The organism is Alteribacillus sp. HJP-4 (assembly GCF_042139015.1).
Lineage (GTDB): Bacteria > Bacillota > Bacilli > Bacillales > Marinococcaceae > JBHIKY01.
Window position 1 is genome coordinate 1 of sequence record NZ_JBHIKY010000010.1, and the last position, 115,343, is coordinate 115,343.

The following is a 115,343-nucleotide window of genomic DNA, read 5'->3' on the forward strand; positions in this document are numbered from 1 at the left end:
AGACATTCAGGATGACTCCGATATTGGCCTGAAGAAAGGATTGCTGCAGTACATGCTGATACTCAGGGTTAATGGCCATACATTCCCCGACAAAAGCATTTGCTCCGATATCAGAAGCTTTCTTTAAAATTACTTTTTGTTCCTTAATATTTGGCCCTTCCGGGTTACGGATAATGTCATCTTCTTCACCGGTCCAGTGAATAAATTTAGCTGAGGTTCCTGTCGTTTTGCCAGCGACCTTATAGCCTGCTTCAGCAAGAACACCGGTGATTAATCGTGTGACAGTTGATTTCCCGCGGATACCGTTCACATTTATCCGAAGCGGGACAGATTTAATAATTTGCCGATGTTTTACTTTTTCTCGTACACCCAATACGATTAGTAATGCGACTGCGATAAAAATTAGCAGCATGATGCGTCCTCCTTAGCTGCTGAAAATATATCAGCAGCGCATTTCATGTTATTCACTCTCATAATCACTCACAATATTTGTTCTCTCTAAAGCATTTTCTATTGAATTTATTTCTTGATTTGTCAATTCTTGGTCTGTTTTAAAGAAATACATAAATAACACAAGCGAAAGCAAAAAAACATAGGGTCCAATCTTTTTTAGAAAACTCATTACGTTACTCCTTTATTATTCATTCGTACTGTCTGCAATACCATTTCGGCGAGTGTCAGTTATTTCAATAATTTCTTGGTTTTTATAATCTTTGGCCAAAGCAGAAATGCTTCCGAAATAGGTAGTTATAGGCTGTGGCCTTACCTGGTAACCAGATTCTGTTAAAGTTGTCACCAAAGGATCATTATTAGTCAGTTCCTGATCAAAGTCTTCAATATCCAAATAAATTTGTTCCTCCATGGAACTGTAATATGGTGCAAATCTCGTTGCTTCCATTGACTCCGCAAAACTTTCATCGAGGTATTGCTGGCGGAGTATAAATTGACTGATGATACTTGGAATTCTGGTTCCTCCTGGTGTACCTATACCCATTACCTGACCAGAATTATCATTTTTTATTATTGTTGGTGAGATAAAACTGCGTGGTCTTTTCCCTTGTTCGATCGAATTTGGAGAATCAAGATTTTCACTAAAGTTTAGAAGCTGACTGTTCATCCACATTCCATCCACCATCTGACCGGAACCGAAAAAGTTACCTAATGTATTTGTTGTGGAAACAGTTCTTCCTTCATCATCCATAACAACAAAGTGAGTCGTATTTGTGTGGTTTCGATCGGGATCATCCATCGCCGTTACTTCTGTGTCTACATTTAAGTCGTCCCTGGTGTTTGCTTTTTTTGCAAGCTCTGTAATTTTTTCATCAGATGTTAAATTATTTTTATTATTGAAGAAGTCCGGGTCTCCATAAGTTCCAAGTCTATCATTATAAGCCTGCCGGGTGATCTCACTGAAGAGATTCATGTACTGTGCTTCATCATTAATGAACTTTTCGGCATTCAACTTTTCTGCCATACCTAGCATTTGTATCAAAGTAACGCCTGAGAGAGGGGGTGGGGCAGAGTAAACAGTATTATCTTCAAATTGCCCGCTTGCTGCTTCTGATACCTTGATTGAATAATTGCTTAGATCTTCTTGGCTTATGTGTGGATACGTGGCAATAATTTTTTGTGCGATTTCTCCTTCATAAAAATCATTCAAACCATTTTCCTTAAGCGTTTTTAAAACATTAGCCAGATCCTGCTGAACTATTGTGCTGCCTTCCGGAGCTGTTTGGCCATCAGGAAAAAAATGGGGAGATTGCTCCGGAGATAATCGTCCGGCTTCACGGGCATTGTTAATACGGTTAAAAAGCGAGTTGCTGACGGGGATTCCCTCTTCGGCATATTGAATTGCCGGGTCGAGCAGTTCGTCTACTTCAAGATTTCCGCCTTCTTTTTCATGAAAGGTCTGCATCCCTTTCACGAAGCCGGGAACACCTACAACATCACGAGGGTTTGTACTCGATGCGGTCTCGCGGTAATCATAAACAACCGGAGTTTCCTCTGGTGAAGGCATATAAACCATGGCGCCTCCTCCGCCGACTCCTGATCCATACGGTTCGGTTACATTTAACGTAAATGAAATGGCAACCGCGGCGTCCACAGCATTTCCGCCATTTTCCAATATGTCCATTCCGACTTCTACAGCTTCTTCATTCGAAGAACTGACTCCGCCGCCGGAGACTTCTTCTTGAAAGTAATTTTCGCTTTGATCATCTTCAGAGACTTCATTATCACCCCAGCCGCTTCCGTCATCGGCCTCATCTGCATCATCAGACGTCTGGTCGCTTCCGGTTGGAATAAAAAAATAAACAGCAAATCCTATTACAACTAATAAAGCAAGAATGTTTGTGACTTTTTTTGCATTCAAAACGTTAACGACACTTCCTTTCAAAAAAAGACAATAACTATTGCCTAGAATTTATACTAACAATAAACAAGCTAAAAAACCATCCTGAAATAAAATTGTAAAACACGCTCTTTGCAGAAATAAATGAAAGGCGTACACTATATAGACGTAATGTTATGTAAAGGAGTTACAGAATGGAAGGATTTATTATAGCCAGTACTCTTTCTGCTTTAGCAACTGGAGTTGGCGCCATTCCTGCAGTTTTCCTTAAAAATACGTCTCATCGCTGGAAAGATATGCTTCTTGCTTTCAGTGCCGGTATGATGATGGCTGCCACCATGTTTGAACTCATTCCGGAAAGTTTTCGACTCAGCAGCCTTCCCATTGTAAGCATGGGTATTTTCCTTGGAATGGTTACCCTAACAACACTAGAACAAAACATACCACATGAGCATATAGAAAGGGAAAGACATATTCACCTTGGTACATGGCAGGGTATGGATAGAAAGGCATTGCTTATTATTACGGCCGTCACGCTTCATAATATTCCCGAAGGACTCTCCGTCGGGGTGAGCTACAGCAGTGGTGTTGAAGGTTTAGGCTTTTTAATTGCCCTGGCCATTGGCATACAAAATGCTCCGGAAGGCTTTATCATTGCTTTTTTCCTTACAGAACAAGGGTTTTCCAAAACGAAGGCTTTTATTATTGCCCTCGGTACAGGAGTGATGGAACTGTTCGCTGCGTTCGCCGGTTACTGGCTTACTGGCATAGCAGGCCACCTGGTCCCGGTGGGGCTGGCGTTTGCTGCAGGCTCTATGCTTTATATTGTATATAAAGAACTGATCCCAGAGAGCCACGGTGATGGCTATGCTTTAAGTGCCACTTATTCATTTACGATCGGTATCGTACTCATGCTGATTTTAACAAATTTATTTTAAAAGTAGGTAAAATTTCATTTTTTTGTTTAATCTGTTTAAAATGTTTCATACTAGGGAAGAGAAATGAAGGCTTTGTATCTTTCCAAGTCGTATGAAATGAAATTTCTGAAATGATTGCATATAATAGAAGAAGATACTATAATAATTTTATTGAGAACAGTTATCACCCGATTTTGTGACAAAAGTTAGAATTTTCAATTAATTAATCGACAAAATAACCTCAATGTGTTATGGTATGGATGCGGCCTAATGTTCAGAATTTTCTACATTCCATGAATGCTGATTCATGAGGCGGTGTAGAGTACTTTATTGAAGGAGGGGATTGTATGCCAGTTAAGGAAAATCAAGACACACTGGTGCGTGCCAAGGCGAAAGAACTCTGCAGCGCGATGGAACTGAGAGGGTGGGCGAGTACAAAGTTTGTCCCGACTCCTCCGTATGGATATACTTTAGTAAGTATGACTGGATGCCGGGCTTGGTTCGGAAAACGATGGGGAATGATTTGTGATGATATGGAAGATCACCTGAAGCTGGTTCTTGATGTTCCGCGTGACAGAATCGGTTCAGAGGAAGTCAGTGAAATTCTTGATTTGCCAGTATCGGAAGGAAACACTCGGGAAAGCAGATTTGAGATAATTGATAATCGCGACCGGCACACTATCGTGATTTACTTATATACAGATATTCTACAGCATACAAACTTCCGCGATAGTGAAGTTATGGAATTGATCAGTGATGTAAGACGCTGGTCCTGCTTATAAAAATGAAAAAGCGTTCCTTCACAGGAGCGCTTTTTCATTTTTTTGAGTACATAAAGAAGCTGAAAAGCAAAGCAGGAATAAATAGTAATAAAAAAAATGAATGGATAATAAATTGTTTCCCCTCAATAATCGGAATTAATACAATTGCCCCAAAAAGAATTGGAAGGGTGGAAAAAATCAGATGATTTTTCAGATCGTTAAAATAGATAAAAAACAAACCGGAAGTAATTACCGTTAAAATAAATACCGAACTAAAATAAGGGAAGTGCTGTGGGGCATTTGAGATGGCTGCTGCTGCAGAAATTCCGATAATAAATAAGAAGAGTATGATACACTTATCTTTTCTTTCCATTTGTTATCCCCTTCAGAAATTATTATATAGTAGCTCCTTTTTTATGATCTTAATATATGTCGTAATGAATTCACAAATATTTCAGTATTTCTGCTTGTTTATTCGATATAGTAACTGTAAATTTACCATTGTTGAAAAGGAGAGGTGACTTTGTTACGCATACTTTTTGTGGTGACGAACACGGATCGATTATTAAACGGAGAAAAAACCGGAATCTGGCTGTCGGAATTTGCAGAACCTTACGATGCCTTCACAGCAACGGGACACGAAGTGATGCTGGTCAGTCCAAAAGGTGGAAGAGCCCCTTTTGATCCTAAAAGTCTCGACGGGTTTACGCGTACACAGCTTGACAGATACAGCGAAATCGCAAAAAATACTCGTCAACTTAAGGACATAGACACGATAGGTTATGACGGACTTTTTCTCTGCGGAGGACATGGCACTATGTTCGACCTTCCTGACAGCCATGAACTTCAAGAAATTATTACACATTTTGCTGATGAGAACAAAACAATTGGTGCGATCTGCCATGGGGCGGCAGGGTTTGTCAATGTAAAGCTTGCCAATGGAAAATTTTTATTAGATGGAAGGCGTTTAACCTCTTTTACTGATAATGAAGAAAAAGAAATGCAGGCAGATGAAAAGCTTCCTTTTTTGCTGGAAACTAAGCTTCGAAACCAGGGGGCTACGTTTGTGGCGGCACCGAACTTTATGGAAAATGTAGAAATTGATAAAAATTTAATAACTGCTCAGAATCCCCAATCAGGAGAACGTATTGCTAAAGAATTTTTGGAGCTGTTAGAAAAACAATTAAATTAAAGTCTCGGCATCCACAGTTGAATCGTACGTCTGTGAAATGTTGGCCCGGAAAGTAATCAGAAGTGGAGGGGGCACATGTGAAGTATGTATCTATTTATAGAATTTTCATTATAGTATGGATGAGCATCCGCTTTTTTTTACAAATATTCTGGTTCCGAAGAAAGCATCGTAAAAAATGGAATGAAAAAAAATGGACAAAGCTTCTGACACAGCAGGCGGCCGAATACAAATTAAAAGCCTTGAAATTGGAAGGATTGATGATTAAACTTGGCCAGTTTTTAAGTACCAGAGCTGATGTCATGCCAAAAGAATTCCTTCATGCATTGAGCGATCTGGTGGATCGTGTCCCCGGTGTGCCATGGGAAGCTTGTAAAGAGATAATTGAAGTGGATTGGAACTGCCGCATTGAAGAGGAAATCGAACACATAAATAAAACTCCAGTTGCATCGGCATCAATTGGTCAGGTCTATGAGGCGGTACTACATAATGACCGAAAGATAGCCATTAAGGTCCGCATGCCAGAAATCGATAAAATTATTCAGGCAGATTTTAAAGCACTGCGGATGGTGATGTGGCTTGCACAAAAATTTACTAAAGCAGGAGAAAGTACAGACCTGAAACGACTTTTTCATGAAATACAAAGGGTGATAAGTGACGAACTAAATTTCAAGACAGAATTGAATAATGCTGTGTTTTTTCAAAAGTTGTATGAACATTCTCATAACTTTCATATTCCAGAATATATGGAAAAGCTCTGTTCCAAACGAGTGTTAGTTATGTCCTGGGCCGATGGAGAAAAAATTACTGACATTCATTTTCGAAAGTCCCATTAATTGAACGGTTCGAAACTGGCTGTCACATTATTAAAAGGGTTTCTGGAACAAATTCATACAGAAGGCAAATTTCATGCAGATCCACATCCAGGCAATATTCATTTGAAAAGTGATGGCAGTATTTATTTGCTGGATTTTGGAATGGTGGCGGAAATAACAGGCGATCAGGCTGAATATATTCGAAAAATGGTAAAAGGATTTGTGTTCAACCGTTATGATCTGTTAGCGAAATCCCTCAAAGAACTCGGTTTTTTACTGGAGAATGCAGATGACGAAAAAGTGACAGATTCTCTTAGAAGAATGATGGAACATTTTTTTGAAGAGGATATGAGAAAGTGGGACGAAAGGAAAATAGAATCCTTTATTGAGGAAATACAGGCTGTTACAAGAAACGAACCGATTCATCTGCCAAGTGAATTCGCTTTTCTTGGAAGGGCGGTATCTACATTAATGGGGGTACTATATTCGTTAGACCCAGAATTGGATCTGATGGAGGCTGGGCGCCCGGCAGTAATGGAGTGGCTGCTTGCGCATGAAGAGGAGGAAGATGAAGGGGGATGGAGTTCTTTCCTCAAAGATTACGCCAGACCGTTGTTAACGTTACCTGGAGATTTACAATCCTTTTTTCAGCTCTCAGAGAGAAATAGACGGCAGCATAGAGAAATAGAACAGCTTCGCATGCAGCATAGTTACTTATATCAGAACAGGACATTTACATTTCTCATGCACTTATTATTTATAGTTTTTACTTCTGTGGCAGTAATGCTCTCGGCTTGGACATCTTCGGTTATTTTTATAATGCTGTCTTCGGGAAGCTTCTTCATTTTCATTTATCAGTCCAAAAAGTTACGAAAAAACATCCTGTGATAGAGGAGAAGCAATATAATGGAAATACGAGTAAATGTGGATGCTTTTTCTGGAAGTTATTTATGAAATGGGAAAACAGCAGGGGGAAAAATTAAAAAATTCGTCATTGGAAAACGATCATTGGAAAAGACGAACTTAATCTAAAAAACGCTATTCGATCAGCATCCTTGAAGTCAAACACCTATTAAATCGTATCGCTCCGGAATTTCTTGAAGAACTTGAAGGGCTCGCGGAGGGAATGCGGTGGCCATTGTATGATGTTCTGCATGAATACAGCGGTTATCAAGGCAATAAAGTTCGTGCCGGCTGCAGCTCAGTCATGCAAAATGGGATGTATATCAGAAATTATGATTATTACCCTAAAACATATGAAGGACGTTTCGTATTCTTGAACCCAAAAGGACGATTCGCTACAGCGGGGTTTGCCCAAAGAGCAACCGGGCGCACGGATGGGATGAACAGCAGGGGATTTGCCGCCGGCTACCATTTTGTCAATCGAATAAAACCGGCGGACGGGCTGGTTTGTTCAACTATCTGTCGAATTCTCCTGGAACAATGCAGCTCTACTACTGAAGCAATTGCGCTTTTGAAGGAATTACCGCATCGTCATGCCTTTAATTATTCCTTGTATGACAGTCAAGGCCATGCGGCAGTTGTGGAGGCCTCAGCAAGAGGAACTGTTGTTCGAAAGACCAGGTCAAACTATTGTACCAATCACTTCATTTCAAATGAACTTTCCAAGGAAAACTGTCATTACTTAAAAGATTCTTATCGAAGAGAAAAGCGGCTTGCAGAAATTGATTGGTCCACGCATACGGAAGCCGCTGCATTTCAAAGATTTAACCATAGTACAGATGAAATATATTCCAATCAGTATAGTAATTGGTCCGGCACGATGCACACAGCGTTATATTCCACTGAAAAACAGATAATTCTTGTTGGAATCGGAGGAGATAGAACGCCAGTGGTGTTATATATAAAAAAGTGGGCTGAAGGCGAACGTATTTTTCTTTCAAAAATTAAAGGAAAGCTTGACACGACGATTTCAGTGCCTTTTAATTGGTGACATTGACAAAAATAGATGTATGCTCCTCTTCCTTTTGTAAGCGAAATTTCATAACATATAAAAAGGTGTAGGAAACTCTTTCGATAGATGTTACAATGTCTTAAAGCTTACCATCTGAATATTACGAAAGACGGGGTGCCGAATGAAAGCTTATCGCCGGAAATTTTTTTACGTGGGATCGAATCAGAAAATAATGGAACCTATGAGCATGGATCGAATTAGACAAGCAGGATTTGATATAACTATATTGCGAGATGATCTGCCATATATGATAAGTTTCAGCAGAGAGTGGCGAACATTCTTTGAAGATATGGCAAAAGATGTTCATCCATTATATCGGCCGTATATTGAGGAGGCTTCCTCATTCTTTGACAGCCAGGTAGAGCAGATGACGCTCTGCACCGCCCCGCATCATGATTCGAAAACCTATATTATCCCCTTGACGGATTTAGTTTCTGCTCTTATGCTCGCATATAATGCGTTTGATAAGGTGCTTGATGAATACGAAAGCATGCCGGCTCATTTTGAAACGGCTTTAAAGTATTATCGTCAGTTTATGCTGCGGGCCGATGCAGATAAAGCACAATTTATTTTAAATCATCTGCCTGACCTTCGACTCAGCGTAGAATAATCTTAATGCTTTGACCTATAATAAGAGGTCAAAGCATTTTTTGTTCGATAAGGTTAATTAACTTTATGGAAATGTCCTTCTCAGAGAGGCTGTTGTACACCCTAAAAAAATTGATGTGGGATTTTCTTCCCATGTTAAAGATTATTATTTACAATCATTCATTTGTTTGATAGAGTACAAATGTCCTTATATTCTGAGGGAGACAACGCTCTTTTTCGGAAAATTTTTAATAATTGGTGGTGCTGTGATGAATTTTTTATGGGGGATTATGGGGATTGCTTTTGTTCTGCTGTTAGCGTTTCTATTCTCTACGAGAAAAAAATCGCTCAGGTTCAGGACAATTCTAGGAGGATTAGGGTTTCAACTGCTTTTTGCGTTTATTGTTTTACAGTGGCCGTTAGGGAGAAAAGCGCTTGAGCAATTAACAATTGGTGTACAGAGTGTGATTGATAATGCAAATGAAGGAATTAATTTCCTATTCGGAGATCTATTGACATTAGAAGGAGTAGGGAGTGTATTTGCATTTCAGGTCCTGCCGATTATTATTTTCTTTTCCTCTTTGATCGCTGTTTTGTATTACATAGGTGTAATGCAATGGATAGTTAAAATTATTGGTGGATTTTTATCATTTGTTTTAGGAACTAGTAAAGCAGAATCGATGTCTGCTGCAGCGAATATTTTTGTCGGACAAACAGAAGCACCGCTGGTAGTCAGGCCATACTTGGCAAAGATGACAAAATCAGAGCTGTTTACTGTTATGACAGGTGGTCTTGCTTCCGTAGCAGGTTCTGTCCTTTTTGGATATGCCTCTCTTGGTATTCCATTGAATTACTTATTAGCCGCCAGCTTTATGGCTGCTCCTGCCGGCTTAATAATGGCAAAGATTATGATGCCGGAAACGGAAAAATCAGCGACGACAGATGAAATCAAAATCGAGAAGGATAAAGAATCGCAAAATGTGATCGACGCCGCAGCACGTGGTGCTTCTACCGGGTTACAGCTCGCATTGAATGTAGGGGCAATGCTTTTAGCATTTATTGCATTAATCGCTGTCATCAATTCCCTCTTTTCTCTTGTCGGCGGCTGGTTTGGGGTAGAGAATCTGTCACTAGAGATGATTTTAGGATTCGTTTTCGCACCAGTGGCCTTCATGATCGGAGTCCCATGGGCAGAGGCTCTGGCTGCGGGAAGCTATATCGGACAAAAGCTGGTAGTAAATGAATTTGTGGCATATGCGTCGTTTGCACCGGAAATTGACAATTTCACTGAAAAATCTCAGGTGGTTATAACATTCGCATTGTGTGGTTTCGCAAACCTTTCTTCCATGGCTATTATTCTTGGGGGGATCGGCGGGCTTGTACCAGAACGACGGGCAGAAATTGCCCAGCTTGGGCTGCGCGCTGTGTTGGCCGGAGCACTTGCTTCCTTGCTGAGTGCTGCGATCGCCGGTATGTTTGTTGGATAATATGAAACTTTCCCAAAGCCGTTCTTTCGGCTTTGGGATTTTACGTTTCCCTATCTATCCTGGTATGATGTGAAAGAGATTATTAAAGAGGACAGGAGGAATCAGCTGTTATGATTCACCAGAATTGGACAGAAACCGACGTAATAAAACAGTTAAAATGTCTGCATGCAGATGCAAAGAAATACAAAGTGGACCGTGTACTCACTCCTGGTAAAGTGTATGATGTGAAAAATGAAACGGATGAGTTTTATTTTATCATTGACAACACAGGTAAAATCGGAGGATTTAAAAAGGATTATTTTGAAGAAATTTAAAAGAAGGCTGGGGCGGTAACAGCCTAGTACTTTAATTGTAACTATATTAAAGTACAATGATTATAAGGGCGGGTCGTACAAAAATACATTCTCCTGCACTTTAGAAATATAAACTTTTGTAAGTATCAAGTTTAAGAAAAACCAGGCTTGCTGCCATTTACTTGGCGACCAGCCTGGTTTTTCTTTACTGTTTATGACCACCCTCGTTTTTTATCTTTCCATGACAGGGGAAAGGGAATGGAATTCAAAGTCCGGCTTAAATCCCAGCTTTTCCTGCGGCATGCCTTTTCGGTTTATCCAGGTGGATTGGAATCCAAAGCTTTTTGCACCTGTAATATCCCAGCCATTTGAGGATAGAAACATAATTTCTTCTCTTTGTAACCCGGTTTTCTCTAAAATAAGGCTGTATGCGGCAGGAGAAGTTTTATACTGCTTGACTTGATCCACACTAAGAATGGCATCAAAAAGCGTGTTAATACCTGCCTGTTCAAGTAAAGGAAGCAGCATTTCTTCTGTTCCATTGCTTAATACCAACAGCTGCTTATTTTTATCCTTTAAGGATTTTAAAACATCTGCAGATTCATTAAATAAAGATAATTGACGGTAAGCTCTCAATAGATCCGTGACAGCCTCTGGAGATGCATTTTCCCCGTTCGCTTCTGCGGCATAACATAAAGACTCCTCTGTTACGAAATCAAATGGCTGATAGCGGCCCATCATTTGTCGAAGAAAAGTATACTCAATCTGCTTTTCTCTCCACAATTGGCTGATACTTTCTCCTTTACCGGGAAACCATTTTTCGCAGGTCGCTGAAACTGAATGAACATCAAATAAGGTTCCATATACATCAAATACATACGCTTTCGGCTTCAAAATCATGACCTCCCTATTGTATGTGGAAATCTATACCCTGCACCGCTGCAGGTTAAGCATGCACAGATGAAGCGTGGAGATGGCGTTTGATAAATAATAGTGAATCTTCTGCAATCATAGGAAGATCATGATCCATTGTCGCCACATGGTAGGAATTAGGCAGCGATTGCAGGGATTTATGCTGAGATTGGATGCAGCGGTAGATATAGGAAGCATTATCAGGTGGTACTACATGATCTATCACAGAGTGAAATATTTGCGCTGGACAACGAACATGCGGTAAAAATTTATTAACGATGTTGGTGAGAGTTACCAGTTCGGAAACTGAGATAAGAGGGATGCGAGAATACGTAATTTCATGAACCCCTTCTTTTTTTATATCAGGCTTGTCGTCTGTAATATAAGTTTCAGTAGATTTTTTTATCATCTCTTCCATAAAGGGAATGTCAATGGCAGGATTAATTAATACAATGCCGGAAATATTTTTATATTTACTTGCGAGAGCAAGAGTCAATGTGCCTCCCATGGACTGACCGACTACAAATATCCTTTTGCAGCGTTTTTGTAGATATATATACGCTTCTTCTATATCCTCCAGCCACTCCTTGTGGGAAGTCTTTCTCAGATCTTCAGGGTCAGTACCGTGACCACTCAATAACGGCGCGTAAACAGTAAAACCACCCTCTGCAAATAAGCAGGCAAGCTCTAATACACTTTGCGGAGTTCCAATAAATCCATGAGAGATTAGAATGCCGATGTCATTACCATGATGAAAATACGGTTCTGCTCCTTTAATGATTGGAAATTTACTCAATTAATCGTCCTCCACACCTAATATATACTAAACATATTAACTTACTTGGTTTTATTTTAGAGAATGCTGTTATTGAAGTCAATTGATTTTCAAAAAAATATTCGTGGTAATTTTCAAAAAACTTGTTGATTTTTAGGAAATCTCATTATATAATCAAAATGTGAAAACGATTTCAACCAGGAGGGAGGAAGTTGAAAACGTTCTTTTTTTTATCATCATTGAAAACGATTTCAGGGAGGGTTAATGAATGAAGTGGTACAAAACATTAGCAATGGGGACGGCAGTAGCATCTATGACTTTTATCGCAGCATGTGGAGGTAATTCGGACGAAGAGAATGATACTTCCGGAGAAGATGCAGATACAGAAGAGACAGAAAACGGCGAAGAAGGAGCCTCCGGCGATGGAGAAGAAGTTACGATTACATTCGCAAGAGGCTATGATGCTACAGGGAGCGACGCCCAGCTGATTGAGAAATTTGAAGAAGAAAACCCAAATATTAAAGTGAATTATCAGGAAATGCCGGCAGATACTGGTCAGCAGCATGACCAATATGTAACAGCGTTCAGTTCCGGAAGTACAGAAATTGATGTATTTGATGCAGATGTAATCTGGCCGGCAGAATTCGGTGCTGCAGGCTATGCGATGGAATTAGACAGATTTATCGAAGCAGACGGAATTGATTTGGATGAATATTTTCCTAGTACAGTTGAAGCAGGCCAAGTAGGAGGCAAGCAGTACGCCCTGCCTAAATTTACAGATGCAGGACTTCTTTATTACAGAAGTGATATTGTAGACGAGCCGCCATCCACTTGGGACGAGCTAATTGAGATGGCTGGTGAATATCAAGGAGAAGAAGGTACTGAGTACGGTTACTTAATGCAGGCCAATCAATATGAAGGAATGGTTGTAAACGCAACTGAATTCATTGGTGCATATGGTGGACAAGTTATTGATGAAAACGGCGACGTGGTCATTAACAGTGAAGAGTCCATAGCTGGTCTGGAAAAAATGGCAGAGATCGTAAATGCCGAATTTGTTCCTAATGATATTTTAAGTTTCCAGGAAACAGAAACGGCAAATTCATATATTCAAGGCTCTTCTGTTTTCGCTAGGAACTGGCCTTACATGCAGGCAATGACTAGTGATGAAGAGGAATCTGATGTCGTAGATAATGTAGAATTTACAACACTTCCTGAAGGAGATGCTGGTTCCGCTGCAGGTCTGGGCGGCTGGATGGCTATGATTAGTGCAAATACTGAGCATCCGGAAGAGTCGTGGGAATTTGTGAAGTTTATGTCAAGCGAGGAAAGTCAAAAGTTTACAGCTACTGAGGGCGGAAGAGCACCGACACGAGAAGCACTGTACGATGATGAAGAGGTAAAAGAAGCTTCACCTATTTTTGCGAATGAAGACTTTGTTGAAACACTTCAAAATGCAGTGCCGCGTCCTGTCTCCCCGATCTATCCGGAGATTTCCGATATTATGCAGGTGGAAATTTCGAAGGTTTTGAGCGGTGACATCTCTGCTGAAGAAGCGGTACAGAATATGGAAGAAGATATGAACGCTGCAATGGAAGACTAAAAGCAATGGGGGAGGAAAAATTCCTCCCTTTTTATCTTCAAAATTTTAAAAATATACCAGTAAGCGCAGAGGGTGATATACATGAAAAGACGCAGAGGCAGCGGGCTGTCAGAGACACAATTAGGATATTTAATGGTAATGCCGGCATTATTGCTCGTTATACTCATTACCATATGGCCGGTAATGCTTTCCTTTCATAACAGTTTGTTTGACTACCGCCTGAATGATCCGACACGCTCTGAGAAAATAACATCTTCAAACATACTAATGGAATCATATGCTGATAATCATTACTACCTTGAAGGAGCTATTGATAATGCGGCAAGCTCCACGGAAAATGAAGAAGCTGCAGCGGAGGTCGAACAATTTGCCGAGCAGTATAACAGTTATCATGAGGAATTAATGAGCTTTGACGGGGTAGAAGAGACATTTACCACCGTGGAAGAAATGCTGGCGGGTTTCGAAAACATAAATGATAATGAACTCGAATATGTCGAAGTGGATAATGAATTTGCTGAAGAATATAAAGCTTTTCTTGAAGATTCTGCTGAAAGCCTCGGCACATATGTAGAAGAAGGAAATGAAGATGGGCTGGAAAATCTGCAAAGTTATGTGAATTCATCAGCAAACTCAATCCTTGAATCAAACTTCGTTGGATTTGAAAACTACATCGATTATTTTCAAGACAGCAGGATGTGGGCGTCAATGTCCAACACCATGATTTTTACAGTGGCTTCTGTGTTTTTTGAACTTGTTATCGGCTTAATGGTAGCCTTATTGATTAATCGAAGCTTTAAGGGACGTGGTCTTGTCCGGGCGTCTGTCCTTATCCCGTGGGCGATTCCGACAGCTGTATCCGCTATGATGTGGAGCTATCTATATGATGGACAATCAGGCATAATTGCCCACTATTTTGAACAACTCGGATTTATCAGTGACACTTCCCAGCTGCTTTCTACAGGCGGGGGAGCAATGTTCTCGATTATCTTTGCAGATGTCTGGAAAACAACTCCTTATATGGCACTGCTGCTGCTTGCCGGTCTGCAGACCATTCCAAGCGATATGTACGAAGCAGCCCAGGTAGATGGAGCTAACCGCTGGCAGCAGTTTCTCAAGGTTACGCTGCCGTTGTTAAAATCTGCAATTCTTGTTGCATTACTATTCCGTACGCTCGATGCTTTCCGTGTATTTGACCTGATTTATGTATTAACCGGCGGGGGCCCGGCAAACTCTACGGAGTCTATATCCGTCTATGCCTATAAAGTATTATTTGCCCAGCAGAACTTTGGGGAAGGGTCCACCTTATCCGTTATTGTATTTCTGACGATTGCTTTATTAAGTGTATTATTTATCAAATTAATCGGATCTGACTTGTTTGATAGTCGGACACCAAGAAAATAGGAGGGGAAACAATGCAAAAGAAAGCAGGGAAAACATTTTATATCGGACTGAGTATCTTTGTATTTCTGGTCATGTTCCCTTTCATTTGGGTGTTCTTGACTTCCATCAAGCCGCCGGGGGAAATTCTTAACTTTAATTGGTTTACCACAAATCCGAATCTCGATTTCTATGTTTCAGCATTGGAAACAAGACCTTTGTTACTATATATTTGGAACAGTGTTGCGATTTCTGGATTGACGACCATAATTGCCATCGTCTTCGCATCACTTGCTGCTTATGCAGTAACACGGCTCCCGATACGTTTTAAAGGACTGATTCTCGGCACTGTGCTTGCGGCGTCGATGTTTCCGCAGATTGCGATTATTTCTCCTATATACAACATCATTACGAGTCTGGGACTTCGCAACAGTTACACCGGACTGGTAATTCCTTACATTACCATCAGCCTTCCGCTGGCTATTTGGATATTGTCTACTTTTTTTCAAAAGATCCCTTATGCTCTAGAGGATTCTGCTAAAATTGACGGGGCCACCCCATTTCAGACGTTCCGGAAAATTATATTTCCTTTAGCTGCACCAGGGGTGTTTACAACAGCCATTCTCGTATTTATTGCTGCCTGGAACGAGTACTTGTTTGCACTTACAATTAACTCTCAGGATTCGATGAGAACCGTACCGGTCGGTATCTCTCTTTATCAAAGCCAATATACAGTTCCGTGGGGAGATATAACGGCGGCAACAGTAATGGTTACTATACCAATTGTTATCGTGGTTCTATTTTTCCAGCGGAGAATCGTGGCAGGTTTAACATCCGGTTCAGTAAAAGAATAGCAGATCAAATTATCCTTTAGTAGAAAAATAGGTGATAGAAATGAAAAAATTACGTATAGGGCTTATTGGAGTCGGCGGTATTGCTACTCAGCGCCATCTTCCTGTCCTGAAACAATTACATGAGATTGCAGGCGTGGAAGCAGTATATGATATGAATCAAGCTGCAGCAAAGCATGCTGCAGAGGCGTTTCAAATTCAGCATAGGTGTGAAGAGGTTTCTGAAATTTGGGAGCACATTGATGCATTGTATATATGTACGCCAAACTCTTCACACAAGGAATTAGCCATTCAAGCATTGGAAAACGGGAAACATGTATTTTGTGAAAAACCGATGGCAATGAGTGCAGCGGAGTGTGAAGAAATGACCGCTGCTTCGGAAAAGGCAGGAAAGATATTAATGATTGGTTATCATTACCGCTTCATGGAAGAAGTGCAGACTGCGAAGCGGATGATCGAAAATGGGGAGATAGGAGAACCATTTGTTATCCGAGCGCAGGCACTTCGGCGCAGAAAAGTCCCAGGCTGGGGAGTTTTTATCCAGAAGCATCTTCAAGGCGGAGGCTGCTTGATTGACTATGGCTGCCACTTTATTGATCTCGCTATGTATCTGCTTGATTTTCCAGGTGTTTCAGATGTACATGGGCAGGCATATACAAAAGTCAGTCGTAGTCCAGAGCAGGTGAATGAATGGGGGGCCTACAATCCGGACGACATGGATGTAGAAGACCATGTTACTGCTTATATTCGTTTCTCAGACACGACTACGATGCTTTTTGAAACATCCTGGGCAGCAAATATAGAAGATGATAAAGAGTCCCTTAGTATTTCAGGCACTGCCGGCGGTATTGATCTTTTTCCACTCCGGCTCAATCAGACGAAATATGGGGCGATGTTGAACCAGACGGCGGCGTGGACCGGCACTGGCAAGGAGCCTGGTTATTATCAGGCCAGCAACTTTATACAGAGCTGTCTTGGAAAGGAGACACCGGTTATCACCCCAAAGCAGGCATGGGCAGTTTCTGAAGTTATTGATGCCATTTACGCCGATACAAAAGAATAGTATTTTTCATTTTAATTTAAACAAGCTAATAAGGGTGAGGGGCGCTGATAAATGCCGACAATTAAAGATGTCGCAAAAGAGTCCGGGTATTCTCTTTCTACTGTATCAAGGGTTATAAATAATCATCCCTATGTTACGGAAGAAAAACGGCAAAAAGTCTATGCTGCAATGAAAAAACTCGGTTATGTACCAAACTCAGTAGCACAAAAATTGAGGAAAAATAAAGTTGAAACCATTGCGATCATTATTTCGAGAATCATTAACCCCTTCTTCAGCATGCTTGTAGATGAAATGGAAAAAGCAGCTTATGAACATGGTTATCAGTTGATTCTGTGCAACACCCGTCAGGATAAAGAAAGAGAAATAAAATATCTAAATTTATTAAAAACCAAACAAATTGACGGGATTATTCTAGCCTCCATGGAAAATGAATGGAAGACAATTGAACCATATATGGCCTACGGACCGATTGTGCTCTGCAATGAATACAGGGATGATGCCAGTGCACCGATGGTAAAGCTTGATCAGATAGATGCATGCTACAAAGCGACTAAGCATTTGATTGAACTTGGCCATAAAAAAATTGCATTCTGTGGAGGCAATGATGAAATCCCACTTTCTCTGGATCGAAAGAAAGGATTCTTAGAAGCAATTAAGGAAGCAGATATTAATTTGCCACACTATTGGTTTTTTGAACATGCGTATGGAATAGATGATGGGAAAAGAATAGTAAAAGAAATTCATGATCTTCAAGATAAACCGACGGCAATATTCACGTGTGCAGATGAAGTTGCAGCCGGGTTTATCCGCCAGGCTAAAATATTAGGTTATCGGATTCCAGAGGATTTTGCAGTAGTAGGTTTTGATGATCAACCTCTTGCTGACCTAATATCTCCAGGTCTGACCACGGTATATCAGCCGATACGAATCATGGTTGAAAAAACTATGGAAATAATGTTAGATATGACTGAGAAAGGTATTGATTGTGAAGGCAGAGTTGAATTAATTCCAAATCGACTTATTATTCGTGGTTCAACTTCCAATAAAAAACTAGCTCTTCCCGAAGATTAGCATTATAATTGAAGAAAAGAGAAAAAGGTTGATGTGCTGCATGAATACGTTGTACCGAATTACGAGACTTTTTAAGGATCGGGAAGAGACTTCCGATCATGCAAAAATGCCTGAATTAAAAACAAGATATTATCAATCGATGTTTAATGCTGTGTTCCGAAAAGCTTCCTCTCTTGCCAATGATACTTCAATTATAACAAGGATTATACGTACAGATAAGGAGCGTGGGGAAATACTCGCAGAGGCTAAATATAGGAATCATACGTTTGACGTAGTATTAACTATGATACCTATAGAACCAACTGTCACGACTTTTGATATTCTTTGCACCATAAAAAATAGAAAAGCTGATCTTGGGAAGAATTATACGGTTATCACGGCAATATTAAAGGAAATGGATCAAAAATTTCCATCTTCTAAATAAGGGAAAGTTTGGAAAAACAGGACAGGCCTACGCTTGTCTTGTTTTAATTTAATGCTTTTTCAGCGATTTCCTTTTTTGCTTCTCCTCTACTGATATATTTATTTCTGCGCCGACCAATACAGAAAATGCTGTTAAGTAAAACCAGATCATTAATACGATAATGTTTCCTAAGCTGCCGTAGATGACAGAATAGTCATTGTTTTCAACATACACTGAAAAACCTAGAGACCCTGCATGCCACAATATTAAAGCGAATATTGTGCCCGGGATAACCTGGTGCATTCTTATTTTTTTATTCGGCACAGAAATGTAAACAAACATCAGCACGAATCCAATGACAACAAAGCTTATTATCCACCGTACCCATCCCCAAAATACCATAAAGGATTCATCATACTCAGTCAATCTAAACAAAAACGCACCTGCCGGCCTTCCGTAAATAGGAAGAAGCAGTGAAATAAGAATCGCAAAAATGAAAGTAAGCATGAGACCGCTGCCGATTACTAACATGTGATGAAAGCGCGGTACAGGCAGTCTGTAAGCATGATTAATAGCCCGGATCATGGCAAATGTTCCAATCAGTGAAAGCCAGATGGTCGCAATCGTACTGAAAGATAAAGCATCAAAGCGCTGAACGTCGATGATTGTATTAATGTTAAAAGTTAAAATTTCCATCGTTCCCGGTGGCACATAAGGTGTCAAGAGACGCAGCACATCATTGCTCGAAATCGGAAAAAAGCTCATCATACTCAGGATTGAAATGAATAATGGAAACATCGCAAGCAGAAAGTAATAGGCAAGCTGGGCAGAAACATCAATAATCTTGTCTTCGCGGACCCTTTTCGTGAAAGTAATCAGTTCATGAAGGTTCATAATGGATCCCCTTTATTTCATTATCATACTTGCTAAGTCTTATTATATAGTATAGTTGAAGAAATGCTTATTTATTTCCATTTTGAAGGAGAGGCCGGCATGTCCAAAAAGCATAAAGATGGTCTTGAGGAATTGTATGACGAAAAATATGAAGAATTAACTAGAGAAGAATTTAATGAAGCACTGGAAGAGGAGAAATCCTCTCCTCAAAAGAAGAAAAACAAGAAAAAGAAACGTTGGTCCATTCGTTTGGTTGCCTTCATTCTTGCAGGTATGCTTATATTTCAAATGGCAGCTATGTTGTTTGAGACGTTCACCGTTGATGCGATGCGTTTTCTACAAACCTCGTACCGGCTCTCCCAGGATGATTCAGTTCAGGAGTGGAAAGAGTCCGTGGTCACTGTTCAGGCAGAGGGACCAGAAGGAAGCTCGAAAGGAACCGGATTTGTAATTGATGAAGATGGATATATTTTAACTAATCATCATGTTATTGAAGATACAAAAACTATCGGAGTTAATTTTGGCGGCGGTGATGTACTTGAAGGAAAACTGCAAAAAAGCGATAAAGAAAAGGATCTTGCCCTTATTCAAATCGAAAGAGAAGAACTCAAGCCGCTGCATTTTTCAGAAGAAACGCCTCAAGCAGAAGAGCATATCTACGTAATTGGAAATCCATTGTCTTTTACGAAGATAGCAAATGAAGGACGTACGCTGACCGCTGAACAAACCGAAGAAGACGCGCTGGGTATTTCAGCACCGATTTATAGAGGGAATAGCGGAAGCCCTGTACTTAATGAAAATGGAGAAACGGTAGGAGTTGTATACGCCAAAAAAACTACTTCCAGTTCAGAACAGACAACGATCGGTATGGCAGTGCCTCTGTCAGAAATAAAATCTTTCTTACAAGAAGAAAACCGCTGAACCCATTTCCAGGTTCCAGCGGTTTTTTGATCGGCCATTAATTTTTTTGAAGTTTTACTTCTTCAATATATTCGTCATACCCCATTTGTTTATCAATAAATCCGTCCTCTTTGAATTCAATGATGCGATTTGCGATTGTTTGAATGAATTCATGGTCATGGGAAGCAAACAATATTGAACCATTAAAATCAATTAACCCTTTATTTAAGGCAGTAATGGATTCAAGATCCAGGTGGTTGGTCGGTTCATCAAGAATAAGAACATTTGCACCGGAGAGCATCATCTTCGAAAGCATACAGCGGACTTTTTCACCGCCGGATAATACATTCGCTTTTTTAAACACTTCTTCTCCTGAAAACAGCATTCGGCCGAGAAAACCGCGGATAAAGGTTTCAGTCTGGTCCGCCGGTGAATATTGACGCAGCCACTCCACTAAATTCATATCCACGCCTTCAAAGTAAGGTGAGTTATCTTTTGGGAAGTACGCCTGAGTGGTAGTTAATCCCCATTTATACGTGCCGCTGTCCGGCTCCATTTCTCCTGCCAGAATTTTAAATAACGTAGTCTTTGCAATTTCGTGGTCCCCAACAAACGCCACTTTGTCTTTACTGTTTAGGGTAAAGCTTACATTATCAAGTACATTTACGCCGTCTATGGTTTTGGTCAGCCCTTCAACTGTCAGCAGATCATTTCCAAGCTCACGTTCCGGTTTAAATTGAACGAAAGGATATCTGCGGGAAGAAGGCTTAATGTCATCAAGTGAAATTTTATCAAGCGTCTTTTTTCGTGAAGTTGCCTGTTTTGATTTTGAGGCATTTGCACTGAAACGGGCAATAAATTCCTTCAGTTCTTTAATTTGTTCTTCTTTTTTGCGATTTTGTTCTTTAGCCATTTTTTGTGCAAGTTGACTTGATTCATACCAGAAATCATAATTACCAACATACAATTCAATTTTGCCGAAATCAAGGTCAGCGATATGGGTGCACACCTTGTTCAGAAAATGACGATCGTGTGATACTACTATCACAGTGTTCTCAAAATTAATCAGAAACTCTTCTAGCCATTGTACAGCTGCAATATCAAGGTGGTTAGTCGGCTCATCCATAAGAAGTACATCTGGTGATCCAAAGAGCGCCTGTGCAAGCAGTACCTTTACTTTTTCAGAGCCTGTCAATTCGGCCATCTTTTTATCATGAAGCTCTTCTTTGACACCAAGTCCTCGCAGGAGCTGCCCGGCTTCTGTTTCGGCTTCGTAACCATTCATTTCCGCAAATTCACCTTCAAGCTCTGCAGCTTTCATTCCATCTTCATCAGAAAAATCCGGCTTCATATAAATAGCATCCTTTTCCTGCATTACTTCATAAAGACGGCTGTAGCCCATAATGACTACATCGATGACACGGAACTCCTCGTATTCAAAGTGATCCTGTTTTAAGACGGCCATGCGTTGTCCTTTGCCTACATGGACATTTCCTGTCTGTGACTCAATTTCCCCGGATAATATCTTAAGAAAAGTAGATTTGCCGGCACCGTTTGCACCAATTAATCCATAGCAGTTACCTGGGGTAAACTTAATATTTACTTCTTCAAAAAGCTTCTTATCTCCATAGCGGAGTCCTATATTTTCGCAATTTATCATTTTCATTCATCCTTTATAGTAAGCTACCACGTCATCATAACATAAAAGCAGAAGACATTTCGACGAATCAGGCGGAATCAAAGTAATATTATAAGCCAAACGTTAATTTTGACAAATTCAGTAAGGAGTCTTAAACTTATAAAGGTCCTGAAGAACTCATTAGTTCTATCGTGACCACTTAGTCACTACTTTCATATAAAGGAGCAGCTGTAGATGGTAAAAAAAGAAATGATATTGGATCAGGCAATGAATTTATTTCTTCAAAAAGGATATTTCCCAACTTCCGTACAGGAAATCGCCACGTCCTGCGGAATGTCCAAGGGATCTATTTACAAGCTGTTTTCTTCAAAAGAGGACATATTAAAGCATGTGGTGGAAAGAAACTATGCTTTAATGCTGGAAAGTGCAGAAAAAGTAGACTTGGACCATGTTTTATCACCTAGAGAACGTTTTAAGAAAAAAATTGTGCTTGAAATGACGGGGCTAAATGAAAACCGGGAATTTTTTCTCCTGTTATATAGACTGCACTCCCTTAAAGAGAGTGAGAAAATTGTGCCTTTAATGAAAAAGACAAAAGCCGTTCTTGTAAACTGGCATAAGAGATGTCTGCTTGATGCTTTCAGTGAACATGCCATTAAAAACTCAGTTTGGGACCTTGTTTTATTATTTCAAGGAACGATGAGGGAATATATGCTATTGATGACTGAAGAAAAAATAGATATTGCGCCTGAAGAAGCAGCGGAAAAAATCATATATTTACTGGAAATTATTATTGAGCACCAGGAGGCAAGTATACCGCTGGTTACCGACTCTATGATGGAGAAATTCACAAAGCTTGCGAAAAGAAGCACAGAGAAAACCCAAGAAGAGAAAACAGCAGAAATGTTTCGATCAATTGAAAAAGCTATTGATCATTCGTCACTATCAATGAAAGAAAAATCAGAGCTTCAGGAAATGAAAACCCATCTTCATGAAGAGCTGCATGCAGCTGAAGCACGTCCAGCTGTAGCGAAAGCGCTGACCTCATACTTAAATGAGAGACTGGGATTAAATTTAACTTAATTCCATTCATAAACTAATAATCTTTCAAACCTTTGAGAAGTAGGCGATAACATTATGGAAGAAACAAATTCAGCACCATCCATAAAAAAAGTACCAATCATGACGGTTTTAATTATGGGAGCGTTTGTTGCGATATTAAATCAAACCTTACTTGCAACCGCCTTGCCTCCGATAATGCGTGATTTATCCATTTCGGCTAATACAGCTCAGTGGCTGACTACCATTTTTATGTTAATAAATGGAATAATGATCCCGATTACAGCTTTTTTAATAGAATCTTTTACAACGAGAAGGCTGTTTTTATCTGCTATCAGCATCTTTGCTGCTGGAACATTAATCTGTGCGGTTTCCCCTAATTTCACTATACTAATGGCAGGTCGAATCATACAGGCAGCAGGAGCCGGGATAATGCTTCCATTAATGCAGACAGTAATTCTGCTCATTTTTCCGGTTGAAAAACGTGGAACGGCTATGGGAATATTCGGACTCGTCATATCTTTTGCGCCAGCAATTGGGCCCACATTATCTGGTGTAATGGTGGATCATTTTCACTGGAGGACTTTATTTTATATTGTTTTTCCAATTGCTGTTATTGACATAATCTTAGGCTATTTTATATTAAAAAATGTAACGGAGCGCACCTTTCCAAAAGTAGACATTGCTTCCATTATCCTTTCTACTTTTGGATTTGGAGGGATCCTGTATGGATTCAGTTCGGCCGGAAGCAATGGGTGGAACAGCGTTGTAGTAACGGCTCCTCTGGCAATCGGGGTTTTTTCCCTAATAATATTTTTCATAAGACAGCTAAGGCTCAAACAGCCGATCTTAAAGATCAGAGTGTTTAAATATAAAATTTTCACCTTAACAACTATAATCGGTATGCTTGTCTTTATGGCATTAATCGGAGCGACTACAGTACTTCCTATTTATATGCAGGATATGAGAAATTTTTCGGCGACTGAGTCAGGATTAATGATGATGCCGGGAGCTATACTGATGGGTATCATGTCTCCCATTACAGGTAGAATTTTTGATAAAATTGGAGCAAGGTGGCTGGCTCTGACAGGCTTTGGTCTTATTATGCTGTCCAATTTCATGTATACGATCCTGACACCGGAAACATCTTTTGGATATTTAACCTTTGTTTACACCTTTCGAATGCTCGGTGTTGCTATGGTGATGATGCCTGTGACAACAGCTGGTCTAAATGAATTGCCACGACGATTAATACCGCACGGAACAGCAGTTAATAATACGATGAGACAAGTATCCGGATCGATTGGCACCGCACTGCTCGTTTCAGTGATGACGATGGCCGCCGCAGGGATGGGCTCTGATGTAGACACAGAAATATTGATTCGAGGCGTAAATACTGCTTTTTGGGTGGCTAGTGTCTTGGCTCTCATTGGATTTGTATTATGTTTTTTTATAACAAAAACCTCGCCGGAGGAAGAAAACGAAACTCCTGTACGTTCAAATACATCTGCTCAATCTAAATAAAATCATGCCTATCCTTCAATGCAGGGAAGCAGTTCTTTTCATGTGGAAAGAGTGTATGTATACTAATGATAAAACTAGAGAGGAGCGTTTGATTTGACCAAAGGATTAATGGGCAAAAAAATAGCTATTGCCGGATCTCGAAAAACCGAAGAAATTACTGCTCTTATTGAACGCCAGGGTGGAGAAGCCTTACTCCGGCCTCTGCAGGGCACTACTTTTTCACGGGAGAAAGAGCTCGCTCCTGCAATAACAAAAATGATCGAAGACAAACCTGATTGGATTATATTAACGACAGGGATGGGCACAGAAAAATTGATACAAACCGCAGAGGCCGCTCATTTAAAAACAGAATTCCTTGACCTCTTACGCAGCTCAAAGATTGCAGCACGAGGATATAAAACAATCAATACATTGAAAAAACTTCATATATCAATTGATGCAGAAGATGATGACGGTACCACTGCCGGTTTGGTAAATGCCTTAAATGCGGTCGATTTTAGTAATGCTCTCGTGTATATTCAACTGCACGGGATCCCTTCTCCAGTTCTGAAAGGATTTTTTTCAGAACAGGGGGCGTCAGTTGAGGAGATTCTACCCTACAAGCATACCCCTCCTGAACCGGAAGTTCCCGCAAAGCTTATGGAGGAAATTTTCGGAGGGTTCGTGGATGGTGTGTGTTTTACCACTCAGCTGCAGGTACATTCATTATTTTCGTTTGCGAAGGCAGAAAATAAGAACGTGGAATTGAAAGATTTATTTCAGAGCAATGTATTAGCTGCTTCAGTAGGTAAAGTTACGACGGAGGCACTTTATGAAAATGGTGTAACGCGGGTTGTAGCTCCAGAGCATGAGCGCATGGGGGCGATGATTATGGAGCTTTCAAGGTATGCAGCAGAAATGAAGGAATAATCAATATGTCTAAGAAAGATTATCATTGCTGTGCCACCTGTATCTGGTTTGAAACCAAAAAACCACAGGGGAAGAAAGCATATCACTCATGTATCAGGCTCGGCTTTGAAACAAAATCACATTACAAATTCAACTGCTGGGAGCCAAGAGACTCCATAAAGAAAAAAATGAAATACCAGTAAGAGGCTGGGACAAATGTAAATTATTTATTGCAAAATCCAGACGTTTCTATTGAAACTGTCTGGATTGTTTGTTAAAAATGAAGTTTTCATAATTGCTCCGTCAAAACGCTTCGCTTTCCGCGGGCACGGCTCAAGCCATAGGCAGAAAGAATACTGCCTGTGGAGTCTTGAGACTCGTGCTGTTCCGCGACGCACCGGACGTGCTAGTGTCGATGTTGGCCACGTCCTGTGCGTCGTGGGATAAGCTATATATATGATTACGCCTCTACACACATAAGAGATGGTTGATTAGAGTGGAGCAAACGAGACGCCTGCGGGAAAAGCATCGGCTGAAAATCCCTCAGGCAGCGTATAGCGGCCGAGGAGGCTGAGACCAAGCCCATGGCGTTCGCATGAAGCGAAAGTCGAATGGTATTGATAAAATATCTTTTAATATTCGTAAATATTGTTGTGAAATTTACTTTTAAAATTTATTCAAGTATAAAAGGAAGTGAAAAACAAAGAATTTTCGCTGTTTGACTTGGCGAGAGAATAAGTTTTTCTTTAGTACAGACAGGGTATGGCATTGAAAGAATCAGGAAAATTCTAAATATTTATTACATTTTGACAAATGGTGATGGAGTGGAGAAAAGCATATCAATATAAATAAGGAGGGATCGTATGAACAACGCAGTTGTGTACAAAGGAGCAGGGAAGGTGGAAGTAGAAGACATTAGTTACCCGGAACTTATTTTAAGAGACGGACCAGGGGTTCCTGCATCGAATGTGAATCGAAAGTGCGAACACGGCGTGATCCTTAAAGTAGTGACCACAAACATTTGCGGCAGCGATCAGCATATGGTAAGAGGGAGGACCACGGCTCCTGATAGTGCTGGGACATGAAATCACAGGAGAAGTAATTGAATGCGGCAGAGACGTTGAATTTATACAAAAAGGGGATATTGTATCTGTTCCTTTTAATATAGCCTGCGGCCGCTGTCAAATGTGCCGGGAAAGGAAGACGCATATTTGTGAAACTGTAAATCCGGAACGTCCGGGTGCAGCCTACGGCTATGTTGATATGGGAGGCTGGGTAGGAGGACAGTCAGAGTATGTGATGGTCCCATATGCTGACTTTCAATTATTGAAATTTCCGGATAAAGATCTTGCTATGGAAAAAATTCTCGATTTGACGATGCTTTCAGATATTTTCCCTACCGGATTTCATGGAGCTTATACCGCGGGTGTGCAGACTGGCTCCACCGTTTATGTCGCGGGGGCCGGCCCAGTAGGCCTTGCGGCAGCTCATTCAGCTCAGTTGCTTGGAGCGTCCACAGTTATTGTAGGTGATTTGAATGAAGAAAGATTGCAGCAGGCTGAAAGCTTTGGCTGTGAAACGGTTAACGTAAAACAACATGATAATCTGGGCGAGCAGATCGACCAAATCTTGGGAGAGCCTGTGGTAGACAGTGCCGTCGATGCAGTTGGATTTGAAGCATCAGGGCACGGCGAAGGCGCGGGAGAAGCGCCAGCCACCGTGTTAAACACAATTATGGATGTAACTAAAGCAGGAGGCAGGCTGGGTATCCCCGGGTTATACGTAACAGAAGACCCTGGAGCAGTAGAAGAAGAAGCAAAAGTAGTTCATTAAAAATTCGATTTGGTTTAGGTTGGGCAAAGGCCCATACATTCGTAACCGGTCAAACCCCTGCTATGCAGTATAATCTCGGTTTAATGAAATCAATATTATCCGGGAAAGCCCAAATTGCAAAAGCTGTTAATGCCACCTTAATTTCTTTGGAGGAAGCTCCAAATGGATATCAGGATTTTGATAAAGGAGCTGCCAAGAAATTTGTGATCGATCCGCACAGTTCTGTGCGCTGACACAAAAAATGTAATCGTTAGTCTCAAAAGCCCTCTAATAATCATGAGCTGGGATCTTTTAGATCCCGGCTCATTTTCTATGTATTATAAAATTCCAGCTTTCACAAAATTAATTGGCAAAGTATTAAGCTTTTTTCTGATATTCCCTTTTCAAGTTTTCCTAACAGTATATGTAATGAGTCTTTTGAACTGTATTTGACTTATTGTTTTCAAACTTTTTTCATATATAACTAGATTTTTGACCTATTATTCGGTAAAATTTTTAGTATATATTACATATTATTAACAATAATTCCACTATTGCAAGGAGGAGACTGTGAAAAAAATACCACTAATCTGTATAGCTGCTCTGTTACTAATAACGGCCCCCAACATTGGATATGCTGAGAATGAAGATGATTACAGCGGGGACGAACGGGTAAATCGGACTTCATTTATTGATGTTCCCGGGGACTATTGGAGTGCAGACTCCATTGAATTAATGAGGACAAAAGAAATATTTAATGGATATGATGACGGGACATTTAAACCATTAAACGATGTTACTTGGATGCAGACGATTATTACTGCAGTCCGGATGCTGGATTTGGAAGATAGAGCATTCGCAGTAGATCCATCTGTAAGTATCAATATGCCGGGTGCTGGCAGCTACTTTTACAGTGACAGAAATGACTGGGCTAAAGGATATGTTGCCGTCGCACTCGAAGAAGGAATAGTCAAAGAAAATGAATACGTTGGTGGAAATGCTTCTGCTGAACGTATGTGGGTGACAAAGGTACTGGTCCGGGCTTTAAACCTGGAGAGAGAGGCACTTTCAACCAATGAAAGCACCACTTTTACAGATGATTCAGAAATTATTGAGGAGGAGCGCGGATATGCAGCTGTTGCGAATAAGTATGGAATCGTCACCGGTAAAAAAGACGGGAGTTTTCAGCCTGATGCTCATATTACAAGAGCTCAGATGGCTACTGTTATGGATCGTGCCCATCAAAAGTATACTGAATGGAATGATCCAGAAAATGCCTTCACAACAAATATCTTATCAAAAGATGCGGGAGCACTCGTCGATAAAGTTATTAAAACAGGTGAAAGCTATCAGGGGGCTCCTTATTTATTTGGTGCAGACCCTGGGCAAACGGAAGAATTCGATTGTTCTTCTTTTACAAAACGTATATTTGAAGAACATGGCATTGAACTGCCGAGAGTTTCCAGAAACCAGATAGAGGCCGGTCTGCCGGTTCCTGAACTGTACTTAACAAGGGGAGATCTGGTATTTTTTGATACAGATGTTGACGGTATTATTAATCATGTCGCGATATATATTAATGAAAATTCATTATTACATGCCACGAGAACACTTGGCGTAAACTATACTGAATATACCTCATATTGGAGAAATGCTTTTGTTGGAGCAGTCCGTGTCGTTGAAGATGAATAAATAGTTTAAAGTTTCATAAATCGGCTATTATAAAAGTAAAGAAGGGAGTGGTCAGCATTGAAAAATGTACAGGCTTATTTCTTTACAGAAAATGATGCGGAAAGTGCAAAGATAAAATTACAGTCTTTGAGAGTAGAAGATATGCTCATCGACAGCATACCGGAAGAAGCTGACAGAACTATTCTTGTTCCAATCCAGTCCTCAGGATCAGGTTCTTCCGGGGCGGGCCCGATTCCAGCCCCGGTAAATGTTGACAGCGGGGAGAAAGAATCATTATTTAAAGTCTCATCCGAAAGCCGCGATTTAAATTACATTCTTCAATTTAATGTTCATGAGGAAGACTATTCAGCAGTGATGGACGTGCTGAGAGAGAAAAATGCACATTTGGAAAGGTCTTAATAAGTCTGTTACAACAACCAAAGTGAAGGAGGCAATCCCTATTGGAAGGATTTGCCGCTTCATAAAGTATCTTGCAAATCGCTTCCGACTATCACTTATTGATAATCGGAAGTGTTTTTTTAAACTTCAGAACCGTTATGTCCCACCTTCCATAGTTTAGTCAATGGCCCTTCTCTTCCAAAAACAGGGTCAGCATCAGGTAAAGAAACCTCGGTAATATCTTGTATTTCTTTTTCACTATAAGCTGTTTTCATGTTATAATCCGCTCCTCCGGGATAGGCCCCAATCACTTGAAAATTAAAACTCTCGTCCATTTTTTTGTGCCCTGTACCTGCCGGCAAAACAATTACATCACCCGCAGCAACATCAAAGGTAGTTCCTTTCTTTCCTCCAATTTTAATTTTAGCCTCTCCGTTGGCAACTCCCAGAACTTCATGAGCATTACTATGAAAATGATGGTAGTCTAAAACACTTCCCCGCCAGCTGTTCTTCCAATAGTGCTTATGAAATATGGCTTCACACTCTGCAGGGTCTTCTTTGAAAGCACCTCTATAAAATAATACCGGTAAATGCTCGTTATTAGGCATATCCTGTTCCTTTTTAAATAAAAACGATAAGACATTTTCTTTTTTCAATACTTTCCCCTCCTATTAATATTATGGGTGGACTATTTGATGTGCTCTCTGTTTCTGTTTCTAAGCATCATTCACAAAGAGACTCTATTCCTTCACTTCCAGTGAATATTTAGTCACTTTGAGAAATATGATTTAGATATTCCATGAGTCTATTATTTAATATCCTGTGCAAATAAGAATTAAACGCATAAGATATAGAGCTACAATAAGATAATAAAAGCAATAAATTTTTCTTGCTTTCCATAAAAAACGGTATTAACATAGATAAGAGTGAGGAAATAAGAGTATATTAACGTATTATAAACCTCATACGATCAGAGGAGGGATATACATGAAATATCGTGTATCTGCAGTGCAATACCACCTTCATTCCATTCCAAACTTTGAATCATTTGCTGCTCAGGTAACAAATTATGTAAAAACCGCAGCAGAATATGAAGCGGACTTTATATTATTTCCCGAATTGTTTACGACCCAGCTGCTCAGTATCCCCAGAGAAGACGGCAGCAGAATATCCATAGAGGATTTAGATGATTACACGGAACGTTATTGTAATTTGTTTCAATCTCTTGCTATTGAAACAGGGGCTCATATAATAGGCGGAACTCATATTACTAAGAAAAATGAGAAACTATATAATATTGCCTACCTATTTTACCCTGATGGGCGTATAGCAGAACAAGCAAAGCTTCATATAACACCTACAGAAAAAGAAGAATGGAACATTACTCCTGGAGAATCACTTCAAGTGTTTGACACCGAGAAGGGGAAAATTGCACTGCTGACGTGCTATGATGTTGAATTTCCAGAGGTTGTTCGAATGGTTCGGGGGCTTGGCGCAGATGTATTGTTTTGTCCTTCTTGTACAGATGACCAGCATGGTTATTATAGGGTTCGCTATACGGCTCATGCAAGAACGATAGAAAATCAACTTTACGTTGTGACCACTGGTACAGTGGGCTCGCTTCCGACTGTTGATTTTATGAGAGCAAACTATGGGCAGGCTGCAATTATTACACCAAATGATATTCCATTTCCACAGCATGGTCTTTTAATGGAAGGGGAGCGTAATGGAGATATGATCATTACAGCTGATCTTGACCTTGAATTACTGTATAATGTAAGGGAAAAAGGATCGGTCACGACTTGGCGCGACCGCCGGTTTGATCTATATCCGGATGTCGGTGGTCAAATCGTAATGATCGATTAACAGGAGGCCATAGTAACATGGCATATCACAATCAATTTTTTATGAAGAATGAGAATAAGTATTTTCCAGTATCGATCCGAAATTATACGAAAAATGATTTTAATGAATTGATTGAAATTCAAAGAGAAAGCTTCCCGCCGCCATTTTCACCAGAACTGCTCTGGGATAAAGATCAGCTCTCAAATCATGTCACCTTCTTTCCTGACGGAGCGTTATGTGCTGAGATCGAAGGCACGCTTGCTGGCTCAATGACGGCTCTTATTGTTCAATTAGACACAGCGGATGTTGAGCATTCCTGGGAAGAAATGACAGATGATGGATTTATCCGTAATCATGATCCAAATGGTAATACGCTGTATATAGTAGATATTTGTATTAGACCATCTTTTAGAAATTGGGATCTTGGTAAAAAAATGATGCAGGCAATGTACGAGATAGTCGTGCATCATCAGCTCGATCAATTAATTGGAGGCGGCCGGCTGCCAGGATATCATAAAGTCGCTGAAAAAATGACACCGGATGAATATGTCAGGCAGGTTCTGCAGGGTGAATTAAAAGACCCAGTTTTATCGTTTTTACTAAGCTGTGGAAGAACACCGATCGGCATTGCGAAAAATTATATAGAAGACGAAGAATCGCACAATTATGCGGCAATTACTCGATGGAAAAATCCTTTTAAATAATATATTCTCACGTCAGCTGCTCTCTAAATATGGGGGGCAGTTTTTATTTCCACAAATAATTTTTAGAATATTATTGAATTTAAAGCGCTTACATAGTACTCTTTAATCATGAATAATATAATAATAGAAACTTAGTTGTTTAATAAGCAACAATAAGGAGGTGTGAACGCATCTATTAATTAGATTTACCTAATTATGGATTGAAAATATGTACCGGGGGGAGAGGTTATGAATACAGGAACATTAGCAATTATTTCTTTGATACCGATAATTGTAGTAGGTATTTTTCTTGTCGGTCTTCGCTGGCCGGCAAGTAAGGCGATGCCGCTATCCTATATTGTCGCTGTCGGGATAGCACTATTTGTATGGGGAGTACCTGGAAATACAGTGGCAGCAGCCTCAGTGAATGGGCTGGTAACAGCAGGAACCCTGCTGTTTATCATTTTTGGAGCCATTTTATTATTAAATACACTGCAGGAAAGCGGGGGGATAAAAACAATCCGACAGGGATTCACCGATATTTCCCCGGACCGGAGAGTTCAGGTCATCATCATTGCATGGCTGTTCGGTTCGTTTATTGAAGGGTCTGCAGGGTTTGGAACTCCTGCTGCAGTGGCGGTTCCGTTACTAGTAGGACTTGGTTTTCCAGCGATGGCTGCAGTAGTAGCAGGTATGATTATTCAAAGTACTCCAGTTTCCTTTGGTGCTGTTGGAACGCCGATGCTGGTTGGTGTACAGACCGGTCTTTCGGCAGATTCTAGTATCTCGAATGACTTTCTCGCTTTGACTACTCAGATTGCAGGGCAGGTAGCCATTCTTCATGCTGCCGCCGGCCTGTTGATTCCTTTATTCGTTGTCGCTATTATGACAAGATTCTTTGGGAAAAATAAATCCTTCTCGGAAGGACTTAAAATTTGGAAATTTGCATTGTTTGCCTCTGTCTCTATGACCATTCCATATGTAATTGTTGCAAATACGCTGGGTCCGGAGTTTCCATCATTAATTGGAGGGATTGTAGGACTGGCTATTGTCGTAACTTCAGCGAAAAAAGGATTCTTGATGCCGAAAGAAGATGATATTTGGACTTTTGATGAGCGTTCAAATTGGGATCCAGAATGGACAGGAAGCATGGAAATTAAAGAGGTAACGCACAGCTCAGGAAGTATGAGTATGATAAAAGCATGGTCACCTTATATCTTGATTGGGGTATTTCTAATTTTTACAAGAGTCCAGGTGTTCCCTTTTGTCGACTGGCTGCAGGCGTGGGTTATAGAATTGCCTAATATGTTCGGTTCAGACATTACAGCAAGCTTCCAGCCGCTATTTTCCCCTGGTACTATTTTTATTGTCGTGTCCCTGATTACGTTCTTCCTGCACGGGATGAACGCGGGAAGCTATAAAAGAGCATGGGGGAAATCAGCGAAAACTATGATAGCGGCATCTACAGCACTCGTTTTTACGGTACCAATGGTGCAGGTGTTTTTAAACTCAGAGGGGGGAGGATCCGGGTATGAAAGCATGCCTGTTGAGCTCGCTAACGGAGTAGCAGCACTAACAGGAGAATTCTGGCCGATTTTCTCCACATTTATTGGAGGAGTTGGTGCTTTCATAGCCGGTAGTAATACCGTCAGCAACATGATGTTTTCCCTGTTTCAATATGATGTCGGTTCACAAATTGGTGTTGACCCGACCTGGGTAGTTGCACTGCAGGCAGTAGGCGGCGCAGCGGGCAATATGATATGTGTTCACAATGTGGTAGCAGCATCTGCGGTGGTCGGCCTTGTCGGGAAAGAAGGAATTATTATACGAAAGACGATCATTCCATTTCTTTACTATGCAACTCTATCGGGAGCCTTAGGATATTCGATAGTTTGGTTCGGTGAAAAGGGGCTCTTCAATATCGGTACATTAATTGTGGGATTGATCGCTCTGACAGCAGCTTATATTATTGCTACAAATCGTAAACGCATGGATGTTATCCAAGACACTTCTCGCTCTGCGTAGTTATTCAGGACTGTCCCAACCGGGGCAGTTCTTTTTATAACTTTACCCTCCCAAATAACATTAAGAAGGAAAGACACTGATAATGTTAGCTTTGCTTTTCATTTTAAAGATGGACAAATCCTCGCAGATTAATTTATTGCTGAATGGAGAGAGATAGACAATGACAGCTTTTTTGTCTTTTATGGCCCAAACAGCAGTGGGACAGGGAATTTTATTCTTAACATGTGTGCTGTACCCAAAAAAGGGCGAAACGTGTTCCAACTCTTCAACGGCTGGAATCCTCCAGGAAGAACCAAGTTTATGGCAATGACGCTGTGCTTCGGTATATGAAACGATTTTGGGAATAAAGAAAAAATACATTTCTTTATCCGGAATATATACGGGAGCAGCAGCAAGGTCGGCACGGACGAACCGGCAGAAATTGCTTTCACAATATGGAACACGATTGATACTTTGTATTTTCCATAAGAAAAATTTCCAATTTTGTCTCCATTGCGTTAATGTCTTCTCGTTTCTGTTCACATATTTCACCTCCTTCTTTATGATATGTCCATCATAAAAAAGGGGGCAGGCGAAGTGAGAAAAATTAGAAATAAAAATTACTTATGCTCCAATCTGAATTATTTTTTCAATTCCGTAGTGATGACAAAAGCAAGCTCTTCATTTCCAAACAAGGATAATACGCCAAAAAGGGTCTCATCAGGAATAGTTTCCGATTCTTTTTTGGATACTGTTAATTGAACAGCTTCATGTAACTCATGGTTATCAACTTGGTCCGGATACGCTTTTTTATAAAGCTTAATAGGGTCAAGGTCATGATTTATACACCATTGAGCATATACCAGGATCATCATTTTTTCATCCTGCCTGTAGCCTTCAATTATTTTTTCTTCCATTTCTCTGCGGTTCATTGAAACTCTCCTTTGCGATAAGATATAACCTCATGCTAACATGATAAACAGAAATAATAGAACTTATAGAAAGCAGGATATCTATGATAGAAGTTGGGTTTATTGAGTCATTAGAGACTGTGAAAGAGAATAAACAAGGGTACTTGCTGCAAAAACAGAATCAGTTTATCGAACTTCCTCGTCAGGATGTAAAAGGCAGCATTGTTGTTGGAGACCAGATACGTGTGTTTGTATATACCAATAAAGATGGACGGATGACTGCGACTATGAACCTTCCTGAAGCTACACGAAAGAGCTACGGATGGGGAACCGTGGCAGATGTGCTCCCGAAATTGGGCGCTTTTTTACACATTGGCTTAAAAAAAGATATGCTCGTTTCTAAAGACGATCTTCCCTACTTTGAAGAAGTCTGGCCAATACGGGGCGACAAGTTATTCGTAACTTTGACTATGGATAGAAGTGGACGACTGTTCGCTAAGCCGGCTTCAGAAGATGTTATCTTAAAACAATCTGAAAAAGCAGCGGCCGATAAATTAGATCAACCGTTCGAAGGATATGTATACAGAACTGGAAAAGCAGGGACGTTCATTTGGACAACAGAGTATTATAGAGCGTTTTTGCATGAAAGTGAAAGAGAAAAAGAACCACGGCTCGGGGAGAGGGTCTCAGGAAGAATTATTAAAATTAAAGAAGATGGAACCATTAATGTTTCTCTTATGCCGCGAAAGCTTGAAAGCATGGATGCTGATGCAGAAGAGATTTTGATCCATCTTACAAGACAGGGAGGAGAAATACCATTCAGCGATAAAAGCAGTCCAGAGCAAATCAAGAATACCTTCCATATAAGTAAAGCTGCTTTCAAGCGTGCGATAGGAAGGTTAATGAAAAAGGATCTAATCGAACAGACTTCAAAAGGAACGATTCGATTTAAAAACTAAGTACCCTTGCGCGGCAATGAAAAAGATGGTAAAGTTACAGTACTTAATATTGTTCACGCTTCTTTAAGCAGGATAAAGGTTATTGACCTGATTCGCCTTACATCAAGTAGAGCAAGTTTAAGAATACAGATTGTATGCAAAAGCATACAAGGAGGAATAGTTAACATGGAACAAGGTACAGTTAAATGGTTCAACGCAGAAAAAGGATTCGGTTTTATTGAGCGCGAAGGTGCTGACGATGTATTCGTACACTTCTCTGCAATTCAAGGCGAAGGCTTTAAATCATTAGATGAAGGTCAAAGTGTTACTTTTGAAGTTGTTGAAGGTCAGCGTGGGCCACAAGCAGCGAACGTAGAAAAGCAGTAATTCATTTAAATAAAAATGAAAGCTTATAAAGATAAAACCGCCGGTTCTTAACTGGCGGTTTTATCTTTTTGTCGAAAGATTTACATGAGTCAGGAGTTTTTCTTTTCCATCATTTGGTTTATCATTCTATATGGAACTATTTATCAAAAAGTGTATGAAAATGTAAAAAATTATAAAAGAGTGGTGAAATTTTTTGTAACCAATTCTTTTTATTTTACGTTACATACGTGAGATATCTAAAGGAAGGTGCGATAAATATGTGTGGATTTGTAGCCTGTATACATGACCATCCTGTAGAATATGATGGGAAAGATTATATAGAAAAAATGAACGTTCAAATTAAACACAGGGGTCCTGATCAGGAAGGCTATTTTACAAGTGATCATGTTCAAATGGGTTTTAGAAGATTAAGTATTATAGATTTTGAAAATGGCCAGCAGCCTCTTTCCTATGAAAACGGACGATATTGGATCGTTTTCAATGGCGAAATTTATAATTACATAGAACTTAGAAAAGAATTAAAAGAAAAGGGCCTTCATTTTGAAACAGAATCAGATACGGAGGTGCTGCTTGCTCTTTATGCTGAAGAAGGAGCCGAAGCTGTTAAACGACTGAGAGGCATGTTTGCATTTGTGATATGGGACAAAGAAAGGAAACATGCCTTTGCTGCGAGAGACCATTTTGGTATCAAGCCGCTTTTCTATAAAGAAGAAGCTGGTAAAATCTTTTTTGCCTCGGAGAAGAAATCACTTCTGATGCTTGATATCAGTCAGCCCGTTAATTTACAAGCCCTTCATCATTATATGTCCTTTCAATACGTGCCGGAGCCGTATTCAATGACCATGGGAATTCAAAAAATAGAACCAGGTAATTGTGTATATAAGAACATCGGGGACCAATCATTCTCTGAATCGTATTTCAGACCTGTATTTCAGCCTTCTGAAAGTAATGAAAAGAGCTGGATTCATCAAATTAAAGAAGTCATGTCGGATTCAGTGGAGAAACATTTGCGCAGCGATGCCTCTGTTGGAGCTTTTCTCTCAGGTGGCATTGACTCTACAATTATTGCAGCACTCGCAAAAGAGGTTAAACCAGATTTAGAAACCTTTTCTGTCGGCTTTCAGCATGAAGGCTATAGTGAATTAGATATAGCTGAAGAAACAGCGGACAAGCTTGATATCAAAAATTACAGTAAAATAATCTCTGCCGGTGATTACGCTGAGGCACTGCCTAAAATTATGTGGCATATGGATGACCCGCTTGCTGACCCGGCCTGTGTGCCCCTTTATTTTGTAGCAGAGGAGGCAAGGAAACGTGTAAAAGTGGTATTGTCCGGCGAAGGTGCTGACGAATTATTCGGCGGCTACAATATTTACCGGGAGCCACAAAGTTTGTCCATGTTTCAATATATGCCGCTGGCTCTAAAACAGCTGTTAAATCGCATATCCCGTATAATTCCTGATGGGATAAAAGGTAAAAGCTTTATTGAAAGAGGTACCACTTCCCTTGAAGAACGCTATATCGGTAATGCTAACATTTTTTCTGAAAAGGAAAAGAAGCTGGTACTAACGAACTATCTGGCAAATTATCCGAATGACCTCATCACAAAGCACCTGTTTGCCGACACCAAAGAACAGCATTCGGTGAATAGAATGCAGCATCTTGATATATGTTCGTGGCTGCGGGGTGATATCTTAGTAAAGGCTGATCGGATGACTATGGCTCACTCCCTTGAATTAAGGGTCCCATTTCTTGATAAGGAAGTTTTTCAAGCTGCCTCTCAAATAGATCCTGCTCTGAAGACAGCTCAGGGAACGACAAAGTATATTCTGCGAAAAGCATTTCAGGGAATAGTCCCTGATCACGTGTATATGCGAAAAAAACTCGGTTTTCCCGTACCATTGAGACACTGGCTGAAAAATGAATTATACGACTGGGCAATCCATTTAATTAAAACAAGCCAGACCGATCAATATGTAAATAAATCCTATGCAGCAATACTCCTCGATGATCATTGTTTAAATAAAGGAGATAACAGCCGCAAGCTTTGGACGATCCTCTCCTTTATGGTGTGGCACCAGGTGTATATCGAAAATGTATACGATTCAGAACAATGGATAAAGGAACAACCGCTGAAAGCACATCTAATAGGATAAAACCGGAAGTAGAGAGGTTTCTATGGGTCATATTCCTGTTTATCATCAAAAAACATTACAGCCTAATTATAAAATATTATTTTTTCTTGCAACGGCTATGGTGGGAACTATGACTACATGGTTTTCGATGACAGCCGTCCTCCCTGAATTAACCGAAGAGTGGGGATTAAGCAGTGCCCAGGGCAGCTATATCACGATCATGGTGCAGGCGGGTTTTGTCACGGGTTCGCTGCTCTCTGCTTTTTTTAATCTTCCGGACCGGATTATACCGCCAGTTCTGTTTTTTTGGTCTGCTGTCGTTGCTGGATTAAGCACACTCCTCACTGCCATGGCAGTAGATAATCTCACCGCTGCCATGCTGATGAGGTTTATTACAGGAATGGCATTGGCCGGTGTTTACGGTCCAGGATTAAAACTCACATCCACCTGGTTTAAGTTGAAAAGAGGGATGGCATTAGGTTTTGTTGTAGGATCATTAACGTTAGGTTCTTCAGCACCACACCTGTTCAGGGGCATTGGAATGCCTTCATGGGAGCTTGTTTTAATGGTTTCAGGGAGTGCTTCTATATTAGCAGGAGTGCTTGTGTATGCTGCAGTTCCAGTTGGTCCATTTATGACACCGTCCGCCCCCTTTGACCCAAAATCAATTCCAAAAGCATTTAAAAACAGAGCAGTGAGACTTGCAAACTTTGGTTATTTTGGTCACATGTGGGAACTGTATGCGATGTGGACCTGGTTTGGCCTATTTGTTACCGAGAGCATTATAGCAGCGGGTTCTGCAGAGAATGCTGCTGCAAAATCTTCCATTATTACTTTTCTGGTAGTTGGTTCTGGATTCATTGGGGCATGGGCAGGAGGGGTATTGGCTGATAAGTTTGGAAGAGAAAAAATTACGCTGTGGTCGCTTGGTATCTCTGGTTCCATGACAATTCTGATAGGCTTTTCGTTTGGAGGAGCAATTTGGTTGTCCGCCATTATTGGCATTATTTGGGGTATGGCAATTATTGCTGATTCTGCACAGTTTTCTGCGCTGGTGACAGAGCACGCTGATCAAAGATATGTCGGAACAGCATTAACGTTTCAGTTAGCAGTAGGCTTTGCTCTCACCATACTGGTAATTTTACTAGTGCCAATATTTGAGACATTGGTCGGCTGGAAATATGTTTTTCTTCTGCTTCTTCCCGGTCCCGCTGCTGGCTTTATATCCATGTTGAAACTATACGCCCTCACGACTAAACATTCGTAATGGTTGTTCAAAAATACAGCCTGGACTCATATACATAAAGGAAAGATGTATAGAGAAGGGGCGGGTGCATGAATACATTTATGAAAGGAACCGTCTTATTAATTATGGCGGCTTTTCTTGGTGAATGTCTTGAGTTTTTAATTAACATGGTACTTGCCCGGGAGTTAGGCGAAAAAGGGCTCGGCTTGTATATGGCCATTCTTCCGACCATCGTTTTTCTTGTTGTTATCGCGAGTATGGAGCTGCCAATTTCTATTTCTAAAGCTGTTGCTGAACAAAATGAGGTGTACCACCGTAGTTTTTTGCAGCATACACTTCATTTCACGGCTGCATTTACTGTATTTTTTCTATTTATTGCTGTGATCATTTATCCAATCATACCTGTTTTTAATGCGTATCATCGTTCTTTACCGTGGCTGCTTTTAATGCTCATTCCTGTAATTTCATTTTCATCGGTGGCACGAGGCTATTTTATGGGAATCCAGCGTATGGCAAAGATTGCTATTGCGAATTTTTTAAGAAGAGCAGTGCAGCTGCTTTTGTTACTGGCTGTGTTCCAATTGTTTCATTTTGAACAGGAGCTGGCGATTCTTATCGCTTTATTAACCCTTATCGCCACTGAAGTTATAGTTTTTTTGTATATTTTTACTGCTTTTCTAAGACAACTTCATAAATTACACCATACAAAAGATAGTCCGTCTCTCCCTAAACAATCTGTTCTTAACACTCTGCTGAAGGTATCACTCCCTACGACAGGACTGCGAATTTTTCATGCTGCTTCATTTGCCATTAAGCCTTTTTTAATTCAAGCCGCTTTAATAAAAGGTGGAATGGTGGAAGAAATGGCGATGGTTCAATATGGGAAACTGGCGGGAATCGCTTTTACGATTGGTTTTTTTCCAGCATTTATCGCTCATTCTCTGCTCATTATTCTGATTCCTACAGTTTCTGAAACCTATGCCAATAAAGAAATAAAAAAAGTAAAACAACTCTTGTTTAAAATTATGATGTTTACTTTACTCTATGCCATCCCTGCGGGGGCCATATTTTATTTTTATTCTCATGAATTAACAGCGCTGTTTTTTGAAGCCGATACAGCAGCTATATATTTAGAATTGCTTGTTCCTTATTTCTTTTTTCACTTTTTTGTCATACCGATGCAAGCATTTCTTATTGGGCTCGGCCTTGTAAAAGATGCTTTTTTACACTCCATTTGGTCTACAGCAGTATCATTTATATTAATGTATTTCCTTGGTTCTATGCCTCAGCTGCAAATGTCCGGAATTATTATTGGAATGAATACTGGTATTGTACTGCTTACACTCATGCACTTCCTCACGATTCGTTATCAGCTGTCACAGCCGGTGTTTTCACGAATCACAAGTTCTCCAAAAAGCGGGGGCTGTAGCAAAAGCCCCTTGTTATAGAAAAAGTAGTATCCTAAATAGAAGATAGCAGGGGACAAGTCCGAAGACTCCAGTGGGAAGAGCAGCGGCTGAAGATCCGCCGGGCGCGGGTTTCGCCCGGTTAGCTGAAGCGCTGCCCACGGAAAGCGAAGGACTTGTCCACTGCTTTTTTTACCATACAAAAGGGGCGAGTATCATTTATGATACAGCTCCTTTCCATATATTTTTATTCAATGACACCACACGCAAGACGGTCCCCTGCATCTCCAGACGGCTGAGATTCATAATCATCAGGCATTTCATGGATTACCAAAGAAGTCCCCTCGTTCTCAAGCAATGAATGCTGCTCTCCGGCTGCTAAAGTTACATTCTCGGCTGTTAGATCCTCCTTCACTTCTCCGTTTTCATTAGTCGTAATATTAGGCAGATCCCCCGCATGTGGTCCATCTTCTGTATCTTTACCGTGATCACTATCCTCAGGGTTAAAGTGATCTTCAGCCGATTCAAAATCCGGAGGTTCGCATGCCCCGGTTTCGTGAATATGAAAGCCGTGTTCACTGTTTTCAGGCATACCGGAAGCTTCCAGTTGAATGCTTACACCATCGCTTCCTTCTTCAAGCTCTGCAGTTCCTACTTCGTTCTCCTCTTGATCCCGCAGAGTAACGCTGGCAGTCTTTGAATTCTCATCTGCTGATTCATCTTCGTTCGCCTGTTCGTCAGTTCCTTCCTCATCTGAAGCAGGAGCTTCTGTTTCCTCTTCAGCTCCGCAAGCAAAAAGTCCTGTCATCAAAATGCACATCCCTGTAACTTTAAAAGCTCTCATCATCCAGAATCCCTCCAATGTTTTTCTATTACTCCATTTTCCAGTGCACCTTTCTGAAAAACATTCATGAATTAATTTGAGTAGATAGAGGGATGCTTTCTCTTCAAATACGATAAATCAAAGGAGTATTTTCATCGAACTTATTTATTGAGATGATTAAAATTTTAAATATTCGTTTAGGTGTACTTCCCTTAAGGTAAGGAAACATTTGATTCCAATATTGTTAAAACACCGTCATCAGCATTTAAATTGATTTCAGCACCAATTGGAACAGCTGCCTTAAAAAGCCCATGACCGGAAGCGAGTCCAGTAATAAGCGGCTTACCTATAGGGGCAAGAAAATCTTCTACCACTTCATTGTATGAGACACCATAAGATACCGGACAACCTGTACATTCACCCATTACGATACCTAGACAATCGTCAAATTTCCCAGCCATTTCAAGCTGTTTTAAATATCGATAAACGGTATTGGAAGGTTCATTTGTTTCTTCTAAAAAGATAATTTTTCCACTCGTACTGACTTCATATTCTGTTCCAAGCAATCCTGCAAATGAAGTTAAATTACCTCCAACAAGAGGGCCTGTCACGTTGCCTTCTACCAGGGAGACCAAAGGGAGGCCGGGCGGGTTATCAATTGTCCGGGGGGCCTGCGTAGTAGAGACAGCGGTATAAAATTGATTGAAATTGTACGCCGGAGTACTAACTCTGAAATCAATCAGCATCAGACTGTGAAAAGTGATTAAATTACTAAACTCATATAGAGCATTTATTAACACGGTAATGTCACTGTAGCCGGTTACGATTTTCGGGTTATTTTGAATGACTTCAAAATCTAAATAAGGAAGTATTCCTGCCACGCCAACTCCTCCACGGGACGGAAGGATCATTTTAACTTCTTCATTACGTATCATTCCCATAAAATCTTCTGCCCGCTCCTCATTAGATCCGGCCAAAAATCCATTTTGAGAAAATGTGTGTTCTCCTAATACTACATTAAATCCCATACTTTCCAGCGTAATAATACGCTCTTTCGCCGTTCTTTCATCAATAGGGCTGCCAAGTGTAACGATCCCGATTGTATCACCGGCCTGCAGAAGTGGTGGTTGGATTGCCATGACAATTACCTGCCTTTCTAAATCCGTTTACTTAATATATATGGATCAAATAAACTCGTCATCACCGAGCTGTATTTGCTTTCATCAATTCCCCGTACTAGCGACATGAGAGCTCGTTTGCTAATATGAATATGAGGTGATATCTTGGATGTTTTCATTTTTTTACTGTTCGCTGCCGCTGCGATTGGAGCTGTCACCTATATTCCTGTCGTAGGTGCATATTTTTCTATGTTCAATACACTTATTCATGAAAGTGGTCATGCTCTGGCCGCTGCTATCAGCGGCGGGAGAGTGACTTCTATATCATTGTTTCAAAGTACAGAAGGTGCTGCTGCTGCGCATCATCATCGTTTTGGGATGATACTCACAGCTTTATCTGGATATCCATTTGCCTCAATTTTTGCTGTATGTTTTCTTTTTTTATGTGCCAACCAGTGGTTTATAAGTGCAGCAATAATGTTGTTAATTGTTTTAAGCTATAATTTATTATTCTGGGTTCGGAATATTTATGGAATTTTCTGGATTGTTTCTGTTCTTTTTTTAGGATACTTCATTTGGTACTTTAACTTTCTGCCATTTTTGAATTATTTGTTAACTGGAATTGCATTTGTTTTAGTAACACAGTCGTTTCTCAGCTGCTGGCATATATTTCTGCTCAGTGTTCGCAGGCCGAAACAGGCAGGGGATGCTTCTATATTAGCTAAATTAACCTATATACCAGCTGCAGTTTGGGGGCTCTTATTTTTACTTCAGGGGAGCATTTTGTTTTTAACAGGGTGCGCATTATGGATCGATATTGATTTTTATAATTATTTGAGTTTAGATCTTTTAAACACCTTGGAAAGGAGAGTAAAATGAATCAAAAAAAAGTGTTATTGGTTGATGGGATGGCCTTATTATTCAGGGGATATTTTGCTACAGCCGTACATGGCAATTTTATGAGGAATGCAGAAGGAACGCCAACGAATGGGGTTAACGGTTTTATTAAATATTTTCTGCACGCGGTGGAGACGTTTCAGCCCACACATGTCGTTTGCTGCTGGGATATGGGAAGTCATACATTTCGGTCAAGACTTTACCCGGAATACAAGGCAAACAGGTCAGAACCACCGGAAGAACTCATTCCTCAATTTGAAATGGCTAAAGAGGTCATGACAGGGTTCAATGTTCCAAATGTCGGCATTCCTGATTTTGAAGCAGATGATTGTATCGGTACTCTTGCGGCGCAGCTTGCACCTGAGAATTTTATTTACATTCTCACCGGAGACCAGGATATGCTTCAATTAATTAATAATAATATCTCAGTAGTAATTATGAAAAAAGGCAGGGGTAATTATCAAGTATTTAACGAATCTAACATGGTGGAGCTGAAAGGATGCAGTCCGGCACAGCTTGTCGATATAAAAGGACTGATGGGAGATACCAGCGATAATTATCCCGGAGTGAAAGGCATTGGGGAAAAAACTGCCCTTAAGCTCGTACAGGAGTTTGAATCGATCGAAAACATCCTAATAAACCTGGACAAATTAAAGCCCGGCCAGCGTTTAAAAATCGAAACGGAGAAGCAGATGCTTGATTTATCTAGAGATCTGGCAAGGATCCGAACAGATGCACCGGTAGAACTTTCACTGAATGAAGCAGTGTGGAGTGCCAATAAAGACCAAGCTTCCGCCTGTCTATCTAAACGCGGCATAAAGATTTCATTAATGCCACCTGCCTTTACAGACTCTGAAATAGCAGGCAGTAAATAAGCAGGATTCCTTTAGATATTGTCGAATTTAATTATAGTGAGTATAAATTTTTGACATCTTAAATAACAAAATAATCTTGTGGAGTGATTCGATTGATAGGACCCATTACACCGTATTTCACCTTCGATGGCAATGCAAAAGAGGCACTGCAGTACTACAAAAAGCTCTTTCAGGCGGAAATTACAGATGTGCAGACTTTTGGGGACGCTGAGTTTCCCACACCCGCAGAAGCTGACGACAAAATTATGCACGCCCGAGTGATCAAGGACGATCTTTTAATTATGGTTTCTGATTCCTTCCCGGGACATCCGCTGGAGATCGGAAATAATATTTCCTTGGCATTAGAACTGGAAAGTGAGATTGAAATTCAAAGATTATATGATGAAATCAGTAAAAAAGGCTCCGTATTTATGGAATTGCAGAATACGTTCTGGGGAGCTAAATTTGCAAAAGTAAAAGATCCTTTCGGTATTATCTGGGACCTTAATTATACAAAAAAATAAGCGGCTGCCCAGATTGGATAGAATCGATTGAACTTTGATGGAGCTGACAGTGAAAGTGAAAAAAGATCATAATAAGTTATCTTCAAATAAACCGAAAAGCATCCGGTCAAAAGTAACTGAGATGGATAATTATATACTTTATATGAATGATGAGCTGGATGGTGATGAAATTCGTAAGCTGATCTTTCAGATCTATCAAATAGACCTACACAAAGTGGGTGTCCTGCAAGAACAAACGAATTCGATATATTATCATAATGATTTCATAGAAATATGGAATCGTCTAATGACATGGGACGGCGGGTATAAGTCCCTTGAGGCCATGCCCAAATCTGAGGTGATGGATAGATTTTTGCAGTCTCAGAAGAATTCTCTGACAGGACGTGATGTCAGAGAAGCTGTAAAACATATTTTCGGTATCAATCTCGATGGCATATCCAAATTAGATAAATCAGGAATTTCTCTCTATTCGAAAGAACAGTGGATGACAAAAAGTGAGAATGACAAGATAGTTATTCAAACGAGCAGTGATGATGCAGAAGTCTGGATATACCCGACGGAATATTATAAATTAAAAACGGGCAAGAAAGAAGTTCCTGAAGCTCTGCAGCACGAGCTTATCTCTCTTGCCTATATATACGACAGGGAAAACGGTTCCCAATACTATCGGAATGAAAGCGGAGAGAGTGTTTCGAATGCGTTTAAAGAACAAACGATTCGAAGGATCTTAAAAATTTTTACTGCAGAGGCTTAAAATCAACAATCATTACTGCCGACAGAGACCGTTCCAATTCGAACGGTCTATTAATTTATTTTCTGATAGGTTACCTGATTTTTACCATTTCTTTTAGAATCATACAAACGCTGATCTGCCTGTTTGTAAAGTTCTTGGAAAGGTACAGAAGGGTGATCAGAATAACTGACTCCAAAGCTGGCTGTAATTTTAATGGAATGCTTCTTCTCAACAAAAATAGTTGTACTTTGAATATGCTCGCAGATTAATTCAGCGTTCTTTATGCATTTTTCTTTGTCTAGATCCCATTGTAAAATAGCAAATTCTTCTCCTCCAAATCTGGCCGCAACACTCTTCTCCGTTAAATAATTAGAAATTATCCTGCTGAATTCGACAAGTACTTCATCGCCTGTTTGATGGCCGTATGTATCATTGATTCTTTTAAAATTATCAATATCAAGTAAAATAAATGATAATCCGCTGCCGGACCGAGAAAGCTGTGTTTTTTCTGAAGCCATCTCAATTAAGAATTGACGATTTGCAAGACCTGTTAATCCATCGGTGTTGGCCCTTACCCATAAACGGTGCTCAATTTCTTTCTGAGAAGTAATATCTGAGATAATGATCAAATACCCTATTGTTGTATTTTTTTTATGTTGTTTCAGGGTCATTACTAATATACTGAAATATTTTCTCTCCCAGTTTGATTGGATAGTTGTTTCTTTTTTTATATGATCGAATACATTTAAGTCAGGAAAAAAAGGGTAAAGTGTGGACACTGGGACACCTTCTTTTACAGTAGAATGGCCAAAAATTCTAACAGCTGTGGAATTTAATTCTATAATTGTTTTATTATCATCTATTAGTATAATTCCATCTTTAATATGTTCGAGAATTTTATCCCTGGCGAGCGGCCAAGTCGAGAATAATTGATGCTTGACTAGTGCGTAATAAAATATCACGCTGGATGGTATAAACGAAATTGCAGTAGAATGAAACAGTCCTATTGGTAAAAAAGGACGAAGAACCGAATAAAATACGGGCACAGCCATTCCTATTAACAAGAGCAGGTACTTTCTTTTATTGAAAGAGGATGTATTTTCATAATGTAATAAAAATACAAAAAAGGAATAAAGGGTGAGGCCGGCTCCGTAAAGAATAAATAAATAACTAAGAGTTGTTGGGTCCACGACGGTTTTTTCATGACTTCCTATCATAACTATTTCTACACTTGACCGCATAAGATGATGAGCAGAATCGGTCCATATGAGGAGCAGATATATTATGGAAGGCATGCTTATCAGCCCAAGCTTTTTACCATTAATCATTTCTTCCAATTCAAGATAATCCATAACAAATCCGTAAATAAAAATTGGGAACATAAATAATGATAGCTGCTGAATATTTCTCCACCAAATTTTTGTTTCTAATGCTGTGGTTATTATTTCAGAAATGGTGGCAATGGACATAAGTGAACAAAAAATCATAATAATAATAAAAAATTTTGTACCTGGTGTCTTGTAGTGCTTTACGGACATCACTGCCAATGTGGTTGTTACAAGGAATGCAAGAAAGAAGGAGAATAAATAGCCATCAAAATCCAACATAGGTCCCGCCTCTGGCTATAAAAAATATAGTAACATTATACTAAAGTAACGGGATAATGCCAAATGGTTTGAGAAAGGAAGAGAAGAATGAAAATATATCTCTGGGATGGCAGCGTCCCCTGCGCTTTAAGTGATAGAGAAGAAGACAGACCCTATTTGACACCTTTTCTCGTGAATTCAAAAAGATCTTCCGGCGCTGTGATTATATGCCCTGGTGGGGGATACTCTCATCTTGCTGTGCATGAAGGCGTCCCGGTGGCTGAATGGTTAAATGATATGGGCTTATCTGCTTTTGTACTAAATTATCGTATCCATCCTTATAAACATCCTGTACCTCTAATTGATGTAAAGCGTGCGGTTAGATATGTAAGAAGCCACGCGGAGCATTGGAATATTGATACTGAAAAGATAGGAATTTTAGGATTTTCAGCGGGTGGTCATCTTGCCGCATCATCCGGTATGCTTTTTGACAATGGGGATGTATCTGCACATGACCCCGTGGAAAAAGTAAGCTCGCGTCCTGACGTAATGGTATTATGCTACCCCGTTATCACATTTGGGGAGCACGGCCATAAAGGCTCACAGCAACATTTATTAGGTGAAGAAGCCTCGGAGAAACTTCAAGCTTACTTATCGATGGAAAAGCAGGTGACGAATCAATCCCCACCGGCGTTTATATGGCATACTGCCAACGACGATTCTGTTCCTGTAGAGAACAGCCTTCTGCTGGCTTCATCCTTCAGCAGAAATAAGATACCGTATGAATTGCACATTTATGACAATGGCAGCCACGGCCTTGGTCTGGCAGCGAATGATCCACATGTCCGCACGTGGACAAAGTTATGTGAGAAATGGCTCCGAAAACAATTTACTTACTAGAACCCGATACCAACTTTATTAATATTTTAAATTACATTCGGTAACTACTTATATGTTTACTTATAGGGGGCATGTATGAATGCTGGCAAGTACGTTTTCCTTCTTTCCAAAAAAACAAAACAATTCCTCAGATGACAGAATAACGAAGATATACAAAGAGAATAAGCTCCTTGAACACATTCTTTCCTATGAAGATATTTTCTCGAAAAATTCATATCACGGAAGCCTCGTAGACAGTAGATTTTCCAGGCATACTATTGGCAGTCTTCCTATTTTAATTTCTGCGCCTCACGCTACTAAACATGTTAGATCAGGAGAGATAAAAAGTGCAGATATTTACACTGGTGCCCTGTCAGAAATAATTCATGAAGTTACTGGGGCCCATGTAATGAACGCAAGAAAGGTAATAGATGATCCAAATTTCAAAAAAAATTGCAACTATAAACAGGAACTAAAAAATATAATCCAACTGCATGAAATTAAATATGTCCTGGATCTGCACGGCAGTAAAGCCGTACATCCATTTATCATTGACCTGGGCACTATGGATGGAAAATCTATGGAAATAAACAATGTCGAGATCTTGAAAAATCATTTTGAAAGAAATAATATGAAATGCTTAATTAATCATACATTTACTGGAGCACATCCCGGAACAGTCACTCATTATGTGCATAACTATACCGATGCGCAGGCAGTCCAAATCGAGATCAGCCGGCGATTTAGGAATCCAAGAAACGATATTGATGCCTTTTATATAACTGCGAAAACTTTAATTGATTGTGTAATGAGTCTGATGCGCGCTGAATGCTGAAAAGCAGGAGGCGTTATTTTAATTCCAAAGAAAAGGAAAAATAAAATTTTTGTCGAATGAAAGAGAAGGGAGAACCTAATATAAAATAGGAGTGGTAATTAAGATGAGAATTACTGATATAAGAGAAAAAGCAGTACCAATCAAATCTGATATCAGCAATGCGTTCATTGATTTTAGTAAAATGAACGCGTCTGTGGTAGCGATAGTCACGGATGTAATAAGAAATGGAAAGCCTGTAGTGGGCTATGGTTTTAATTCTAATGGCCGTTATGCGCCGAGCGGTCTCCTTCATGAGCGATTTATTCCAAGACTGCGGGATGCAGAACCAGATGCTGTATTAAATGATGCGAAATCTAATTTAGATCCTCATAAGATATGGGATATTCTTATGAGCGGAGAGAAGCCGGGAGGACATGGCGAGCGTTCTGTCGCGGTGGGAGTACTGGATATGGCTGTCTGGGATGCAGTAGCAAAAATTGAAGAAAAACCACTGTATCAGGTTCTCGCAGAACGTTACAGAGATGGAGAAGTGGATGAAAAAGTATTTGTCTATGCGGCTGGTGGCTACTATCAGCCTGGAAAAGGAGTGTCTGCTCTGCAGGACGAAATGAAGCATTATTTAGAGCTTGGATATTCTGTAGTGAAAATGAAAATTGGCGGTACCAGCTTAGTCGAAGATTTAAAACGGATAGAAGCAGTGCTTGAAGTGGTTCCAGGAGGCCAGTCATTGGCAGTCGATGTAAATGGTAGGTTTGACCTGGATACCGCAATCGCTTATGCGAAAGCTCTCTCACCTTACAATTTGTTCTGGTATGAAGAAATCGGCGATCCGCTGGATTATGAGCTGCAGTCAATTATGCCAAGATACTATCAACCGCCGATGGCTACGGGGGAAAATCTATTTTCAATGCAGGATGCACGTAATTTAATTAAATATGGGGGCATGCGGCCGGATCGTGATTATTTACAGTTTGACTGCGCGTTAAGCTATGGACTGGTGGAATACTTGCGGACACTTGAAATGTTGAAAACCCATGGGTGGTCTCCGAGACGCTGTATTCCTCATGGAGGACATCAGATGTCGCTTAATATAGCTGCCGGTCTCGGTCTTGGAGGAAATGAATCTTACCCCGGGGTGTTTGAACCATTCGGTGGATTCGCGGATGACTATCCTGTCGAAAAAGGCTATGTACGTCTTCCAGAAATCCCAGGTATCGGTTTTGAAGCAAAATCCAATTTATACGAATTACTAAAAACCATCGGGGAAGAATAACGACTTTTAGAAAAACCAGGGTACTTTTGGGTCCCCTGGGTTTTTTTACTCTGCGTGTCCGATACGATGTTCATGGGTACATAGTAAAAGGCTGATATGAATAAATGCCATTGATGTTAGTAAATTTAGTCCATTATTTTATAAAAATAGTGGTATTAATCGAATCTGAATCGGCTTTTGTTGCATTAATATAATTGTATCCAGCGACTTTATACTCAAGAGGGTCCACAGGCTCATATAATAAGCGGTGCAGCCCTTCCGCACTCCGGATTGCTATTGCGCCATCCGCGTTTGATTGTGCAATTCTTCTAATAATTTTTTCTTTATCCGGCACTAAAGAAGCGATAAAGGTCAGATCATCATGCTCGTAGTCAGCTATCGCACCATCATTCTGTTCATGTTCTAATTGAGCAGAACAGTCCAATGAGGACAGCAGCTGTTTGCCTAACAAATGAGAAAAAGGATCTATATCCAGACATCTAACAGGAATATTCCATCTTTCTGCCATTAAGATCGCTGTAATGGGAAGAGGTCCGGATCCAATCATCGTGATTCGTTTTGGCTTTACAATTTCCCGACCGATTGAAAACTCTTTAGCAATCAGGCTTTTGTAATTATTCCAATATATAAAATGAGTCAAATCATCAATTGAACGGGCGGTATTTAGAAAATGCATGGCATAATAGCATTCCATAGCACTTTCTGCTTCTGAGAGCAGAGCTAACATTTGGGGACGGATTTTTTGAATATGAGGATGGGTAAGTACTTTTCTGCTGATAGTTTCATCTGCTGGTACAGATAGCGTCATTACTAAATGAGTTAGTGTTTGATTTATAATAGGATTCTTCGGAGATAAATCTTCCTCCTCGTTCAGGGTGTCATAAGCCTGTAAATATGTCTCCGTAATGTGCTCCTCCAATGATTTTCTTGTTGATAGCATCAAACATCCTCCTTTTAATTGACAAATAGTAATAATTACGATTTAATCATAATTAGTTTATTTTGTGAACCGTATATTAACAAAGAGTGATTTTAGCCTATTTTCGTGAAGGTGGAGAAAAAGGGGAAGATAAGATCATACCTAAGTTTGCTGCTGAAAAATATGAAGAAAAAACGCATCGTCACTACTTAGCACTAGCACTTCCATTAATCATAGCCACAATTTCGACCCCATTGTTAGGAGCTGTTGATACAGCGGTGGTTGGATATCTGGAGGCTCCTCATTATCTTGGTGGAGTAGCTGTGGCTGCGCTCATATTTAATACGATGTACTGGGTGCTCGGCTTTCTGCGGGTAAGTACCTCTGGATTTACAGCCCAGGCGGAAGGAAGAAGAAACGAAAGGGAGCTTCAATTATTATTAATTAGACCTTCGATGATCGCGATAGCTGCTGGGCTCATATTTGTACTTTTCCAGGTGCCTATCCGCGAAGCGGCCATGATTTTAATAAACCCCACTGCAGCAGTCCGGGCGGAAGCAGAAGCATATTTCTTATTCCGTATTTGGGGTGCGCCATTCGCGCTGCTTCAATTTGTTTTTCTTGGCTGGCTGATCGGAAAGGCTCGTGTAAATGCTGTTCTTGTTCTGCAGTTTGGCTGTAATCTACTAAATATCGTTCTTGATTTTATATTTGTATTCAGTTTTCATATGGGAGCTGCCGGAGTTGGTCTAGCCACTTTATTGGCGGAATTCATTGGAGTAGTAATTGCTGCATGGTACATTTTTCATAACACATCATTTCGCTTCTCATCTACGCATTGGAAGGAAGTACTGGAAAAAGATCCATTTCTACATCTGATTAAAGTGAATCGGGATTTGTTTATTCGCACGCTCTGCCTTCTGGCAGTATTTGGAATTTTTGTATCGATGGGCACCTCTTATGGAGAAGTAATATTAGCGGCAAATGCAGTACTGTTGCAGATTCATTTTATGATGGCTTATGTTTTTGATGGTCTTGCTAATGCCAGCAGTATACTTTCTGGCAAAGCTGTAGGAAAAAAGGATAAATATTTGTTTACTCGAACCATGAAGCTGGGAGCATTATGGTCCTTTGCAGCAGCTGCAGTCTGGATGTTGATTATGATATTCGGAGGACACGTGATAATAGGTTTATTTACATCAATTGCTTCTGTTCAAGAGACTGCATTGAATTATAGCATTTGGATTGTATTTTTTCCTCTGACTGGTTTTTGGGGATTACAGCTGTACGGGATATTTACAGGGGCGACCTGCACAACTTCGATAAGAAACTCAATGATCGTTTCGTTACTTGTCTTTTTAGGTGCTCTGTATTTTTGGGGAGGAGATAATCAAGGATTGTGGCTTGCGTTTACTCTTTTTTCTTTGGCGAGATCACTCGTTTTATGGATGTATGTACCCACCCTGATTCACCATACGTTTCCAACATATATTCGAACTGACCGGCAGGCTATAATTAAGAATTAAGTAAAAATCAAAACAAGTGATGACTTTTAAATCGTAATTATCTCTTTAATTTTAAGAAATTTTGACAAATAAAGATAGGAGATGCGTGAAATTTGCAGTATAATGAAGTAAGACTATTCAAAACAATCAGATTTTTTAAGGAGCTGATATACAAAACTAGTACCAGTCAGTACGTTTGGATGTCCCCTGTCTGAAATTATTCAAGGAGGTTAGAAAAATGGACCGCATGGATGGACCAGGTTCAGAGAAAAAAGCAGGAAGCGATCAACAGACAGCCGCGGCAGAGGAAATGGGAGGAAGCCAACGTACAAAAACGTCCACGGGACTTGAAGAGAATGCAGCAGGACTGTGCTGTTATCTTCTTGGATTGATTACAGGTATAGTTTTTTTAGTTTTAGAAAAGGAAAATCGTTTTGTTCGTTTTCATGCAATGCAGTCTATTATTATTTCTGGCGCATTTATCATTTTAAATATTGCGCTGACTGCAATCCCTTTTTTAGGGTGGATCTTCGGAATTCTGCTTGCACCTGTTGGTCTGGTAATATGGATTTTATTAATGATGAAAGCTTACCAGGGGAAGTGGTATAAGTTCCCGATCGCCGGGGCTATGGCTGAGAAACAAATAGATCAATTTAAATAACTGTCGAAATAGGTACTTTTGCAGAGACAGCACGATTCTCAAGACCCAACAGGCAGTGATCTTTCGGCCGGGGAGGCTTGAGCTGTACCTGTGGAAAGCGAAGTGTGTTGACGGAGTAAATTATGATCACTCATAATTAACAAACAATCCAGACAGATTCAGTAGAATCGTCTGGATTTTGTTATAAATATTATACTTTTTCCACACCTGCTTTTATCTAACGTGTTCTTTAATTCAGCGGTGCCGGCGGAGCGGCCGTATAGCTCTGCAGCATTGTAGTCATATCGGCCGGCGCAAGCTGAGGTACTTGATAGTAGCTGTGTTTATTCTGGTAGATAAAAATTTCATAACTCATCTCGATTACATTCGGTATGCTGTCGCTGACAACCCTCCGCAGCACTGGATTTGTCATTTCAAGTGCTGTCATGGTCATCAAGGAAGCAAGCCCTTTCGTCTGGCCGAGCATATAACCGGAAAGTCCGGCATCTGTTATTTCACTTACGGATTGATTTGGTTTCTTCTGCGGAACAGGAGTTAAGCCGTAAATGACGTTATTATCTGTAGTCATATTATAAACTTCTGTGGAAAAAGTAGGTTTTTGCCCGGTTTGAAAGGTTTCGATCATCGTATTGTAGAGATTAGTCATAAACGTATATTGTCGGTTTAAAATACTTTTGAGTTCCTGATCCTGCATATGCTGATAATACAGTTGGTATTGATCAAGCATACTGATAATTGTCGCAATTACTTCATGAGCGTCAAAAAGCTCATGACCGCCATGACTGTTGACGGGCGGCATATTCTCTGAATGCTGGGTGCCTTGCGGCGGTTGCTGTTGTTGCATAGATATCCCTCCACTAATTTTAGATTCTGATTTATTATGGTTTTCTAATGAAAAAACATGTACAAGTAAGAAAATCAAAAGAAAACTATGATAAGGTATGAGAGACTCAAAAAATCATGCAGGTAAGGTGAAAAAAATGCTTGGGGAAGTCACACTGAGAGTAAATAATAAATTTGCAAAAAAATATAGAAATGGATATCCTCTCTTGCATCAAAATGCACTGGAAAGCCCGCTTGGCTTAGAAGATGAAGGAAAAATTTTCTCGATTCTGGACGGTAATGACAACTTTATCGGAAGGGGATACCTCGGCAGCCAGAATAAAGGCAGCGGCTGGATTTTGACCTGGAACGTATCAGAAGCAATAGATCAACGTTTCTTTGATAAAAAAATACAAACGGCTCTTACTACAAGATCAAGCTATTTTCACGATGAAGCCACCTCCGCTTTTCGTGTCTTTAATGGAGAAGGAGACGGAATTGGCGGTATTACCATTGATTATTACGATGGTTATTATGTAGTAAGCTGGTACAGTGAAGGCATTTATTATTTTAGAGACAAGATATATCAAGCTTTAAAAAAAAGTACGGTTTACAAAGCAATTTACCAGAAGAAGCGGTTTGATAAAAATGGAAAATACGTGCAAGGAGATGATTTTGTAACCGGAACCCGTGGTGATTCTCCGATAATTGTAAAAGAAAATGGGGTAAACTTTGCTGTTTATTTAAATGAAGGCCCAATGACGGGAGTATTTCTAGATCAAAAAAACGTGAGAGAGAGAATAATGAATACATATTCTGCGGGGAAAACGGTATTAAACACGTTTTCGTATACTGGTGCTTTTTCTGTCTGTGCTGCTTTAGGAGGGGCAGAAAAAACAACAAGTGTCGACCTGGCTAACCGAAGTCTGGCAAAAACGATTGAACAATTCAGAGTAAATGAAATTGATCCGGAGACTCATGACATCAAAGTAATGGACGTCTTTCGTTATTTTAAATACGCGGTCAAAAACAAGCTTTCTTTTGATGTAGTGATTCTTGACCCGCCAAGCTTTGCTAGATCAAAGAAAAACACTTTCAGTGCCGCTAAGGATTATAAGGATCTGCTGAAACAGGCAATGGACGTAACCAATGAAAATGGGGTAATTGTCGCCTCCACTAATTACAGTGGTTTTGGGATGGACAAATTTAAAGAACAAATCTACAGTGCCTGCGAAGAGAATGGTGGGAAATTTTCAACCATCGAAGAGTTTTCGCTGCCCTCTGATTTTCAAACGTCTGTCTGTTTTCCGGAAGGAGATTATTTAAAAGTAGTCTTCATAAAAAAACATTCCTAAAAAATCAAAAGCTATTCCTGACAGACATACGGCAGGAACAGCATTCATTAAAATGTTAACTCATGAATATTTTTTTTATTTGATGAACTGCTTCTTTGGAATCCCGGCCGACCGCCCTGAGTGTCACGAGTTCGGAAGGGGTAAGAAAAGAGGTCAATGCGACAATGCTTTTCCCGTTCACTTTTTTGCTGTTTAATTCAAGTTCAATATTACTTTCAAAGCGATTGGCATAATTAGCAACAGCCGTAAGTTTATCGAAATACGTCTTTTCTTCAAGATGAATGTAGGCCGTAGTCACCAGTTTCTCACTCATGATCATCCATCCTTTCTTAGAACAATGTAAATTGTATTTCGTGTGATCATTGTATGAAAAGATTCAATCTGTTACCACAAACGTGTAAGAAAATATACGGGAAAAGGTGAAATTTCTGCAGGGAGGTTTTTAAATTGTTCAGTGCTCCATTGAAACCACAATCCAAAAAAATTTTATTGTTAGGTTCAGGTGAATTAGGTAAGGAGGTAATGATTGAGGCACAGAGACTGGGACTTGAAACAATTGCAGTCGATAATTATGACGATGCTCCAGCGATGCAGGTCGCCCATCGATCACACGTTATAGATATGTTAGATGGTAATGATCTGAGGAAGATTATCTTGAAAGAAGGGCCGGACTTCATCGTTCCAGAGGTAGAAGCTATCGCTACGGATACTTTACTTGACCTTGAAAGGGAAGGCTTTAACGTGATTCCTACGGCGAAAGCTGCAAAATTAACGATGGATCGTGAGGGAATCAGACGACTGGCTCACGAAGAGCTGCAGCTTCCGACAGCTCGGTATAAATTTGCTGACTCTTATCTAGAATTAAAAAAATCCGCGGAACAAATTGGTTTTCCTTGTGTAATTAAGCCGGTAATGAGCTCCTCGGGAAAAGGACAGACAGTATGTCAATCTATGGATGACATTGAAAATTCCTGGCAAGAAGCCATGCAAAGCGGCCGCGGTAAAAAAACAAGAGTAATTGTAGAGGAAATGATTGCATTTGAATCTGAAATTACTTTATTAACGGTTCGTTCTATCAGTGGTACAGCATTTTGTTCTCCGATAGGACATGAGCAGCAGGGAGGAGATTATATTCAATCATGGCAGCCTCATGAAATGACGGAGACGCAGATAAGTCAAGCACAGCACATAGCAAAAAAAGTAACGGACGCTCTTGGAGGCTTCGGTATTTTCGGAGTGGAGCTTTTTTTAGCGGAGGAGCACATATACTTTAATGAAGTATCCCCCAGGCCACATGATACCGGGATGGTTACTTTGATAACCCAGGATTTATCTGAATTTGCGCTGCATGTCCGAGCTATTCTTGGTTTGCCGGTCGAAGACATTCAATTGTTTACTCCTGGCTCAAGCCATGCAGTAAAGGCCCTGAAAGAAAACAACTCCTACTTTATTTCCGGACTGGAAAAAGCGATGGAGACCCCCGGAACACAAGTAAGGATTTTTGGAAAACCAGTAACGAAAGCAGGCAGGAGAATGGGAGTTACTCTTAGTACGGCGGAAACCGTTACAGAAGCTCGTAAGCGTTCAAAAAACGCTGCTGCGGCTATTAAAATTACATACTAAATTGGAAACAGGCACTCTAACAGAGTGCTTGTTTTTTTTGGCAGTGTATATTTCCCATAGGAAAATGAAAATCTATGGAAAACAGGGGGACAGCGATGGAAGCTTATAATCATTTTCTATGGAATCTTCAGTTGAAGATGGACTGTTTCAACCATAACAGCCGGGCTTCTAGGAACTTTAAAAGAATTCCGAATATATACAAATATGTGGATTATCTCGTATCATATGCAAAAAATAGTAAAGAAAAGAAACCGACGTTGCAGGAATTAAAAATAATTGATCGTATTCGCTCTATCACCAGTATGCATAACCGTAATAATATTACAAGAACGGAAGCATACCGACAAATGTACTTTCAGCATCCAGAGCTGCATTGGGCCTTTTTGGCTCATATGGTATCACGCAATGGCGGCTGGTGTATGACAGATATTAAAGGTAATTTAATGTCAAAACTGTTAACCGAAGAAGAAGAGAAATCCTTTTATCAATTTTTTGAAAGAGCCAATGCTCTCATATTTTATGATGCTTACCCGCAGCTTTTATTATATGAAGAGTGCAAAAAACAGAATAGAAACCTTTTTCATTTACTGCCAGCCTTACATGTTTCTTCTTTCATGAGGCCTTTTTGGGAGTGTTTTTTGATGCAGCGCTCTTCAGAACTGCTTACAGTCGCTCTTATTATTAACGAACAACATTACATCGAAAATAGGATAATCAAGGCCACTGCTTTTCAAAAGCATGTTTTAAATACTTATAAATTTAAGGAACAACAGCTTTTGCAAATGTCACAGGTTATTTTTCCTTATTGGATGAAAAATAATAAAAACATTAGACTCGCAGGAAGCATTCTTGAACATTTTGCAGATATTACAGAGAGAATTGAATCAGGAAAGCAGCTGTACGCGATATTATTTGGTATCCAGGACGTGTTTGAAGGGGCAGTGCGATTTGCTTCAGAGATAAAGCATACAGGCTCCAGAGCTGATTATTGGGAGAAATTATACTCAAAGAAAAAATTAAAGGAGAAGCGGCATTATTACAGCCCAGAACTTGAAAATGTCTGGAAGGATTATCCTTTCATACTTCCGGAGAAATTTGATTGGTTTGCAAATGTTTCTCCTGCAGCTTCAGCTTCATATTTTAAGGCTGGCAGGGTGCCATTTCGATTTGATATGACGGGGGAAAGCTATTTTCGATTAAATAAATTAGAACTTGCCGTACAGATGAAAAAATATATTAAATAATTTCGGTTTTGGCGATATACTATTTGTATAGATTTTACATTTAAAATAGAAAGGAGCAGACCAATGTGAAAAATTGGTGGGTCCCTGCGTGTCTGCTGACCATGTTACTTACAGCTTGTGCTGATAATCAAAAACAACAACCAGTATCTGAAGAAGATAGTAAGATAGAACAGGAAAGAGATGAGGAGGCCGCAGCTGAAGAAGTACAAGCTGAGAAGGAAGTTTCTGCCGAAGCGGAATATTATACTTTGGAAAATCCTCCTCGGGAACTAACCGAAATGGAAGAAATGTTAATGAGAAAATCAGGTCCATTTCATGGCGGGAGCTTTAATGCTGCCTCTGTAACGGCAGAACTCGGAGAAAGTTATAATACAAGTTCTGTAGATGATTGGTATGAGGCTATTCTTGACCTTATCCATGAATCATACTATGAAGATGTGGAGCGTGTAATTAAATTTGACCCAACGATAGAAGTGGAATCAGAGGATCCAGAAGAACAAAATCCTGAAGAAGAAGATCTGCCGGGCTCCTCTCATTTTTCTATTTTGTTAGATGTAAGCGGCAGCATGGCTGCAGAGAATGAATCCGGATCGAGGATGGAAGAAGCGAAAGAAGCAATTGGGGATTTTGTAGAAGCTCTTCCTGACAACAGCACCATGTCGCTAAGAATTTATGGCCAGGAAGGCTCGAACGCAGAGGATGATAAAGAGATATCCTGTGAGGTCACGGAAGCAGTATATGAAGGAGATGCTGATACAGAGCTTGTAAGAGAGACTCTGAAGCGAGTGGAGCCAACAGGCTGGACACCTCTGGCTCTTGCAATTGAAGATGCCGCAGATGATATTCCCGAGAATGTTTCAGATGCTATTGTATATATAGTAAGTGACGGCATGGAAACATGTGGGGGAGATCCTGCAGCTGCGGCTGAAGAACTAGTAGATCAGGAAATTGAGCCAATCATAAATATTATCGGTTTTCAAGTGGAAGCTGAAGAACAGAAAATGTTAATGGATATTGCGGAAGCTGGGCACGGAGATTTTTCATATGTCGATTCAAAACAAGAACTAGAAGAATATTGGCGGGAAGAGTATGAACGAATGATGGATGCTTGGAATGCATGGAAACAGGATGCGATGGAAGAAGTAGATAGGCAGAGTGAGGAATTAATGAACGAAGCGGAAGAAATTGGTGAATCTATTATGGAAAAATCCGACACTGAGTTCGATCATGCTGAAGAAGTGCTCGATACTCTTCACTCCCAGGAATTAATTGATTACGATACGAAAAGTGATCTTTGGAGCAACTTCTACAACCGCAGTAAGGATATATGGAGTTATGGATATGATGCCAAGACAGAAAATTGGTCTGCAGCTTATAATGCAGGAAATGAGCGATGGAGTGAAGTATATAATCAAGGTAATGCAAAATGGAGTGAATACTATAAAAAACAATATGAATAATAAATTCAGCTGGACTAAAACCCAGTACAGAAAAATGAGCTCTCCCCAAATCAAAAGGAGAAAGCCTTAGCTTCTACTTTCTCCTTTTGTTAAGTTTTTTTTCAAAAAGGGGGATGGCACAAGGTCTCCTTCTCTTGCACTTTAGAAGATTGATTTTAATGGAGTTATGTTTATGAAAGGCTGTGGCTTTCGTCTTTACCTGGCGAGAAGCCACGTTTTTCTTTACCGTTTTTTTCGAAATAAATACATTGTCAGGGGGGCAAAGAGTACGATAAAAACAGCCGATGCAATCAGTACCCACATCACTTGAGCAAAGGTGGCTGTTCCGTGCATTAGTCCGCGTGATGCAGTGACCAATAACGTAACAGGATTTACATCCACTACTGCTTCGAGCCAGGCAGGCATCGTCCGCGGATCCACAAATATATTACTTGCAAATGTTAATGGAAACAGCACTGCCATGCTGATACCCATAACAGAGTTAGGAGTACGAAGCACCAGACCAAGAGACGTAAAGATCCACGATACACTGAATGCAAATACCAGAAGAAGAAGAATTGCCGACAAGACTCCGACTGTTCCTCCTTCCGGACGAAAACCAAGTACAAGGCCGAGTAAAATAACTATCGTTGATGCAAGCATATATCGAACTGTATCTCCAAGCAAAGCTCCGACTAATACAGAGGGCTGCCAAATTGGCAAGGTGCGAAATCGATCGAAAATGCCTTTTGAAATGTCTGTATTTAATGAGACTCCTGTATAAACAGTGATAAAGACTACCGTCTGAACAAGAATGCCTGGAAGTAGAAATTGTAAATATTCACCGGTTGAGCCGGCTAGTGCACCACCGAATAGAAACGTAAACATAAGAGTAAACATTACAGGAAAAGCCGTCACATCAAATAGCTGCTCTGGCACATATTTAATTTTCAAAAGTGCCCGCCAGCCAAAAACAAACGAGGCGGTCAGGGCATTTTGTCTCTGCGGCCTGTTTTTTGAAGAAAGAGCGGATTGTAAATTCTTATTTGAATTGGCATGATATGGACTGTCCATCACGAAACCTCCTCATCTTGGCCATGTTCCTCCGCAGGACGCCCCGTCAATGCAAGAAACACTTCGTCCAAACTTGGCTGTCCCAAGGAAAAATTAGAAACGGAGATGCCAGCTTTCGTAAGATTCCCTATAGCATTCGTTACAATTTCTGTGTCTGAAATACGGGCAGATAGAGCAGCCGGGTCGCCCTCTAAATGGATTGGAACACCTAATGCTTCTGCCAAAAATTGTTCAGCTGCAGGTCGTTTAGATGGATTCTCCAGTCTGATATGCAAAGCGCCGGCTCCTACGGAGGCTTTGAGTTCACCGCTTGTGCCTTCGGCAATAACTCTGCCGTGGTCTATAACGGATATCCGATCAGCCAGTTGGTCTGCTTCGTCCAAATATTGAGTAGTCAGAAGAACCGTTGTCCCTGCAGCAACCAACGCCCTGACAATATCCCACACTTGATTTCGGCTGCGAGGATCAAGCCCGGTCGTCGGCTCATCTAAAAACAATAAATCCGGGGTGACAACAATACTTGTCGCAATATCAATTCTGCGCCTCATACCGCCGGAGTATTTTTTCACCTGCTGCTCCGATGCTTCACTCAGACCAAAAGCATCGAGCAGTTCTTTTGCTCTTTCCTTAGCCATGTGACGTGAATACCCCATTAAACGGGCGATCATGTAAAGATTTTCAAAACCGGAAAGATCTTCATCAACAGAGGCAAACTGCCCCGTTAAACTCATCCGGCTTCTGACAGCATCCGCATTCTCAATCACATCTTCACCCAGCACCGCAGCTGTTCCGGCATCCGGCTTCAAAAGAGTAGCTAACATCCGGATGGTGGTCGTTTTACCTGCTCCATTCGGGCCGAGAAATCCATGAACTGTTCCTTTGCGAACGGTTAGATCAATTCCGTCCACCGCTCTTTTTTTCCCGAAGATCTTTACGAGACCACGAGCTTGTATTGCCAGATCATCCGGCATATTCTTAGTGCCTGGAGTCTTCAAAAACCTCACCCTTCCCTTGAAAATGAGAACTTCTTCAATAAGTATACGTCAAAAAATAAGAATTCAACAGCTGCATTGGTTGAATTACCAACAGTGCCGAACCGCTCTTACCTTACTATCCAATCACCTCACTCTATGAGGAACGTTTGTTCTTATTATAGCATAGGAGCACTAGGCTGGCTATTACAAAAAAGACTTTCCTATTTTCCACTGCTGGAAATCGATCGATTGAAAGCTAACTCAATGTGCATTTCAATAATGAGAGGGGAGGGCAATTGGATGCGGCAAAAAGATAGCGGATAATAGCAAAATGCTATTATGATGAAAGTAAAGAAAGATCTGTGCTTGAAAGACTTTGTCGATAAACGAGATACCATATGCTATCATAGTAATAGCGCAAGATATCTTATTGGGGGTAGAGGAGTGTGGCAGGAAATGCAGGAAGAATCAAAGATTCAATTAAATGTAAGGATTCATAAAGATACATATGAGCAGTTAAATGAAATTGTCGATTACTATCAAGAACATACGAAACTTGGTCGTGTCTATAAAGGAGATGTCCTAACCGATATCATTGAAAAATCTCATCAAATTATGGAAAAGCAAAAACTAATGAACCGCCGTAGTTAAACCATTACCTGGCTTGATTTCACAGAAGACGGGGCTGTAGCAAAAGCCCCTTTTTATAGAAAAAGTAGTATCCTAAATAGAAGATAGCAGGGGACAAGTCCGAAGACTCCAGTGGGAAGAGCAGCGGCTGAAGATCCGCCGGGCGCGGGTTTCGCCCGGTTAGCTGAAGCGCTGCCCACGGAAAGCGAAGGACTTGTCCACTGCTTTTTTTACCATGCAAAAGGGGCGAGTATCATTTATGATACAGCCCCGTCTTCTATGATTATGCAAAGAGCAGCCGCAGACCGCCCACTGCTGCCAGAACTAATATAATTATATTGAAAATCCGTTGCGGAATGAGCGGCAGCGTCTTTATTCCAATGTACGTCCCGAAAAGTATAGCAGGAATTAACCAGGCATTGAAGGCAATGGTGTCCTGCGTAATTAAGCCCAATCCAGAATACATAGGAACCTTAATAAGGTTTACGGTTAGAAAAAACCACGCTCCAGTTCCGATAAATTCTTTTTTTGAAAGAGCTATGGCCAGTAAGAAGATAGCCATAACAGGTCCAGCAGCATTGCCAATCATCGTTGTAAAGCCTGCTAGTGTACCCATTACTCCGATGAACCAGATCGAACGCGGCATATTGTTCATCCATTTGGCTCCCCCGTAGTCCCTAAAAACCTGTAAAGCTACCATAATAAGTACAATAGCGCCTATAATTACTTCTATCGATCTGCTTGATTCTACAAAAAATAACAGAAGAAATCCGATGAACAAACCGCCAAGTACCCAGGGAAGCAGCGAGAGCAGCGTTTTCCAGTTTACACTGCGCCTATAATAGCTTACGGCAATCAAATCAGCTGTAATTAACATTGGCAGAACGATCCCAATTGATTCTCTCGCAGGGAAGACCGAAGCCATCGTGGCAGCCACAAAGATGCCAAGCGTAGGCAGCCCTGTCTTGGAAATCCCTATTAATACTGCACATCCTATCACTATAACAATATGTATTGGTTCTAACCCCAGCATATTTTCTCTGCCTCTCTATCTATCTATTAACAATTCACTTTATAATCTCTTATTTTAGCATAACTTCTCATTAGTTAGAGAAAAACTGCTTCCTGTTATAACGTATATTGGGACAAAGGGAAAAATAACTTTTTTGGGTTGTATATTTGGCATTCTTCCAGGAAGGAACAATAGCCAATAATAGGGCCCAGTCTTGTTGACACGCTTCTGGTTGTAGGTTAATGTTCGGTTATGGAGCGCAGAGGCTGTTTCAGGCGGTAATTGTAACTTTTACATTAAAGTGCCAGCAATAGAAATGAACATTTGGGAGGTTAGGAAACATGAACCGGAGAGTGGTAGTAACAGGATGTGGAGTTGTATCTCCGCTGGGTAATGAGGTAGATACGTTTTGGAATCACTTAATTTCAGGAAAGTCAGGCATTAAGAAAATCAACTCTGATAATTACGAAGGAATTCCTACTCGAATTGGCGGCTTCATTGATGATTTTTCGCCGGATTCATATTTTGAAAAAAAAGAGATTCGTCAATATGATATTTTTATCCAATATGCATATGCTGCTGCTAAACAGGCACTTGATCAATCTAAATTACAGGTGAAGGAAGGCAAAGAAGATCGGTATGGGGTGTATGTTGGCTCTGGCATTGGAGGAATTGATACAACACTCGAAAACCATAATATGCTACTTGAAAAAGGGCCGAGACGGGTATCGCCATTTATGGTTCCAATGATGATCAGTAACATGGCATCAGGAATTATCTCTATTAAAACGGGCTTTGCTGGACCGAGTTTCTCCCCCATCTCAGCATGCGCCACTGGTAATCATGCAATCGGCGAAGCATTTTTGAACATTCGCCATGGTTATTCTGATGCGATTCTTGCCGGAGGAGCAGAGGCAACTATCAATCCACTCTCTTTTGCAGGATTTTCAAGGATGCGGGCTATGTCTACGAGAAACGAAGAACCACAAAAAGCAAGCAGGCCTTTTGACAGAGGACGCGACGGCTTTGTGATGTCTGAAGGATCAGGTGTGCTGATGCTTGAAGAGTATGAGCATGCAGTTAATCGAGGTGCAGAAATACTTGGAGAAATTGCAGGATACGGCTCCACTACCGATGCTTTTCACATAACCTCTCCAGATTATCACGGCGCAGCAAAAGCAATGGAAAAAGCAATTGAACTGGCTGAAGTAGAGCCCTTGCAGATTGATTACATTAATGCTCATGGTACGAGTACGCCCGAAGGTGACAAGTCAGAAACTAATGCCATAAAATACTTATTCGGTGATCATGCTTATCGCTTGAAGGTAAGCTCAACCAAATCGATGACTGGTCATCTATTCGGAGCAGCCGGAGGGGTGGAAGCGGTAGCCACAGTAAAAAGCATCCAAGAAGGCGTCCTGCCTCCGACAATTAATCATGATGAAGCAGATGAAAACTGTGATTTGGATTATCTCCCAAATAATGCGCAGGCTGCTGACATTGAATATGCATTGTCCAACGGTTTTGGATTCGGCGGCCACAATGCCGTTCTTGCATTTAAAAAGTTTAGATAAAAATGGGAAAATGGCTGAAGATGCTGCGGCATCCTCAGCCATTTTTACGTAAATTATTGAAAATAATTCATTATCTTTCTTTCGTTAAAAGGCAGCGATTCGTACGTAGTATGCACACTGAAAGAAATCCTGTCATTTTTTAAATCAAACTCTTCTGCCTTCACTTGAATGTTTGGCTTGCTGCTGATTTCTGTAACTGAAACATAAATATTTTCACGATCGGGGTTTACTTCTATCCAATCCGGCATTTCATAATTCGACTTAATATACTGCAGAACGTTTCGGTTAGGCAGCTGCAACTGCCCCAGGCTGATGGATTCCTGTTCCAAAATCAAGTCTCCATTTTCCTGTACCTTCGGCTCTAAAATAACCGTCGCAGGGATTTGCTGATCAAATGCCTTCATTGATCCTTCAAGCTTTACTTTATTATTTAACTCGACTGTATAATTGGAATTTCCCTTAGTGGATAATTGGCTGATGTAGCGGTCAATCAGATGATTGAGATTATTTTTATCCGAAGATATGGAGAATTCCACATCTGTTTCTACCGCATCTTCCTCTGTTGGAAACATTGGTTCCGCAGGAGAAGCATTAAATAGCAGCATCAAATAAATTATCACGCCCACATTGATGGCCGCTAATGAAATGAACAGCCATTTCCACTTGCGGTGCATAGTTATCTGGTTAGTCATTTTGACTGTTTGTCACCTCATCAACTGCAGTGGTTTCTTGCTGAGAATACATTTCTTCTTCCAAATAAGGAAGAATTCGTTCAGCCATCAAAGCATATCCTCTTAAATTAGGATGGAAATTGTCTTCTGAGTAATAACGCTCATCTGCGAGTTTAAAGAGGTCATATGTTGGAATAAAGGAAGCATTTTCATCTTGTGAGACTTGCTCTTCACCGATGGTATTCCATTCCTCCACAATCTGATTTAACTCGGGAATTTGCGAAAAGTACTCATTAAATGGGTTATAAAAACCGATTAAGTGAATATGTGCGTCTTCATTTTTCGAACGAATGGCTGCAAAAAGCTGCGCAATTCTGCTTTCGTAATCGTTCGTTTCGTCAGAGAAAGCATCGTAGGTTAAATTTTTGAAATTTGACTTTACAATTTCCATAATATCATTTGCGCCTATAGTAATGAGGATGATATCTGCCTCTTCTACAGACTCAGAAACAGCAGGCTCTTCCAGACGATTTATTAATTGATCACTGCGGCTGCCGCGTTTACCATAATTTTCAATTTCAATAGAGGGATTGTCTTCATTTTCGGATAATGCCTCTTCCAGCAGGCCGACGTAGCCCCCGTTATCTTCAGGGTCACCAACTCCCTGGGTAAGCGAATCTCCAAGTGCCACAATCTTTTTATTCTGGCGAACAAACGTGGTATTTTTTTCTTCCGCGACGGAAGCAACCGCATCTTCATAATCATAATCCGTTGAATTTTCCTCTTGATCCTTATCAGCATCCTGCTGCTCAGCTTTTTCATTGGCTGGAGAAGCACTTTTTTTCTCTGCAAGCTGCTCTGTATTACCGGCAGGCACAGTGGAAGAATCATCCGAGTAAAAATTATTGATAAAAAACATACCTGAAGCTGCAATTAATATTAGGAGCAGGCTAATAACTATTGAATTTTTATTTTTCATTTTTTATCACAACCATAGGTAATGTCATCATTGAAGTGCCTGGAAAAATCCTTTACTTTAAATATAGCGTATGCCATGAAATAATATAATTGACTGCTATTATTGTAAAGCATAACTATTAGTATATTCAAAATGACGGGGGAATGTCCAGTTCATAAAGTTATATTTGTGTTACTTTTCAATAACATTTTACCACTAATTCATCGTTAGTTCCTCAAAAGCACCAGGAAACTTTATTGTTACCCTTAATTCTCAAGATTTTTACTAAAGACCAACTTGACACATAGGAATTATAGAGATACGATGGTTCATATTAATTAATGACGCTAGATTGCAAGATTTAGCGCTTTGTGAGGTGGAACTCTTTGCAGCTTCAGATAAACAACAGCCCCTTTACCGAAGAACAAACTGAGCTTTTGAATCGCTTAGTTCCGACGATGACGCCCGAACAAAAAATTTGGCTGAGCGGCTATTTAAGTGCAACCCACACGCCTGCGCCGGCTGCTTCGTCAGAAATACCTGCAGCACCGGCTCCTGCGGTGTCAAAAGAGATTACACTCCTTTACGGTTCGCAGACTGGCAATGGGCAGTCTCTTGCCGAGGAGCTGGCAGAAAAACTTAAGCAAAATAATTTTGAGGTAACTCTTATCTCTATGGGAGATTTTAAACCAAACACATTAAAGAAAATTGAAAATCTTCTTTTGATTGTGAGTACCCATGGAGAAGGGGACCCACCAGATAATGCGTTATCCTTTTATGAGTTTCTTCATGGCCGTCGAGCCCCCAAATTAGCTGGAATGCAGTACTCCGTTCTTGCACTGGGAGATATGTCCTACGAGTATTTCTGCCAGACAGGAAAAGATTTTGATAAACGGCTTGAAGAGCTTGGGGGAGAGCGGCTGTATGAAAGGGTTGACTGTGACGTCGATTTTGATGAGTCTGCAGCCGAGTGGTTCGAGGGTGTATTACAGTCTCTTAGGAAATCTACAACACCGGCTGAAGACAAATCCTCTTTGCAGGGCGCTGGCGGAAGCGCTCCTGCAGCAGCCGTTTCCTACTCTAGGACTAATCCGTTTAAAGCGGAAATTTTAGAGAATATTAATTTAAATGGACGCGGGTCCAATAAAGAAACCCGCCATCTGGAATTATCGCTTGAAGGGTCTGAACTTACTTTTGAGCCCGGTGATAGTCTTGGAATTTATCCGGAAAATGATCCGATTTTAGCTGATAAATTAATAGAAGAGATGAACTGGAACCCGGATGATATGATTACTATTAATAAGCAGGGAGATCAGCAATTATTGCGTGACGCCCTGATTTCTACGTATGAAATCACTGTGCTTACGAAGCCTTTGCTTGAAAAATCAGCGCTTCTATCTACTCACGATAATCTCCAGGAGCTTCTAAAGGATGGAAACGAGGAAAAGCTTAGAGAGTACCTGGCCGGAAGAGATTTATTGGATCTGGTACGCGACTTTGCTCCATGGAATGCCACTGTCCATGATTTTGCTGCTATTTTACGTAAAATTCCGCCCCGGTTATACTCTATTGCAAGCAGCCTGAAGGCGAACCCAGAAGAAGTCCATTTAACAATTGGGACCGTCCGTTATGAATCTCATGGCAGAGATAGAACAGGCGTATGCTCGGGACAATGTGCAGAGCGTACAGAGCCCGGTGACTCCATTCCAGTCTACGTGCAGCGCAATCCGAATTTTAAACTGCCTGAAGATCCAGATACTCCGATTATAATGATCGGACCTGGCACAGGGGCGGCTCCATTCCGGGCCTTCCTGGAAGAAAGAGAAGAAACCGGAGCAGAGGGAGACTCGTGGATGTTTTTTGGAGATCAACATTTTGTTTCTGACTTTTTGTATCAGGTCGAGTGGCAGCGTTGGTTGAAAGAAGGAGTACTCACACGAATGGATGTTGCTTTTTCAAGAGATACAGAGGAAAAGGTGTATGTTCAGCACCGTATGCTGGAAAAAAGTAAAGACCTTTATCACTGGCTGCAGGAAGGAGCCATTGTGTACGTGTGTGGAGATGAACAATATATGGCAAGTGACGTTCACCAAGCACTATTATCAATAATAGAAAAGGAAGGCGGCCTTAAACCGGACCAGGCAGCCGCTTACCTTGAGGATATGCAGCAGCAGAAACGTTACCAGCGTGATGTTTATTAATTTTAACGAGAAAGGAGTATAACCATGCCAGATAAAAAAGTGCTTGCGGCTCCGGAAGGACCTCCAAGTGATGTTGAGCGAATAAAGAAAGAAAGCAATTATCTGCGCGGCTCTCTTGCTGAAACGCTGAAAGATCGAATAAGCGCAGGAATTCCTGATGATGATAATCGACTAATGAAATTTCATGGGAGTTATTTGCAGGATGATAGAGACCTGCGCAATGAACGCCGTAAGCAGAAGCTTGAACCGGCATACCAGTTTATGGTGCGTGTACGTGCTCCTGGCGGTGTCGCCACTCCGGAACAGTGGCTGACGATGGACCGGCTGGCCAACGATTTTGGAAACGGTACGCTGAAGCTGACAACCCGTCAGGCGTTTCAAATGCACGGTATACTCAAATGGAATATGAAAAGAACCATCAAGGAAATAAATGATTCTCTCATGGACACACTGGCTGCCTGCGGGGATGTAAATAGAAATGTCATGTGTAATCCAAACCCATACCAATCTCAAGTCCATGCAGAGGTATACGAATGGTCAAAAAAATTAAGTGATTACCTCTCTCCGAGGACGAAAGCCTATCACGAAATATGGCTGGATGAAGAAAAAATAGCCGGGACTGAGGATGTGGAAGAAGTTGAGCCAATGTACGGCGATCTTTATCTTCCAAGGAAATTCAAAATCGGAATGGCTGTTCCTCCCTCTAATGATGTAGATGTATTTTCGCAAGATATAGGCTTTATTGCTATTATTGAAGAAGGCGAACTGCAAGGGTTTAATGTAGCTCTTGGAGGAGGAATGGGGATGACCCATGGGGATACAGACACCTATCCTCAGCTCTCAAGAGTTGTCGGCTTCTGTACTCCCGAACAAATTGTGGAAGTGGCTGAAAAAATTATTACGATTCAGCGGGATTATGGTCATCGATCCATTCGAAAATACGCTCGCTTTAAATATACGGTGGATCGTCTTGGACTAGATAACATTGTCGAGGAGCTGCACAATAGACTGGGTTGGAAGCTTGAACAGCCACGTGCTTATTACTTTGAACACAATGGCGACCGCTATGGCTGGGTACAGGGGGAAAAAGGGGAATGGCATCTGACCTTGTTTATCCAAAATGGACGTATAAAAGATTCCGAAGAGTATCATCTGATGACAGGACTGCGGGAAATAGCTAAGATTCATACCGGTGATTTCCGGCTCAGTGCCAATCAAAACCTCGTCATAAGTAAGGTCACCAGTCAAAAAAAGAAACAAATAAATGAGCTTGTTGAAAAATACAATCTGACGGACGGAAAAGAAAATTCGGCATTAAGAAGGAATGCAATGGCATGTGTGGCATTTCCTACATGCGGCCTTGCTATGGCAGAATCCGAAAGATATCTCCCATCTCTAATTGACCATCTTGAAGTCATACTTGAAGAAGCCGGCCTTCGAGATGAAGAAATTGTCATTCGGATGTCAGGCTGCCCCAATGGATGTTCAAGGGCCGCTCTTGGAGAAATAGGTTTTATCGGGAAGGCGCCGGGAAAATATAATTTATACCTTGGTGCGGGATTTGCTGGAGAACGGCTGAACAAAATGTATCGAGAAAATATCGGCGAGGAAGAGATACTAGAGACACTTCGGCCCATTATTTTCTCATATGCCAAAGAAAGAGAAAACGGCGAGCACTTCGGTGATTTCGTAATTCGAAAAGGTTATGTAAAAGAGGTGCGTTCCGGAACGGAATTTCATGCTGAGTAATAACGATAGCTTGTACAAAAATCGTAGCTTGTCGACAAAACATATGGCGACAAGCTACGATTTTGTTATGCTTCGATGAACTTTTTGATAATCGGACGCTTTTCAGAGTTGTTTTACGTTTCATTTGATTATGCTGCTTATACTATGGAAAGGAGGCCAATACAAGGCCTCATTTTCTAAGGGGTGCAAATTAGACGCATTTCACCCGGTTAATAGGTGATAAAAAGATGTTATTTACTTTCTTCTAATGCTTTTCTCTCTTCTTCTAATTTTTTTCTTTCCTCTTCTAATGTTTTTCTCTCTAATTTCATCTGCTTTCTTTTTTCAATTAAGCGTCTGATCTGTTCTATTTTTCTTCGTTCTTTTAATTTATTTGCTTCTTCCTGCTCACGCTGGGCTAATAATCTGTATCTTTCTTCGCTGTTGGAAGCAGCTTCCATTTTTAATCTTAGTTCCTTTACTTTTCTGCGTTCTTCTCTTACTTTTATTCTTTCATTTTCTAATTTGTTTCTCTCTTCTACTTTTTTCTTATATTCTTCACTGTAACTCATATTTTTCACAACCTCATCATCATATTCGAATTCTTCTTCTATCATCTCAATCAGGCTTTCAAAACTTGGACTTTCTTGGGCCGGGACTTCGTCGAGAATTTCCATTTCAGGGTTTACCATAACCACTGGTTCTGCTGCGTCAGGAATAGAAGCCTTAACAGTTTCATCTGACTCAGTCACAGGATGAGCTTTAGCAGGTTCTGTAGTCAAAGGCGGTGCCGCTGAATTCGTCTCACTTGTCTCAGACAGCAAATTCTCTTCTATTGGAATCAAGTCTTCGGCTGACATGTGTTCCACTTCATCCCAGACCGTCAATATATCGTTAACGACCCTGTCCCACGTGTAATGTTTTTCCGCAAGCGTGCGGCCGTAACGTCCCATTTCCTGCGCTGCTTTAGGATTGGAAAGGAGATAGGCCAGGTGTGTCGCGAATTCTCCAGTATCTTCTGGATTTGTGACGACGATTCCGTTCTTATACGGCTCCATCACTTCTTTGTTGCCGCCCCGGTCGGTCGTAATGATCGGAATGGCAGCAGCCATTGCCTCATAATGGACCCGGGCCAGCGGTTCCTGCCATTGTGATGTGCAGACAAAAATATCGGAAGCTGCAAACCATTCCTGAATTTTATCGGATGGAACAAATCCTGTTTGAATAACTTGTATTGGAAGACGTTCTGCGAGGGCACGGACATACGCAATATAATCGGTGATTCCTTCCTCACTGAACCATTTACTTCCCATAATTACTAAGGCAATATCGGAATGCTGTTTTATTAGCTCAGGGATAGCTCGTATGAGGACATCAATTCCTTTATTTGGAGAAAGCCTTCCGGCATATAATATGACCTTTTTGGAGCCGAGTCCATGTTCATTGCGGATGCGGCTTCTTATTTCTCTTGCTTCTCTTGAATAAGAAGGAACAAAGCGCTCTAAATCAACTCCGGAATAGATTGTTTTCAGTTTAGGCGCAGCTTCTGGAAATAATTCCTTGATCGTATGGCCGATATAGTTGCTGATAGTGATAATTTTATTGACGTTTCGTACAGCGAGTGCCCCTTCGTCCCGATCAATCTTTTCAGCTTTAAACATATCGTTGTGCATACTCAGAATGATTTTTGAGTCTGGGGCAACCGCACGGATTGTATTGACGAGCCGCGGCCGGTTGAATATATGAATAAGATCATATGAAGTTGGATCGGCAGAAAGAAATTGCATAACATTCTCTCTGTAAATTTCTAGAATTCCTCCATCCACCCGCACATAACGGATGCTGCCCTTCAATTCTTCGGAAGGGAGTAATTCGTCACTTCTGCCGAGCACCGTAATATTATGCTTCTGCTTTAATTCAGGTAGTGCTCCGTCAATATAAGTCTGTATTGCCCCGCCTCGTATGGCGGGCACCGGTAATTTTTCAGTGCAGATGATTAAGACGTTCATGTCTCCTGGTTTCCTCCTTTCCTATCCTTAGCGAGTTCTTCTAACACATTCCATTTACTATCTTCCAAAGCAATAATACTTTTCAGTTCTTGATCTAATTCTTCGGTCATAGTAATTGTCGGCGAGTAGAGGATTTCTTTGACATTTTTGTAAAAAAGATTCGGAAGTGCTAAATCGATGAGAAGAATCTCGTATACCTCATCGGAGATAGGATTGGATTGTTCATATGCCTCGATCATTTCCCGTATCCATTGAATGTCCCAGACGCCGAGAGAGTGCATGCGGTCATTGATTAATTTTCGTAAATCCCGGATAGTGATATCAAAAGCTACTCCATCTAAGTCAATGATCCACATTCCATTTTCACCCATCTGCGCATTTGACCATCCGTAATCCTGGTGGACCAGCCCGGTATCGGAAATTCCGCGTGCGACAATCTCGTCATAGGACGAGTGAGCAAGCCGTTTACGTGCCTCTGACACCTGCTCTTTAAACATATCCACTACTGAAAGAACGGTAGAGCTGACAGGCATTTCAGGGTAGGCTTCTGCAACCTCGTGGAACCATCTGAATTTTTTTTCCATTCTTGCGTACGTCCGCGGCCACCTGTGAAGACGAGAGGACATTTCAGCCTCAGGCGGAGGTACATAACCTTTCGAAAGCTTATGAAATTCTCCGAGCGCTGTACACAGTTTTCTTGTTCCATCAATGTCCTGTTCCACCTGATATAGCGATTGCACCCATTCAGCTACAAACCAGAGCTTGCCTCCCATTTCGATATAGTTTTCGCCGGTTATAGTTTTAATGATCGCGGGGACCCTCATTTGCTTTTCCATTACGAGATACTCCTGGGCTCCAAGGCTGAATTTGCTTTTTGTCGGCCGTCGGTGAAGAATTTTTAAACTGAAGGTGCCTTTATCCGTTTCCATTCTCCAGATCGCTCCACCCAGGTCAGCTTTTGTTGCCATCACCGTTAAGTCCGTGGGGGTTAAGTCATAATGCTCCATTACCTGGAATGCCATATTTTCAATATAATCTGGAACATAAAAATCATTTGGGTTTTCTTCATGATTCCACGGCTGTATGAGTTGTTCAGACATTATTTCACCTCCGTTTTATCAATATCTTATTCTTCCATGAATGACCCGGTATGGATTCTTTCCTTACAAATTAATAAAATAGGCGGGAAAAAATAGGATATTGACGTGCCGGTAAATGAAGGCATGCAGCAGCATTCTGATTTTGCCGGGCAGGCAGCACCAGCTGAAAAATCAGTAACTGAAGGAAAAAAATACTTTTCCCTTGGAGGCAAGTTGGCCTAGTATCCGCCGTTACGGAAGAAGAATTCAATCAATATTGTATTTGTAAGAACAGCTATCTTATATAGTTCGGTTTATGTATATATGGGAAGCGAAAAAGAAAGGAGCTCAACTATGAAAGGACTCATACTTGCAGCTGGAAGAGGCACACGGTTGAGACCGCTCTCTTATACCAAACCAAAGCCGCTGCTGCCTGTAATGAATCAGCCCGTAATCAGTTACAGCATTGAGAAGCTGCGCAGTCTGGGAATATACGACATTGGTATTGTTATTCATCCTGATCAGCAGGAAGTTTTTCAAGAATATCTGGTAGACCTGAAGAGTGAGGATATACAACTGAGTTATATTTATCAAACCAACCCGAAAGGTATTGCTCATGCTGTTGGGCAGGCGGAAGAGTTTATCGGAACTGATGATTTTTTGTTATTGCTCGGGGATAACCTTATTGGTGACCAGCTTCATTCATTTAAAAAGGCGTTCGAGAGTGAGGAAATTCATGGAACTGTGATGGTGACGAAAGTTAAGGAACCAAGTGATTATGGTATTGCAGAAATAAAACACCAGAAAATTGTTGGATTGGAAGAAAAGCCTGCTCACCCTAAATCAAATATGGCCGTTATCGGGGCTTATCTTTTTGATTTCAACATTTTCTGTGCAATAAAAGCAATAAAGCCTTCAGCACGAGGAGAGTATGAGATTACAGATGCGATTCAATGGATGATTGATAACGGTTTCAGTATAAATTATTTAGAAGCAAAAGAACCAACCTTTGATGTGGGGACGATGGAGCGATGGCTCGAAGCAAATCAATGGCTTCTTCAAAATAAGTATGTCTCAGAGAGTTCTTCTCCACTTTCATTTCCTCGGACAGTTATTATCCCACCTGTTATTATTGGAGAAAGTTGTAAAATAAAAGACGCGGTGATTGGTCCTTACGTATCGATTGATTCCGATGTTGTTTTGAAAAAAATGCAGCATTCGAAACAGTATTGTCTTAAAAAATTCACGAATAAAGAATATACCTTATACGATTGCAGACAGTGTGTTTGGAGAAAAATCAAAGCTGATCGGCAAGGATTTGAAAGAAAACACACTACACGGTGTATTTGGAGATGATTCAACCTTTATTCTTTCTAATTCAAAACTTAAAAAGAAAAAGTAATGAAAAAGAGAGCAGCGGCTACTCTCTTTTTTTTATTGCGAAAAAGGAGTCTTACTGCTGATCAAGGAATGTAAAAGCAGAACTTCGGACCATAGATCTTGGAAACGACAGAGATCACAGGAGGAATGTACACAGAAGAGTTGCTGAATGCTGTGGCAGCTCCCGTGCTCATTCAAAAATTAAAGCGCTTGATATCGTATGCCTTGATCCGAAAAAGGAACTTAGAGATATCACCTTAAAAACGGCGGTACACACCATGCTTTCTTTCTTAACCGGCTACATAAAAAGGAAATTCGTTATAATTCCATAAGAAGAACGTATATTAGTAAGGAATTGACAGTATCTTAAGAAAGCGCTTACAATATAATTAAGCAGGTACACGTAAAAAGAATTACAGGCTTGTCAGCGGAAAAGAGTGTGTAGGATGTCATTGAGTAAAGACTCGCGTATAGGGAGAAGTGCTGTTCTGTTAGTGCTCAGTGATACTCCAGTCACGGAATTAGAGCAAATTAAAAAATTACAGTGGAAATGCTGTACGGGAAAAGTTGGTTCTATGGAAGCCCAAAAGGTGGTAGCCGCCATTGAGACTGCTTCAAAAAAGCATGAAATAATTAAAACGGGATTGTACCGGGAAGGTCATGCCTTATATCATGCTATCGTTGAAGCGCTTCATGGAGTTACGCGCGGGCAGATGCAGCTGGGATCCATGCTTCGAACGGTCGGATTGCGGTTCGCTGTGGTTAGAGGCACACCGTATATAAACGATCATGAAGGAGAATGGATCGCAGTTTCCCTGTATGGCACGATTGGAGCACCAGTAAAAGGTGCCGAGCACGAAACGATCGGTTTAGGAGTAAATCATATTTAAATAAGCGGCCTATAGTTATTAGCAGAAAATAGGAGGCTGTATCAACGGAACCTTTGCAGGTTTCTTTGGTACAGTTTTTTTAATGAGAGGAAAAGGAATTAAGAACGGGGGGATGAAAATGGTAATTCTTACAGGAAACTCACTTACCATGGACGAAGTGAAAGATGTAATATTCTGTAAGGAGCCGGTAAGCGCAGATCAAGAGGCGATAGCAAAAGTACAAGAAAGCCGAAAAGCGGTAGAGAATATCGTCGAAAATGGTTCGATTGTTTACGGTATTAATACCGGGTTTGGAAAATTTAGTGATGTATTAATTCAAAAACACGATGTGCAGGCTCTGCAAAAAAACCTTATTTATTCTCATGCATGCGGCATTGGCGCCCCGTTTCATGAAACCGTGTCCCGGGCTATGCTGCTGCTTCGCGCAAATGCCCTTTTGAAAGGATACTCGGGTGTGCGTCCATTCTTAATTGAAAAATTAATTGAATTTTTAAATAAACAAATACATCCTGTCATACCAGAAAAGGGGTCACTTGGAGCAAGTGGAGATTTGGCCCCACTATCTCATTTAACACTTGCTCTACTAGGGGAAGGGATGGTCTTCTATCAGGGTGACCTTTTACCTGCCGGAAAGGCACTGCAAGGAGAAGGAATAGAACCGCTGATACTCACTGCCAAAGAAGGACTGGCGATGATTAACGGAACGCAGGCAATGACCGCAGCCGGGATAACAGCATACCTGGAGGCTGAAACACTTGCGTATCAATCGGAAATGACGGCCGCCATCACACTGGAGGGATTACGCGGAATTGGGGATGCATTTGATGAAGATATTCACACAGCACGCGGCTATCCGGAACAGACGGCTACTGCAGAAAGAATAAGAACATATCTAGAAAAAAGCAAACTCGTAACCTCGCAGGGTGAGCTCCGTGTCCAGGATGCTTATTCTCTTCGCTGCATTCCTCAGGTTCACGGAGCCACCTGGCAGGCATTGAACTATGTCAAAGAAAAGCTTGTGATTGAAATGAATGCAGCTACCGATAATCCTCTCATTTTTAACGGCGGACAAAAAATTATTTCAGGAGGGAATTTCCACGGCCAGCCTATTGCGCTGGCAATGGATTTTTTGGGAATTGCCATGGCCGAGCTCGCAAGCATTTCCGAACGGAGAATTGAAAGACTTGTCAATCCCCAGTTGAATGATCTGCCTCCTTTTTTAAGTCCAGAACCAGGTCTGCAGTCAGGGGCGATGATAATGCAATACGCTGCAGCTTCGCTCGTTTCTGAGAATAAAACGCTGGCGCATCCGGCAAGTGTGGATTCGATCCCATCCTCCGCAAATCAAGAGGATCATGTAAGCATGGGAACGATCGCTGCCAGGCATGCCGCCCAAATTATTGAGAATGTGAGAAATGTTGTGGCAATTGAAACAATCTGTGCAATACAGGCAGCAGAATACCGCGGAAAAGACAAGATGGCACCGCGCACAAGAGCATATTTAGAGAAAGCCAGAAGAGCGGTTCCATTTATCGATTGTGATCGTCCCTTTTACAAAGATATACAATCCATGGCTGAATGGTTGAAGGCATCCCCCGCTCCAAAACCAGATCGAGACGTCAAAGCAGCACAATCGTAACTCACTCCTTTGATTCTTTTTAGTATGACTATTGAGGAAGTAAATAATGCTGGTAATAAAAGCCGTATACTTTCTATGATAAAGAAATGAGCATTTGGAAATCATAATATTGTGGTATGCTTTCCCATACTTTAAAGAAAAGAGGAGAAGAAATGAATAAATTTTTTCGTCAAAATAATCCGTTCTTTAAGATGGGGCGAAGAAGGAATTTCTTTGGTGCAAAGAGAAGAGGTAACCGTGGAAGAATGGGAATGTTCTTGTCTTTATTAGGAGTTGGAGCCGGCGCTGCCTGGTTTGGTCTATCACAGGGGCGCACCCAAAACAGCCAGCAGATGCAGAACATGCTCTCCGGGCTTCAGCGCAACATGCCTGCTGCAGAAACTGCCTTCTCAGAAGAAATTACCCCGGACACGCCAAATAAAGAGAACGAATAAAATGGTTTGTAGGAGCCTGGGAATTGGCTCAGGCTCCTTTTCCATACATACCAGCTATTTTCTTTAGCTGCATGGATGACAGGCAAAAATGGAGGCTTCTTCTTAAAAAGAAAGGAGTAAGTCATGGAATGGAAATCAAAACGTGTTGCCGCTGTGCCGCCGTATTTATTTTCCCACATTAACAAGCAGAAAGCCGAGCTCTTAAAAATGGGTGCAGATGTGATTGATCTAGGTATCGGTGCCCCTGATCTGCCTACAGCTCCACATATTGTAGATAAGCTGATTGAAGAAATGAAAGACCCTTTAAACTTTAAATATTCTTCGTATGGAGGCTGTGATGAATTTCGGGAAGCTGTGGCGGCATACTACCAGAGGGAATTTTCTGTAGAACTGGATCCGTCTAAAGAAATTTTAGCATTAATTGGATCGAAGGAAGGGATCGGCCATTTTTTTCCTTCTGTGTTAAATCCAGGTGATTCTATTTTACTGCCGGACCCCGGCTACCCTGCCTATCAGGCAGCAGCCGTATTAGCAGGTATCGAACCAATTTCATATCCATTAAAGGAAGAAAATTTATTTATTGTAGATTTTGATGATATTGAAAAACAGAAGGCTGAAGAAGCCAAGGCACTCGTGTTGAATTATCCAGGTAATCCGACTGCAGCCTCCGTGGAACCTTCGTTTTTTCAAACAGCTGCGGATTTTGCAGAAAAGTATAATTTACTGCTTATTCATGATGCTGCATATAACCGGGTCACGTTTGGGGCCTATGATGCCCCGAGTCTTCTGCAAGCGAAGGGCGAGCGCGGAAGATTGGTAGAGTTTGGATCACTTTCAAAAGCCTACTGTATGACAGGGTGGCGGATCGGTTATGCGGCAGGATCGGAAAAAGCATTGGAAAGTCTTGCTGTGATGAAAAGCAACCTGGACACAAGTCAGTTTCTGCCGGTGCAAAAAGCAGCTGCCTTTGCATTAACGGGGGATCAGGCATGTGTAAAAAAACAAAACCACATTTTTGAAAATCGGATGGAGACGATGTACAAAGAGCTTCGCAAAGGAGGAATTGAACTGCACAAGCCAAAGGGGAGCATTTTCTTATGGTGTAAAGTACCGGGTCAGAGACATTCTAAAGAATTTGCCGAAAATTTGCTGAAGAAAGAAGGAGTAATTGTTTCTCCTGGTGCTGCATTTGGTTCGGCCGGAGAGAATTATTTTAGGATCTCTTTATCCGTTGATGAAAATAGATTACTAGAAGCCGCGGCAAGAATCAGTCATTTTATTGCTGAGGGAGGAAGTTAATATGCCAGAAATGAGCTGTGCGGAAGCAATCGTTGAGTGTATGGTACGTGAACAGGTGAAAAAAGTATTCTGTGTACCAGGAGAAAGTTATCTTCCGTTATTGGATGTTCTTTATGACAGTGACATCGACGTTATTTCGAACCGTCATGAAGGTGGTGCTGCGTTTATGGCCGAAGGGTATGCAAAGGCAACAAATGAAACTGCTGTCGTGCTTGCAACAAGAGGAGTAGGTGCCTCTAACCTTTCCATCGGTATTCATACTGCTTTTCAGGATTCTACCCCAATGGTCGTATTTCTTGGGCAGGTCCAGTCAAATTTTAAAGGAAGAGAAGGCTTTCAAGAAATGGAGCTGGACAGGTTTCTCAGTGAAATGACAAAGTGGGGTGTAGAACTTCTTCAGTCGGAACGCACCCCGGAACTGATTCAAAGAGCATTTAGAACAGCTGTATCCGGGCGTCCCGGGCCGGTGGTGGTATCTCTTCCGGAAGATGTTCTTCCGCAGGTGGCGGAAATGACTTTTGCCCCGCCTTCTGCAGCGCCAAAACCGACGTTAACTAAAGAACAAGGAATAGATGTCTTCCGCCATATAAACAGTGCAGAGCGTCCGGTAATTATTGCCGGCGGCGGAATAAAGGCAGCGAATGCGGAATCCTCCCTAAAAAAGCTGGCAGAGCAAACCGGGATACCCGTTGTTTCATCCTTTCGGAGGCAGGATGTTTTTCCAAACAATCATGAGCTTTATTGTGGTCACTTAGGGCTGGGAAGTCCAAGCCAGCAAGTGGAAACGGTGAAAAAGGCAGACGTTATTTTGGCTATCGGTTCTAGATTGTCTGAGGTCACCACACAGGATTATACCATTATTACATCTGATCATACCCTCATACATATTGATATTGATACAAATAGTATTGGAAAAGTTTTTCCGCCGGTACTCGGGATTGCAGCCGATGCAAAGAATGCCTGTGATGCCTTAATAGAGGAATGCAGGGAGGTAGATGTGAAGCGTTGGATATCCTGGAAAACTGAGCGGAGAGAAGCTTTTGAAAAAAGTAGTCGTCTTGAAGATGTCAGGGAAGAAAAAGTTTCTATCGGCTACAAGGAAATCATGTCGATTTTTAATGAATTAAAGCCAAAGGATTGCTTTGTTACCAACGATGCAGGAAATTTCGCGGCATGGCTTCATAATTTTCACACTTTTACGGCGGAAAAATCTTTTGCTGGGCCGACGTCCGGGGCGATGGGATACGGATTTCCCGCAGCGATAGGTGCAAAGCTTGCACTTCCAAAAAAACCAGTAGTAAGTTTTTCAGGGGACGGAGGCTTTATGATGACGATGCAGGAAATCGAAACAGCCGTCCGCTGTAAGGTAGCAGTTATTGCGTTGGTATTTAATAATGCCACCTACGGCACCATCCGAATGCATCAGGAAAAGATTTATCCGGATCGGGTAATCGGAACGCGTTTCGGGGAGGTGAATTTCTCGAAAATTGCAGACGCAATGGGAGCCGTGGGAGTGAGAGCAGAGTCGGCTGTAGAATTTCGAAAAGCTTTTCAAAAAGCTCTGCAGGAAACGGAACGGCCGGTGATAATAGAGATGAAAATGAATCCAAAGCAACTCTCTCCGACAATGATTTTATCTGAATAGCAAGACTAAAACCTGGTGGAAGCCGGGTTTTTTGTATAGGACATTTACAAGATAAGCTGAGGCTTTCTTTTTTTGGAGCAGGAGGCAAGGATAGTAATTCATTAAAAGAACTTAAAATTCAGATTTCTTTTTAAATAAAGGTTGACTAAGAAGGATATCATGCATTAAAGTTTATATTTAGAAGGAAAAACTTCATCAGAGGAGACGGTATGAATAATAACGTGCGGGAGACGATTAAAAAGCATTATGGATCATTGTCCCACGGTCAAAAGAAAGTAGCAGAGTTTTTTATTCACCATCTTGATGAAGCGGCGCTTTTGACAGCGTTCCAGATTGGTAAAAAGACTGGTGTGAGCGAAACGACTGTTATCAGGCTCTCATATGCTTTAGGTTTTCGAGGATATTCACAGATGCAGGAAAGCATCCGGAAAAATTGGCTGGCTGAAAAGAAGCCCACATCTAATTCTGATACGTCAAGACAGGACAATACGCAAAACAAAATTCAACACGTTTTCGAGAAGGAGAAATCCATTTTAAATCAACTTCCAGGACAATTACACTCAGGAGAGCTATGGAATGCAGCAAAAAAATTAATAAAAGCGGATCGAATTTTCATAGGAGGGTTTGGCAGCTCCTTTTCAGCCAGCTATTGGCTGTATTACGCATTAAAGCAAATGCGTCCGAATGTTTCTTCTTCCAGTGAAACTGGATTTTTACTAGAAGATATTTGTGAGCTTGGTAAAAATTCAGCCGCCGTCATTTTTTCATTTCCACGCTACCGAAAAGAAGCAATCCTCCTGGCGGATGCAGTGAAAGAGCAGCAGGCGCCTATCATTGCATTAACGAACAGGCATCTATCTCCGCTGGGACATACCGCAGAAATTACGCTGACGACTGAGGAGCAGATGAATGCGGGCCATCACTCCATCGCTTCAGTCATCTGCCTGACGGAAATGTTGATTGCCGGTATTCAATCATTGGATCAAGAGGCTGTTAGCAGCCGCCAACAGAAGCTGGAACAGTTGTATGCCGCTCAAAATCTTTTTCTTGAATAACATTTAGTGGGAAAGGGGTAATGGAATGAACAGTCTGCCTAAATCGAAGGAAACAGAGGTTATGGAAGCATATAGTAAGAGTGATTATGCAAAATTCGTACTCCCATCATTATTAGGAATATTATTATTTATGGTCCCTGTAACATTAGAAGAAGGAATAACGATTCCCGTTGCATTCTTAGCAAACCAGCTGAACGCCTGGCTGGCCACAGCCATCCCTTATTTTGCTGTCGGAACTATTATTATTTCTGTACTTGCTTCCTTGGCTGCAATGCTTCTTAAACCGGCATTTGTACTAGAAAGTCCTTTTCTATCCAATCTTCTTAATGTCAGCAGGTTTTGGCTTGCCGCCAGGATTCTCGGGATGTTTTTCGCAATAATGGCCTTGTTTCAGCTTGGTCCTGAGATGATTTTTTCAGAAAATACGGGCGGGCTGCTCTTGTTCGAATTAATACCGATACTGTTTACTACCTTTTTGCTGGCAGGCTTGTTTTTGCCACTGCTATTAAATTTTGGCCTTCTGGAGTTTTTTGGAACTCTTTTAATAAAATTAATGCGTCCGGTGTTTACTCTGCCGGGGAGGTCCTCTCTTGATTGTCTTGCTTCCTGGGTCGGAGACGGAACGATCGGGGTTTTATTAACGACCAAGCAGTATGAGCAGGGGTACTATACGAAAAGAGAAGCAGCTGTGGTTGCAACGACTTTTTCAGTGGTATCGATAACGTTTACAATTGTTGTTATTTCCTATTTAGAAATGGAGCATTATTTTCTTCATTATTATTTTACTATTATTGTCGCCGGATTGGCAGCAGCTATTATCATGCCGCGTATTCCTCCACTGTCGAAGAAAGCAGAGAGCGGCTTTGAAGAAACAGAGCTTAAAACCGAAAAACCTATCCCTGCCAACATTTCTACAGTCAAATGGGGAATTTTTCAAGCTGTCAAAAAAGCTAAAACGAATGAAAGGTTCTCCGCCGTTATGAAGCAAAGCCTTCACAACGTCCTCGATATGTGGTTTGGTGTAATTCCTATAGTGATGGCAATTGGGACGGTGGCTCTCATAATTGCAGAATACACTGCCACTTTTACGATAATTGGAATGCCATTTGAACCAATTCTTGCATTGATGCAGGTGCCGGAGGCTTCAGAAGCAGCTCAAACAATGGTTGTCGGCTTTGCAGATATGTTCTTACCGGCAGTCATTGGAAGCGGAATTGAAAGTGAAATGACGAAGTTTATTATCGCATGTGTTTCTGTCACTCAGTTAATTTATATGTCAGAAATGGGCGGACTGCTGCTTGGTTCGAAGCTGCCCGTACGCTTGCTGGATCTGATTTTTATATTTCTTTTGCGTACATTCATTACTCTTCCCATCGTAGTTGGCATTGCTCATATCATTTTTTAATCGATTCGATTTTGGAGGTCGTGCTTGATGTGTGATCCATTATATTATTTAAATCTTCATAAAGATAGCCTGCTTAACACGTACACCGAATTGCATGCATTGGCGGAACCAAGCTGGCAGGAAAAATATACGTCAGACTATATTAAAAAGAAGCTTTCAGCAGCAGGCTATCACGTTCGTACGTATGCCGGTCATTACGGACTTACTACAGATCTTCCCGGTAAGAGCCAAAAAGTTATTGCACTTCGTGCTGACATGGATGCGCTTTTGCAGGAGAAAAATGGAAAGATAATTGCAAATCATTCCTGCGGGCACGACGCCCACAGTACGATGGTGTTATATACCGCACTGGCGCTTATTCAGAACCGGGTAAAGCTCGATCATACCGTCCGGTTCATTTTTCAGCCTGCCGAAGAAAAAGCAGAAGGCGCAAGCTGCATGAAGAAAGAAGGTGTATTGGAAAATGTATCTTTTTTAGCCGGTATTCACCTGAGGCCCGCCTTTGAAGTACCATTCCAAAAAGCCTCCCCTGTCATCTCACACGGTTCTACTGCAGCATTAAGAGGAACGATCAGGGGATTGCAGGCGCACGCCTCGCGTCCGGAAGAAGGGAACAATCCGATTGAAGCAGCCTCATTATTAATTCAAGCATTACAGAGCATTAGGCTGAAAGAAAAAGGCCGTTATTCACTAAAAATTACTTCCATACAGAGTGGGGAATCATCAAATATTATACCAGAGACAGCCAGGTTCAATTTTGATCTTCGGGCGGAGACGAATGACATAATGCAGCGATTGCTGACAAAAGCAAAATCAATCATTTTGAACATAGCTGAACTGACGGAGTCAGACATTTCTTTCGAGATAGAAGGATATTCACCTGCCGCAGTCTTTAATGCATCAGCTGTCGATACTGCATCAAAGGCAATCGCACATGTACTGGGAGAGGATAACGTCGTTCCTGACTGTGTTTCCCCAGGGGCAGAGGATTTTCATTATTACACTCTTGATAATCCGGGCCTGGCAGCAACCATGATCGGGCTTGGCTGCGACTTAAAACCGGGCCTGCACCATCCTGATATGAGTTTTCAACCTGATGCACTACTCTATGGTGCTAAAATTTTATCAAAGCTGATGCTGCTTGCAGATAAACAGGCATTGGGAGAGGAGAGTGCCGGATGAATATTTTAATACAACTCATGGAAACGCCGCATCAATTAGAGCAAGTCCGGAAACTTGAAGCAGCTATTTGGGGAAGAGATGAGTCTGTACCGATTCACCAAACTTCGACGGCTGTAAAAAATGGAGGCTTTGTCTTAGGAGCTTTTATTCATGATGAATTAGTTGGCTTTCAGTACAGTTTTCCAGGGTTTGACGGCAATATTCCTTATCTATGCTCTCATACACTTGGGATAAAAAAAGAATTTCGGAAAATGGGAGTTGGCAGAAAGCTGAAGCTGGCTCAAAAAGAAATGGCGCTGCGAAAGAACTATGAATTGATTACCTGGACGTATGATCCGCTGGAAACCGTAAATGGTTATTTGAATCTTCATAAGCTTGGAGCGGTTTGTTCTACATATCTTAATGATGCGTATGGAGAATTAGCTGATGGATTGAATGATGGCCTGGCTTCAGATCGGTTTTTGGTGAGCTGGTCCATTCAAAATGAGAAAAGAGTAAGTAGAATTGATTCGATTGAAACGATAAATTGTGCGTTTCAAGTATCAATAAGAAACGGATTTTTGTTTCCAAATCAGGTTCAAGCCAAGGTTCATGACAATCTGGTGTTAGTCCCTGTACCAGGAAACTTTCAGCAGATGAAAAGGGAGAGCATGTCCATTGCGAAAGAGTGGAGGAACCGGTGCCGGAGTGTATTTACTTCTTATTTTGATGAAGGATGGGAAGCAACTGATCTACGAAGAGATAATAAAAACAACAATTTATTTTATTATCTGCTGGAGAAACGAAGATGAGGAGAGTTTACAATGGAGATAAATAACATAATTCTCAGGCACATTAAAATGGATCTTCTGCATCCATTTACTACGAGTGTTGGAACGGAAAAAGATAAAGAGATTATTATAGTAGAAATTCAATCAGTAAACGGTGAATCAGGATGGGGTGAATCGGTCTCCATAACTGATCCAATATACAATGAGGAAACAATAACAACAAATTGGCACATTATAAGTGATTTTTTAATTCCATTATTATTTAAAGAAAATATCTCTCATCCAGTTAAAGTCACCGAACGATTCAAGAAGATACGCGGTAACTTTAACGCAAAAGCAGCTCTCGAATGTGCGATATGGGACTTATATGCGAAGGAACAAAAAGTGCCGCTTGCAAAAGCGCTGGGAGGGAAGAAAAAGCATATTGATGTTGGCATAAGCGTTGGAATTCAAGCCTCTGTATCGGAAATGCTCGATCAAATCAAGCTTTCGTTAAATCAAGGCTACCAGAGGGTAAAAATTAAAATTAAGCCGAAATGGGATGTAAATATATTAGCAGCTGTTAGAGAAGCCTTTCCTGACATTGAACTGATGGCGGATGCAAACTGTGCTTATACGTTAAAGGATATCGATCATTTGAAAAAGCTGGATGATTTTAACTTAATGATGATTGAACAGCCATTTGCTCATGACGACATTGTCGATCATGCCAGACTGCAGGAACAGCTGCAGACTCCCATTTGTCTTGACGAAAGTATTCATTCTGCGGAAGATGCACGAAAAGCAGTCGAGCTGGGAAGCTGTCGCATAATTAATTTGAAAATCGGCCGTGTCGGCGGGTTAACTGAGTCTAAAAAAATTCATGATTTTTGTAAATCAAGAAATATTCCTGTCTGGTGCGGGGGCATGTTAGAGAGCGGCATTGGGCGTGCCCATAATATTGCATTAACGACCCTGGAGAATTTTATTCTTCCTGGAGATACAGCCCCTTCCTCCCATTACTGGGAAGAGGATATTATTGAACCTTCGTTTGAAATGAAAGAAGGGGGTATTCCTGTACCTGATGGCTTTGGAATAGGAGTGCAACCAAAAAGAAAGCTGCTGGAGCAGCTGACATTAAAAAGTAAAGTATTTTCGAAGGCATCCATATAAGGGTGCTTTTTTCCATGCTATGCTAAACTTTATTGGAATTTATTGTTATTTTTCTCGTGCGATAGCCACTTTCTGCTTTAAAGAACAGCTTCTTACACCAACTATTGATAAACTATAGGTGATTATTGTTATGTTTAAGTGTGTAAAATATAGGTGAAACAGTGAACTGTAATTGGAAATGTATTAAAATATAATAATCATAGAACAGCTGGTTAATGAAGGAGGAGCATGTGTTGAGGATGGAAAAGAATTTACATAAAGATGCTATGAAAATGTTGAAGCTGACGAGCAGAACATTTTATATTCCAATAACCCTGCTGGAACCAAAACTTAAAAAAACAGTCGCCTCAGCATATCTATGTATGAGAGCCATGGACGAAATAGAAGACCACCAATCACTGGATTTACGTACAAAGTATTATTTGTTGCGCTCGGCGAGTGAATTCTTAAACGGGCCATTCAATAATGAAGCATACCATGCTCTGCTTGAGCCTTACAAAAAAGAGCTTCCTGAAGTTACCTGGAGGCTAGGCGATTGGATCTCACTTTGTCCTGACGAAGCAGTGGAAAACGTAAAAGCTTCCACAAGCACGATGGCTGATGGGATGGCGTATTGGGCACAAAAGAATTGGGAGATTAAAAATAGAGAAGATCTCGATGATTATACATACTATGTAGCTGGATTAGTAGGGGTTATGCTTTCGGATATCTGGGAGCAGATTGCCGGTAACAAAACGAACAGAGAGCTTGCTGTAGCTTATGGACGAGGATTACAAGCGGTCAATATGCTCCGAAATCAGCAGGAGGATGATGAACGCGGTGTGTCATTCCTCCCTGATGGTTGGAGCGAGCAGGACCTGTTTACATATGCAGAAAACAATCTTGCATTAGGCGAGGAATACATGAAAGATCTTGACAATAGAAGTATTATTTTATTTTGTAAAATACCATTAACACTCGCTAAAAAAACTATTAACGCCCTTAAAAGCGGCAGAGAAAAGATGTCGAGAACAGAAGTAGAAACCACCATTGATGAGATTGTAAATGAAAGAAGATAAAAAGAAAGCTATTAAATATTGGGATTAATAAGCAGGGAGGGGCAGGGTCCTTTCCTGCTTTATTTTTTCGTTGTAAAAAGTGAAAACATGGTAATCTGAAGTGGTAGCCCGAAGTATAGAAAGTTAATCATCATAAGATTGAGGAATTAATTTATTAACAATGAAAACAATGGTAACGAAAACACATGCCATTAATAAGGGACGTATCCCACCATGATCTACAGTATGAAAGAGTATCTCTCTACTTAGGGGTCCTACCAACAAACCGCGGAAAACATACACTAAGCAAATTTTGACATAAACAAAGCCGAGTTTCCTATGCTAAGGAATCTTTGGCTTTTTTTATTATTGGGGTAACGTTAGAAAATGCGGAATTACAAATGGCAAAATGAGTAGCAAAATGTTTTGCTACTCATTTTACTATAATCAGCTTCATTTATTATTGTTTTAATAAATAGTAGGAATTAAACCACCGTCCATTCGAACTGCTGTACCTTTTATAGCACCCGAATGTGGGCTGCTTACAAATGCAATCATTCTTCCTATCTCGAAAGGACGAATAAACCTTTCAATATGTGAATCAGGTAAATTAGACAATACAAAGTCCTTTTCAATTTGTTCGAAAGATTTACTAGAATTACTATACATGTCTTTGAGTATATTTTCGACATTCTCCGACAATGTAGGCCCGGGCAAAATGGTATTAATTGTGACTTCTTTGCCCTTGGTTAAAAATGATAATGATTTTGATAAAGATAAAATCATTGATTTAGTCACAGCATACTGTGGCATATTTCCTGAAGGCATAACAGCTTCTTCACTAGCAATAAAAATAATTCTGCCAAAGTTTTTATTTAGCATTTTATCTATATAAAATCTTGACATGTTATCAGCAACAAGAAAATTTGTGTCAAAATATTTCTTCCAAACTTCATCATTGACTTTTTCATAAGTCATCATTTCGTATACTCCTAAATTATTCACAAGAATATCTACATTAGGATGATTATTGTATATATTTTCTCTTTCATCTCTGTTCAATAGATTACCAGAAGCATTTTGAGGATTAGTTTCTGGATATATTTTCTTTATGTCATTAACAACAATTTCTACTTCTTTATTGTTTCTACCGTTGACTAAAACATCCACACCCTCTTTTGCAAGTTCGAAAGCTATTGCCTTTCCTATCCCTTTAGTTGAACCAGTAATAAGTGCATTTTTATTCTTTAATTGTAGATCCATTATATTACTCTCCTTTATTAGCTAAACTTAATACATTTAAATAAAAAGTAATCGTATTGCGAACAAAATTTTCTTTTGTGCTTTTTTCATTTTCAACTAAACTAAAGTAAATTTGAGGGTCAAAAATGTGCAGCAATTGATGTGATAAATAGTTATTAGGTAGAGAAGATTTTATATCGTTTTTTTCCTTACCTTCTTGTATTATTAACGAAAAATTACTTATGACCTTATCGACAATTGAATTTAATTCATGGTGATATTGCACATTAAATAACTTATGCATATAAAGAAAATGATCCTTAGTAAAGTCAAAAAAGTCACTGTCAAATCCATAAATTATTATTTTTTTTATTTTATCTCTTGTAAGATTTTGGTTTTTGTTTATTAGTTCTACCTTATGATTAAATTCTTTCAATTTAGGTTTCAAAATGTTAAAAAGTAGTTCCTCTTTAGATTTAAAATGCAAATATAAAGTGCCTTTTGCGACATCTGATTCTTTCGCTATGTCATTCATAGTTACTTTATCGAAACCTTTTAATTTAAATAATGTTTCTGCATTATTTAGGATTGTTTTATTTCTTTCATGAAATATTTTGTCCATTCTTTGCGACATTAACAAAAACCACCTTTTTTGACCTATGGTCATTTTTGACCTATAGTCATATTAGTATATCTTTGTTGATTACGCAAGAAGTATTAGTTTTAAAATAAATTTATAGAATAGTGTTCAGAAAACCATCAATTTGAAGGCCAAGGCTTCGTGACTTAGGCGATTCTAAACTACACACAATTCAAAAACCAAGTGATTTTCCTGACCTAGAAAAATTACTTCGTGGACGCATTAACACAAAGATTATTCAAGAGAACTTTGAGGATGTACTCCGTTTAGCTCATTCGATTCGAGAAGAAAAAGTGTCCGGTTACCTTATTCCGCTCACTGTCATAGAGAAGGTGAAATGTGAGGCAGCCAATCTCTGGCTGTTTTTTTCAATCTTCAGACGATAGAAAAATAAAAAATTGTTTTTGTTCAAAAATAAGTATTTACTTTTCTTATAAGGATTTATATAATTGAATTTAAATCGTAATAATTACGTTTTATAGAAAGGTGTTGTTTATCGTTGTTTATAAAAAAATCTATGGTTAAATGGGCAAGTGTTTTAATGATTAGTACAGTACTCGCAGCATGCCAGGACTCTGAAACAGAACAAGATGCTGCTGAGGATGGACAAGATCAAACTGCTGACAGCGGTGGTGAAGAAGAGAATAGTCATGATCATGAGGAGGAGGAGCACGATCATGAGCACAGCAATGGTAATGATCATGACGCTCCGGAAGATATTGATATCCAAGGGCTGGCGGATCATTATCATACAGGGGACACAGTGAACCTTACAGCTGAATTAAATGAAGAAACTGATAATGACCATTGGCACTGGTACATAAGAGATAATGAAGATGACGAATGGGAGACGGTACCAGATCAGGAGAATAGTGAGTTTACTGGAGAAGCATCAATAGACGGGCAGGAAATTAAAGCGGTTCTTTTTGGAGATGATCATGAAGCTTATGCTCAATCATCCCCTGCAAAAATTGTGATTGATGATCATGGTCATGGAGATGATGAAGACAGCCAACGTATATATGATGGCTATTTTGAAGACGATGAGGTAGAGGATCGGGAATTGTCTGATTGGGAAGGAGACTGGCAATCGGTCTATCCATATTTACAGGATGGAGACTTGGATGAAGTGTTTAAACAAAAGGCTCAAGATGATGAAGACATGACCGAGGAAGAATATAAAGAATACTATGAAGAAGGCTATGAAACAGAAACTGAACGAATCGTTATTGAAGGGAATACGGTCACCTTCTTTGAAAATGGGGAAGAGAGTTCAGGTGAGTATAAGTATGATGGATACGAAATTCTAACGTATGAAGCCGGTAACAAGGGAGTAAGATATGTATTTGAGTTAACAGAGGATAATGAAGAAATGCCTCAGTATATTCAGTTTAGTGACCATATCATTTCACCGGAGGAATCGCATCATTTCCACTTATATTGGGGCGATGACCGAAAAGAACTGTTGGAAGAAGTGACACATTGGCCTACTTATTATCCATCTGAGTTAGATTCTGAGGAAATCGTTAATGAGATGACCGCACACTAATTATCTATAATCGTTTATGTCATACAGAGAGAACATTCACATTCTGTTCTCTCTATTAATTCACCAGGAGAGTCCAAGATTTATAAAAAATCTTGGACTCTCTATTTTTGTAGACTGAAGAAATCTAAACTTAGTGGGTGGTAGTTTTTTCAGTAATATCAGTGGCTGAATTACAGAAATACCATGCACCTGATCAGGAATGGAATATTGATCAATCATTACTCAACAATTTAAAGAAAACCTGCGTTTTTCTTTAATTCATATTAAATCTGCTGCCCAAACGACACATACTTTAGGAAAACAAGCATATCTATTAAAAAGAACAATTACGATTTGTATGTACTGGGAGGGAATACGCAGTATGCGGTTGATCCATACATATTTAAATGATGTCACCGGACTTATCGTCATTGGACTTGTTATATATTTTATTTATTTTAATAATTTACTCGGAGAAACGGTGCTGATGGAGGTGCCGGATTCCTTTCGGCAATTAAATACCATTTTTTTGAGCATTTTAATTGAAGCAATTCCTTTTGTTCTTATTGGAGTCGTGATTGCTGGGTTTATTCAAATTTTTATCAGCGAGGAACAAATTCGACGCTGCATTCCTCGAAATAAAGTATTGGCAGTAGTCATGAGCTGCATTGTGGGAGGTATTTTTCCTGCTTGCGAATGCGGTATTGTACCTATTGTACGGCGTCTCATTCAAAAAGGGGTTCCTATTTATGCTGGTATTGGATTTTTATTAACTGGGCCGTTGATCAACCCAATCGTAATTATGTCCACGTACATGGCATTTGGAAATGATTGGAACATTGCAGCTATGCGAATGGGAATAGGATTTGTTGCCGCGTGTATTATTGCACTGTTAATCAGCTTCTTTTACCGATCCAATCAATTAAAGCAAAAGTTATTATCGGCGCGTTCTGGCCATTCCCATTCAATAGAAAAGTTAACTTTCTCCAGAAAATTATCAGAAATGCTAAAACATGCCATCGATGAGTTTATTGACCTTGGGAAATATTTAATTATCGGAGCGTTTATAGCGGCTTTTCTCCAAACCTATGTATCGGCAGAGTCCCTTTTTATTTTTGGAGAAGGGATTGTTGCCTCAACTATGGTGATGATGGGGTTAGCTTATCTGTTAAGTTTATGTTCCGAGGCAGATGCTTTTATTGGTGCTTCATTTCGTAATGTATTTCCAACTTCTTCCATACTCGCTTTTTTGATTTATGGTCCGATGATTGATTTGAAAAATACGATTATGTTATTAAGTGTGTTTAATGCAAGGTTTGTATTGGTCTTGTTTTTCTTCATAACGATCATCGTATTTATCAGTGTGCATCTCACTACAATAATATAAGGGGTTGATAACGATACATTTTCATTTTCAGCATTTCCTGCGTGCGTTCATATTAGCCTTGTTTGCTGCTTTCTTTCTAGATTTGCATTATTCAGGGGATATATCAAAATTTGTAAATCCTAAATATTATGCGATGAGTCAAATGGGGGCGGGACTTCTCGTCATTCTTACGTTTATTCAACTCTCAAGAGTATGGATAGAAGAAAAACCAGGAGAAGCTTGTTCCACTAATTGTTCTCATGATCACCATCATAGCGTTGATCAGCACATCTTTAGAAATTCATTTAGTTATTCTATTTTACTGTTTCCGTTAATTGCAGCATTTATCCTCACCCCTAAGGTTTTGGATGCATCTCTCGCAGATAACAAAGGGAGTGTGTTATCAGGCAGTGGCAAGTATGAGGAAAATACAGTGCTGGAACAATCGAATACACTTCATGATCAAGAACCACAACCTAATGACAATTATTTTATGGCTGAAGAACATGAAGAGAGAATGAATCATTTAAATCAAGCTAACGTAATTGATATGCAGGAGGATATATTTTCTTCTTATTACGAGAGCATTCGTGCCACTCCATATAATTTTACAGGCAAAAAGATAAAAATTACCGGATTTGTGTACCGAGAGGAAGGACTGTCTTCGAACCAACTTGTCCTAACTAGGTTTATTATCACTCACTGTGTAGCAGATGCGGTGACGATTGGTTTCTTAACAGAATTTGATGAGGCGGAATCATTTCCATCCGATACATGGTTGGAGTTGGAAGGAACGCTTGCTGTCGTTCCCTATAATGGAAGTGATCTCCCGGTCATCAAAGCGGAGCGGGGGAAGGTCATCTCAGAACCATCTGATCCGTATATATATCCTGCACTCAAAAAATTAACAGATTAACTACATCATCCATCGCATAATAAAGAACCAATAAATGGATAGTTCTCCCCTCAATAGGTTGGGTTGAATCGTACTATTAATGGGAATGAATAATGTAAAGGAGGGATTAGTTTGAAACAAACTAACCATCAAGTACATGAAGATCATTCTCATGAACACAGTATCGCATGTGGGCATACCAAAATTCGACACAATGATCACATTGATTACGTCCATAATGGTCATCTGCACCATAAGCATGAAGATCATTGGGATGAGTGCACAATTCCAGTGACAGATATAAATCCAGAAGAGTGCAAACCAGTGTCTTGCGGGTGTTCTCATACAGAAGAATGCGGCCATGAAATGGTGCCGCATGGAGACCATATGGATTATTTAGTGAACGGGAGATTACATCATGTTCATGATAACCATTGTGATGATCATGGACCGGTGGAAATAGTCACTTTGATTTAAAAATCGAGTAGGAGGGGGTGATTAACCCCCGACCTCTCACACCAAGTATAATGTAGATCATTGGAGGGATAAAAGGCCTTTGTTTTAGGCAATGATGACTTAAAATGGGAATTGCTGCAAGCTGGGGTAGAAATAACAGACGGTGCTTCCACATCTCAATTGCATCTGTGTGTTCTGCTAACCCAGCTAATGTTTTAGGATGAGGTTTTTTGTAAATAAAAGGATAGTCTTTTTCGTCAAATTCCTCTTGTGGGTTAAAAGTGTAGACGTCAAGTTGAATTTTACACTTTTTGCTCGTTTCCTTTTTACACTTCTTCTGAAAAAATGCTCTTTCGGTTTTTCATCCGATAACTTTCCTCTTCTTCGTCTCCATGGATCACCTCTACCCGATGAAGTAAACGGTCTAAAATTGCTGTGGTGATTCCTTGGTCTCCGATTAAATTGCCCCATTCATCTGGACTCTTATTTGATGTCAGGATAATCGAACTTCGTTCGTATAAATGATTATTCAAATGAAAGAATAGGTTAGCTTCTCTTTGATCCATAGCCATATACATTAAATCATCAATGAGCACCAGGTCGGCATTTCTGATTCTTTTCAGCTGCACTTTAGATTTGTTCAGGTATTCTTCTGATTTTAGAAGCTGCACAAGTTAGCCCATTGTGGCGAAATAAACATTGAACCCTTTGTAAACAGCCTCGAGTCCAAGCCCAATTGCGATATATGTTATTCCGATGCCAGGAGGACCTAAAAGAATGAGATTGTACTGTTGCTCCAGCCAACTTAATTTAATAGGGCTCCGCTTGAAAGAGATAGATTCACCGTTAAAATATAAAAAAGCGTTTACATAAAAGGTGAAATCATGTAAGATATAAAACAATTAGTTGTATACGTTGTATACAACGTATACATCATAAAATATAAACAGTTTATACGGAGGTGAAAAATGCGTTTTCCAATTGAACGAATGAACTCTTCTTCAAAGGGGGAAGAAATAGCTGATTTAATGCGCTTTGAGATTATTTCTGGGAGTTTAAAACCAGGCAGCACAGTTTCAGAGAATTCAATTGCCAGCCAGTATCAAAGCAGTCGCTCTCCTTCCAGAGAAGCTATGCGGATTTTACAAAATGAAGGACTGATTACTTTAAAAAGGCTTGGAGCAGAAGTGATTGGCTTATCTCAGAAGGATATTGAAGAACTAAATGATATACGATTTATGCTCGAAAGGTTTGCGATGATTGAATGTGCCAAGAAAAAAGACAACTCACTTATCGCATTTTTAGAATTCACAGTTGAAAAAATGAAAATTGCAATTGATCAAAAGAATGCCGAGGAGCTTTCCTTCTTAGATATTGCCTTTCATGAAGCCATCATCAAAGCCAGCGAGCATAACCGAATTATTCATATATGGAAGAGCATTGAGAAGCTGATTATTACAGCCTTATTAATGGCGACGGAAAAAAGGTTCTCTTCAGATGAACAAGGTTATCAAGAATTCCTTGTTCAAAAGCATTTAGAAATAGTAGAAGCCATCCTGGAAGAAGATGCCGGATTAATAGAACATCATCTAAAGACCCACTTTATTGATACGAGAAAAACAGTGAGTGAAAGTGTTTTTACAAATAATGGAGTGGTTAAAAAGGAGAAGTAGTAATGAAAGCAGGAGTGTATAGAGGAGAGAAAACAGTAGAAGTCAGTCAACTACCAGAGCCTACACATAAAGAAAATGAAGCTCTCATTAAAGTCTCTTATGCGGGAATCTGCGGGACAGATATGATGATTTACTCTGGCCTGCACCCTAGAGTGCTTCCTCCGCTGGTCATGGGGCATGAATTTTCAGGGGTTATCGATAAAATTAATGATAACGCTCATTTAAAGCCAGGTGATCGAGTAGCAATCAATCCATTAATTTCTTGCGGGGAGTGCTACGCATGTAAAAATGGTCAGAATCATATTTGCTCGAATCTGCGGTATTTAGGAATAGATAAGAATGGGGGATTTGCCCAGTATGTAAAGGTTCCGGTGGATAACCTGTATGTATTGAGTCCGTCTATATCCAATGAGAAAGGTGCTCTGACAGAACCGCTGGCAGTTGCTATTCATACTATCAGAAAATCCAGTCTTCGCTTTGGCGATGTAGTAGTTATACTAGGCGCAGGACCGATTGGAATATTAATAGGGTTGCTTGCTCAGAAAGCGGGAGCGTCAAGAGTAATCATTTCGGATATTAGTGAGCATCGGTTAAAGGTTGCAGAAGAACATGGGATGACAACCATAAATGCGCAAAATGAAAATATAGTGGACACGACTAAGAAGGTAACGAATGGCGTGGGAGCGGATGTAGTGTTTGAAGTAGCCGGCACGCAGAGTACGGCTGATCAAATGATAGAGGCGATTAAACCGCAGGGAGAAATATTATTAGTAAGTGTCTTCAAAAACCCTCCAAAAATGAATTTAGCGCAAATGCACTTTAGAGAAATATCTTTGAAAACGACCCGTTGTTTTGAAGGAGATGACTTTCAAAAAGCGCTGAAAGTATTAGAACAAAATGAAATTGATGTAACCAGTATTATTTCTCATACTTTATCGATTGATAAATTTGAGGAAGGATTTCAATTAATGAAGGACACGAATGTATCGATGAAAGTTTTATTTCAATTTTAAAAGAGGGAGTAGATCAATGTTTCGTACAAATGAATTAGAAAATAAGGTAGCTGTTGTAACGGGAACCACCAGGGGAATTGGAAAAGCCATCGCTTTAGGATTAGCAGAAGCTGGAGCGTCTCTCGCGTTAATTCAACGATCTGAAAACGATGAGACAAAGAGAGAAGTAGAACAATATGGCGTACCTTGTAAGATATTTAATTGTGATTTAAGTAAGCCGGAAGAGGTAAGAGAAGTAATTCCTAAGGTAGTTGAAAAGTTTGGTACAGTAGATATCTTAGTAAACAATGCGGGAGTGCAGAGAAGACACCCCGCGGTGGAATTTCCCGAAAGTGATTGGGATGAAGTGCTCAATATTAATCTAAAAGCCGTTTGGATTCTTTGCCAGGAAGCAGGAAAAGTAATGACCGCTAAAAACAGCGGAAAAATAATTAATATTGCGTCTTTAGTATCTTTCCAGGGTGGCATTACGGTTCCTGCATACACCTCTGCTAAAGGAGCTGTCGGCCAATTAACCAAAGCGTTAGCAAATGAATGGTCTTCAAAGGGTGTGAACGTAAACGCTATTGTTCCCGGCTACATTGCGACAGATATGAATGATGCTCTTATTAATGACCCCGTTAGGAGCCGTCAGATTTTAGAGAGAATTCCAGCAGATCGATGGGGGGCGCCGGAGGATTTTATCGGCCCGGCATTATTTTTAGCATCTTCCGCTTCAGAGTATGTTCATGGTCACCTTTTAGCTGTAGATGGGGGATGGTTAGGTAGATAAAAAGGAAGAAAGGAAGGGGCTGAACAATGAGTAAATTGATAATTGAAGATGTGGAAGTTTTTTTGACGGCACCAAATAATATAGATTTGGTGGTAGTGCGGATTAAAACAAATAAAGAAGGCTTAACCGGTCTCGGTTGTGCTACCTTTACACAGCGGATTTATGCAGTAAAACATGCCATTGAAGACTATCTAAAACCATTTCTTCTTGGGAAGGATCCTGCAGATATTGAGGATTTATGGCAGACGATGAATGTAAGCGGTTACTGGAGAAATGGCCCGGTGATGAATAACGCTTTGTCAGGAATAGATATGGCTTTATGGGATATAAAAGGGAAGCTGGCAGATATGCCTGTGTATGATTTATTAGGCGGGAAATCACGAGACGGAATCGCTTTATACTGTCACACGGATGGGGCCACGAAAGAAGAAGTAGAAGAAAGTGTTAAATCGGCGATGGAAGAGGGATATCAATACGTCCGCTGCCAATTAGGCATGTACGGAGGGGCCGGCACAGAGGATACGGGTTTGATTACAACAAAAATGAAACGAGCCGAAGGATTACTTACGAAACATCCTCCTGAAAACCGCCGGGATGGCCAGTACTTCGATGCGGATGCTTATTTGAAAAGCGTGGACGAATTATTTGATCATTTACGGAGGACGATAGAACCTCACATGGAGTTCATTCACGATATTCATGAAAGAGTCCCAGCTATAGAAGCGATTAAATTAGCTAAAAAACTTGAAAAATATGATTTGTTTTATCTTGAAGACCCCTTTTCTCCAGAACAGCTGGAATGGTTAAAGATGCTTAGAGAGCAGAGCAGCACCCCCATTGCATTTGGAGAATTATTTTCGCATCCGAACGACTGGAAAGCACTTATTGCTAATCAGCAGATAGATTTTATCAGAGCTCACGTCAGTGCTATTGGCGGAATAACTCCTGCCAGAAAATTGGCAATTTTTGGTGAATTATTTGGGGTCAGAACCGCCTGGCACGGTCCAGGAGATCTATCGCCAATAGGAGTGGCAGCGAATCTGCATTTAGATTATTGCAGTAATAATTTTGGGATACAGGAATGGACTCCCATGAACGAAGCTTTAAAGGAAGTCTTTCCAGGCGGTCCCGAAATTAAAAATGGTTATGCTTATTTAAGCGATATCCCTGGCCTTGGCCTGGACTTCCGAGAAGATGAAGCGGAAAAATATCCTCCCCATGGAAAACTGCCGGAATGGACATTGGCACGAATAGTTGATGGTACGTCTGTTAAACCTTGATATAACAACTTAAAAACTAAGGGGTTGTGAAGAATGAAAAGCATGAAAACTTTTGGTGTATTTATTCTCATAATGAGTGGTCTTATGTTCATTGCTGCCTGCGGTTCCAATGATTCTTCAGATAATGATACAGAGGGGGCGGAATCCTCCGGGGACGCTGAATATACTCTGCGTGTAGGTATTACTCAGAATGATCAAAATGCTGAGTATGAGGGCATAGAGCAATTTAAAGAAAGAGTAGAAGAAAGAACGGATGGTGCTATTAAAATTGAAACCTATCATAGTGATCAGCTGGCCAGTGTTCCTGATTTAATTGAGCAGGCTTCTACAGGAAACAGTGTAGGAACTATCACGGACGCTGGTCAGATTGGAGATTTGAAGAATGAATTTTATGTCCTGCAATCTCCATATATGTTTCAAAATAATGAGCAGATCGATAAATTCTTAGAATCAGATCTCTATCAAGAATGGGTGGATGACTTCTCAGCGCAGGGCTTACAAATTCTTTCATTCAATTGGAAGCTGGGAGAACGTAATCTAGCAACGACGAATAAAATTGAGACCATCGAAGATGTGAAGGGAAATGTCATCCGAACAAACGGGTCTCAGATTGTGGATGAAACAATTTCTTCCATGGGAGGGTCGCCAAGTGGGATGCCTTGGACAGAAGCCTATCCAGGATTAGAACAGGGAGTAATAGACGGAGTAGAAGCTCATAACCTTGCGATTTATGAGTCCAGTCTTCATGAAGTAATCAATCACATTGCTAGAACAAATCATTTTCAATTGGTATCAGGATTGGTTGCCAGCGCAGATTGGTTTAACGGGCTGCCTGAGGAGTTTCAAGAAATAGTGATAGAAGAAGCGCAAGCTGCTGGAGACACAGCGGCTGAAATAGCAGCAGAGAAATCTGCTGAATATGAAGAATTAATGATAGAAGAGGGCGTTGAGTTTCATGATGTGGATCAGGAAGAATTCAGAAAGATGACTCAGAAAGCTTACGAGTCTGTGGGATTGGAAGAAGCTCGAAAGCAAGTGAATGAAGTGATTCAAGAATGACTTCTAACTCTATTTTCATTAACTTAAAAAATGGTTATTTGAAAATTGAAAGCTTCGTTGTCATCTCCTTGTTTATTTCCCTTGTCGCTCTCGTCTTTATGGAAGTCGTAGTCAGAGCATTTGACAGCCCAACGAGATGGTCTGTTGGGGTGGCACAGTTAATATTTATGTGGCTCATTTTTATTGGAGCAAATCAGGCCTTAAGGGGAAATTCACACATTGGAATTGATATTGTAACGCAATTGCTTCCTAAACAATTCCAAAGGTATCTAGCATTTGGAGTAAATGCGTTACTTGTCCTCTTTCTAGCAATGTTAGTTTATTACGGTTTAGAAATGACGTTTGCTAATACTGGAAGAATAATATCAGGCACATCCATTGGTTATTTTTATACCACTCTTGCTGTGCCCGTAGGAGCGTTCCTTATGCTGATAACAGGAGTCTTCCAAATGATTAATCTAATAAAAGCCTCCAGCAAAACGTAGGAAAAGTACAGCCAGGTCAGTATGTCACCTTGGAAGGGGGGAGTCATCTTGATTTTAATGCTGATCGTGTTTTTCGTTTTAATGTTTATCAATATGCCAATAGCATTTGCCATCGGGATAGCTGCTATGACTTATTTTATCAGGACATCCGACTTAACAAATATGTTAGCGATCCAGCAATTTGTTACTGGCACACAGTCCTTTCCTTTATTAGCTGTTCCGTTTTTCGTGTTGGCAGGGCATATTCTTAATGTTTCTGGTATCACCTCACGGTTAATCAAATTTTCAAATTTGTTAACGGGTCACTTAGCTGGTGGTTTAGCGCATGTATCTATCGTATTAAGTACGTTATTAGGAGGGATATCCGGATCAGCCACCGCCGATGCAGCCATGCAGAGCCGGATTTTAACCAAGGACATGGTGCAAAGAGGATATTCAAAGGGTTTTTCCATCGGTGTAATAGGTGTCAGTTCATTAATCACCTCTACCATACCGCCAAGCATTGGTTTAATCTTGTATGGATTTATTGGCGGAGTTTCGATTGGTGACCTTTTTATGGCGGGTATTGTCCCGGGTATTCTCATGTGTTTTACGCTGATGCTTACGGTATCTATTGTAGCTAAAAAGCGTGGCTATGATAGTGACATTGTGGTGGAAAGACCAACAGCAAAGGAGTTATTGATTAGCTTTAAAGACTGTATCTGGGCATTGCTGTTTCCAGTTATTTTATTAGTTGGAATTCGTTTTGGATTTTTCTCTGCTACGGAAGGCGGTGCGGTCGCAGTTGTGTATGCTCTGTTAGTGGGTACATTCATATACAGAGAACTGAACTGGACAAATTTTAAAAAAGCCATTTATGACTCTGTTCAGGATAACAGTATGATTATGTTAATTATCGCTGCTGCTTCGATATTTAGTTATGTCATTGCTTATGAAAACTTACCGAGGACTGCTTCAGAATTAATTACCGGTATCACTGCAGAACCCACTCTTTTATTATTGATCGTGCTGTTCATTGTCTTTTTAGCAGGACTATTTATGGAAGCTACTGCAAACACGTTGTTATTAACGCCGATTTTTTTGCCAATTGTGGAACAGGCAGGCGTTGATCCTGTCCACTTCGGCATTTTAATGATTGTCCTCATCACACTTGGCGGTATGACGCCGCCATTAGGAGTAACAATGTTTGCCGTGTGCTCCATTACAAGAACATCTGTACTAGAGTTCTCTAAAGGAGCCGCTCCATTTCTGCTAGCAGTGTTGATTCTTATCATCATATTGGTATTTTTCCCTCAACTAGTTTTATTTGTTCCCGATTATTTGAATGGAAGTTAATCTAGAAAAAACCTGGTTGAAACCAGAAAGGGTGATGAAAATGATCTTATCTTCCGCTCAGCTGTCTGAACAACACCAACAACATTTAGAAAAAAAATATCCAGGCCAAGTCTTTATCTTTTGCGATAGCATGAATGAGGCAGAAGAACACTTACCTGATGCTGAAATATTAATAACCTATGGAGCCGACCTCACGGAGGAATTATTATCAAAGGCAAGTAAATTAAAATGGATCATGATTATATCAGCAGGAATCGAAAAATTGCCATTCAATGCCTTAGAACAACGAGATATAATAGTAACAAGCGCTAGAGGAGTCCATAAAGCACCGAGCTCTGAATATGTATTTTTCATGTTGATGCTCGTATGCAGACAAGGAAAACAACTGATCTCGAACGAAGCGGATAAAATTTGGACCCGGAATATTCACATGGAAGAAATCACCGGAAAGAGTATACTAATTGCAGGAACTGGAGCCATTGGCCAGGAAGTGGCCAGGATAGCAAAAGCATTTCAAATGAGAACGTACGGAGTCTCCCGCAGTGGAAAAACAGTAGAGTATTTTGACAAAACTCTAACCCATGATGAAATGGACAAGTATATGCCAGAGGTAGATTTCGTGATTTCGATTCTTCCAAGCACGGATGAAACGAGAGGATTTTTTAACTATGCACATTTTCAACGAATGCCTCGTCACGCCGTATTTATGAATATTGGCAGAGGCGATGCGGTGAAAGAAGAAGAGATTTTAAAAGCCGTCCATAACCAAGAAATTGCGCATGCTGTGTTAGATGTGTTTGAAGTGGAGCCGTTACCTGAAAATCATCCTTTCTGGGAAGAAGAGAAAATTACAGTAACTTCCCATCTGTCAGGAGTCTCCCCTAATTATCACACCCGTGCTCTTGGTATTTTTGAAGAAAACCTGGAAAGGTATTTATCAGATCATCAGGATTATATAAATAAAATAGATACGTCAAAGAGATATTAAGGACTTGTGGAGTGGATCAATATAAATGTAGAGATATGTCAAAACTTTTGAGAGTTACTGCGTGTCAAAGGAGCTTTATTTTTTGAGTTTTATGAATAGGTGAATTTGAGGATAAGTTCTGTGTGAAGCATATTATTTGTGAGATGTTGATAAATTGTAAAAATGTGTAGGAGTTTAATAGATAGACTGAAACCTTTTTTTACAATCGGCTATACGGCCAATACAATAGACTGATTTCCCAAAAGGAGATTGGCTACTGGACATAATAATCCATCCCTTAAGTTGAGACGCTTAAGGATGGATTATTTTTTATGGTGAAATGACAATTTAACATGATTGCTTAGAAGATTGTCATTTGGTTTCTCCTCCTTCCTATAGGGAGGGAGAAGCTGGTCCATCCTTAAAAGAGCCTTACCTATTGTATATTCTATTATAGCCGGTGTAATGTTTCCTTTGGAAGATTGCACATTGAATTGCAGGATTATCCAACTATATTAAGTTGCCAATTGAAGTGTGCGAAAGGTGAGTTAATAGAAATAATTTTATTTTAAAAATCAAACATATCTGGAACCCATAAATATATTTTCGGAAAGAAAGTAACAAACAGAAGCGCACAAACCCCATCATGACAAGGTAAGGTATGGATGCGTTAAAAACATTCTTTACAGGTAAGAGAACACGAAAAATTATAAAACCGGTATGGCAGTTGGTATATTAAATGAGTATTCAAGATGGGGGATTGGTGTATACTTGCTAAACATGATAAATACTTGGACGGTTCGGTAAGGTGTGACACGTAGAGAATTAAGCATTATAAGCCATAACGAAGCGGCGCTTTTTTATATAAAACATAGGGTGTTAACTTAGGTTTTTTAAAAGTGTGTCCGGCAAACGCATACGCTTTAGGGTTCAAGTCGTATTGGTTATTTGAAGGAATCCGGAGGCAAATCTCCGACCAGAGGAATAACGAATCTCATTCTTCCAGAGCTCGGAGGTACTAAATTAATAGTGATTGGCCAAATTTTTTGTGAATACAGACAAATCATGTAGATGTTGAAAGCCAACCTTCTTATATAAGTTGACTGCACAGCCATTGCCGGAGTTAACACAGAGTCTTAGATTCAATGTCCTTAATTGTAATTAACCATTTTAAGGAACCAGTTAGTAATTGCCGCCCTGCGGGAGACTGTAGGAAAAGGCCTCACTTTACCCACATTAGCATCTGCAGCCAATAATGGTGAAGGACTTATATACGAAGAGTCAAGAAGCACGGGGGATACTTCTAAATGGTATAGGTGGGATGATGATTCACCCTATGGTTCTTATCCGTATGCAAATTTGGGTCAAAATAAATACCAATATAGAGATGTAGAAAAATACTAATAACTAATAAAGTGAAATTTGTGTTATTACCTATAAAAGGGACTGGTGCTAAAAGGTTTTTATCATCACTTTTTTTTAAAAGATAAAACTGGTATTATGAAAATCGACAAAAATATTGATATAAAAAAGTTGAAAGGATATCATTATGAGAAAAGCTTTAAATGTAATTTTTGTTATTTTAATATTTATTGTGCTGTTCTTTTCTTATCAAATGATTTTTCACCCTCCTCCTGTGTCAAATGCTTTACAAATAGGAAATTTACACATTCAGTTTGGTGTATCTCTTTTATTGCTTATCTGTGTTTTAATATTCAAACGTTTACTAAAATAATTTAAGATATCTAGAGTAAATCATTAGAAATCCTATAAACAAGGGACGTATACTTGGGAAGAGATTCGAAAGCCTAGCTGAGTACAAGTCTATGAATCTTTAAATATTTGTCCAGTTTAGTGTTAAAACATACCATACTATTTTACTTATAAAGAGTTAATCCAGAATATACGGGAGCAGCCAGAGAAACGTTTAACACCTCAAGACTAGCACAGATAGCTTCAGTAGCAGCCTTGGAAGATCAAAAATTCATCAAAGAATGTAATAAAGAGAACCGAAAAGAACTGGAGCATTCTTATACATTTTGCTGGCGATACGGATTATCATATTATCCTTCTCGAAGTAATTTTATTTTTATTGACTTGAAAAGACCAGCACATCAAATTGCTGAATTTTTACTATCTAAGGGTTCATTATACGATCTGGAACCGATTTAGGATGTTCAACGGGTGTAAGAATAACTTTGGGCACTTCTAAACAAAATGATGATTTAATGTTACATCTATCACAAATTCTTCAATCATAATTTTCAGAATAAAGATATGCACATTGAAGGAAGTGCAGGGTTAAGATTTTTTGTTATCTAACATAGAAGTGGTTTGGCAATAAAATAAAAACACATGAAATTCGACTTTTCCACATAAATTTCTTAACGTTGTAAATCCGCATTTTGCTGACAGTACCCCATGTAATAAAGGTAGCTGGGATGATGTGCAAATTAACACTTAAAATACGTGCAAAATATCTTCAAAAGTTACACACGGATTCCATTATTAAGGAAGAAAAGCACGTTAATCTAATCAATTAATTTTTTGATATGGCTCATTCATAGGAGAAAACGGAATTGTTACGAACATTAATACAATATGGTGCCCGAGAACTACCTTTTGGTTGGGGCCAGTCTGTGGTTTGTATTCAATAGACTTACCTTCTTCCACTTCCACCCATTAACATTTTATTAGGGGTCCAGAGCAAAAAAGCGAAATTTGCTTAGCGTATTCGCGTCTTTTTCATTAGACCCCTCTATAGTAATTCTCAATAATTACTCGTTGCACACCAATCGGTTTGGTGTTTTTGTTCGAATTGAGCCATCTGCAGTTGGTGCCACCAAACAAACGCCACCCAACTTCGCCAGGGAGACCACGTTTCTGCAATTTGGCGAACCTCCTTTTCTGAAGCTCGTTCACCTTTCTTATAAAATTGCCCCACGATCATTTGAATTCCTAGATCCCCCGCTGGGATTACATCATGAAAACCAAGGCCCCTCATGAGAACGCACTCTGCAGTCCAACGACCGATCCCTTTATATTGTATTAAGGATTGGCAAGCTTCTTCATAGGGCATTTTTGCTAATGTAGCAAAGTTAATATCTCTGTTAGCCACGGCCTCTGATACAGTTATTAAATATTTCGCCTTTTGACGACTAAACTGATTCTCACGTAGCTTTTTTTCACCTAATTCAACAACCTGCTGCGGTTTAGGCAACACGGGAAAAGATTGTCCTTCAACTTGAAAAGAATTATTACAAAGATCTAAAAGCTTCATCTTTAATTTGTTAGCGAACGTGACATTAACTTGCTGCCCAATAATCGCCCACATCAAAGATTCATATGGATCCCCAATCAACACGGGACGTAAACCAATGTAATCACTCATTTGCTTCCCGAGTACTGGATCCTTAAGTAACAGCTTATGAAATGGTTCAGGATCAATGGTTAAGGAAAAAATACGTTTTAAGGTTTCAACGGATTGATTTAAAATCTTTTTGTCAACCTTTTCCCCGCAAACTTCTACCGTAATTTTTTTATGATTAGGAGGATTTTGAAATAACATTCGAACCAATACCGGCTGCCCTGAAAAAGTAAAGATACGTTGATATCCTTTATCATTTACCTTTTCAAGCACTAAGGAAGGGGACCTTCGCAGATAAGCCAATGCTTGACCAAAATGGTAAGGTTGGACCGGGATAATTTCCACTTGTTTCTTCTGCATGTGTACACCTCCAATGTTATCTATAGCTACATTCACAAATACATCACAAATAATTTAGCGTGTGCTAAAAAAGATGTTATTTGATTTATTGTGAGCGATTCGTCTTTTGCATGAATTCAGCTATTTCCCCATAAGTTAAAACATTATCCCTTACTTTATGAAATGTCCCGTGATTAATAATCTCTTGGCTAATTTCCCTCAACAATGTGATGGTGGTTCTGAAAGGGACCGATCCACAACTTAGCCTTTCAATTCCAATTTCGGAAAGGTCCGTTAAAGAAGGCGTTTCGGGATCAGCCAAAAGATTAATGGGGCAAGAAATGGCTTTTCTAAGACATTGGATGAGTTTTTGATCGCTTACACCAGGTACAAAAATACAGTTAGCCCCGGCTTCCTGATAAGCCTCTGCTCGTTTAACGGTCTCTTGGAAACGTAGTGAAGGATCCCCAATGTTTAACCAATACATGTCCGTGCGTGCATTGATAAACAATGAAGCGTTGTTGGAATCTGACATTTCTCTGATGGCTGCTATTTTTTCCTTTTGCAGAGAAATATCGTAGATAGGATGGACAGAGTCTCCAGTACCATCCTCAAGGTTGATACCGATTGCCCCGGTTTCTATCACTTTTTTTACTGTTTCTAAAACCGCGTTAACTGTTTGTCCATAACCTGCTTCAATATCTGCGGTTACCGGCACATTTACCGATTTGGCTATCCTTTCAATAGTCTCGATCATTTTTTTAAGAGGCATGTTTTGGCCATCTTTATATCCTAAAGAAGCAGCAATTCCTGCGCTTGTCGTACCAATAGCTTTAAACCCACTTTCTTCAAACATTTTCGCACTGATAACATCCCAAGCATTTGGGAGTACAAATGTGGAAGATCGATAATGTAGTTCGTAAAAATTTTTTGCCATTATAGGATCATCATATTTTTTCATAAAGAAACTCCTTTCGTGATTAGCAGTGATTGGCATCGTATAAAAAAATTTTCCTTCTACTCCTTTTCATACATAATGTGTTAGATATAGGAACGTGAGCAACACTTCAAACAACGCTTAAGGTGTGGGTAGTTTTAATTGTTCTACTAAAGAGTCGAAAAAATAAATACAATCACTAATGACATCACAACCAGTAAAGTCTATCCCTGATTTGTCAAGTAAGGTCAGTGGATCAACCGATGAGCTGGATTTTAGTAAGTCTAAATACTTATCCTTATATCCATCCTCTGTATCAAGTTTCTTTACAATTTTAGTAGCAGCCACAAAAGCAGTTGCATATTTAAAAACATAAAAACTAGAATAAAAGTGTGGAACTCTTCCCCATATGGCTCCACTATACTCGTCTAATTTTAGATCTTCACCGTAGTATTTTTTCAATAATTCTCTGTATTTGTTGCATAGTAATTCAGACGTTAAAGAGTAACCTTTCGAGACATATCCATGAATAGAATACTCGAATTCTGCAAATAAAATTTGATGGAAGAAAGATATTCTAAACTTCTCTATAAAGAAATTCAACATAGATAGCTGCTTCATTCTTTTAGAATGTATTAAATGTTTTATAACTAACAATTCGTTTACAGTTGCAACAATTTCACTAATAAAAATAGAGGGAGTGGACCTAGGGTAACACTTATCCCTAGAGGAAAAAGAATAATGTGCACCATGTCCTAGCTCATGTGATAAGGTAAATAAATCATTCACTCTGTTTTTCCAATTCAATAGAATAAAGGGATGTGAACCTGGGACATCCATTGCATAAGAAATACTCATTTGACTTGTATTTATGTTGTACCATCTATTATTAAAAGATTCAGTAATAATTTTTTGATATTCTTCACCCAAAGGTTTTAGGGATTTAAATAACAAATCCTTCGCACTTTGAAGACCAATTTCGAAATTCTCTTTATTTAAGGGGGCTGAAAAATCATACATATGAAATTGATTTACGTTCAAAGCTTCCTTTTTAATTTGAACGTATTTATGTAACGGTCCTAATTGATCCTCTATATGACTTATAAGGTTTATAAATATATTCGTGGGAATGCTCTCTTTGCTAAGAGCATATTCCAATGAATCCTTATAATTATTAAGTTTAGCCTCTATGCAATCTTTCTTTACGCTTATATTTAGTAATGAAGCTAGAGTGTTAGAATATTGTAGAAAAGGTGTATAAAATTCTTTATACGATTTTTTTCTAATTGTTCTAACATCAGATTCCTGTAATTTAGCAAAATTGCTATAATTAATTTCATACTCTTTACCTGCATAAGTAAACGAATTAAATTCAAAATCAGCTTGAGTTAATAACTGATATGTATTATATGTAGAAGCATATAATGTTTCAAAATGGTGCACTGACTCACTTTTCACCTTGTTAGAGTTGTTATTTTGTTCTTTTAATATATTTTTTATTTCATGTTGATACTTTACTAAATCAGGTGTTTCTCGAACATATGTATCAAACCTTCCTAGACTTAATCTAGATGTTTCATTATTTAAAAAAGACGTTTTTTCTTCGAAATCAGATAAAACATTTTGAGCAGTTTCTACCATTTCTTGACTTTTAAAGTCCATATATTTATCGTAATTAAGATTGGCATAAGCAATGATTTTATTTACGGTTTCGTTTATAGAAAAAAATAATTCCATAGCCTCGTAGAGATTATTAGAGGTGCTGATAACCTTATCCTTGTATGCAGTGAATTCATTAATAGATTCTCTTAGTAGTGAGATTTCACTCATCCAATCTGACTCATTTTTATATAAATCTTGTAAATTCCATTCAAGTTTTGAGAAAATTCCCATCACTTAACCCTCCTAAAAAAACACGTATTGGAATACGTGTTTAATTTTGATGAATATCTACTTTCTCATTTAAAGTTTTTGGTCCGTTTTTCACAAACAAAGAAGTTTTCATGCCAATTAAAGAACAAACGATTGCTATGGTTCCAGCAGCAATAAAGATAGGAATTACACTAATAAAATCAGCTAAAAATCCAGCGATCATAGCACTTATTGGTAATGCCAGAAATGCAGCCATTCGTGTAGAGCTGATAACACGTCCTAATAAATTACTTGGTACTAATTCTTGTCTAAGAGTAAACCAATTTATAGCCAATAACGTAACGGACCCTTTAATGAGGATTTGACATACAATGAGGGCTATTACATATGACTGAGAAAAAATCAACAATATTTGTCCAATACCTATCAAGATCCCCGAAAAAACTATAATATTTCCTCTCGGTATATGTTTTAATCTTCCAGCCAAAAAAACAGCGATAACGGGTCCTATTGCTTGTAGTGAAAATACCATTCCAATTTGGGTCGATGTAAATTGAATGTAGTCTCTTAAGAAAAACATAAAAAGTGACTCCACAGCGCCAAAGCCTATATTGATTCCAAAAATTACAAGTGAACCAGCTAATAAAATTTTTGTGCTGAAAACATATTTTAAACCTTCTTTAATTGGTTTTAACAGTTTTGGAATTTTTCCAACGTTTTGACTTGGTGAAGGTGATTTAAGAAATAAGAATATTGTTCCTGCACAAAGAAACGTAGCCCCCGTAACCAATAAAACATTAACATTCCCAACTATCGCAATCATAAAACCAGCAACTGCTGGTCCTATAAAAGTGATAATATTTTCACTTAGTCTAAAGTACGAATTCCCTTGGATTAAATCCTCATGTGGTAATACCTCTGGAACTGCTGATTCAAAACTTGGATGATGAAAAGCAGCTAAACTTGCTAATACAAAAGCCACAGCATATATGACAAAAAGGCTTGAGTATTCCATCCAAAACATTAGAGGAACAATTAGTACAATTAAAGCAGATGTAAAGTCCCCAAAGACCATTATTTTCTTTTTAGAAACTTGATCAGCAAGAGCTCCACCAATAAGACTAAATAGTACCTGTGGTATAATTTCAATAGCAAAAACAAGTGCCATTTTGCTGGCAGATTGGGTTAAGTCATATACAATTAAAGGAAGAGATATCATGAAAAACCACATTCCAAATTTGCTAATCGTCATACCAAAAAAAAGCACTAAATATCTGCGATTTTTAAACACTTTAGGAATGTTCATTCTTGTCATCCTCACTTATTTTAGGTGAAATGTTAAGCATATGTAAACTTCTTATCTCCACAAACTGGACACCCCTCTAACTTTTCCCAGCTGGATACTAGTTTTTTCTCTAAATTCATAAAATTAATCTCCATTACTTTTCCATCTGATAATGGTTTCTCCATTCCAGTTAGAATTTTTACTGCTTCATTCACTATAGTACCAGCTAAAATTGCTACATTTGGGCTTATAGCAGCATTTTTTCGCTGGTAATCAATATTACGCATCGCCTCAAATTGATGATTTTGCTTTTGATTTATCTTTCTAGCATAATCAATGTGGCATTGAATGCAACCGGTTTCTTTTGGTACCATGGAGAAAAATCGCCCACGTGTATTCAGAACTCCACCAGATACAAGAGGAACATTACATGTAACTACAGCTTCGTTTACCCAATTTAACAAGTGGAGTGTAGGCTTATCAGCTACACAGATAACAAGCTCAGTACCTTCAATATGTTTTATTACATCTTGTGCTGATGCGATTTTTTTATTAGTAGTTTTTAGATTTACATTTGGGTTAAATTCCGCAATCCTCTTTTTGGCCATTTCGATTTTGTTTTGCCCGATATCCTTCTCAGAATATAACAACTGACGATTAAAATTGCTTAATTCGATATGATCAAAATCCAATGCTTTAATATTATGGAACCCTAAAGCTGATAAATGATATAAGATTTGCGTTCCAAGACCTCCTACACCTAATAAGGATATAGGAGTTTGATTTATCTTTTCTTGTATAGCAAACTTATTTTCTTTATAGGCTGTAAATAAGGAAAAGAAATTTATATTCGCTTTATAACGTTCTACTTCATAACTGGTAAGTAGTTTTGGCTCAAGAGAAGCGTCTTCTAGATAGCCTTCATTAGCTAGTACTTCTAGCGCTTCAGTAATTTCTTCATCGCTTATATTAGGATACTGTTTTTGTACTAGATGAATAATATCCTCTATACCTTTAGATCCGTCAAGATTTTCAACTAATAATTTAACACTCCCATCTGGATCTTCTAAAAATCCAGCAACGCCTTCTTCTTCACCAATTTGAATTTCATCCTCCAATACAAAATAAGGTATGGTCTCTTTAAATTTTAGTTTCATCCATATGTCCTCCTCGGTACTACATTGATAGTGGTTTTGTCACAGCCGTCATTTCATTCCTATGATTGGCAGGCGATATTTCAACTATTTTCAATGACTCTCTCACTAAACTGCCCATCAAAATGTGTACATTCGATCATTAAAACGACCAAACATCTGGAGTGGATAAAGTTCCACTATTATCTCTTTATTAGCATTTGCTCACGGACTTTAGGCAGATATTATTATTGTTTGATGAACGGTGCGGAAGGTAAAGAAAGCTTCTTTTTTAAATTAAAGAGAAGGAACGCACAGTAAATCAACAGTATTGTCAGTACTTCATGTTGCATTATTGAGGAGATTTTATCTATTCTTTATATCACAAATCAAAAAAAATTTGGAGTTGGGTTTTTATATAAATTTAAAACATTATTTGTGCGAGTGATGGTGTACTATTCGTTTGCAAAACAATGCTTTGGAAGTCAGCTTAGCGAACCTTGAATAATTTTTTTATGGATGTTGTATATCTTCCAGTTAAAGTCGAATTAACGAAATCACTCAGCATACCTTCATCTTAAATTAATAGGATTAAGGAACCGATAACATCGGTCCCTTAAAAAAGCCTTAACCTGGAACAGCAGTAAGTGCAGAAATAGATACGTTTTTTTTATCAGCTTTACGTACTTGTAATTTCATCTGCTCACCTCCATGTTTGACTTGGGTATTAATATAGCATACCAAAATTTAGAAAAGAAGTATTTTTCATACAATTGTAAAAAATAGGAAAATTTTATTGAATTTACGGTATTAAGTGACAAGAGTCCCGTTTTGTAGTATGTAAAGGATACAAATCCCGGATGAGTTAAAGAACTAATAAATATTCCGGAAAAAAGACCAATCTGCCGTAGCTGAAGATAAAATAGACAGTACGTAAGACTAAAAATAGGCTGGTGAACGATGATGTTAAAACAGAATGGCAACTCTATGGGAAGGAAATTTGCATGGGTGGATAAATGGGCCAAAATGACAGGAGAACGGGCGAGAATTGATGCCAAAGTAAATAACACTTACATCGTTTATAATACGAAGGATGGGCTCGTCAAAGAATATCCCAATGGGGACGTGGTACCATTAAAAGAAAAAAATCAGGATGAAATCAATGACGGTAGATAATCAGCCAGTGATGTATGTATTTGCAGGAAATAATGGGAGTGGGAAAAGCACTTTTCGCAACCTACTAATAGATAAGATAGGAATCGATCTCAACATTGATCCAGATGGGATTGCTCGCCGTATTGATCCCCTGAATCCAGAATCTAAATGATTACAAGGGGTAAGGCTGGGGAAAAGGGTTGGGCTCTATGCTCATAGAATCTCTAGAAGAACAGCTAATTGAGGATAAGGTTTCAAGCATTTATTTGATTACTTCAAATGGTAGACTTGCAGAGCGTTTTTACATAAACAAGAATTACGAAATGAATGAGAATAGACTTATTTTGAGGAAGACTTTTAATTAATTATCGACACCATTTTTTCACTCGGGTTCCAAATATCTCGATTAAATGAAAAGAAGTCGGGTTAATACATCGACGTTTCCAGACTATTTTTAATCAAACATTTTTACAAATCTACAAATCCATTTTTTCCATAAGGAACCCAGAATTCTGTACGCTAATGAATTCCGGGCTTGCTTTGGTTTAATATTGGTTGTATCCTTATTTGAGGTCACACTATGGGAATTTGGGGGCCTTCATACAAGGGATGTGGGATGGGAAATATATTTTATTTACACTAGGACCAATCTTATTTTTTGTAGTGATGATTTCTAGTGTAATCATGAATACGTTATTAAATCTATCATTTATGATGTTTTTAAAAAAATAACTCTAGATTTTAGTGTATGCTTTTTAATTGGTTATTCTACCTTTTCGACGGGATGTGCAAAAATACCCTTCATGAAGAATATGTGAGGAGTGCCCAGACTCATTATGGCACACTAATAGTTTCCGTATACGAGGCGCTATGTTTCATACCTTCGTCAAAACCACCAATTGCAACACCTAACAGATGATATCCTCTAATTTCTATTGATGCGGTTTTTGAGCCTGTGATATTGTAAGCTGCGTCTACTGTATCAACCCAAGATGTAGCGGTAGTATCATAAGCACTTATAGAACTTATAGAACTTATCTTGGTAAGATTGCCTGAAGCGTTGGTCGTATAAGTATAATCTATTTTTAATGGACCTGCTGCAAATGTATAGACCGGTGTGCAACCGCAAAACGCAGGCGTACTACCTGTACTCTGTGTTGCAAATGTGCCTATTTCATTGTTTGATTCGTCCCCTGAACCATCGTTATCTAACGTTTGGTCGTTTTGTTCAATAGATTCATTTTGTTCTTCTAACATATTATTTGGATCTTCTTCTTCAATAAACTCTTAGAACTCTTCTATTGATTCAAACTCTAACTTCGGTAAATCTTCAGGCAATTCACTTTCTTCAGTTAATTCTAAATCATTTTCATCGGCTATTTCTTCCATTTGATTTTTAATTTCCTGGTCATCGCTACTCTCTGCAAAAGCTTCTTCAGTAGAAAACGGTTGGACAAGGACGGCAAGTGTTCCTGTCAAAAATGCTAATAATTTCATATAATTCCCTCTTACTGGTAATCTTTTGAGGAGGTGTTAAAATGAGACTGCTAAATAATAAAAAAGTGATTAGTGGATTAAGTTTAATAGCTGTGATTATATTGACTTTATTAGATTACAATCCTACCAACGTTTCTCCTGGAGAATTAGAGATTTTTCATTTAGGGTTCCCTACTGATTGGCTACGATTTAATAGTGAATTTAGGGGTTTTAGTTTTAATTTCATAGGTTTGGCAGTTAATTTTTGTTTATTTTATTTTATTTTTTGGATTATAGGAAAAATGACTATCAAAAGTACAAAGTATAAAAAAGAATTAAATTCATAACATCTAACATTCGTAAGAAGGTTAGTATTAGTTAGACGAGCATACAATTTTCGTCACCAGATTAAATTAAAAATCAAGTTGAACTGTCGGCCATGCTCGGAAGAAATCTCGGACATGGTCTTTTCTTCTTTTAGAATTTCCAGCACGATTTTTGATTTGGATTCTGTGTATATCTTTTTCTTTTACCCATAAACCTACTTTAACATCTCCTCATTTCGTGTCTGAATTTATGGGTCCACTATACAATAAACGATGAAAATGTAGTAGCTGTTTTTTATGGTGGTTCAATAGGTAATCAAAATACAGATTTATATTCTGACATAGACCTTCGTATAGTTGTTATAGATGAAGTATTTGAAGAATATAGGCTGAATAAAAAAGAGAGAGCTAAAAACTGGGGAAATGTATTGTACTTCGAAGATTTCCCTTGGGCAACTTATACTGTTGCTCACTATGATTCTTTCATAAAGGTGGATGCATTTTATTATAAAACAGAAAACATTCAGCCATCCACTTGGCTGCAAAACATTAGTGTTGTTTATGATAAAACAGGATTTATGGGTGAAATATTAGAAAAATCAAAGAAACTACTATACAGTCCAACTGTGCAAGAAGTGGAAATGTGGAGAACTAAATATTTTGCATATGTTCACGAAGCTTATCGAAGAGTAAACAGAAAAGAAATGTTTTATGCTTTAAATTGCTTGGATAATTTAAGGTTGTCTATGGTAACGGCTTGGTATATGGATAAAGGAATACAACCTAATGCCTTCGGAGATTGGGCAAAATATGAAGGTGAACGTAGCGAATTGGATAATTGGCAGCTTTCACTTTTAGCAAGCTGGCATAGCAGTAGAGACCCCAATGATTTAATGAGCGTAATAGAAAGAATGCTACCTGAATTCAAAAAAACACATAAGGGATTATGCGAAAAGCTAGATATGGAAGAAAATTCCGAGTGGATTGATGAAATTTTTGGAATGGTTTTTTAAAGTAACAATTACTCGATTAATTAATGCGATTAGTCTATGGAATACGGTTTATCTCGCGGAAGCAACGAAT

General features: G+C 39.8%; 104 protein-coding genes and 6 pseudogenes. 76 read left to right on the top strand and 34 right to left on the bottom strand.

The features are described 5' to 3' along the window. The 3 genes and pseudogenes from ACE4RR_RS11080 to ACE4RR_RS11090 all read right to left on the bottom strand — a co-directional run. Nucleotides 1-412 (bottom strand): annotated as a pseudogene (locus ACE4RR_RS11080) (poly-gamma-glutamate synthase PgsB); the annotation flags it as partial. 48 nt (nt 413-460) lie between these two features. After that, nucleotides 461-622, bottom strand: coding sequence for a hypothetical protein (locus ACE4RR_RS11085; protein WP_375535489.1), 162 nt, complete (start codon nt 620-622; stop codon nt 461-463). A gap of 15 nt (nt 623-637) precedes the next feature. After that, the gene (locus ACE4RR_RS11090; RefSeq protein ID WP_375535490.1) at nt 638-2,371 is read right to left on the bottom strand and encodes a gamma-glutamyltransferase family protein; all 1,734 of its coding nucleotides are present in this window, start codon (nt 2,369-2,371) and stop codon (nt 638-640) included. A gap of 173 nt (nt 2,372-2,544) precedes the next feature. On the opposite strand from ACE4RR_RS11090, the gene ACE4RR_RS11095 reads away from it, so the two are divergent. Further along, nucleotides 2,545-3,288 carry a ZIP family metal transporter gene (locus ACE4RR_RS11095; protein WP_375535491.1) on the top strand — a complete coding sequence of 248 codons (744 nt, stop codon included), beginning with the start codon at nt 2,545-2,547 and terminating at the stop codon, nt 3,286-3,288. A 326-nt stretch (nt 3,289-3,614) separates the two neighbouring features. Further along, nucleotides 3,615-4,049: a hypothetical protein gene (locus tag ACE4RR_RS11100; RefSeq protein WP_375535492.1), complete on the top strand. Its 435-nt coding sequence runs from the start codon at nt 3,615-3,617 to the stop codon at nt 4,047-4,049. A 34-nt stretch (nt 4,050-4,083) separates the two neighbouring features. Here the strand turns inward: ACE4RR_RS11100 and ACE4RR_RS11105 are convergent, their stop codons facing one another. Then, on the bottom strand, nt 4,084-4,401 hold the full coding sequence (locus ACE4RR_RS11105; protein WP_375535493.1) for a hypothetical protein: 318 nt from the start codon (nt 4,399-4,401) through the stop codon (nt 4,084-4,086). A gap of 150 nt (nt 4,402-4,551) precedes the next feature. Here ACE4RR_RS11105 and ACE4RR_RS11110 point away from each other — a divergent pair, with 150 nt between their 5' ends. From ACE4RR_RS11110 to ACE4RR_RS11135, 6 genes and pseudogenes are all read left to right on the top strand, one after another. Then, entirely contained in the window at nt 4,552-5,220 is a 669-nt protein-coding gene (locus ACE4RR_RS11110) for a type 1 glutamine amidotransferase domain-containing protein (protein ID WP_375535494.1), read from the top strand. A gap of 299 nt (nt 5,221-5,519) precedes the next feature. Continuing rightward, nucleotides 5,520-6,920 (top strand): annotated as a pseudogene (locus ACE4RR_RS11115) (ABC1 kinase family protein). Between the two features lie 163 nt (nt 6,921-7,083). After that, nucleotides 7,084-7,986 carry a C45 family autoproteolytic acyltransferase/hydrolase gene (locus tag ACE4RR_RS11120; protein WP_375535607.1) on the top strand — a complete coding sequence of 301 codons (903 nt, stop codon included), beginning with the start codon at nt 7,084-7,086 and terminating at the stop codon, nt 7,984-7,986. A gap of 208 nt (nt 7,987-8,194) precedes the next feature. Beyond that, nucleotides 8,195-8,617, top strand: coding sequence for a hypothetical protein (locus ACE4RR_RS11125; RefSeq protein ID WP_375535495.1), 423 nt, complete (start codon nt 8,195-8,197; stop codon nt 8,615-8,617). 247 nt (nt 8,618-8,864) lie between these two features. Beyond that, nucleotides 8,865-10,082, top strand: coding sequence for a NupC/NupG family nucleoside CNT transporter (locus ACE4RR_RS11130; RefSeq protein ID WP_375535496.1), 1,218 nt, complete (start codon nt 8,865-8,867; stop codon nt 10,080-10,082). Nucleotides 10,083-10,192: 110 nt separating this feature from the next. Continuing rightward, complete coding sequence (locus ACE4RR_RS11135; protein ID WP_375535497.1) at nt 10,193-10,396, top strand: DUF6501 family protein; 204 nt, start codon at nt 10,193-10,195, stop codon at nt 10,394-10,396. Nucleotides 10,397-10,606: 210 nt separating this feature from the next. On the opposite strand, the gene ACE4RR_RS11140 is transcribed toward ACE4RR_RS11135, so the two are convergent. Together ACE4RR_RS11140 and ACE4RR_RS11145 are read right to left on the bottom strand one after the other, a co-directional pair. Next, complete coding sequence (locus ACE4RR_RS11140; protein ID WP_375535498.1) at nt 10,607-11,275, bottom strand: haloacid dehalogenase type II; 669 nt, start codon at nt 11,273-11,275, stop codon at nt 10,607-10,609. Between the two features lie 46 nt (nt 11,276-11,321). Continuing rightward, nucleotides 11,322-12,083: an alpha/beta hydrolase gene (locus ACE4RR_RS11145; protein WP_375535499.1), complete on the bottom strand. Its 762-nt coding sequence runs from the start codon at nt 12,081-12,083 to the stop codon at nt 11,322-11,324. A gap of 247 nt (nt 12,084-12,330) precedes the next feature. Between ACE4RR_RS11145 and ACE4RR_RS11150 the strand changes: the two genes are divergently transcribed. The 6 genes from ACE4RR_RS11150 (at nt 12,331) to ACE4RR_RS11175 (ending at nt 18,451) form a co-directional block, all read left to right on the top strand. Further along, nucleotides 12,331-13,665 carry an ABC transporter substrate-binding protein gene (locus tag ACE4RR_RS11150; RefSeq protein WP_375535500.1) on the top strand — a complete coding sequence of 445 codons (1,335 nt, stop codon included), beginning with the start codon at nt 12,331-12,333 and terminating at the stop codon, nt 13,663-13,665. A gap of 81 nt (nt 13,666-13,746) precedes the next feature. Further along, the gene (locus tag ACE4RR_RS11155) at nt 13,747-15,066 is read left to right on the top strand and encodes a carbohydrate ABC transporter permease (RefSeq protein WP_375535501.1); all 1,320 of its coding nucleotides are present in this window, start codon (nt 13,747-13,749) and stop codon (nt 15,064-15,066) included. An 11-nt stretch (nt 15,067-15,077) separates the two neighbouring features. Continuing rightward, the gene (locus ACE4RR_RS11160; RefSeq protein ID WP_375535502.1) at nt 15,078-15,896 is read left to right on the top strand and encodes a carbohydrate ABC transporter permease; all 819 of its coding nucleotides are present in this window, start codon (nt 15,078-15,080) and stop codon (nt 15,894-15,896) included. 40 nt (nt 15,897-15,936) lie between these two features. After that, the gene (locus tag ACE4RR_RS11165; protein WP_375535503.1) at nt 15,937-16,956 is read left to right on the top strand and encodes a Gfo/Idh/MocA family protein; all 1,020 of its coding nucleotides are present in this window, start codon (nt 15,937-15,939) and stop codon (nt 16,954-16,956) included. Nucleotides 16,957-17,007: 51 nt separating this feature from the next. Further along, complete coding sequence (locus ACE4RR_RS11170) at nt 17,008-18,027, top strand: LacI family DNA-binding transcriptional regulator (RefSeq protein WP_375535504.1); 1,020 nt, start codon at nt 17,008-17,010, stop codon at nt 18,025-18,027. Nucleotides 18,028-18,067: 40 nt separating this feature from the next. After that, entirely contained in the window at nt 18,068-18,451 is a 384-nt protein-coding gene (locus tag ACE4RR_RS11175; protein ID WP_375535505.1) for a hypothetical protein, read from the top strand. A 48-nt stretch (nt 18,452-18,499) separates the two neighbouring features. Here the strand turns inward: ACE4RR_RS11175 and ACE4RR_RS11180 are convergent, their stop codons facing one another. Then, on the bottom strand, nt 18,500-19,324 hold the full coding sequence (locus ACE4RR_RS11180; RefSeq protein ID WP_375535506.1) for a YihY/virulence factor BrkB family protein: 825 nt from the start codon (nt 19,322-19,324) through the stop codon (nt 18,500-18,502). 99 nt (nt 19,325-19,423) lie between these two features. Between ACE4RR_RS11180 and ACE4RR_RS11185 the strand changes: the two genes are divergently transcribed. Beyond that, nucleotides 19,424-20,245 carry a S1C family serine protease gene (locus ACE4RR_RS11185; protein WP_375535507.1) on the top strand — a complete coding sequence of 274 codons (822 nt, stop codon included), beginning with the start codon at nt 19,424-19,426 and terminating at the stop codon, nt 20,243-20,245. 37 nt (nt 20,246-20,282) lie between these two features. Here ACE4RR_RS11185 and ACE4RR_RS11190 read toward each other — a convergent pair whose 3' ends face one another. Continuing rightward, nucleotides 20,283-21,884: an ABC-F family ATP-binding cassette domain-containing protein gene (locus ACE4RR_RS11190; RefSeq protein ID WP_375535508.1), complete on the bottom strand. Its 1,602-nt coding sequence runs from the start codon at nt 21,882-21,884 to the stop codon at nt 20,283-20,285. Nucleotides 21,885-22,097: 213 nt separating this feature from the next. Here ACE4RR_RS11190 and ACE4RR_RS11195 point away from each other — a divergent pair, with 213 nt between their 5' ends. The 6 genes and pseudogenes from ACE4RR_RS11195 (at nt 22,098) to ACE4RR_RS11220 (ending at nt 29,237) form a co-directional block, all read left to right on the top strand. Further along, a complete protein-coding gene (locus ACE4RR_RS11195; RefSeq protein ID WP_375535509.1) occupies nt 22,098-22,946 on the top strand; it encodes a TetR/AcrR family transcriptional regulator in 849 nt (282 codons plus the stop codon). A 54-nt stretch (nt 22,947-23,000) separates the two neighbouring features. Continuing rightward, nucleotides 23,001-24,446, top strand: a complete 1,446-nt coding sequence (locus tag ACE4RR_RS11200; RefSeq protein ID WP_375535510.1) for an MDR family MFS transporter — start codon at nt 23,001-23,003, stop codon at nt 24,444-24,446. Nucleotides 24,447-24,539: 93 nt separating this feature from the next. Next, nucleotides 24,540-25,355 (top strand): uroporphyrinogen-III synthase, encoded by an 816-nt coding sequence (locus tag ACE4RR_RS11205; protein ID WP_375535511.1) that lies wholly within the window; start codon nt 24,540-24,542, stop codon nt 25,353-25,355. Nucleotides 25,356-26,197: 842 nt separating this feature from the next. Continuing rightward, a pseudogene (gene fdhA, locus ACE4RR_RS11210) lies at nt 26,198-27,400 on the top strand (formaldehyde dehydrogenase, glutathione-independent). 316 nt (nt 27,401-27,716) lie between these two features. Then, nucleotides 27,717-28,838 carry an NlpC/P60 family protein gene (locus ACE4RR_RS11215; protein ID WP_375535512.1) on the top strand — a complete coding sequence of 374 codons (1,122 nt, stop codon included), beginning with the start codon at nt 27,717-27,719 and terminating at the stop codon, nt 28,836-28,838. A gap of 57 nt (nt 28,839-28,895) precedes the next feature. Next, entirely contained in the window at nt 28,896-29,237 is a 342-nt protein-coding gene (locus ACE4RR_RS11220; protein ID WP_375535513.1) for a hypothetical protein, read from the top strand. 119 nt (nt 29,238-29,356) lie between these two features. Here ACE4RR_RS11220 and ACE4RR_RS11225 read toward each other — a convergent pair whose 3' ends face one another. After that, complete coding sequence (locus ACE4RR_RS11225; RefSeq protein WP_375535514.1) at nt 29,357-29,872, bottom strand: cupin domain-containing protein; 516 nt, start codon at nt 29,870-29,872, stop codon at nt 29,357-29,359. Between the two features lie 331 nt (nt 29,873-30,203). Between ACE4RR_RS11225 and ACE4RR_RS11230 the strand changes: the two genes are divergently transcribed. The 3 genes from ACE4RR_RS11230 (at nt 30,204) to ACE4RR_RS11240 (ending at nt 33,769) form a co-directional block, all read left to right on the top strand. Then, nucleotides 30,204-31,082, top strand: coding sequence for a carbon-nitrogen hydrolase family protein (locus ACE4RR_RS11230; RefSeq protein ID WP_375535515.1), 879 nt, complete (start codon nt 30,204-30,206; stop codon nt 31,080-31,082). Nucleotides 31,083-31,099: 17 nt separating this feature from the next. Continuing rightward, nucleotides 31,100-31,765: a GNAT family N-acetyltransferase gene (locus ACE4RR_RS11235; protein WP_375535516.1), complete on the top strand. Its 666-nt coding sequence runs from the start codon at nt 31,100-31,102 to the stop codon at nt 31,763-31,765. Nucleotides 31,766-31,993: 228 nt separating this feature from the next. Beyond that, a complete protein-coding gene (locus tag ACE4RR_RS11240) occupies nt 31,994-33,769 on the top strand; it encodes an L-lactate permease (protein ID WP_375535517.1) in 1,776 nt (591 codons plus the stop codon). A 60-nt stretch (nt 33,770-33,829) separates the two neighbouring features. On the opposite strand, the gene ACE4RR_RS11245 is transcribed toward ACE4RR_RS11240, so the two are convergent. Beyond that, nucleotides 33,830-34,291: a hypothetical protein gene (locus ACE4RR_RS11245; RefSeq protein ID WP_375535518.1), complete on the bottom strand. Its 462-nt coding sequence runs from the start codon at nt 34,289-34,291 to the stop codon at nt 33,830-33,832. A gap of 98 nt (nt 34,292-34,389) precedes the next feature. Continuing rightward, nucleotides 34,390-34,680, bottom strand: coding sequence for a hypothetical protein (locus ACE4RR_RS11250; protein WP_375535519.1), 291 nt, complete (start codon nt 34,678-34,680; stop codon nt 34,390-34,392). A gap of 83 nt (nt 34,681-34,763) precedes the next feature. On the opposite strand from ACE4RR_RS11250, the gene ACE4RR_RS11255 reads away from it, so the two are divergent. The 5 genes from ACE4RR_RS11255 (at nt 34,764) to ACE4RR_RS11275 (ending at nt 40,813) form a co-directional block, all read left to right on the top strand. Continuing rightward, on the top strand, nt 34,764-35,618 hold the full coding sequence (locus ACE4RR_RS11255) for a CvfB family protein (protein ID WP_375535520.1): 855 nt from the start codon (nt 34,764-34,766) through the stop codon (nt 35,616-35,618). Nucleotides 35,619-35,783: 165 nt separating this feature from the next. Next, a complete protein-coding gene (locus ACE4RR_RS11260; RefSeq protein WP_375535521.1) occupies nt 35,784-35,984 on the top strand; it encodes a cold-shock protein in 201 nt (66 codons plus the stop codon). A gap of 257 nt (nt 35,985-36,241) precedes the next feature. Next, a complete protein-coding gene (asnB, locus tag ACE4RR_RS11265; RefSeq protein ID WP_375535522.1) occupies nt 36,242-38,140 on the top strand; it encodes an asparagine synthase (glutamine-hydrolyzing) in 1,899 nt (632 codons plus the stop codon). A 97-nt stretch (nt 38,141-38,237) separates the two neighbouring features. Then, entirely contained in the window at nt 38,238-39,386 is a 1,149-nt protein-coding gene (locus tag ACE4RR_RS11270; RefSeq protein ID WP_375535608.1) for an MFS transporter, read from the top strand. A 68-nt stretch (nt 39,387-39,454) separates the two neighbouring features. Next, on the top strand, nt 39,455-40,813 hold the full coding sequence (locus ACE4RR_RS11275; RefSeq protein WP_375535523.1) for an oligosaccharide flippase family protein: 1,359 nt from the start codon (nt 39,455-39,457) through the stop codon (nt 40,811-40,813). 205 nt (nt 40,814-41,018) lie between these two features. On the opposite strand, the gene ACE4RR_RS11280 is transcribed toward ACE4RR_RS11275, so the two are convergent. Both ACE4RR_RS11280 and ACE4RR_RS11285 read right to left on the bottom strand, forming a co-directional pair. After that, nucleotides 41,019-41,618, bottom strand: a complete 600-nt coding sequence (locus tag ACE4RR_RS11280; protein ID WP_375535524.1) for a superoxide dismutase family protein — start codon at nt 41,616-41,618, stop codon at nt 41,019-41,021. A 188-nt stretch (nt 41,619-41,806) separates the two neighbouring features. Next, complete coding sequence (locus tag ACE4RR_RS11285) at nt 41,807-42,733, bottom strand: S66 peptidase family protein (RefSeq protein ID WP_375535525.1); 927 nt, start codon at nt 42,731-42,733, stop codon at nt 41,807-41,809. 144 nt (nt 42,734-42,877) lie between these two features. Here ACE4RR_RS11285 and ACE4RR_RS11290 point away from each other — a divergent pair, with 144 nt between their 5' ends. The 4 genes from ACE4RR_RS11290 (at nt 42,878) to ACE4RR_RS11305 (ending at nt 45,741) form a co-directional block, all read left to right on the top strand. Continuing rightward, on the top strand, nt 42,878-43,591 hold the full coding sequence (locus ACE4RR_RS11290; RefSeq protein WP_375535526.1) for a M50 family metallopeptidase: 714 nt from the start codon (nt 42,878-42,880) through the stop codon (nt 43,589-43,591). After that, a complete protein-coding gene (locus tag ACE4RR_RS11295) occupies nt 43,588-44,484 on the top strand; it encodes a 5'-3' exonuclease (protein ID WP_375535527.1) in 897 nt (298 codons plus the stop codon). The genes ACE4RR_RS11290 and ACE4RR_RS11295 overlap by 4 nt, the downstream gene beginning before the upstream one ends. Nucleotides 44,485-44,567: 83 nt before the next feature. Then, nucleotides 44,568-44,987, top strand: coding sequence for a VOC family protein (locus tag ACE4RR_RS11300; protein WP_375535528.1), 420 nt, complete (start codon nt 44,568-44,570; stop codon nt 44,985-44,987). Nucleotides 44,988-45,036: 49 nt separating this feature from the next. Further along, nucleotides 45,037-45,741, top strand: a complete 705-nt coding sequence (locus ACE4RR_RS11305) for a hypothetical protein (RefSeq protein ID WP_375535529.1) — start codon at nt 45,037-45,039, stop codon at nt 45,739-45,741. 50 nt (nt 45,742-45,791) lie between these two features. Here ACE4RR_RS11305 and ACE4RR_RS11310 read toward each other — a convergent pair whose 3' ends face one another. Continuing rightward, the gene (locus ACE4RR_RS11310) at nt 45,792-47,327 is read right to left on the bottom strand and encodes a histidine kinase N-terminal 7TM domain-containing diguanylate cyclase (RefSeq protein ID WP_375535530.1); all 1,536 of its coding nucleotides are present in this window, start codon (nt 47,325-47,327) and stop codon (nt 45,792-45,794) included. Nucleotides 47,328-47,414: 87 nt separating this feature from the next. On the opposite strand from ACE4RR_RS11310, the gene ACE4RR_RS11315 reads away from it, so the two are divergent. From ACE4RR_RS11315 to ACE4RR_RS11325, 3 genes are all read left to right on the top strand, one after another. Further along, entirely contained in the window at nt 47,415-48,206 is a 792-nt protein-coding gene (locus tag ACE4RR_RS11315) for an alpha/beta hydrolase (RefSeq protein ID WP_375535531.1), read from the top strand. Between the two features lie 79 nt (nt 48,207-48,285). Continuing rightward, nucleotides 48,286-49,020, top strand: a complete 735-nt coding sequence (locus ACE4RR_RS11320; protein ID WP_375535532.1) for a hypothetical protein — start codon at nt 48,286-48,288, stop codon at nt 49,018-49,020. Between the two features lie 103 nt (nt 49,021-49,123). Next, a complete protein-coding gene (locus ACE4RR_RS11325) occupies nt 49,124-50,293 on the top strand; it encodes a mandelate racemase/muconate lactonizing enzyme family protein (RefSeq protein WP_375535533.1) in 1,170 nt (389 codons plus the stop codon). 133 nt (nt 50,294-50,426) lie between these two features. Here ACE4RR_RS11325 and ACE4RR_RS11330 read toward each other — a convergent pair whose 3' ends face one another. Beyond that, nucleotides 50,427-51,233: a nicotianamine synthase family protein gene (locus tag ACE4RR_RS11330; protein ID WP_375535534.1), complete on the bottom strand. Its 807-nt coding sequence runs from the start codon at nt 51,231-51,233 to the stop codon at nt 50,427-50,429. 86 nt (nt 51,234-51,319) lie between these two features. On the opposite strand from ACE4RR_RS11330, the gene ACE4RR_RS11335 reads away from it, so the two are divergent. Next, nucleotides 51,320-52,738: an MATE family efflux transporter gene (locus ACE4RR_RS11335; protein WP_375535535.1), complete on the top strand. Its 1,419-nt coding sequence runs from the start codon at nt 51,320-51,322 to the stop codon at nt 52,736-52,738. Between the two features lie 217 nt (nt 52,739-52,955). Next, a complete protein-coding gene (locus ACE4RR_RS11340; RefSeq protein WP_375535536.1) occupies nt 52,956-53,378 on the top strand; it encodes a DUF4870 domain-containing protein in 423 nt (140 codons plus the stop codon). Between the two features lie 229 nt (nt 53,379-53,607). On the opposite strand, the gene ACE4RR_RS11345 is transcribed toward ACE4RR_RS11340, so the two are convergent. Further along, nucleotides 53,608-54,222, bottom strand: coding sequence for a spore coat protein (locus ACE4RR_RS11345; RefSeq protein ID WP_375535537.1), 615 nt, complete (start codon nt 54,220-54,222; stop codon nt 53,608-53,610). Nucleotides 54,223-54,358: 136 nt separating this feature from the next. Between ACE4RR_RS11345 and ACE4RR_RS11350 the strand changes: the two genes are divergently transcribed. Then, complete coding sequence (locus tag ACE4RR_RS11350; RefSeq protein WP_375535538.1) at nt 54,359-55,555, top strand: class I SAM-dependent rRNA methyltransferase; 1,197 nt, start codon at nt 54,359-54,361, stop codon at nt 55,553-55,555. Nucleotides 55,556-55,610: 55 nt separating this feature from the next. Here the strand turns inward: ACE4RR_RS11350 and ACE4RR_RS11355 are convergent, their stop codons facing one another. Further along, nucleotides 55,611-55,868, bottom strand: a complete 258-nt coding sequence (locus ACE4RR_RS11355) for an HPr family phosphocarrier protein (RefSeq protein WP_375535539.1) — start codon at nt 55,866-55,868, stop codon at nt 55,611-55,613. Between the two features lie 134 nt (nt 55,869-56,002). Here ACE4RR_RS11355 and purT point away from each other — a divergent pair, with 134 nt between their 5' ends. From purT to ACE4RR_RS11370, 3 genes are all read left to right on the top strand, one after another. Further along, on the top strand, nt 56,003-57,178 hold the full coding sequence (gene purT / locus ACE4RR_RS11360; RefSeq protein WP_375535540.1) for a formate-dependent phosphoribosylglycinamide formyltransferase: 1,176 nt from the start codon (nt 56,003-56,005) through the stop codon (nt 57,176-57,178). A gap of 95 nt (nt 57,179-57,273) precedes the next feature. Beyond that, nucleotides 57,274-58,422 (top strand): DUF2515 family protein, encoded by a 1,149-nt coding sequence (locus ACE4RR_RS11365; protein WP_375535541.1) that lies wholly within the window; start codon nt 57,274-57,276, stop codon nt 58,420-58,422. A gap of 65 nt (nt 58,423-58,487) precedes the next feature. Then, nucleotides 58,488-59,882: a vWA domain-containing protein gene (locus tag ACE4RR_RS11370; protein ID WP_375535542.1), complete on the top strand. Its 1,395-nt coding sequence runs from the start codon at nt 58,488-58,490 to the stop codon at nt 59,880-59,882. A gap of 222 nt (nt 59,883-60,104) precedes the next feature. Here ACE4RR_RS11370 and ACE4RR_RS11375 read toward each other — a convergent pair whose 3' ends face one another. Together ACE4RR_RS11375 and ACE4RR_RS11380 are read right to left on the bottom strand one after the other, a co-directional pair. Continuing rightward, entirely contained in the window at nt 60,105-60,935 is an 831-nt protein-coding gene (locus tag ACE4RR_RS11375) for an ABC transporter permease (RefSeq protein WP_375535543.1), read from the bottom strand. Continuing rightward, entirely contained in the window at nt 60,935-61,906 is a 972-nt protein-coding gene (locus ACE4RR_RS11380; RefSeq protein WP_375535609.1) for an ATP-binding cassette domain-containing protein, read from the bottom strand. Before ACE4RR_RS11380 ends, ACE4RR_RS11375 begins: the two co-directional genes overlap by 1 nt. A 459-nt stretch (nt 61,907-62,365) precedes the next feature. Here ACE4RR_RS11380 and ACE4RR_RS11385 point away from each other — a divergent pair, with 459 nt between their 5' ends. After that, nucleotides 62,366-62,560 carry a hypothetical protein gene (locus tag ACE4RR_RS11385; protein ID WP_375535610.1) on the top strand — a complete coding sequence of 65 codons (195 nt, stop codon included), beginning with the start codon at nt 62,366-62,368 and terminating at the stop codon, nt 62,558-62,560. 262 nt (nt 62,561-62,822) lie between these two features. On the opposite strand, the gene ACE4RR_RS11390 is transcribed toward ACE4RR_RS11385, so the two are convergent. Further along, on the bottom strand, nt 62,823-63,572 hold the full coding sequence (locus tag ACE4RR_RS11390) for a sulfite exporter TauE/SafE family protein (protein WP_375535544.1): 750 nt from the start codon (nt 63,570-63,572) through the stop codon (nt 62,823-62,825). A 320-nt stretch (nt 63,573-63,892) separates the two neighbouring features. On the opposite strand from ACE4RR_RS11390, the gene fabF reads away from it, so the two are divergent. Further along, nucleotides 63,893-65,125 carry a beta-ketoacyl-ACP synthase II gene (gene fabF, locus ACE4RR_RS11395; protein WP_375535545.1) on the top strand — a complete coding sequence of 411 codons (1,233 nt, stop codon included), beginning with the start codon at nt 63,893-63,895 and terminating at the stop codon, nt 65,123-65,125. Nucleotides 65,126-65,178: 53 nt separating this feature from the next. Here fabF and ACE4RR_RS11400 read toward each other — a convergent pair whose 3' ends face one another. Beyond that, on the bottom strand, nt 65,179-65,817 hold the full coding sequence (locus ACE4RR_RS11400) for a YpmS family protein (RefSeq protein ID WP_375535546.1): 639 nt from the start codon (nt 65,815-65,817) through the stop codon (nt 65,179-65,181). Beyond that, nucleotides 65,810-66,775 (bottom strand): SGNH/GDSL hydrolase family protein, encoded by a 966-nt coding sequence (locus ACE4RR_RS11405; RefSeq protein WP_375535547.1) that lies wholly within the window; start codon nt 66,773-66,775, stop codon nt 65,810-65,812. The genes ACE4RR_RS11400 and ACE4RR_RS11405 overlap by 8 nt, the downstream gene beginning before the upstream one ends. A gap of 365 nt (nt 66,776-67,140) precedes the next feature. Here ACE4RR_RS11405 and ACE4RR_RS11410 point away from each other — a divergent pair, with 365 nt between their 5' ends. Together ACE4RR_RS11410 and cysI are read left to right on the top strand one after the other, a co-directional pair. Continuing rightward, nucleotides 67,141-68,955 carry an assimilatory sulfite reductase (NADPH) flavoprotein subunit gene (locus ACE4RR_RS11410; RefSeq protein ID WP_375535548.1) on the top strand — a complete coding sequence of 605 codons (1,815 nt, stop codon included), beginning with the start codon at nt 67,141-67,143 and terminating at the stop codon, nt 68,953-68,955. A gap of 24 nt (nt 68,956-68,979) precedes the next feature. Further along, on the top strand, nt 68,980-70,704 hold the full coding sequence (gene cysI / locus ACE4RR_RS11415; RefSeq protein ID WP_375535549.1) for an assimilatory sulfite reductase (NADPH) hemoprotein subunit: 1,725 nt from the start codon (nt 68,980-68,982) through the stop codon (nt 70,702-70,704). A 230-nt stretch (nt 70,705-70,934) separates the two neighbouring features. Here the strand turns inward: cysI and ACE4RR_RS11420 are convergent, their stop codons facing one another. Both ACE4RR_RS11420 and ACE4RR_RS11425 read right to left on the bottom strand, forming a co-directional pair. Further along, nucleotides 70,935-72,692, bottom strand: coding sequence for a glycosyltransferase family 4 protein (locus tag ACE4RR_RS11420; protein ID WP_375535550.1), 1,758 nt, complete (start codon nt 72,690-72,692; stop codon nt 70,935-70,937). Then, nucleotides 72,689-73,792: a CotS family spore coat protein gene (locus ACE4RR_RS11425; RefSeq protein WP_375535551.1), complete on the bottom strand. Its 1,104-nt coding sequence runs from the start codon at nt 73,790-73,792 to the stop codon at nt 72,689-72,691. Before ACE4RR_RS11425 ends, ACE4RR_RS11420 begins: the two co-directional genes overlap by 4 nt. A 333-nt stretch (nt 73,793-74,125) precedes the next feature. Here ACE4RR_RS11425 and ACE4RR_RS11430 point away from each other — a divergent pair, with 333 nt between their 5' ends. The 12 genes from ACE4RR_RS11430 (at nt 74,126) to ACE4RR_RS11485 (ending at nt 87,680) form a co-directional block, all read left to right on the top strand. Further along, the gene (locus ACE4RR_RS11430; RefSeq protein ID WP_375535552.1) at nt 74,126-75,127 is read left to right on the top strand and encodes a sugar phosphate nucleotidyltransferase; all 1,002 of its coding nucleotides are present in this window, start codon (nt 74,126-74,128) and stop codon (nt 75,125-75,127) included. Nucleotides 75,128-75,597: 470 nt separating this feature from the next. Further along, nucleotides 75,598-76,041 (top strand): histidine utilization transcription antiterminator HutP, encoded by a 444-nt coding sequence (gene hutP, locus ACE4RR_RS11435; RefSeq protein WP_375535553.1) that lies wholly within the window; start codon nt 75,598-75,600, stop codon nt 76,039-76,041. Between the two features lie 118 nt (nt 76,042-76,159). Then, nucleotides 76,160-77,680, top strand: coding sequence for a histidine ammonia-lyase (gene hutH, locus ACE4RR_RS11440; protein ID WP_375535554.1), 1,521 nt, complete (start codon nt 76,160-76,162; stop codon nt 77,678-77,680). A 152-nt stretch (nt 77,681-77,832) separates the two neighbouring features. Beyond that, nucleotides 77,833-78,114, top strand: a complete 282-nt coding sequence (locus ACE4RR_RS11445; protein ID WP_375535555.1) for a hypothetical protein — start codon at nt 77,833-77,835, stop codon at nt 78,112-78,114. Between the two features lie 123 nt (nt 78,115-78,237). Next, entirely contained in the window at nt 78,238-79,413 is a 1,176-nt protein-coding gene (locus ACE4RR_RS11450) for an aminotransferase class I/II-fold pyridoxal phosphate-dependent enzyme (protein WP_375535556.1), read from the top strand. 1 nt (nt 79,414) lies between these two features. Then, entirely contained in the window at nt 79,415-81,058 is a 1,644-nt protein-coding gene (locus tag ACE4RR_RS11455) for a thiamine pyrophosphate-dependent enzyme (RefSeq protein ID WP_375535557.1), read from the top strand. Between the two features lie 209 nt (nt 81,059-81,267). Further along, a complete protein-coding gene (locus ACE4RR_RS11460; RefSeq protein WP_375535558.1) occupies nt 81,268-82,113 on the top strand; it encodes a MurR/RpiR family transcriptional regulator in 846 nt (281 codons plus the stop codon). Between the two features lie 25 nt (nt 82,114-82,138). Further along, complete coding sequence (locus ACE4RR_RS11465; RefSeq protein ID WP_375535559.1) at nt 82,139-83,518, top strand: YjiH family protein; 1,380 nt, start codon at nt 82,139-82,141, stop codon at nt 83,516-83,518. 27 nt (nt 83,519-83,545) lie between these two features. Continuing rightward, nucleotides 83,546-84,700, top strand: a complete 1,155-nt coding sequence (locus ACE4RR_RS11470; RefSeq protein ID WP_375535560.1) for an amidohydrolase — start codon at nt 83,546-83,548, stop codon at nt 84,698-84,700. Then, a complete protein-coding gene (locus ACE4RR_RS11475; protein ID WP_375535561.1) occupies nt 84,697-85,491 on the top strand; it encodes a GNAT family N-acetyltransferase in 795 nt (264 codons plus the stop codon). The genes ACE4RR_RS11470 and ACE4RR_RS11475 overlap by 4 nt, the downstream gene beginning before the upstream one ends. 12 nt (nt 85,492-85,503) lie before the next feature. After that, nucleotides 85,504-86,622 carry an o-succinylbenzoate synthase gene (menC, locus tag ACE4RR_RS11480; protein ID WP_375535562.1) on the top strand — a complete coding sequence of 373 codons (1,119 nt, stop codon included), beginning with the start codon at nt 85,504-85,506 and terminating at the stop codon, nt 86,620-86,622. Nucleotides 86,623-86,861: 239 nt separating this feature from the next. After that, nucleotides 86,862-87,680: a squalene/phytoene synthase family protein gene (locus ACE4RR_RS11485; RefSeq protein WP_375535563.1), complete on the top strand. Its 819-nt coding sequence runs from the start codon at nt 86,862-86,864 to the stop codon at nt 87,678-87,680. Between the two features lie 447 nt (nt 87,681-88,127). On the opposite strand, the gene ACE4RR_RS11490 is transcribed toward ACE4RR_RS11485, so the two are convergent. Continuing rightward, a complete protein-coding gene (locus ACE4RR_RS11490) occupies nt 88,128-88,922 on the bottom strand; it encodes an SDR family NAD(P)-dependent oxidoreductase (protein ID WP_375535564.1) in 795 nt (264 codons plus the stop codon). A 4-nt stretch (nt 88,923-88,926) separates the two neighbouring features. After that, nucleotides 88,927-89,535 carry a TetR/AcrR family transcriptional regulator gene (locus ACE4RR_RS11495; RefSeq protein WP_375535565.1) on the bottom strand — a complete coding sequence of 203 codons (609 nt, stop codon included), beginning with the start codon at nt 89,533-89,535 and terminating at the stop codon, nt 88,927-88,929. A gap of 137 nt (nt 89,536-89,672) precedes the next feature. On the opposite strand from ACE4RR_RS11495, the pseudogene ACE4RR_RS11500 reads away from it, so the two are divergent. The 5 genes and pseudogenes from ACE4RR_RS11500 to ACE4RR_RS11520 form a co-directional block, all read left to right on the top strand. Further along, nucleotides 89,673-89,852 (top strand): annotated as a pseudogene (locus ACE4RR_RS11500) (Tn3 family transposase); the annotation flags it as partial. A 188-nt stretch (nt 89,853-90,040) separates the two neighbouring features. After that, nucleotides 90,041-91,090 (top strand): ZinT family metal-binding protein, encoded by a 1,050-nt coding sequence (locus ACE4RR_RS11505; protein ID WP_375535566.1) that lies wholly within the window; start codon nt 90,041-90,043, stop codon nt 91,088-91,090. Nucleotides 91,091-91,451: 361 nt separating this feature from the next. Next, nucleotides 91,452-92,456, top strand: a complete 1,005-nt coding sequence (locus tag ACE4RR_RS11510) for a permease (protein WP_375535567.1) — start codon at nt 91,452-91,454, stop codon at nt 92,454-92,456. Between the two features lie 4 nt (nt 92,457-92,460). Then, complete coding sequence (locus ACE4RR_RS11515) at nt 92,461-93,351, top strand: TIGR03943 family putative permease subunit (RefSeq protein WP_375535568.1); 891 nt, start codon at nt 92,461-92,463, stop codon at nt 93,349-93,351. Nucleotides 93,352-93,462: 111 nt separating this feature from the next. Next, nucleotides 93,463-93,807, top strand: coding sequence for a hypothetical protein (locus ACE4RR_RS11520; protein WP_375535569.1), 345 nt, complete (start codon nt 93,463-93,465; stop codon nt 93,805-93,807). Nucleotides 93,808-94,112: 305 nt separating this feature from the next. Here ACE4RR_RS11520 and ACE4RR_RS11525 read toward each other — a convergent pair. Further along, nucleotides 94,113-94,598 (bottom strand): annotated as a pseudogene (locus tag ACE4RR_RS11525) (ATP-binding protein); the annotation flags it as partial. A 156-nt stretch (nt 94,599-94,754) separates the two neighbouring features. Here ACE4RR_RS11525 and ACE4RR_RS11530 point away from each other — a divergent pair. The 9 genes and pseudogenes from ACE4RR_RS11530 to ACE4RR_RS11570 all read left to right on the top strand — a co-directional run. Beyond that, the gene (locus ACE4RR_RS11530) at nt 94,755-95,459 is read left to right on the top strand and encodes a GntR family transcriptional regulator (RefSeq protein WP_375535570.1); all 705 of its coding nucleotides are present in this window, start codon (nt 94,755-94,757) and stop codon (nt 95,457-95,459) included. 2 nt (nt 95,460-95,461) lie between these two features. Beyond that, entirely contained in the window at nt 95,462-96,472 is a 1,011-nt protein-coding gene (locus ACE4RR_RS11535) for a zinc-dependent alcohol dehydrogenase (RefSeq protein WP_375535571.1), read from the top strand. Between the two features lie 16 nt (nt 96,473-96,488). Continuing rightward, a complete protein-coding gene (locus ACE4RR_RS11540) occupies nt 96,489-97,244 on the top strand; it encodes an SDR family oxidoreductase (protein WP_375535572.1) in 756 nt (251 codons plus the stop codon). Between the two features lie 26 nt (nt 97,245-97,270). Continuing rightward, entirely contained in the window at nt 97,271-98,524 is a 1,254-nt protein-coding gene (locus tag ACE4RR_RS11545; protein ID WP_375535573.1) for an enolase C-terminal domain-like protein, read from the top strand. A 33-nt stretch (nt 98,525-98,557) separates the two neighbouring features. Beyond that, on the top strand, nt 98,558-99,583 hold the full coding sequence (locus tag ACE4RR_RS11550) for a C4-dicarboxylate TRAP transporter substrate-binding protein (RefSeq protein WP_375535574.1): 1,026 nt from the start codon (nt 98,558-98,560) through the stop codon (nt 99,581-99,583). Next, nucleotides 99,580-100,068 carry a TRAP transporter small permease gene (locus ACE4RR_RS11555; RefSeq protein ID WP_375535575.1) on the top strand — a complete coding sequence of 163 codons (489 nt, stop codon included), beginning with the start codon at nt 99,580-99,582 and terminating at the stop codon, nt 100,066-100,068. The genes ACE4RR_RS11550 and ACE4RR_RS11555 overlap by 4 nt, the downstream gene beginning before the upstream one ends. Before the next feature lie 57 nt (nt 100,069-100,125). After that, on the top strand, nt 100,126-101,403 hold the full coding sequence (locus ACE4RR_RS11560; RefSeq protein ID WP_375535611.1) for a TRAP transporter large permease: 1,278 nt from the start codon (nt 100,126-100,128) through the stop codon (nt 101,401-101,403). Between the two features lie 40 nt (nt 101,404-101,443). Continuing rightward, complete coding sequence (locus ACE4RR_RS11565) at nt 101,444-102,391, top strand: D-2-hydroxyacid dehydrogenase (protein WP_375535576.1); 948 nt, start codon at nt 101,444-101,446, stop codon at nt 102,389-102,391. A 1,908-nt stretch (nt 102,392-104,299) separates the two neighbouring features. Further along, nucleotides 104,300-104,542 (top strand): annotated as a pseudogene (locus ACE4RR_RS11570) (histidinol-phosphate transaminase); the annotation flags it as partial. Between the two features lie 598 nt (nt 104,543-105,140). On the opposite strand, the gene ACE4RR_RS11575 reads toward ACE4RR_RS11570, so the two are convergent. The 5 genes from ACE4RR_RS11575 to ACE4RR_RS11595 form a co-directional block, all read right to left on the bottom strand. Beyond that, nucleotides 105,141-106,097 carry a DNA-3-methyladenine glycosylase family protein gene (locus ACE4RR_RS11575; protein ID WP_375535577.1) on the bottom strand — a complete coding sequence of 319 codons (957 nt, stop codon included), beginning with the start codon at nt 106,095-106,097 and terminating at the stop codon, nt 105,141-105,143. A gap of 85 nt (nt 106,098-106,182) precedes the next feature. Then, entirely contained in the window at nt 106,183-107,037 is an 855-nt protein-coding gene (locus ACE4RR_RS11580) for an isocitrate lyase/PEP mutase family protein (RefSeq protein WP_375535578.1), read from the bottom strand. 117 nt (nt 107,038-107,154) lie between these two features. Then, nucleotides 107,155-108,906, bottom strand: a complete 1,752-nt coding sequence (locus ACE4RR_RS11585; RefSeq protein WP_375535579.1) for a M3 family oligoendopeptidase — start codon at nt 108,904-108,906, stop codon at nt 107,155-107,157. Between the two features lie 40 nt (nt 108,907-108,946). Further along, nucleotides 108,947-110,191 carry an MFS transporter gene (locus ACE4RR_RS11590; protein ID WP_375535580.1) on the bottom strand — a complete coding sequence of 415 codons (1,245 nt, stop codon included), beginning with the start codon at nt 110,189-110,191 and terminating at the stop codon, nt 108,947-108,949. Between the two features lie 32 nt (nt 110,192-110,223). Beyond that, the gene (locus tag ACE4RR_RS11595; RefSeq protein ID WP_375535581.1) at nt 110,224-111,327 is read right to left on the bottom strand and encodes a ThiF family adenylyltransferase; all 1,104 of its coding nucleotides are present in this window, start codon (nt 111,325-111,327) and stop codon (nt 110,224-110,226) included. A 936-nt stretch (nt 111,328-112,263) separates the two neighbouring features. Here ACE4RR_RS11595 and ACE4RR_RS11600 point away from each other — a divergent pair. After that, entirely contained in the window at nt 112,264-112,479 is a 216-nt protein-coding gene (locus ACE4RR_RS11600) for a hypothetical protein (RefSeq protein ID WP_375535582.1), read from the top strand. Next, nucleotides 112,466-112,630 carry a hypothetical protein gene (locus ACE4RR_RS11605; protein ID WP_375535583.1) on the top strand — a complete coding sequence of 55 codons (165 nt, stop codon included), beginning with the start codon at nt 112,466-112,468 and terminating at the stop codon, nt 112,628-112,630. Before ACE4RR_RS11600 ends, ACE4RR_RS11605 begins: the two co-directional genes overlap by 14 nt. Before the next feature lie 662 nt (nt 112,631-113,292). Here ACE4RR_RS11605 and ACE4RR_RS11610 read toward each other — a convergent pair. Continuing rightward, on the bottom strand, nt 113,293-113,715 hold the full coding sequence (locus ACE4RR_RS11610; RefSeq protein WP_375535584.1) for a hypothetical protein: 423 nt from the start codon (nt 113,713-113,715) through the stop codon (nt 113,293-113,295). A 30-nt stretch (nt 113,716-113,745) separates the two neighbouring features. Beyond that, nucleotides 113,746-113,955, bottom strand: a complete 210-nt coding sequence (locus ACE4RR_RS11615) for a hypothetical protein (RefSeq protein ID WP_375535585.1) — start codon at nt 113,953-113,955, stop codon at nt 113,746-113,748. A 41-nt stretch (nt 113,956-113,996) separates the two neighbouring features. On the opposite strand from ACE4RR_RS11615, the gene ACE4RR_RS11620 reads away from it, so the two are divergent. Together ACE4RR_RS11620 and ACE4RR_RS11625 are read left to right on the top strand one after the other, a co-directional pair. Further along, nucleotides 113,997-114,281 carry a hypothetical protein gene (locus tag ACE4RR_RS11620; RefSeq protein ID WP_375535586.1) on the top strand — a complete coding sequence of 95 codons (285 nt, stop codon included), beginning with the start codon at nt 113,997-113,999 and terminating at the stop codon, nt 114,279-114,281. A 407-nt stretch (nt 114,282-114,688) separates the two neighbouring features. Beyond that, complete coding sequence (locus ACE4RR_RS11625; RefSeq protein ID WP_483860826.1) at nt 114,689-115,273, top strand: hypothetical protein; 585 nt, start codon at nt 114,689-114,691, stop codon at nt 115,271-115,273. Nucleotides 115,274-115,343: the final 70 nt, after the last annotated feature.

Bases quoted from the DNA above. Each gene is read 5' to 3' on its own strand.
- ACE4RR_RS11085 (WP_375535489.1), bottom strand. From the start codon at position 622: ATGAGTTTTCTAAAAAAGATTGGACCCTATGTTTTTTTGCTTTCGCTT.
- ACE4RR_RS11095 (WP_375535491.1), top strand. From the start codon at position 2,545: ATGGAAGGATTTATTATAGCCAGTACTCTTTCTGCTTTAGCAACTGGA.
- ACE4RR_RS11100 (WP_375535492.1), top strand. From the start codon at position 3,615: ATGCCAGTTAAGGAAAATCAAGACACACTGGTGCGTGCCAAGGCGAAA.
- ACE4RR_RS11105 (WP_375535493.1), bottom strand. From the start codon at position 4,401: ATGGAAAGAAAAGATAAGTGTATCATACTCTTCTTATTTATTATCGGA.
- ACE4RR_RS11125 (WP_375535495.1), top strand. From the start codon at position 8,195: ATGGATCGAATTAGACAAGCAGGATTTGATATAACTATATTGCGAGAT.
- ACE4RR_RS11130 (WP_375535496.1), top strand. From the start codon at position 8,865: ATGAATTTTTTATGGGGGATTATGGGGATTGCTTTTGTTCTGCTGTTA.
- ACE4RR_RS11135 (WP_375535497.1), top strand. From the start codon at position 10,193: ATGATTCACCAGAATTGGACAGAAACCGACGTAATAAAACAGTTAAAA.
- ACE4RR_RS11140 (WP_375535498.1), bottom strand. From the start codon at position 11,275: ATGATTTTGAAGCCGAAAGCGTATGTATTTGATGTATATGGAACCTTA.
- ACE4RR_RS11150 (WP_375535500.1), top strand. From the start codon at position 12,331: ATGAAGTGGTACAAAACATTAGCAATGGGGACGGCAGTAGCATCTATG.
- ACE4RR_RS11155 (WP_375535501.1), top strand. From the start codon at position 13,747: ATGAAAAGACGCAGAGGCAGCGGGCTGTCAGAGACACAATTAGGATAT.
- ACE4RR_RS11160 (WP_375535502.1), top strand. From the start codon at position 15,078: ATGCAAAAGAAAGCAGGGAAAACATTTTATATCGGACTGAGTATCTTT.
- ACE4RR_RS11165 (WP_375535503.1), top strand. From the start codon at position 15,937: ATGAAAAAATTACGTATAGGGCTTATTGGAGTCGGCGGTATTGCTACT.
- ACE4RR_RS11170 (WP_375535504.1), top strand. From the start codon at position 17,008: ATGCCGACAATTAAAGATGTCGCAAAAGAGTCCGGGTATTCTCTTTCT.
- ACE4RR_RS11175 (WP_375535505.1), top strand. From the start codon at position 18,068: ATGAATACGTTGTACCGAATTACGAGACTTTTTAAGGATCGGGAAGAG.
- ACE4RR_RS11180 (WP_375535506.1), bottom strand. From the start codon at position 19,324: ATGAACCTTCATGAACTGATTACTTTCACGAAAAGGGTCCGCGAAGAC.
- ACE4RR_RS11185 (WP_375535507.1), top strand. From the start codon at position 19,424: ATGTCCAAAAAGCATAAAGATGGTCTTGAGGAATTGTATGACGAAAAA.
- ACE4RR_RS11190 (WP_375535508.1), bottom strand. From the start codon at position 21,884: ATGATAAATTGCGAAAATATAGGACTCCGCTATGGAGATAAGAAGCTT.
- ACE4RR_RS11195 (WP_375535509.1), top strand. From the start codon at position 22,098: ATGGTAAAAAAAGAAATGATATTGGATCAGGCAATGAATTTATTTCTT.
- ACE4RR_RS11200 (WP_375535510.1), top strand. From the start codon at position 23,001: ATGGAAGAAACAAATTCAGCACCATCCATAAAAAAAGTACCAATCATG.
- ACE4RR_RS11230 (WP_375535515.1), top strand. From the start codon at position 30,204: ATGAAATATCGTGTATCTGCAGTGCAATACCACCTTCATTCCATTCCA.
- ACE4RR_RS11235 (WP_375535516.1), top strand. From the start codon at position 31,100: ATGGCATATCACAATCAATTTTTTATGAAGAATGAGAATAAGTATTTT.
- ACE4RR_RS11240 (WP_375535517.1), top strand. From the start codon at position 31,994: ATGAATACAGGAACATTAGCAATTATTTCTTTGATACCGATAATTGTA.
- ACE4RR_RS11250 (WP_375535519.1), bottom strand. From the start codon at position 34,680: ATGAACCGCAGAGAAATGGAAGAAAAAATAATTGAAGGCTACAGGCAG.
- ACE4RR_RS11255 (WP_375535520.1), top strand. From the start codon at position 34,764: ATGATAGAAGTTGGGTTTATTGAGTCATTAGAGACTGTGAAAGAGAAT.
- ACE4RR_RS11260 (WP_375535521.1), top strand. From the start codon at position 35,784: ATGGAACAAGGTACAGTTAAATGGTTCAACGCAGAAAAAGGATTCGGT.
- asnB (WP_375535522.1), top strand. From the start codon at position 36,242: ATGTGTGGATTTGTAGCCTGTATACATGACCATCCTGTAGAATATGAT.
- ACE4RR_RS11270 (WP_375535608.1), top strand. From the start codon at position 38,238: ATGGTGGGAACTATGACTACATGGTTTTCGATGACAGCCGTCCTCCCT.
- ACE4RR_RS11275 (WP_375535523.1), top strand. From the start codon at position 39,455: ATGAATACATTTATGAAAGGAACCGTCTTATTAATTATGGCGGCTTTT.
- ACE4RR_RS11280 (WP_375535524.1), bottom strand. From the start codon at position 41,618: ATGATGAGAGCTTTTAAAGTTACAGGGATGTGCATTTTGATGACAGGA.
- ACE4RR_RS11285 (WP_375535525.1), bottom strand. From the start codon at position 42,733: ATGGCAATCCAACCACCACTTCTGCAGGCCGGTGATACAATCGGGATC.
- ACE4RR_RS11295 (WP_375535527.1), top strand. From the start codon at position 43,588: ATGAATCAAAAAAAAGTGTTATTGGTTGATGGGATGGCCTTATTATTC.
- ACE4RR_RS11310 (WP_375535530.1), bottom strand. From the start codon at position 47,327: ATGTTGGATTTTGATGGCTATTTATTCTCCTTCTTTCTTGCATTCCTT.
- ACE4RR_RS11315 (WP_375535531.1), top strand. From the start codon at position 47,415: ATGAAAATATATCTCTGGGATGGCAGCGTCCCCTGCGCTTTAAGTGAT.
- ACE4RR_RS11320 (WP_375535532.1), top strand. From the start codon at position 48,286: ATGCTGGCAAGTACGTTTTCCTTCTTTCCAAAAAAACAAAACAATTCC.
- ACE4RR_RS11325 (WP_375535533.1), top strand. From the start codon at position 49,124: ATGAGAATTACTGATATAAGAGAAAAAGCAGTACCAATCAAATCTGAT.
- ACE4RR_RS11330 (WP_375535534.1), bottom strand. From the start codon at position 51,233: ATGCTATCAACAAGAAAATCATTGGAGGAGCACATTACGGAGACATAT.
- ACE4RR_RS11340 (WP_375535536.1), top strand. From the start codon at position 52,956: ATGGACCGCATGGATGGACCAGGTTCAGAGAAAAAAGCAGGAAGCGAT.
- ACE4RR_RS11345 (WP_375535537.1), bottom strand. From the start codon at position 54,222: ATGCAACAACAGCAACCGCCGCAAGGCACCCAGCATTCAGAGAATATG.
- ACE4RR_RS11350 (WP_375535538.1), top strand. From the start codon at position 54,359: ATGCTTGGGGAAGTCACACTGAGAGTAAATAATAAATTTGCAAAAAAA.
- ACE4RR_RS11355 (WP_375535539.1), bottom strand. From the start codon at position 55,868: ATGAGTGAGAAACTGGTGACTACGGCCTACATTCATCTTGAAGAAAAG.
- ACE4RR_RS11365 (WP_375535541.1), top strand. From the start codon at position 57,274: ATGGAAGCTTATAATCATTTTCTATGGAATCTTCAGTTGAAGATGGAC.
- ACE4RR_RS11375 (WP_375535543.1), bottom strand. From the start codon at position 60,935: ATGGACAGTCCATATCATGCCAATTCAAATAAGAATTTACAATCCGCT.
- ACE4RR_RS11380 (WP_375535609.1), bottom strand. From the start codon at position 61,906: ATGCCGGATGATCTGGCAATACAAGCTCGTGGTCTCGTAAAGATCTTC.
- ACE4RR_RS11385 (WP_375535610.1), top strand. From the start codon at position 62,366: ATGCAGGAAGAATCAAAGATTCAATTAAATGTAAGGATTCATAAAGAT.
- ACE4RR_RS11390 (WP_375535544.1), bottom strand. From the start codon at position 63,572: ATGCTGGGGTTAGAACCAATACATATTGTTATAGTGATAGGATGTGCA.
- fabF (WP_375535545.1), top strand. From the start codon at position 63,893: ATGAACCGGAGAGTGGTAGTAACAGGATGTGGAGTTGTATCTCCGCTG.
- ACE4RR_RS11400 (WP_375535546.1), bottom strand. From the start codon at position 65,817: ATGACTAACCAGATAACTATGCACCGCAAGTGGAAATGGCTGTTCATT.
- ACE4RR_RS11405 (WP_375535547.1), bottom strand. From the start codon at position 66,775: ATGAAAAATAAAAATTCAATAGTTATTAGCCTGCTCCTAATATTAATT.
- cysI (WP_375535549.1), top strand. From the start codon at position 68,980: ATGCCAGATAAAAAAGTGCTTGCGGCTCCGGAAGGACCTCCAAGTGAT.
- ACE4RR_RS11420 (WP_375535550.1), bottom strand. From the start codon at position 72,692: ATGAACGTCTTAATCATCTGCACTGAAAAATTACCGGTGCCCGCCATA.
- ACE4RR_RS11425 (WP_375535551.1), bottom strand. From the start codon at position 73,792: ATGTCTGAACAACTCATACAGCCGTGGAATCATGAAGAAAACCCAAAT.
- ACE4RR_RS11430 (WP_375535552.1), top strand. From the start codon at position 74,126: ATGAAAGGACTCATACTTGCAGCTGGAAGAGGCACACGGTTGAGACCG.
- hutP (WP_375535553.1), top strand. From the start codon at position 75,598: ATGTCATTGAGTAAAGACTCGCGTATAGGGAGAAGTGCTGTTCTGTTA.
- hutH (WP_375535554.1), top strand. From the start codon at position 76,160: ATGGTAATTCTTACAGGAAACTCACTTACCATGGACGAAGTGAAAGAT.
- ACE4RR_RS11445 (WP_375535555.1), top strand. From the start codon at position 77,833: ATGAATAAATTTTTTCGTCAAAATAATCCGTTCTTTAAGATGGGGCGA.
- ACE4RR_RS11450 (WP_375535556.1), top strand. From the start codon at position 78,238: ATGGAATGGAAATCAAAACGTGTTGCCGCTGTGCCGCCGTATTTATTT.
- ACE4RR_RS11455 (WP_375535557.1), top strand. From the start codon at position 79,415: ATGCCAGAAATGAGCTGTGCGGAAGCAATCGTTGAGTGTATGGTACGT.
- ACE4RR_RS11460 (WP_375535558.1), top strand. From the start codon at position 81,268: ATGAATAATAACGTGCGGGAGACGATTAAAAAGCATTATGGATCATTG.
- ACE4RR_RS11465 (WP_375535559.1), top strand. From the start codon at position 82,139: ATGAACAGTCTGCCTAAATCGAAGGAAACAGAGGTTATGGAAGCATAT.
- ACE4RR_RS11470 (WP_375535560.1), top strand. From the start codon at position 83,546: ATGTGTGATCCATTATATTATTTAAATCTTCATAAAGATAGCCTGCTT.
- ACE4RR_RS11475 (WP_375535561.1), top strand. From the start codon at position 84,697: ATGAATATTTTAATACAACTCATGGAAACGCCGCATCAATTAGAGCAA.
- menC (WP_375535562.1), top strand. From the start codon at position 85,504: ATGGAGATAAATAACATAATTCTCAGGCACATTAAAATGGATCTTCTG.
- ACE4RR_RS11485 (WP_375535563.1), top strand. From the start codon at position 86,862: ATGGAAAAGAATTTACATAAAGATGCTATGAAAATGTTGAAGCTGACG.
- ACE4RR_RS11490 (WP_375535564.1), bottom strand. From the start codon at position 88,922: ATGGATCTACAATTAAAGAATAAAAATGCACTTATTACTGGTTCAACT.
- ACE4RR_RS11495 (WP_375535565.1), bottom strand. From the start codon at position 89,535: ATGTCGCAAAGAATGGACAAAATATTTCATGAAAGAAATAAAACAATC.
- ACE4RR_RS11510 (WP_375535567.1), top strand. From the start codon at position 91,452: ATGCGGTTGATCCATACATATTTAAATGATGTCACCGGACTTATCGTC.
- ACE4RR_RS11530 (WP_375535570.1), top strand. From the start codon at position 94,755: ATGCGTTTTCCAATTGAACGAATGAACTCTTCTTCAAAGGGGGAAGAA.
- ACE4RR_RS11535 (WP_375535571.1), top strand. From the start codon at position 95,462: ATGAAAGCAGGAGTGTATAGAGGAGAGAAAACAGTAGAAGTCAGTCAA.
- ACE4RR_RS11540 (WP_375535572.1), top strand. From the start codon at position 96,489: ATGTTTCGTACAAATGAATTAGAAAATAAGGTAGCTGTTGTAACGGGA.
- ACE4RR_RS11545 (WP_375535573.1), top strand. From the start codon at position 97,271: ATGAGTAAATTGATAATTGAAGATGTGGAAGTTTTTTTGACGGCACCA.
- ACE4RR_RS11550 (WP_375535574.1), top strand. From the start codon at position 98,558: ATGAAAAGCATGAAAACTTTTGGTGTATTTATTCTCATAATGAGTGGT.
- ACE4RR_RS11555 (WP_375535575.1), top strand. From the start codon at position 99,580: ATGACTTCTAACTCTATTTTCATTAACTTAAAAAATGGTTATTTGAAA.
- ACE4RR_RS11560 (WP_375535611.1), top strand. From the start codon at position 100,126: ATGCTGATCGTGTTTTTCGTTTTAATGTTTATCAATATGCCAATAGCA.
- ACE4RR_RS11565 (WP_375535576.1), top strand. From the start codon at position 101,444: ATGATCTTATCTTCCGCTCAGCTGTCTGAACAACACCAACAACATTTA.
- ACE4RR_RS11575 (WP_375535577.1), bottom strand. From the start codon at position 106,097: ATGCAGAAGAAACAAGTGGAAATTATCCCGGTCCAACCTTACCATTTT.
- ACE4RR_RS11580 (WP_375535578.1), bottom strand. From the start codon at position 107,037: ATGAAAAAATATGATGATCCTATAATGGCAAAAAATTTTTACGAACTA.
- ACE4RR_RS11585 (WP_375535579.1), bottom strand. From the start codon at position 108,906: ATGGGAATTTTCTCAAAACTTGAATGGAATTTACAAGATTTATATAAA.
- ACE4RR_RS11590 (WP_375535580.1), bottom strand. From the start codon at position 110,191: ATGAACATTCCTAAAGTGTTTAAAAATCGCAGATATTTAGTGCTTTTT.
- ACE4RR_RS11595 (WP_375535581.1), bottom strand. From the start codon at position 111,327: ATGAAACTAAAATTTAAAGAGACCATACCTTATTTTGTATTGGAGGAT.
- ACE4RR_RS11600 (WP_375535582.1), top strand. From the start codon at position 112,264: ATGATGTTAAAACAGAATGGCAACTCTATGGGAAGGAAATTTGCATGG.
- ACE4RR_RS11605 (WP_375535583.1), top strand. From the start codon at position 112,466: ATGACGGTAGATAATCAGCCAGTGATGTATGTATTTGCAGGAAATAAT.
- ACE4RR_RS11610 (WP_375535584.1), bottom strand. From the start codon at position 113,715: ATGTTAGAAGAACAAAATGAATCTATTGAACAAAACGACCAAACGTTA.
- ACE4RR_RS11615 (WP_375535585.1), bottom strand. From the start codon at position 113,955: ATGAAATTATTAGCATTTTTGACAGGAACACTTGCCGTCCTTGTCCAA.
- ACE4RR_RS11620 (WP_375535586.1), top strand. From the start codon at position 113,997: ATGAGACTGCTAAATAATAAAAAAGTGATTAGTGGATTAAGTTTAATA.